Annotated in this window: 93 protein-coding genes, 2 tRNA genes and 1 pseudogene (1 of these 96 only partly in view); 40 read left to right on the top strand and 56 right to left on the bottom strand. The window is 69.2% G+C overall.

The features are described from left to right. Window positions 1-201: 201 nt before the first annotated feature. The 7 genes and pseudogenes from ACO057_RS21590 to ACO057_RS21560 all read right to left on the bottom strand — a co-directional run bounded on the left by ACO057_RS21590 (window position 202) and on the right by ACO057_RS21560 (window position 7195). Entirely contained in the window at window positions 202-468 is a 267-nt protein-coding gene (locus tag ACO057_RS21590) for a TolC family protein (RefSeq protein ID WP_421995572.1), read from the bottom strand. 308 nt (window positions 469-776) lie between these two features. Further along, window positions 777-1103, bottom strand: a complete 327-nt coding sequence (locus ACO057_RS21585) for a TolC family protein (RefSeq protein WP_421995353.1) — start codon at window positions 1101-1103, stop codon at window positions 777-779. 600 nt (window positions 1104-1703) lie between these two features. Continuing rightward, window positions 1704-1988, bottom strand: coding sequence for an efflux RND transporter permease subunit (locus ACO057_RS21580; protein WP_421995351.1), 285 nt, complete (start codon window positions 1986-1988; stop codon window positions 1704-1706). Then, complete coding sequence (locus ACO057_RS21575; protein ID WP_421995349.1) at window positions 1898-2446, bottom strand: efflux RND transporter permease subunit; 549 nt, start codon at window positions 2444-2446, stop codon at window positions 1898-1900. Before ACO057_RS21575 ends, ACO057_RS21580 begins: the two co-directional genes overlap by 91 nt. Window positions 2447-2465: 19 nt before the next feature. Next, window positions 2466-4764, bottom strand: a pseudogene (locus tag ACO057_RS21570) (efflux RND transporter permease subunit); the annotation flags it as partial. Window positions 4765-4830: 66 nt separating this feature from the next. After that, on the bottom strand, window positions 4831-6039 hold the full coding sequence (locus ACO057_RS21565; RefSeq protein WP_421995347.1) for an efflux RND transporter periplasmic adaptor subunit: 1209 nt from the start codon (window positions 6037-6039) through the stop codon (window positions 4831-4833). A gap of 154 nt (window positions 6040-6193) precedes the next feature. Then, complete coding sequence (locus ACO057_RS21560) at window positions 6194-7195, bottom strand: NAD(P)H-dependent flavin oxidoreductase (protein WP_421995345.1); 1002 nt, start codon at window positions 7193-7195, stop codon at window positions 6194-6196. A 200-nt stretch (window positions 7196-7395) separates the two neighbouring features. Here ACO057_RS21560 and ACO057_RS21555 point away from each other — a divergent pair, with 200 nt between their 5' ends. Both ACO057_RS21555 and ACO057_RS21550 read left to right on the top strand, forming a co-directional pair. Next, window positions 7396-8586: an FAD-dependent oxidoreductase gene (locus tag ACO057_RS21555; protein WP_421995343.1), complete on the top strand. Its 1191-nt coding sequence runs from the start codon at window positions 7396-7398 to the stop codon at window positions 8584-8586. 158 nt (window positions 8587-8744) lie between these two features. Further along, entirely contained in the window at window positions 8745-9710 is a 966-nt protein-coding gene (locus ACO057_RS21550) for a Bug family tripartite tricarboxylate transporter substrate binding protein (protein WP_421995341.1), read from the top strand. Here the strand turns inward: ACO057_RS21550 and ACO057_RS21545 are convergent, their stop codons facing one another. The 6 genes from ACO057_RS21545 to ACO057_RS21520 form a co-directional block, all read right to left on the bottom strand. Next, on the bottom strand, window positions 9711-10481 hold the full coding sequence (locus ACO057_RS21545) for a TerC family protein (protein WP_421995339.1): 771 nt from the start codon (window positions 10479-10481) through the stop codon (window positions 9711-9713). Between the two features lie 138 nt (window positions 10482-10619). Further along, a complete protein-coding gene (locus ACO057_RS21540) occupies window positions 10620-10919 on the bottom strand; it encodes a DUF2312 domain-containing protein (RefSeq protein WP_421995337.1) in 300 nt (99 codons plus the stop codon). 44 nt (window positions 10920-10963) lie between these two features. Then, a complete protein-coding gene (locus tag ACO057_RS21535) occupies window positions 10964-11314 on the bottom strand; it encodes a DUF1244 domain-containing protein (RefSeq protein ID WP_421995335.1) in 351 nt (116 codons plus the stop codon). 129 nt (window positions 11315-11443) lie between these two features. Further along, complete coding sequence (locus ACO057_RS21530) at window positions 11444-12526, bottom strand: branched-chain amino acid aminotransferase (RefSeq protein WP_421995333.1); 1083 nt, start codon at window positions 12524-12526, stop codon at window positions 11444-11446. 169 nt (window positions 12527-12695) lie between these two features. Beyond that, the gene (locus ACO057_RS21525) at window positions 12696-13673 is read right to left on the bottom strand and encodes a tripartite tricarboxylate transporter substrate-binding protein (RefSeq protein ID WP_421995331.1); all 978 of its coding nucleotides are present in this window, start codon (window positions 13671-13673) and stop codon (window positions 12696-12698) included. Window positions 13674-13730: 57 nt separating this feature from the next. Continuing rightward, window positions 13731-14804: a tartrate dehydrogenase gene (locus ACO057_RS21520; protein ID WP_421995329.1), complete on the bottom strand. Its 1074-nt coding sequence runs from the start codon at window positions 14802-14804 to the stop codon at window positions 13731-13733. A gap of 126 nt (window positions 14805-14930) precedes the next feature. Here ACO057_RS21520 and ACO057_RS21515 point away from each other — a divergent pair, with 126 nt between their 5' ends. The 3 genes from ACO057_RS21515 to ACO057_RS21505 all read left to right on the top strand — a co-directional run bounded on the left by ACO057_RS21515 (window position 14931) and on the right by ACO057_RS21505 (window position 18363). Then, window positions 14931-16232, top strand: a complete 1302-nt coding sequence (locus tag ACO057_RS21515) for a glycerate kinase type-2 family protein (RefSeq protein ID WP_421995327.1) — start codon at window positions 14931-14933, stop codon at window positions 16230-16232. A gap of 297 nt (window positions 16233-16529) precedes the next feature. Beyond that, window positions 16530-17948, top strand: coding sequence for a pyruvate kinase (pyk, locus tag ACO057_RS21510; protein ID WP_421995570.1), 1419 nt, complete (start codon window positions 16530-16532; stop codon window positions 17946-17948). 46 nt (window positions 17949-17994) lie between these two features. Continuing rightward, on the top strand, window positions 17995-18363 hold the full coding sequence (locus ACO057_RS21505; RefSeq protein WP_421995325.1) for a hypothetical protein: 369 nt from the start codon (window positions 17995-17997) through the stop codon (window positions 18361-18363). Between the two features lie 27 nt (window positions 18364-18390). Here ACO057_RS21505 and ACO057_RS21500 read toward each other — a convergent pair whose 3' ends face one another. Both ACO057_RS21500 and ACO057_RS21495 read right to left on the bottom strand, forming a co-directional pair. Next, the gene (locus ACO057_RS21500) at window positions 18391-19185 is read right to left on the bottom strand and encodes an enoyl-CoA hydratase/isomerase family protein (RefSeq protein WP_421995323.1); all 795 of its coding nucleotides are present in this window, start codon (window positions 19183-19185) and stop codon (window positions 18391-18393) included. Continuing rightward, the gene (locus ACO057_RS21495) at window positions 19182-21974 is read right to left on the bottom strand and encodes an Rne/Rng family ribonuclease (protein ID WP_421995321.1); all 2793 of its coding nucleotides are present in this window, start codon (window positions 21972-21974) and stop codon (window positions 19182-19184) included. Before ACO057_RS21495 ends, ACO057_RS21500 begins: the two co-directional genes overlap by 4 nt. Window positions 21975-22710: 736 nt before the next feature. Here ACO057_RS21495 and ACO057_RS21490 point away from each other — a divergent pair. Both ACO057_RS21490 and ACO057_RS21485 read left to right on the top strand, forming a co-directional pair. Beyond that, window positions 22711-23409: an N-acetylmuramoyl-L-alanine amidase family protein gene (locus ACO057_RS21490; protein ID WP_421995319.1), complete on the top strand. Its 699-nt coding sequence runs from the start codon at window positions 22711-22713 to the stop codon at window positions 23407-23409. 54 nt (window positions 23410-23463) lie between these two features. Continuing rightward, window positions 23464-25050 (top strand): ABC transporter substrate-binding protein, encoded by a 1587-nt coding sequence (locus tag ACO057_RS21485; protein WP_421995317.1) that lies wholly within the window; start codon window positions 23464-23466, stop codon window positions 25048-25050. 85 nt (window positions 25051-25135) lie between these two features. On the opposite strand, the gene ACO057_RS21480 is transcribed toward ACO057_RS21485, so the two are convergent. The 5 genes from ACO057_RS21480 to ACO057_RS21460 all read right to left on the bottom strand — a co-directional run bounded on the left by ACO057_RS21480 (window position 25136) and on the right by ACO057_RS21460 (window position 30845). Then, window positions 25136-27025, bottom strand: a complete 1890-nt coding sequence (locus tag ACO057_RS21480; RefSeq protein ID WP_421995315.1) for a hypothetical protein — start codon at window positions 27023-27025, stop codon at window positions 25136-25138. 65 nt (window positions 27026-27090) lie between these two features. Next, window positions 27091-28362 carry an aspartate aminotransferase family protein gene (locus ACO057_RS21475; protein WP_421995313.1) on the bottom strand — a complete coding sequence of 424 codons (1272 nt, stop codon included), beginning with the start codon at window positions 28360-28362 and terminating at the stop codon, window positions 27091-27093. After that, on the bottom strand, window positions 28359-28937 hold the full coding sequence (locus tag ACO057_RS21470; RefSeq protein ID WP_421995311.1) for a peroxidase-related enzyme: 579 nt from the start codon (window positions 28935-28937) through the stop codon (window positions 28359-28361). Before ACO057_RS21470 ends, ACO057_RS21475 begins: the two co-directional genes overlap by 4 nt. Next, window positions 28937-29362: a hypothetical protein gene (locus ACO057_RS21465; RefSeq protein ID WP_421995309.1), complete on the bottom strand. Its 426-nt coding sequence runs from the start codon at window positions 29360-29362 to the stop codon at window positions 28937-28939. The genes ACO057_RS21470 and ACO057_RS21465 overlap by 1 nt, the downstream gene beginning before the upstream one ends. Before the next feature lie 16 nt (window positions 29363-29378). Further along, entirely contained in the window at window positions 29379-30845 is a 1467-nt protein-coding gene (locus ACO057_RS21460) for an NAD(P)-binding domain-containing protein (RefSeq protein ID WP_421995307.1), read from the bottom strand. A gap of 92 nt (window positions 30846-30937) precedes the next feature. On the opposite strand from ACO057_RS21460, the gene ACO057_RS21455 reads away from it, so the two are divergent. Then, window positions 30938-31918, top strand: a complete 981-nt coding sequence (locus ACO057_RS21455) for a Bug family tripartite tricarboxylate transporter substrate binding protein (protein ID WP_421995305.1) — start codon at window positions 30938-30940, stop codon at window positions 31916-31918. 1 nt (window position 31919) lies between these two features. On the opposite strand, the gene ACO057_RS21450 is transcribed toward ACO057_RS21455, so the two are convergent. Then, window positions 31920-32612 (bottom strand): carbonic anhydrase, encoded by a 693-nt coding sequence (locus ACO057_RS21450; RefSeq protein WP_421995303.1) that lies wholly within the window; start codon window positions 32610-32612, stop codon window positions 31920-31922. 100 nt (window positions 32613-32712) lie between these two features. Next, window positions 32713-34017: a hypothetical protein gene (locus tag ACO057_RS21445; RefSeq protein ID WP_421995301.1), complete on the bottom strand. Its 1305-nt coding sequence runs from the start codon at window positions 34015-34017 to the stop codon at window positions 32713-32715. Between the two features lie 80 nt (window positions 34018-34097). Between ACO057_RS21445 and ACO057_RS21440 the strand changes: the two genes are divergently transcribed. Further along, the gene (locus tag ACO057_RS21440) at window positions 34098-34796 is read left to right on the top strand and encodes a VWA domain-containing protein (protein WP_421995299.1); all 699 of its coding nucleotides are present in this window, start codon (window positions 34098-34100) and stop codon (window positions 34794-34796) included. Between the two features lie 3 nt (window positions 34797-34799). Beyond that, window positions 34800-35468 carry a hypothetical protein gene (locus ACO057_RS21435; RefSeq protein WP_421995297.1) on the top strand — a complete coding sequence of 223 codons (669 nt, stop codon included), beginning with the start codon at window positions 34800-34802 and terminating at the stop codon, window positions 35466-35468. A gap of 45 nt (window positions 35469-35513) precedes the next feature. On the opposite strand, the gene ACO057_RS21430 is transcribed toward ACO057_RS21435, so the two are convergent. Further along, the gene (locus tag ACO057_RS21430; RefSeq protein ID WP_421995295.1) at window positions 35514-36623 is read right to left on the bottom strand and encodes a DSD1 family PLP-dependent enzyme; all 1110 of its coding nucleotides are present in this window, start codon (window positions 36621-36623) and stop codon (window positions 35514-35516) included. 47 nt (window positions 36624-36670) lie between these two features. On the opposite strand from ACO057_RS21430, the gene ACO057_RS21425 reads away from it, so the two are divergent. Further along, window positions 36671-37933, top strand: coding sequence for a flavin monoamine oxidase family protein (locus ACO057_RS21425; RefSeq protein WP_421995293.1), 1263 nt, complete (start codon window positions 36671-36673; stop codon window positions 37931-37933). Window positions 37934-37969: 36 nt separating this feature from the next. Then, entirely contained in the window at window positions 37970-39550 is a 1581-nt protein-coding gene (locus ACO057_RS21420; RefSeq protein WP_421995291.1) for an ABC transporter substrate-binding protein, read from the top strand. 57 nt (window positions 39551-39607) lie between these two features. Here ACO057_RS21420 and ACO057_RS21415 read toward each other — a convergent pair whose 3' ends face one another. The 7 genes from ACO057_RS21415 to ACO057_RS21385 all read right to left on the bottom strand — a co-directional run bounded on the left by ACO057_RS21415 (window position 39608) and on the right by ACO057_RS21385 (window position 47612). Continuing rightward, window positions 39608-40411: an alpha/beta hydrolase gene (locus tag ACO057_RS21415; protein ID WP_421995289.1), complete on the bottom strand. Its 804-nt coding sequence runs from the start codon at window positions 40409-40411 to the stop codon at window positions 39608-39610. A gap of 65 nt (window positions 40412-40476) precedes the next feature. Next, window positions 40477-41448 carry a Bug family tripartite tricarboxylate transporter substrate binding protein gene (locus ACO057_RS21410; RefSeq protein ID WP_421995287.1) on the bottom strand — a complete coding sequence of 324 codons (972 nt, stop codon included), beginning with the start codon at window positions 41446-41448 and terminating at the stop codon, window positions 40477-40479. Further along, entirely contained in the window at window positions 41448-42428 is a 981-nt protein-coding gene (locus tag ACO057_RS21405; protein WP_421995285.1) for a Bug family tripartite tricarboxylate transporter substrate binding protein, read from the bottom strand. Before ACO057_RS21405 ends, ACO057_RS21410 begins: the two co-directional genes overlap by 1 nt. 143 nt (window positions 42429-42571) lie before the next feature. Next, complete coding sequence (gene pgmG, locus ACO057_RS21400; protein ID WP_421995283.1) at window positions 42572-43984, bottom strand: phosphoglucomutase/phosphomannomutase PgmG; 1413 nt, start codon at window positions 43982-43984, stop codon at window positions 42572-42574. Beyond that, entirely contained in the window at window positions 43984-45303 is a 1320-nt protein-coding gene (locus tag ACO057_RS21395) for a UDP-glucose dehydrogenase family protein (protein WP_421995281.1), read from the bottom strand. Before ACO057_RS21395 ends, pgmG begins: the two co-directional genes overlap by 1 nt. 57 nt (window positions 45304-45360) lie before the next feature. Continuing rightward, a complete protein-coding gene (galU, locus tag ACO057_RS21390; RefSeq protein WP_421995279.1) occupies window positions 45361-46230 on the bottom strand; it encodes a UTP--glucose-1-phosphate uridylyltransferase GalU in 870 nt (289 codons plus the stop codon). A gap of 116 nt (window positions 46231-46346) precedes the next feature. Next, window positions 46347-47612: a serine hydrolase gene (locus tag ACO057_RS21385; protein WP_421995277.1), complete on the bottom strand. Its 1266-nt coding sequence runs from the start codon at window positions 47610-47612 to the stop codon at window positions 46347-46349. A 321-nt stretch (window positions 47613-47933) separates the two neighbouring features. Here ACO057_RS21385 and ACO057_RS21380 point away from each other — a divergent pair, with 321 nt between their 5' ends. The 4 genes from ACO057_RS21380 (at window position 47934) to ACO057_RS21365 (ending at window position 51929) form a co-directional block, all read left to right on the top strand. Continuing rightward, entirely contained in the window at window positions 47934-48440 is a 507-nt protein-coding gene (locus tag ACO057_RS21380) for a phasin family protein (protein WP_421995275.1), read from the top strand. A 222-nt stretch (window positions 48441-48662) separates the two neighbouring features. Next, entirely contained in the window at window positions 48663-48992 is a 330-nt protein-coding gene (gene clpS, locus ACO057_RS21375; protein WP_421995568.1) for an ATP-dependent Clp protease adapter ClpS, read from the top strand. Window positions 48993-49138: 146 nt separating this feature from the next. Next, the gene (gene clpA, locus ACO057_RS21370) at window positions 49139-51493 is read left to right on the top strand and encodes an ATP-dependent Clp protease ATP-binding subunit ClpA (RefSeq protein ID WP_421995273.1); all 2355 of its coding nucleotides are present in this window, start codon (window positions 49139-49141) and stop codon (window positions 51491-51493) included. A 97-nt stretch (window positions 51494-51590) separates the two neighbouring features. Continuing rightward, window positions 51591-51929 carry a carboxymuconolactone decarboxylase family protein gene (locus tag ACO057_RS21365; protein ID WP_421995566.1) on the top strand — a complete coding sequence of 113 codons (339 nt, stop codon included), beginning with the start codon at window positions 51591-51593 and terminating at the stop codon, window positions 51927-51929. Here the strand turns inward: ACO057_RS21365 and ACO057_RS21360 are convergent. Then, entirely contained in the window at window positions 51926-52771 is an 846-nt protein-coding gene (locus tag ACO057_RS21360) for an alpha/beta hydrolase (protein WP_421995271.1), read from the bottom strand. The genes ACO057_RS21365 and ACO057_RS21360 overlap by 4 nt on opposite strands. A gap of 81 nt (window positions 52772-52852) precedes the next feature. On the opposite strand from ACO057_RS21360, the gene ACO057_RS21355 reads away from it, so the two are divergent. From ACO057_RS21355 to ACO057_RS21340, 4 genes are all read left to right on the top strand, one after another. Then, window positions 52853-52928 (top strand) — tRNA-Glu (locus ACO057_RS21355). Between the two features lie 503 nt (window positions 52929-53431). Next, window positions 53432-53749 carry a PepSY domain-containing protein gene (locus ACO057_RS21350; RefSeq protein ID WP_421995269.1) on the top strand — a complete coding sequence of 106 codons (318 nt, stop codon included), beginning with the start codon at window positions 53432-53434 and terminating at the stop codon, window positions 53747-53749. A 424-nt stretch (window positions 53750-54173) separates the two neighbouring features. Beyond that, window positions 54174-54707, top strand: coding sequence for a hypothetical protein (locus ACO057_RS21345; RefSeq protein ID WP_421995267.1), 534 nt, complete (start codon window positions 54174-54176; stop codon window positions 54705-54707). A gap of 175 nt (window positions 54708-54882) precedes the next feature. Then, a complete protein-coding gene (locus ACO057_RS21340) occupies window positions 54883-55095 on the top strand; it encodes a hypothetical protein (protein WP_421995265.1) in 213 nt (70 codons plus the stop codon). Between the two features lie 141 nt (window positions 55096-55236). Here ACO057_RS21340 and ACO057_RS21335 read toward each other — a convergent pair whose 3' ends face one another. Then, window positions 55237-56373, bottom strand: a complete 1137-nt coding sequence (locus tag ACO057_RS21335; RefSeq protein ID WP_421995263.1) for a CaiB/BaiF CoA transferase family protein — start codon at window positions 56371-56373, stop codon at window positions 55237-55239. Window positions 56374-56625: 252 nt separating this feature from the next. Between ACO057_RS21335 and ACO057_RS21330 the strand changes: the two genes are divergently transcribed. The 3 genes from ACO057_RS21330 (at window position 56626) to ACO057_RS21320 (ending at window position 58513) form a co-directional block, all read left to right on the top strand. After that, a complete protein-coding gene (locus ACO057_RS21330) occupies window positions 56626-57435 on the top strand; it encodes a transglutaminase-like domain-containing protein (protein WP_421995261.1) in 810 nt (269 codons plus the stop codon). Next, the gene (locus tag ACO057_RS21325; RefSeq protein ID WP_421995564.1) at window positions 57387-58172 is read left to right on the top strand and encodes an N-formylglutamate amidohydrolase; all 786 of its coding nucleotides are present in this window, start codon (window positions 57387-57389) and stop codon (window positions 58170-58172) included. The genes ACO057_RS21330 and ACO057_RS21325 overlap by 49 nt, the downstream gene beginning before the upstream one ends. Window positions 58173-58312: 140 nt before the next feature. After that, a complete protein-coding gene (locus tag ACO057_RS21320; RefSeq protein WP_421995259.1) occupies window positions 58313-58513 on the top strand; it encodes a hypothetical protein in 201 nt (66 codons plus the stop codon). Window positions 58514-58537: 24 nt separating this feature from the next. Here ACO057_RS21320 and trhA read toward each other — a convergent pair whose 3' ends face one another. Next, entirely contained in the window at window positions 58538-59197 is a 660-nt protein-coding gene (gene trhA, locus ACO057_RS21315; protein ID WP_421995257.1) for a PAQR family membrane homeostasis protein TrhA, read from the bottom strand. A gap of 327 nt (window positions 59198-59524) precedes the next feature. Between trhA and ACO057_RS21310 the strand changes: the two genes are divergently transcribed. The 6 genes from ACO057_RS21310 to ACO057_RS21285 all read left to right on the top strand — a co-directional run bounded on the left by ACO057_RS21310 (window position 59525) and on the right by ACO057_RS21285 (window position 72034). Further along, window positions 59525-61252, top strand: coding sequence for a ShlB/FhaC/HecB family hemolysin secretion/activation protein (locus ACO057_RS21310; RefSeq protein ID WP_421995255.1), 1728 nt, complete (start codon window positions 59525-59527; stop codon window positions 61250-61252). 16 nt (window positions 61253-61268) lie between these two features. Further along, the gene (locus ACO057_RS21305) at window positions 61269-66095 is read left to right on the top strand and encodes a beta strand repeat-containing protein (protein WP_421995253.1); all 4827 of its coding nucleotides are present in this window, start codon (window positions 61269-61271) and stop codon (window positions 66093-66095) included. Window positions 66096-66097: 2 nt separating this feature from the next. After that, the gene (locus ACO057_RS21300; RefSeq protein ID WP_421995251.1) at window positions 66098-68986 is read left to right on the top strand and encodes a CHAT domain-containing protein; all 2889 of its coding nucleotides are present in this window, start codon (window positions 66098-66100) and stop codon (window positions 68984-68986) included. 25 nt (window positions 68987-69011) lie between these two features. Next, window positions 69012-69776 (top strand): hypothetical protein, encoded by a 765-nt coding sequence (locus tag ACO057_RS21295; RefSeq protein ID WP_421995249.1) that lies wholly within the window; start codon window positions 69012-69014, stop codon window positions 69774-69776. A 114-nt stretch (window positions 69777-69890) separates the two neighbouring features. Next, the gene (locus ACO057_RS21290) at window positions 69891-70946 is read left to right on the top strand and encodes an alpha/beta hydrolase family esterase (protein ID WP_421995247.1); all 1056 of its coding nucleotides are present in this window, start codon (window positions 69891-69893) and stop codon (window positions 70944-70946) included. 752 nt (window positions 70947-71698) lie between these two features. Beyond that, window positions 71699-72034, top strand: coding sequence for a hypothetical protein (locus tag ACO057_RS21285; RefSeq protein WP_421995245.1), 336 nt, complete (start codon window positions 71699-71701; stop codon window positions 72032-72034). 4 nt (window positions 72035-72038) lie between these two features. Here ACO057_RS21285 and ACO057_RS21280 read toward each other — a convergent pair whose 3' ends face one another. From ACO057_RS21280 to ACO057_RS21250, 7 genes are all read right to left on the bottom strand, one after another. After that, window positions 72039-74306, bottom strand: a complete 2268-nt coding sequence (locus tag ACO057_RS21280; RefSeq protein WP_421995243.1) for an NADP-dependent malic enzyme — start codon at window positions 74304-74306, stop codon at window positions 72039-72041. A 106-nt stretch (window positions 74307-74412) separates the two neighbouring features. After that, window positions 74413-76251: a serine/threonine-protein kinase gene (locus ACO057_RS21275; protein WP_421995241.1), complete on the bottom strand. Its 1839-nt coding sequence runs from the start codon at window positions 76249-76251 to the stop codon at window positions 74413-74415. A gap of 175 nt (window positions 76252-76426) precedes the next feature. Then, window positions 76427-76657 carry a type II toxin-antitoxin system HicB family antitoxin gene (locus tag ACO057_RS21270; RefSeq protein ID WP_421995239.1) on the bottom strand — a complete coding sequence of 77 codons (231 nt, stop codon included), beginning with the start codon at window positions 76655-76657 and terminating at the stop codon, window positions 76427-76429. A 13-nt stretch (window positions 76658-76670) separates the two neighbouring features. After that, a complete protein-coding gene (locus tag ACO057_RS21265; RefSeq protein ID WP_421995237.1) occupies window positions 76671-77999 on the bottom strand; it encodes an LLM class flavin-dependent oxidoreductase in 1329 nt (442 codons plus the stop codon). Window positions 78000-78124: 125 nt separating this feature from the next. Then, the gene (locus tag ACO057_RS21260; RefSeq protein ID WP_421995235.1) at window positions 78125-79048 is read right to left on the bottom strand and encodes a hypothetical protein; all 924 of its coding nucleotides are present in this window, start codon (window positions 79046-79048) and stop codon (window positions 78125-78127) included. 94 nt (window positions 79049-79142) lie between these two features. Then, the gene (locus tag ACO057_RS21255) at window positions 79143-80375 is read right to left on the bottom strand and encodes a class I SAM-dependent methyltransferase (RefSeq protein ID WP_421995233.1); all 1233 of its coding nucleotides are present in this window, start codon (window positions 80373-80375) and stop codon (window positions 79143-79145) included. Between the two features lie 251 nt (window positions 80376-80626). After that, window positions 80627-81469 carry a hypothetical protein gene (locus ACO057_RS21250; protein ID WP_421995231.1) on the bottom strand — a complete coding sequence of 281 codons (843 nt, stop codon included), beginning with the start codon at window positions 81467-81469 and terminating at the stop codon, window positions 80627-80629. Between the two features lie 216 nt (window positions 81470-81685). On the opposite strand from ACO057_RS21250, the gene ACO057_RS21245 reads away from it, so the two are divergent. Further along, on the top strand, window positions 81686-83185 hold the full coding sequence (locus ACO057_RS21245) for a hypothetical protein (protein ID WP_421995229.1): 1500 nt from the start codon (window positions 81686-81688) through the stop codon (window positions 83183-83185). Next, window positions 83185-84525, top strand: a complete 1341-nt coding sequence (locus tag ACO057_RS21240; protein ID WP_421995227.1) for a glycosyltransferase — start codon at window positions 83185-83187, stop codon at window positions 84523-84525. The genes ACO057_RS21245 and ACO057_RS21240 overlap by 1 nt, the downstream gene beginning before the upstream one ends. An 84-nt stretch (window positions 84526-84609) precedes the next feature. Here the strand turns inward: ACO057_RS21240 and ACO057_RS21235 are convergent, their stop codons facing one another. From ACO057_RS21235 to ACO057_RS21220, 4 genes are all read right to left on the bottom strand, one after another. After that, window positions 84610-85296 (bottom strand): cytidylyltransferase domain-containing protein, encoded by a 687-nt coding sequence (locus ACO057_RS21235; RefSeq protein WP_421995562.1) that lies wholly within the window; start codon window positions 85294-85296, stop codon window positions 84610-84612. A gap of 2 nt (window positions 85297-85298) precedes the next feature. Further along, window positions 85299-86024: an HAD family hydrolase gene (locus ACO057_RS21230; protein ID WP_421995225.1), complete on the bottom strand. Its 726-nt coding sequence runs from the start codon at window positions 86022-86024 to the stop codon at window positions 85299-85301. Window positions 86025-86036: 12 nt separating this feature from the next. Next, window positions 86037-87362, bottom strand: coding sequence for a hypothetical protein (locus ACO057_RS21225; protein WP_421995223.1), 1326 nt, complete (start codon window positions 87360-87362; stop codon window positions 86037-86039). A gap of 389 nt (window positions 87363-87751) precedes the next feature. Next, complete coding sequence (locus tag ACO057_RS21220; RefSeq protein WP_421995221.1) at window positions 87752-88858, bottom strand: hypothetical protein; 1107 nt, start codon at window positions 88856-88858, stop codon at window positions 87752-87754. 747 nt (window positions 88859-89605) lie between these two features. Here ACO057_RS21220 and ACO057_RS21215 point away from each other — a divergent pair. The 3 genes from ACO057_RS21215 to ACO057_RS21205 all read left to right on the top strand — a co-directional run bounded on the left by ACO057_RS21215 (window position 89606) and on the right by ACO057_RS21205 (window position 92986). Further along, window positions 89606-90304 (top strand): hypothetical protein, encoded by a 699-nt coding sequence (locus tag ACO057_RS21215; protein WP_421995219.1) that lies wholly within the window; start codon window positions 89606-89608, stop codon window positions 90302-90304. A gap of 127 nt (window positions 90305-90431) precedes the next feature. After that, complete coding sequence (locus ACO057_RS21210; protein ID WP_421995217.1) at window positions 90432-91793, top strand: DUF1800 domain-containing protein; 1362 nt, start codon at window positions 90432-90434, stop codon at window positions 91791-91793. Further along, a complete protein-coding gene (locus ACO057_RS21205; protein ID WP_421995215.1) occupies window positions 91790-92986 on the top strand; it encodes a DUF1501 domain-containing protein in 1197 nt (398 codons plus the stop codon). Before ACO057_RS21210 ends, ACO057_RS21205 begins: the two co-directional genes overlap by 4 nt. A gap of 32 nt (window positions 92987-93018) precedes the next feature. On the opposite strand, the gene ACO057_RS21200 is transcribed toward ACO057_RS21205, so the two are convergent. Further along, window positions 93019-93600 (bottom strand): DNA polymerase III subunit epsilon, encoded by a 582-nt coding sequence (locus ACO057_RS21200; RefSeq protein WP_421995213.1) that lies wholly within the window; start codon window positions 93598-93600, stop codon window positions 93019-93021. Window positions 93601-93697: 97 nt separating this feature from the next. Then, a complete protein-coding gene (locus ACO057_RS21195; protein ID WP_421995211.1) occupies window positions 93698-94204 on the bottom strand; it encodes a hypothetical protein in 507 nt (168 codons plus the stop codon). A gap of 459 nt (window positions 94205-94663) precedes the next feature. Here ACO057_RS21195 and ACO057_RS21190 point away from each other — a divergent pair, with 459 nt between their 5' ends. Both ACO057_RS21190 and ACO057_RS21185 read left to right on the top strand, forming a co-directional pair. Next, a complete protein-coding gene (locus ACO057_RS21190) occupies window positions 94664-95728 on the top strand; it encodes a hypothetical protein (protein ID WP_421995209.1) in 1065 nt (354 codons plus the stop codon). 176 nt (window positions 95729-95904) lie between these two features. Next, entirely contained in the window at window positions 95905-96300 is a 396-nt protein-coding gene (locus ACO057_RS21185; protein ID WP_421995207.1) for a DUF3597 domain-containing protein, read from the top strand. Window positions 96301-96406: 106 nt separating this feature from the next. Here the strand turns inward: ACO057_RS21185 and ACO057_RS21180 are convergent, their stop codons facing one another. Both ACO057_RS21180 and ACO057_RS21175 read right to left on the bottom strand, forming a co-directional pair. After that, entirely contained in the window at window positions 96407-99676 is a 3270-nt protein-coding gene (locus ACO057_RS21180; RefSeq protein WP_421995205.1) for a tetratricopeptide repeat protein, read from the bottom strand. Continuing rightward, complete coding sequence (locus ACO057_RS21175) at window positions 99676-101448, bottom strand: ATP-binding protein (RefSeq protein ID WP_421995203.1); 1773 nt, start codon at window positions 101446-101448, stop codon at window positions 99676-99678. Before ACO057_RS21175 ends, ACO057_RS21180 begins: the two co-directional genes overlap by 1 nt. Before the next feature lie 377 nt (window positions 101449-101825). Between ACO057_RS21175 and galE the strand changes: the two genes are divergently transcribed. Next, window positions 101826-102833 carry a UDP-glucose 4-epimerase GalE gene (galE, locus tag ACO057_RS21170; protein WP_421995201.1) on the top strand — a complete coding sequence of 336 codons (1008 nt, stop codon included), beginning with the start codon at window positions 101826-101828 and terminating at the stop codon, window positions 102831-102833. Between the two features lie 186 nt (window positions 102834-103019). On the opposite strand, the gene ACO057_RS21165 is transcribed toward galE, so the two are convergent. Beyond that, a tRNA-Leu gene (locus tag ACO057_RS21165) sits at window positions 103020-103105 on the bottom strand. Window positions 103106-103161: 56 nt separating this feature from the next. Between ACO057_RS21165 and lipB the strand changes: the two genes are divergently transcribed. Further along, complete coding sequence (gene lipB / locus ACO057_RS21160; protein WP_421995199.1) at window positions 103162-103854, top strand: lipoyl(octanoyl) transferase LipB; 693 nt, start codon at window positions 103162-103164, stop codon at window positions 103852-103854. Window positions 103855-103921: 67 nt separating this feature from the next. Then, the gene (locus ACO057_RS21155) at window positions 103922-104845 is read left to right on the top strand and encodes a cation diffusion facilitator family transporter (protein ID WP_421995197.1); all 924 of its coding nucleotides are present in this window, start codon (window positions 103922-103924) and stop codon (window positions 104843-104845) included. Window positions 104846-104904: 59 nt separating this feature from the next. On the opposite strand, the gene ACO057_RS21150 is transcribed toward ACO057_RS21155, so the two are convergent. Together ACO057_RS21150 and ACO057_RS21145 are read right to left on the bottom strand one after the other, a co-directional pair. After that, a complete protein-coding gene (locus tag ACO057_RS21150; protein ID WP_421995195.1) occupies window positions 104905-106299 on the bottom strand; it encodes a DEAD/DEAH box helicase in 1395 nt (464 codons plus the stop codon). Between the two features lie 257 nt (window positions 106300-106556). Further along, the gene (locus ACO057_RS21145; RefSeq protein ID WP_421995193.1) at window positions 106557-107150 is read right to left on the bottom strand and encodes a M35 family metallopeptidase; all 594 of its coding nucleotides are present in this window, start codon (window positions 107148-107150) and stop codon (window positions 106557-106559) included. Between the two features lie 174 nt (window positions 107151-107324). Here ACO057_RS21145 and ACO057_RS21140 point away from each other — a divergent pair, with 174 nt between their 5' ends. Beyond that, window positions 107325-109049, top strand: coding sequence for an ABC transporter ATP-binding protein (locus tag ACO057_RS21140; protein ID WP_421995191.1), 1725 nt, complete (start codon window positions 107325-107327; stop codon window positions 109047-109049). 11 nt (window positions 109050-109060) lie between these two features. On the opposite strand, the gene ACO057_RS21135 is transcribed toward ACO057_RS21140, so the two are convergent. The 5 genes in view from ACO057_RS21135 to ACO057_RS21115 are tightly spaced (at most 36 nt apart) and all read right to left on the bottom strand, a layout consistent with a single transcriptional unit that may run on beyond the window. Further along, window positions 109061-109336, bottom strand: a complete 276-nt coding sequence (locus ACO057_RS21135; RefSeq protein ID WP_421995189.1) for an acylphosphatase — start codon at window positions 109334-109336, stop codon at window positions 109061-109063. Continuing rightward, window positions 109333-110031: an ATP12 family chaperone protein gene (locus ACO057_RS21130; protein ID WP_421995187.1), complete on the bottom strand. Its 699-nt coding sequence runs from the start codon at window positions 110029-110031 to the stop codon at window positions 109333-109335. The genes ACO057_RS21135 and ACO057_RS21130 overlap by 4 nt, the downstream gene beginning before the upstream one ends. A 9-nt stretch (window positions 110032-110040) precedes the next feature. Further along, a complete protein-coding gene (locus tag ACO057_RS21125; RefSeq protein ID WP_421995185.1) occupies window positions 110041-112428 on the bottom strand; it encodes an AsmA family protein in 2388 nt (795 codons plus the stop codon). Further along, window positions 112425-113399, bottom strand: coding sequence for an RluA family pseudouridine synthase (locus tag ACO057_RS21120; protein ID WP_421995183.1), 975 nt, complete (start codon window positions 113397-113399; stop codon window positions 112425-112427). Before ACO057_RS21120 ends, ACO057_RS21125 begins: the two co-directional genes overlap by 4 nt. Window positions 113400-113435: 36 nt before the next feature. Continuing rightward, a protein-coding gene (locus ACO057_RS21115) for an MBL fold metallo-hydrolase (protein WP_421995181.1) crosses the window boundary here: on the bottom strand, window positions 113436-113669 show its 3' portion. It continues 648 nt past the right edge of the window; the window shows 234 of its 882 coding nt (coding positions 649-882); its start codon lies beyond the right edge, outside the window; it ends in the stop codon at window positions 113436-113438.

The following is a 113669-nucleotide window of genomic DNA, read 5'->3' as shown; positions in this document are numbered from 1 at the left end:
ACGGGCGACGTCATCCATGTTCGCCGCGGCATAGCCCTGTTCAGGAAGACGTTCTCCGCCGCGCGGATCAGCGCCTGGCGACGCTGCGGCTCGGGCAGGCGCGGGCGGCCGCCCACCGGCACCAGCTCTCTGCATGGCCCAATTCGCTCACTTTCCCGCCCCCGACGCCGCATCACTTTCCCCGTCGCGCAGGCTTTGCCATCAGGATTGGCCCCGCACGCGGGTCGTCTCCGACCAGCCGCCGCCCAGCGCCTTGTAGAGCGTGACCAGCGTCTGCAGCCGCTGCACCCGCAGCGAGATCAGCTCCTGCTGCGCGGTGAAGAGCTGCCGCTGCGAGTCCAGCGGCGCCTGATAGGTGTCGAGCCCGCTGCGGAAGCGCAGCAGCGACAGGCGGAAGGCGTCGGCATAGGCCGCGACAAGCGCGGTCTGCGCTGCGATCTGCTGGTCATAGGTGCCACGCGCCGCCAGACGTCCGCCACCTCGCGGAAGGCGGTCTGATGGTGCCGCTCATATTCCGCGACCTGGAGCTGCGTCTGCACCTTGGCAACATCGAGGCTGCCCTGCAGTACGCCGAAGGAGAAGATCGGCACGTTGATCTGCGGGGCGAAGCTCCAGCTCGCCGTCCCCCTCCGCGAAGAGCCGGCTGAAGCTCGTGCTCGCCGTGCCCCCATTGCCCGTCAGCGTGAGGGAGGGAAGAAGGCGGCCCGCGCCGCGCCGACATTGGCATTGGCCGGCGAGCAGGTTGTGCTCGGCCGCCAGCACGTCCGGACGCGCGATCAGCACGGCGAATCCATCCCCGCCGGAACCTCGGCCACGACATAGCCGTCGATGGGCGCGGAAGGCAGCAGGTTGGCGGAACCGTCGTTCCGGCCAGCAGGTTCAGCGCATTCGTATCCTGCGCCTGCTGGCGCGTGTATTGCGCGAGGCTCGCCCGCGCCGTCCTCCACCGCGGTCTGCGCCTGGCGCAGCGCCAGGGCCGTGGCGTTGCCGCCGTCGAAGCCGGCCTGGGTGAGCCGCAGCGCGTCCTGCTGGTTGGCCAGGGTCTGCTCGGTCAGGGCCAGAAGTTCACGGTCGCCGAGCAAGGCGAGCCAGGCATTGGCCACCTGCGCGATGAGGCTGATCTGCGAGGCGCCCGCGGTCTCGTCATAACCGAGATATTGCTGAAGGCCTGCTGGCTCAGGCTGCGCACCGGCCGAAGAGATCGACCTCTAGGAGGTGAAGCCGATGCCGCCGGACCAGACCGGCTGGTGATGCGCCGCCGCCGCCGAAGCTCGAGGGAATGCGCTGGGCGGTGAGCGAGCCGGACGCGCCGACCTGCGGGAAGAGCTCGCCGCGCTGGATACGGTACTCGGCCCTCGGCTTGGGCCACGTTGAGCGCCGCGGTCCGCAGGTCGCGGTTATTGGCGACGCCGCAGCTCCACGACGCGCTGGAGCTGCGGGTCGCGCAGCACCTCGCGCCAGCCGATCGCATCCGCCGCGACGGTGGGATCGGCATTGGCCGCCACCGCCACGGGCGGGCGGCGATAGGCCGGCCCCTCCGGCCAGGCGGTCGGGCACGGGAGGCGCCGGCCGCACGAAGTCGGGGATGAGGCTGCAGCCGGAGAGAAGCACCGCCGCGAGCGGCAGTGCGAGGAAGGAACGGCGCATGGTCACTCTCCCCGGAGCGGGCTGCGGTTGGGCGGCGGCGCTCGGCTTGGCCTCCGTCATGAAGCTTCGACTTCACGCGGAACAGGCGCAGCACCACCAGGAAGAAGACCGGCACGAAGAGCAGCACGAGGATCGTGCCGCTGACCACACCGCCCACCACGCCGATGCCGATGGCATTGCGTCCGCCCGCGCCCGGCGCCCGTGGACAGCGCCAGCGGCAGCACGCCGACGCCGAAGGCCAGCGAGGTCATCAGGATCGGTCGCAACCTCTGCCGGGCCGCGAAGAGCGCGGAATCCAGCAGGTTGCTGCCGCGCTCGAACTCCTCCTTCGCGAATTCCACGATGAGGATGGCGTTCTTCGCGGTGAGGCGACGGTGGTGAGCAGGCCCACCTGGAAATACAGCTCGTTCGCCATCCCGAAGCCCCAGGTGGCGGTGACCGCGCCGAGGACGCCGAGCGGCACGGCCATCATCACCGCCGCCGGAATGGCCCAGCTCTCATAGAGCGCGGCCAGGCAGAGGAAGACAACGAGCAGCGACAGCGCGTAGAGCGGCGCGGCCTGCGAACCCGAGGCGCGCTCCTCGTAGGAGAGACCGCTCCAGTCGACGCCGGTTCCCGGCGGCAATTGCGCCGCCAGACGCTCCATCTCGGCCATGGCCGCGCCGGTGCTGGAGCCCGGCGCCGCATTGCCCTGGATCTGGAAGGAGCCGACGCCGTTGAAGCGCTCCAGCTTCGGCGCGCCGAAGGCCCATTCCGCGCGTGGAGAAGGCGGAGAAGGGCACCATCTGCCCGGACGCATTGCGCACGAACCAGCTCTCGAGATCGTTGGGCAGCATGCGCGAGGAGGCCTCGCCCTGGATGAAGACGCGCTTCACCCGGCCGCGATCGATGAAGTCGCTGACATAGCTGGAGCCCCAGGCCGAGGCGACCGTCGTGTTGATGCTGGCGATCGACAGGCCGAGCGCGCTCGCGCGCTCCCAGTCGATGACGAGGCGGTATTGCGGCTCGTCGTCCAGCCCGTTTGGCCGCACCGCCGACCAGGACGGGGCTTTGCGCAGCGAGACCGAGCAGCTGGTTACGCCGCCGCGAGCAGCCGCGTGTGGCCGAGCCCGCCCGCGATCCAGCAGCTGGGAACTCGAAGCCCGTCGCATTGCCCGAGCTCGGAGATGGCCGGCGGGCGCGAAGGCGAAGATCATCGCATCCTGGTATCCGCCGAAGCGGCGCATCACGCGTCCCGCCAAAGCCTGCACGCTGCCCTGAGCCCCGGGACGATCGCCCCATGGCTTGAGGCTGACGAAGGCCATGCCGGAATTCTGGCCGCGGCCCGCCGAAGCTGAAGCCGGTGATGCCGAAGACCGAGGAGACGACGTCCTTCTCGTCCTCCAGGAGATAGCGCGTGACCTCGTCGACCGCGCGCTGCGTCCGCTCCACCGTGGCTCCCGGCGGGGCCGAAACCTGGATGAAGAGCGTGCCCTGATCCTCGTCGGGGACGAAGGAAGTGGGCAGGCGCAGGAAGATGACAGCCATCCCCGCGACGATCAGCGCATAGATCAGCAGGACGCGCTTGGGCCGCTTCAGCCCATAGCCCACGCCACGCTGATAGCCATGCGCGCCACGGTCGAAATTGCGGTTGAACCAGCCGAAGAAGCCGCGCTTCTCATGGCTCGCCTTGGTGGGCTTCTTGAGGATCGTGGCGCAGAGCGCGGGCGTGAAGATGACGGCCGTCAGCACCGACAGGCCCATGGCCGTGGCGATGGTGATGGAGAACTGCCGGTAGATCACGCCCGTCGAGCCGCCGAAGAAGGCCATCGGCAGGAACACCGCGGAGAGCACCAGCGCGATGCCCACCAGCGCGCCGGTGATCTGCTCCATCGACTTGCGCGTGGCTTCCAGCGGGGAGAGATCCTCCTCCTCCATCAGGCGCTCGACGTTCTCGACGACGACGATGGCGTCGTCCACCAGCAGGCCGATGGCGAGCACCATGCCGAAGAGCGTGAGCGTGTTGATGCTGTAGCCGAGCGCCAGCAGCACCGCGAAGGTGCCCAGCAGCACGACCGGCACGGCGATGGTCGGGATCAGCGTCGCGCGGAAGTTCTGCAGGAAGAGGAACATCACCAGGAAGACGAGGATGACGGCCTCGATCAGCGTCTTCACCACCTCCTCGATGGAGAGCCGCACGAAGGGCGTGGTGTCGTAGGGGAAGACCACGTCCACGCCGGCCGGGAAGGTCGGGCGCAGCCGCTCGATGGTGGCGCGCACGGCCTGCTCGGTGGCGAGCGCATTGGCGCCGCTGGCGAGCTTGATGGCGATGCCGGCCGCGGGATTGCCGTTGTAGAGCGAGCTGATGGCGTAGTTCTCGCCCCCCAGCTCGACGCGGGCGACGTCGCGCAGCAGCACGCGCGAGCCGTCCGGCTGCACCTTCAGCAGGATCGCGCCGAACTGCTCGGGCGTCTGCAGATAGGTGGGGCCGATGATGGTGGCGTTGAGCTGCTGCCCCTGCACCGAAGGCAGCGCGCCGAGCTCACCCGAGGCGACCTGCACGTTCTGCGCCTGGATGGCCGCCGAGACGTCGCCTGGCGTGAGGTTGAAGTTCATCAGCTTCACGGGATCGACCCAGACGCGCATCGCGTATTGCGCGCCGAAGAGCTGATAGTCGCCCACGCCCGGCGTGCGGCTCAGCGGATCCTGCACGGTGGAGGCGATGTAGTCGCCGATGTCGATGTTGCTCAGGCGCCCGTCGGTGGAGACGAAGCCGGCCACCAGCAGGAAGTTGCGCGTCGCCTTGGCGATGCGCAGGCCCTGCTGCTGCACCGCCTGCGGCAGGCGCGGCGTGGCGAGCGCGACCTTGTTCTGCACCTGCACCTGCGCGACGTCGGGATCGGTGCCCTGGGCGAAGCTCAGCGTGATGGAGGCGCTGCCGTCCTTGCCGGTCTCGGAGGTGAAGTAGAGCAGGTTGTCGATGCCGCTGAGCTGCTGCTCGATGATCTGCACGACGGTGCTCTGCACCGTCTCGGCCGAGGCGCCGGGATAGACGACGGAGATGGAGATGGAAGGAGGCGCGATGGAGGGATATTGCGCGACGGGCAGCGAGCGGATCGCCAGCACGCCCATGAGCATCGTCGCGATGGCGAGAACCCAGGCGAAGATCGGGCGATCGATGAAGAAACGGGCCATGATGCGCGCCTAGTTTCCGGCAGCCGGGGCGGCGCCTGACGGGGCCGCGCCGCGTTCGTTCAGCGCCTGCTGCGTCGTCTCGGTGGCGTTCACCTTGCCGCCCGGCCGCGCGCGCTGGAGGCCTTCCACGATCACGCGGTCACCCTCGGCCAGCCCCTCGGTGACGAGCCAGGCCGTGCCGATGGCGCGCTCGGCGTTGATGATGCGCGCGGCGACGGTGCCCTCGGCGTCCACGACCATGGCCGTCGCCTCGCCGCGCGGCGTGCGCGTCACCGCCTGCTGCGGCACCAGCAGCGCACGGTCGGTCACGCCTTCCTCGATGCGGGCGCGCACGAAGAGGCCGGGCATCAGCTGGCCGTTGGGATTGGGGAAGACCGCGCGGATGGTGATGGAGCCGGTGCCCTGATCGACGATGACCTCGGAGAATTGCAGCCGGCCGGCCTGGGGGTATTCGGTGCCGTCCTCCAGCGTCAGATGGACCACCGCCTGGCCATCGGCATCGCGCCGCAGCGTGCCGTTGGCCAGTTCGCGCCGCAGCCGCATCACGCGCGCGGCCGGCTGGGTCACGTCCACATAGATCGGATCGAGCTGGGTGATGGTGACGAGCGCGGCGGCCTGCTGCGCCGTGACGAGGGCGCCCACGGTGACGCTGGAGCGTCCGGTGCGCCCCGCGATCGGCGAGGTGACCTTGGTGTAGTCGAGGTTGATGCGGGCCGTGTCGACGGCGGCGCGGCCTGACGCGACATCCGCCTGGGCCTGGCGCAGCGCGGCCTCCGCGAGGTCGAGATCCTGCTGGCTGACGGCGCGGGCGCGGACCAGCGGGCGGTAACGGTTCACCGTCACCCCGGCCGAGGCCGCGGCGGCCTGGTTGCGCTGCAGGGTCGCCTGGGCGCTGTCCAGCTGAGCCTGATAGGGGGCCGGGTCGATCTGATAGAGCGGCTGGCCGGCCTCGACCTCGGCGCCCTCGGTGAAGAGCCGCTCGCGGATCACGCCGGCGACCTGCGGGCGAACCTCGGCGGTCCGGAAGGCGGCGGTTCGGCCAGGCAGCTCGGTGGTGATGGCGACGGCCTGCTGGCGAAGGGCCACGACCGTGACATTGGGCGGCGGAGGCGCCGCAGCCGGCGTGGCCACCTGGTTCTCGTCGCAGGCCGTCAGCAGCAGCGCACCCAGCGCGAGGGGAAGCAGGCCGGAAGAGCGGCGGACCGAAGAGACGGGCATTGCGGCATTCCAATCGGAAACTTATGAGTTTCGCCGATGGATACCGGCAAGTTTCCATGCCGTCAAGAAGTTTGCCGCACCGCACAAAAAGTCGCGGGGTCAACCACGAAGGCAGTGCGTGGTTGACCCCGTCGGCCGCGCGGAAAGGTCTGGGCTAGGCGGTCTCGGGCACCCGCGCCCAATTCGGGTTGAGCAGCGGCGAGGGCGCGCCGATCTTCCGCCGCGCCTCCAGATATTCGCCATGCAGCCGCGCGATCAGATCGGCGGCCGGCACCACCGCCTCGATGCCGGAGACGCTCTGCCCCGCCCCCCAGATGTCCTTCCACTTCTTCTTGCGGTCGGAGGAGAAGTTCATCTGCGACTTGTCGCCCGTCTCCAGATTGTCGGGGTCCATTCCGGCATTGCGGATCGAGGGCTTGAGGTAGTTGCCGTGCACGCCGGTGATGAGGTTCGTGTAGACGATGTCCGACGCGCCGGATTCCGTGATCATCCGCTTGTAGTCCTCCGTCGCGCGGGCCTCCTCGGTCGCGATGAAGGCGGTGCCCATATAGGCGAAGTCCGCGCCCATGGCCTCGGCGGCCAGGATGCTGCGCCCGTGGGCGATGGAGCCCGAGAGCGCGATCGGCCCGTCGAACCAGGCGCGCGTCTCCTGCAGAATTGCGAAGGGGCTCTGGTTGCCGGCATGGCCGCCGGCGCCGGACGCGACCAGGACCAGGCCGTCCGCCCCCTTCTCGATCGCCTTATGGGCGAAGACCTGGTTGATCACGTCGTGCATCACATGGCCGCCATAGCTGTGCACGGCCTGGTTCACCTCCTCGCGCGCGCCGAGCGAGCTGATGATCATCGGTACCTTGTGCTTCACGCAAAGGGCCAGATCCTGCTCCAGCCGGTCGTTCGACCGATGGACGATGAGGTTCATCGCGAAGGGGGCGGCGGGCCGGTCCGGATGGGCGGCGTCGTGCGCGGCCAGGGTCTCGGTGATCTCGGCCAGCCAGTCGTCAAGCTGCTCGACGGGGCGCGCGTTCAGCGTGGGCATGGCGCCGATCACGCCCGCCTTGCACTGCGCGATGACCAGCGCGGGCACCGAAATAATGAAGAGCGGGGAGCCGATGAGCGGCAGGCGCAGCCGTCCCCTGATCTTGTCGCGCAAATCCATGCCGGAACCCTCCAATTGTTCCGGGGAGGTTAATCCTGGCGGCCATCGGACGTACAGGCCGGGTCAATCGGTGGTAAGGTATTGCCAACCGGACATGACTGCGGAACCTTGAACCGGCGCGGCCTTCGGCCGTGGACATCTTCATTTGCCCACTCATGAAATGCGAACGACTTTCGCCCTATCCACGGATGATCTTGCCGATGCCTGGAAACAAGCCCGTTCTCATCATCGGCGCCGGCCCCGTGGGGCTCGTGGCCGCGGCCGCGCTGGTCCGCGAGGGCATTCCCGTCCTGGTGCTGGAGGCAGGGCCGACCATCTCGACCGAGATGCGCGCCTCCACCTTCCATGCGCCCACCCTCGACATGCTGGACGACCTCGGCGCCGCGCCGGAGATGATCCGCCAGGGCCTCAAGGGTCCGATCCTGCAATACCGCCAGCGCGACCATAGCCTCATCGCGGAATTCGACTTCGGCATCCTGGCCGACGTCACGCGCCATCCCTTCCGGCTGCAATGCGAGCAGTTCAAGCTCACGCGCATCCTGCACGACCTGCTGCAGACCAGGCCCGGCTACGCCATCCGCTTCAACGCCCAGGTCACCGACGCGATCGACCACGGCGACCATGTGGAGGCGGTGCTGGAGGACGGCACGCGCATCCAGGGCAGCTACATCATCGGCGCCGATGGCGCGCGCAGCGCCGTGCGCAAATCCGCCGGCATCGAGTTCGAGGGCTTCACCTGGCCTGAGCGCTTCCTGGTGCTCTCCACCGAGTTCGACTTCGCCTCGATCATCCCCGGCCTCGCCGACGTGTCCTATTACGCCGATCCCGAGGAGTGGTTCTTCCTGCTCCGCGTCCCCGGCGTGTGGCGCGCCATGTTCCCCGTGGCGGCCGAGGTGCCCGACGAGGAGACGGAGACGGACGAATTCGCCCGCGCCCGCTTCGCCCGCATCCTGGCCGGCCGCGACGATTATCCGCTCAAGCACCGCACCCTCTACCGCGTGCATCAGCGCGTGGCCTCCACCTTCCGCAAGGGCCGGCTGCTCCTGGCCGGCGACGCCGCGCATATCAACAACCCGCTGGGCGGCATGGGCCTCAATGGCGGCGTGCATGACGCGGTGAACCTGGTCGAGAAACTGGCCCGGGTGATCCGCGGCGAGGCCGACGAGGCGGTGCTGGACCGTTACGACCGCCAGCGCCGCGGCGTCACGGTCGAGCATGTCCAGCGCCAGACCATCCAGAACAAGAAGAACCTCGAGGCCAAGACCCCCGAGGAACAGGCCGATTTCCGCAACCGCATGGCCGAGGCGGCCTCCGATCCGGCCAAGGCCCATGCCTATCTGATGGGCATGTCGATGATGAACAGCCTGAAGCGCGCGGCCGAAATCGAGTAGGCGAGGCGAACCGGCGGCGCCATCGATGCGGAAGCCTCTGAATCCGACAAATACCCACGGATTTCATGTACATCGTTGGTGACATGTAACTTCCCGCTTCGGGGCTTCTTCGCTCGCGGTTAAGCGGCCTAGGCTGTCTCGACCCAGAAAGGACTCCCATGTTCCTCCGTCGATTACTCCCTCTCGCCTGCGCCGCCGCGCTCGCCACGAGCCCCGCTTTGGCCCAGACCTTCCCCGATCGTCCGCTGCGCGTGGTGGTGCCCTTCGCACCCGGGGGCGTCACCGACGCGATCGGCCGTCTCGCCTCCGAATGGCTCTCGGCCCGGCTCGGCCAGCCCGTGGTGGTCGAGAACCGCACCGGCGCCAATGGCATGATCGCGGTGGAATACGTGGTCCGCAGCCGGCCCGACGGCTACACGCTGCTGACGGCCAGCGCCTCGCAGATGGTGATGCTGCCCGCTCTGGCGCAGCTCAGCGTCGACCCCGCGCGCGACATCGCACCCGTTTCCATCGTGGGCTCGAACCCGCAGGTCCTGGCCGTGTCCGCGCGGCTGGGCATCAACAACCTGGAGGAGTTCATCGCCTATGTCCGGGCCAATCCCGGCGCGCTGAATTTCTCGAGCGGCGGCAACGGCTCCTCCAATCACCTGGCGATGGAGCTGCTGCTGAACCGCGTCGGGCTGCGGGCCACGCATGTGCCCTATCGCGGCGGCGCGCCGGCCATGCAGGCGGTGCTCGCCGGCGATGTCGGGGCCTATTTCGGCAATCCCTCGGACATCATCCCGCATCTGGGCGGGCCGGCGATCAAGGTGATCGGGATCGCCGGGCCCGAGCGCATGGCGCAGCTGCCGGGCGTGCCCACCATCGCCGAGCAGGGCCTGCCGGGCTTCCAGGCGCAGACCTGGAACGGCATCGCCGCCCCGGCCGGCACGCCGCCCGAGGTGGTGGAACGCATGGGCGCGGTCCTCGTCAGCGCCTGCCAGGACGCGGCCTTCAAGGCGGCGGTGGAGCGGCTGGGCGCGATCCCGGTCTGCTCCTCGCCGGCGCAGATGCGCGCGGCGATGGAGGCCGACGGCCCGCAGTGGCGCGAGCTGGTCCGCGCGGCGGGGCTCAAGCTGGAATGATCAGCGCCTGACCGGCATTCTCGCGGCGGCTTTGCGCGCATTGGCCCGCCGCGAGATCATGTTCAGCCCCTCGACCACCGCCGAGAAGGCCATGGCCGCATAGACATAGCCCTTGGGCACCTTCACCCCGAAGCCCTCGGCGATGAGCGTCATGCCGATCATCAGCAGGAAGGACAGCGCCAGCATCACCACCGAGGGATTCTTGGCGATGAAGTTGCCGAGCGGATTGGCGGCGAAGAGCATGACGCCGACCGTGACGACGACGGCGATCACCATGATCTCGATATGGTCCGTCATCCCGACGGCGGTGATGATGCTGTCGAGCGAGAAGACCAGGTCCAGCAGCAGGATCTGCCCGATGATCGCGGCATAGGCCGCCCCCGCCACGGCGACGCCGGCACCGCTGCCCCCGCCGTCGAAGACATCCGGCGCATGCGCCGGATCGACATTGTGGTGGATCTCCTTCGTGGCCTTCCAGACCAGGAAGAGCCCGCCGCCGATGAGGATCAGGTCGCGCCAGGAGAAGGACTGGCCGAAGAGCGTCAGCACCGGCTCGACGAGTTGGACGATCACGAAGACCAGGCTCAGCAGCGCGAGGCGCAGGACGAGGGCGGCGCCGATGCCGATGAACCGCGCGCGGGCGCGCTGATGCTCGGGCAGCTTGTTGGTCAGGATGGAGATGAAGAGCAGGTTGTCGATGCCGAGCACGACTTCCATGACGATGAGGGTGCCGAGTGCGACCCAGGCCGCCGGATCCCCGGCGAGCGTCATCAATCCGTCCATGCTTCGTCATTCTCCCTTGCGTCGGCGCTTCGGATGCAATGCTAGCATGGGGGGTCGGTTGCCTCGGATGCAAAAGCAACCGCGGCGGATCGTCCGGGCCCGCGAGGGCGGGCCCGGACGGGAGCCTTACATGCCGAGCGCGCGGCGGTAGAGGTCGAGCAGCGTCTCCTGCTCCTCGACGTCGGCGGGCTCCAGCTTCCGGATACGGATGATCTGGCGGACCACCTTCACGTCGAAGCCGGCGGACTTCGCCTCGGAATAGATATCCTTGATGTCGTCGGCGAGCGCCTTGCGCTCCTCTTCCAGTCGCTCGATGCGCTCGATGATAGAGCGCAGCCGGTCGGCGGCGATGCCGCCCACATCGGATTCGGGATCCGCGGCCTGCCGGGCGCGGCTGGCCGCGGCATCGTCATTGGTGTCGGACATGGGAACTTTCTCGAAAGACTGATCGGCGGAGGGAGGTAGCCCCTCTACCCGTGCTTGGCCATGGTCTCGCCGAAAGCGGCCTTCTGCTCAGGCGAGGCCTCCTTCTGGTGGGCGGCCTGCCAGGCCTTGTAGTCCATCCCGTAGACGATCTCGCGCGCGGCGGGCGTCTCCAAAGCGAGGCCGGATTCGGCGGCGGCCTCCTGATACCAGCGGCTCATGCAGTTCCGGCAGAAGCCGGCGAGGTTCATCAGGTCGATGTTCTGGACGTCGTCGCGCTCGCGCAGATGGGCGACGAGCTTGCGGAAGGCGGCCGCCTCGATGCGGTCGCGGGCGACGGCGTCGAGCGTGGCGGCGGCGCCGAGGGCGAGATCGGCTTCAGGCTGCGGTGCGGGCATGGGACGAACTCCTTGTCCCGTAGAGATACGCGAAAGGGCGGCGCATTCAACCGTGAAGCGCGCCCCTGACGGATCCGGCCGCGAAGCGGCCGGCGGCGGATGCCGCCGGCCGACGTCCGAGGACGGGAATCAAGCCTCGACGGGCAGCTTCACCACGCTCGTCCAGCCATGCGGGTCGGCCTGGGTGCCGTATTGGATGCCCACGATCGAGTCGTAGAGCTTCTGCGTCAGCATGCCGGTATGGCCATTGCCGATGCTCAGCTTCTCGCCCTTGTAGCCGAGCTCGCCCACCGGCGAGACCACCGCCGCCGTGCCCGTGCCCCACATCTCGCGCAGGGTGCCGGCGCGGCCCGCGGCCATCACCTCGTCGATGGAGATCTTGCGCTCGGAGACCTTCAGCCCCCAGTCGCGCATTAGCTGCAGGCAGGAATTGCGCGTGACGCCGTCGAGGATGGTGCCGGCCAGCGGCGGGGTGATCACCTCATCGCCGATCTGCATCATGATGTTCATGGTGCCGACCTCGTCGATGTACTTGCGCTCCACGCCGTCCAGCCAGAGCACCTGGGTGTAGCCGGCCTCCTCGGCTTCCATCTGCGCCGAGAGCGAGGCGGCGTAGTTGGCCGCCGTCTTGGCCTCGCCGAGGCCGCCCTGCACCGCGCGCACGTGGTTGTCGCTCACCAGGATGCGGACCGGCTTCACGCCCTCCTTGTAATAGGCGCCCACGGGCGAGCAGATCACGAAGTAGGTGTAGGTGCTGGAGGGATGCACGCCGAGCATCACGTCCGTCGCGATCACGGTCGGGCGGATGTAGAGCGAGGTGCCCAGGGCGTGCGGCACCCATTCATTGTCCACCGCCACGATCGCCTCGAAGGAGCGGCGCACGAGATCGGCGTCCATCTCGGGGATGCAGAGCGCGCGGGCCGACTTGTTCAGCCGCTCGGCGTGCCGCTGGGCGCGGAAGAGGCGGATCTGGCCGTCGGGGCCGCGGAAGGCCTTCAGCCCGTCGAAGATCGCCTGGCCGTAATGCAGCACCTGCGTCGCGGGATCGAGCGAGATCGGCCCGTAGGGGACGACGCGCGCGTCATGCCAGCCCTTACCGGCCGTGTAGTTCATCATGAACATGTGGTCCGTCAGGACCTTGCCGAAGGACAGGGAGGCATCGGCAGGCTTGGCGGCCGGGCTGCGGGTCCGCGTGATGGTGATCTCGGTCATGACACTCGCTTTTCGTTTCTTCGGTTCGTTGATCCGCCGCGCAATGATCTTGCGTGTGATCAGAGGTTAGAGCAACAACACGCCGCGCATATCGGGAAACTCGGCAATCCTCCCATGCGCTGCGCGCGGGATAGGTCAATGTTGCTGCCCTTGTTGCGGTGCGAAAAACTCAGTCCGCGAACTGCCCGGCGGCCAGGATCAGCGGGCGCAGCCGCTCGATCTCGCTGGTCAGGAAATTCGCGTGATAGGCGGGATCCGCCTCACGATCGGCCGCGACCGTGGTGAAGGTCTCGGCGAAGCGCGTCTTCAGCCGGTCCTCGTGCAGGGCCGCGCGGATGGCCTGGGCGAGGCGCTGCTGCACCTCCGGCGGCGTGCCGCCCGTGGCATAGAGCCCGTGCCAGGCCGACATGGTGAGCGGGATGCCCAGCTCCGTCGTGGTCGGCAATTCGAGGCCGGGGACGCGCTGCGGCGTGGTCACCGCATAACCGCGGATGCGGTTGTCACGCAGGAAGGGCGCGGTCACCGTCGCCTGGTCGCAGGTGATGTCGAGACGGCCGGCCATGAGCTCGGTGATCGCCGGCGCGCTGCCGCGGAAGACCACATTGGTCACGCTCTTGCCCGCCGCATGCTGCAGCAGCAAAGCGCAAAGCTGGTTGGACCCGCCGAGCCCGCTATGGCCGAGATTCAGCTCGTCGCCGCGCCGGCGGATCGTCTCGATATAGGCGGCGAGGTCGGCCGCCGGGAAATCCGGCCGGGCGACCAGCGTCATCCCCGTCTGCGAGACCACGCCGAGCGGCGCCAGCCCGCGCTGGATGTCGAAGGGCAGCCGGCGGTAGAGCGTCGCCGCGCTGGCCAGGCCGATGTGGTGGAGGAGGATGTTATAGCCGTCCGGCCGCGCCTGGGCGACGCGGGCCGCCGCGATGGTCCCGCCCGCGCCCGTCACATTCTCCGCCGCGACGGGCTGGCCGAGCTCCTTGGACATGCCCTCCGCCAGGAGCCGGCCGATCATGTCGGTCGGCCCGCCGGCCGCGAAGGGGATCAGCAGGCTGATCGGCCGCTGGGGAAAGGCCCCTGAACTCCCCACCTGGGCCAAAGCCGGGGTGGCGAGCAGCAGGGGGAGTCCGAGCGCGGCGCGGCGAGCGATCATGGAGGTTTCCTTCGACCTATCAGGTCCGGCCTCCAGGATGAGCCCCGGGCGCCGGCCTCAGTCGTTGGCGCTACGGATAGCTTCCACGACGGCATCCGTCACGTCCTGCGTCCTGGCCTTGCCGCCGAGATCGGGCGTGACCACGCCATTGGCCGTGGCGACCTCGATGGCGCGCATCAGCCGGTCCGCCGCGGGCCTCTCGCCCAGGTGCTCCAGCATCATGCAGGCGGTCCAGAAGGTGGCGACCGGATTGGCGATGCCCATGCCCGTGATGTCGAAGGCCGAGCCGTGGATGGGCTCGAACATCGAGGGCGCGCGCCGCTCGGGATCGAGATTCGCCGTCGGCGCCACGCCCAGCGAGCCGGCCAGGGCGCCCGCGAGGTCGCTCAGGATATCGGCATGCAGGTTGGTGGCGACCACGGTGTCGATGCTGGCCGGCTTGCGCACCATGCGCGCGGCCATGGCGTCCACCAGTTCCTTGTCCCAGGTCACCTCGGGGAAGTCCTTCGCGACCCTGGCCGCGACCTCGTCCCAGAAGACCATGCCGTGGCGCTGGGCGTTGGACTTGGTGACGACCGTCAGGAACTTGCGCGGCCGGCTGGCGGCGATGCGGAAGGCGGTGCGCATGATCCGCTCGACGCCGACGCGGGTGAAGATGGAGGTCTCAGTCGCGACCTCGATGTCATGGCCCTGATGGGCGCGGCCGCCATGGCCGGCATATTCGCCCTCGCTGTTCTCGCGGACGATCACCCAGTCGATCGAGCCGGGCACGGCACCGCGCAGCGGGCTCAGCAGGCCGGCCAGCACACGGGTCGGGCGGATATTGGCATATTGGTCGAAGCCCTGGCAGATCGCGAGGCGCAGGCCCCAGAGCGTCAGGGAGTCCGGCAGATGCGGGTCGCCCACGGCGCCGAAATAGATGGCGTCGAAGCCGCGCAGCTGGTGCAGCCCGTCTTCCGGCATCATGCGGCCAGTCTCGCGGTAGAAGTCGCTGCCCCAGGGGAAGTCCACCACCTCCAGCTCGAAGTCGCCGGCGCGGGCCTGGAGCGCGCGCAGCACCTCGAGGCCGGCCGGGATGACTTCCTTGCCGATCCCGTCTCCGGCAATGGCGGCGATGCGATATTTGCGCATGAGGGCTCCTCGGACGATTGGTTCCGGGTTTCTTGGCATGATTGCGCCGCGGCAAGAAGATGGGGCGCCGGAATTGCGCGCCCCCTCCCCCCAGGGCCATGATGCGGAAGGGAAATCGAGGGTCGGATGACGTCAAACTGGACCGAGGCGCGGGCGGTATCGGCCCTGCGGACCTTGTTCGAGGCGGGGGTGAGCGCGGCGGATCCGCTCGCCGTCCTGGCCGCGCATCTGCCCGAGCCGCCGAGACAAGGCCGCGTCGTCGTGGTCGGCGCCGGCAAGGCCGCGGCCAAGATGGCCCTGGCGGTGGAGCGTGCCTGGCCCGAGGTGGCGCTGAGCGGCCTCGTCATCGCCCCCCATGGCGCGGACCTGCCCGACCCGCCGTCTCATCGCCGCATCGCGCTGCGCTTCGGCGCCCATCCCCGCCCCGACGCCGCAGGCGCGGCGGCGGCGGCCGAGATCCTGGGGGCCGTGCGCGGCCTGACGGCGGACGATCTCGTGCTGGCGCTGATCTCGGGCGGCGGCTCCTCGCTCTCCACCTTTCCGGCCGAGGGGCTGACGCTGGAGGAGCTCATCGCCGTGAACCAGGCCCTGCTGGATTCCGGCGCACCCATCCATGAGATGAACTGCATCCGCAAGCATCTCTCCGCCTTCTCGGGCGGGCGGCTGGCCCTGGCGGCCGGACCCGCGCGGGTGCTGACCCTGGCCATCTCCGACGTGCCGGGCGACGACCCCGAGGTCATCGCCTCCGGCCCCACCGTGGCCGATCCCTCGACCTTCGCCGAGGCACGCGCCCTCGTCGCCCACTACAGGATGCCCCTGCCCGAGGCCGCGATGCGCCACCTCGCCGAGGGCCGCGACGAGACGCCCAAGCCCGGCGACCCGCGCCTCGCCCATCACGAATTGCGCATGATCGCGACCCCGCTGATGGCCCTGCAGGCCATGTCCGAGACGGCGCGCGGCCTGGGCCTCACCCCCCTCATCCTCGGCGATGCGCTGGAGGGCGAGGCCCGCACCGTCGGCCAGGCGCTGGCCGGCATCGCCCGGAGCGTGGCGGCCCATGCCTTGCCCCTCGGCGCGCCCTGCGTGCTGCTCTCCGGCGGCGAGACCACCGTCACCATGGCGCCCGGCACCCAGGGCGCTGGCGGGCGCGGGACCGAATGCCTGCTCGGCATGGCGCTGGCGCTGAACGGCGCGGTGGGGACCTGGGCGCTCTGCGCCGATACGGATGGGATCGATGGCAAGTCCGACGCGGCGGGGGCCATTGCCGGGCCCGGCACATTGGAGGCGGCGCGCCAGGCCGGGCTGGATCCGCGCACGGCCCTGGCCGCGCATCGCAGCTACGATGTCTTCGAGGCCGCGGGCAGCCTGATCCGCACCGGCCCCACCCTTACCAACGTCAATGACGTGCGCATTCTGCTGGTTACTTAACTTAGCAACCGGAAGTCATCTCAGGTTTAGCTTGCGGTCTGGCTTATGAATGATAACGTAAGCCGCATGCGCGATCCCGTCCTTGAAGATATCCTCGCCCGTCGCGGAGCGGTCACCCGCATCGCCACCGCCCTCAACATCTCCACGGCGGCCGTCAGCCAGTGGAAGCGCGTCCCCACCGACCGGGTGGACGACGTGGCCGAACTTTTCGGCATCGAGGCCGAATCGCTCCGCTCCCCCGGCGCGCCGCCACCGGCCCCGCGCGCTTCGGAGAACTCCGTGCGCCCGCGCATCCCCATGCGCCGCCACCGCCGCACCAAGATCATCGCCACCCTCGGCCCGGCCAGCTCCTCGCTGGAGATGATCGAGAAGCTCTTCCGCCAGGGCGCCGACGTCTTCCGCCTCAATTTCAGCCATGGCAGCCATGAGGACCACGCCGCCCGCATCGCCATCATCCGCGAGGTGGAGCGCAAGACCGGCCGGCCCATCGGCATCCTCGCCGACGTCCAGGGCCCGAAGCTGCGCGTCGGGAAGTTCGGCGCGGGCCGGATCCAGCTCGCCACCGGCAGCCGCTTCCGCCTCGACCTCAACCCCACCCCCGGCGACGTGAAGCGCGTCCAGCTGCCGCATCCCGAGATCATCAACGCCGCGCGCATCGGCACGACCCTGCTGCTGGACGACGGCAAGCTGCGGCTGCGCGTGGTCCGCCAGGTGGAGAACGACCACCTGGAGACGGAGGTCGTGGTCGGCGGCGCGCTGTCGGACCGCAAGGGCGTGAACGTGCCGGATGTGGCCCTGCCCATCCCGGCGCTGACCGCCAAGGACCGCGCGGATCTCGACTTCGTGCTGCCGCTCGGCGTCGAATATATCGGGCTGTCCTTCGTGCAGCGCCCCGAGGACGTGGCGGAGGCCAAGGCCATCTGCGCCGGCCGCGCCTGGGTCATGGTGAAGATGGAGAAGCCCCAGGCGGTCGAGAACCTCGACGCCATCCTGGAGCTGACCGACTGCGTCATGGTCGCCCGCGGCGATCTCGGCGTGGAGATGCCGCCCGAGGAGGTGCCGCTCGTCCAGAAGCGCATCGTCCGCGCGGCCCGCAAGCTTGGCAAGCCGGTCGTGGTCGCGACCCAGATGCTGGAGAGCATGATCACCTCGCCCTCGCCCACCCGCGCCGAGGCCTCGGACGTCGCGACCGCCGTCTTCGACGGGGCCGATGCGGTGATGCTCTCGGCCGAGACGGCCGCCGGACAATTCCCGCTGGAAGCCGTGAACATCATGGACCGTATCGTGGCCCGGGTGGAGCAGGACCCCGACTGGCGCGCCCAGACCGACGCGAATCGCCCCGCGCCGGAGAGCACCAGCTCCGGCGCCATCGCCGCCGCCGCACGCCAGGTGGCCCAGACCATCGACGCCGAGGTCATCGCCACCTTCACCAGCACTGGCTCCACCACGCTGCGCGCCGCGCGGGAGCGGCCGCATTGCCCGATCCTGGGCCTGACACCGCTCGTGCAGTCCTCGCGCCGGCTCGCCGTCGTCTGGGGGGTGCATCCGCTGGTGGTTCAGGATATCCACTCCATGACGGAAATGGTGGCGCGAGCCTGCCGGGCGGCACAGCAGGAAGGCTTCGTGCAGCCCGGCGACGAGGTGGTGGTGACGGCAGGCGTGCCCTTCGGGACGCCGGGATCCACCAACTCGTTGCGGGTCGCCATCGTGAAATAGCCGCAAGCGGTCCCGTCGGCCGCTCGCCTGAGGGACTGGTGTGTCGATGAAGCGACTGATCTTGGCCGCGATCCTGGCTCTCGGACTGGGCCTGGGGGCAGCGCATCCGGCCGCGGCGCAGCGCGCCGGGACCTATGACGTCACGGGCGCCAATCCCGATGGCGCGCAATACACCGGCACCCTGCTGCTCGAGCAGATCGGCCTGCTCAGCTTCCGCCTGACCTGGACGATCGGCACCGAGACGATCGAGGGCGTGGGCATGGTCAGCGGCCTGACCTTCGCCACGGCGTTCAGCCTGGGCAACCAGCCGAGCATGGGCATCTATGAGATCAAGCCCGATGGCGAGATGGTCGGCCAATGGACGATCATGGGTGCCTTCGGTGGCGGCACGGAGACGCTTCGCTTCCGGCCCTAGCGTTCTTCGCCCTCAGACGCTGGGCGGCTATGCTGCCCAGTTCGGCTTCCGCTTTTCCTTGAAGGCCGCGATGCCCTCCACCGCCTCCGGGCCGGAGCCCGTGCGCGCGAAGGCCTTGGCCCCCATCTCCGCATAGCTTTCCGGCGCCAGCGGGCCGAGCGCGGCCAGCAGGCCCTTGGTCTCGGCGAGCGCGCCCGGCGCGCCCTCCAGGATCAGCGCCACGCTCCGCTCCACCAGCGCGTCGAGCGCGGCGCGATCCGCGCCGACCTCATGTACCAACCCCCAGCGCAGCGCCGTGGCCGAGTCGATGACATTGGCCTCCAGCACCATGCGCGTGGCGTTCGAACGGCCGATGCGCCGCGCGACCCAGGGCAAGATCTGCGCCGCCACCAGCCCGCGCCGCGTCTCGGGCGCCGAGAACTTCGCCTCGGCGCTCGCGAAGGCGATGTCCGAGCAGCAGACGAAGCCTAGGCCACCGGCATGCGCCGCGCCCTCGATCGCCGAGATCACCACCTGCGGCAGCTCCGACAGCTCCTGGAAGCGCGCGCCGATGCGGCGGTTGCGCGTGAGCTGCGCCGCCAGCCGCTCCTCGGGGGTGCCCTGCGCCATCTCGGTGAGATCGAGACCGGCGCAGAAATGCCCGCCGGCCCCTCGCAGCACCACGATGCGCGCCTCGGACGAGCCGCGCAGTTCGGCGATGAGCTCGTCGAGCGCCTCGCCCATCCCGCCGCCGATCGCATTGCGGCGGGCGGGACGGTTGAGCGTCACATGAACCACCGGCCCCTCGCGACGAACGAGGACCGGCGGCTCCGTGCCGCTCAACGCTTCCACCAGCCACCACGGCGGGGCGCGGCGCCGGCCGCCGCTTCCTCAACCGTCTTGGGCTGGATGGCCGGACCGATGACGGTCTCCGCCACCGGCTCGGGCTTCGCCGCGGCGACGACCGGCTCGGGGGCAGGCTCGGGCTTCGGAACCTCGATGGCGGCGGCTTCGGCAACCGCCGGCCCGGCAGCGACGGGTTCCGCAGCGACTGGCTCGGCCACCGGCTCGGGAGCCGCGACCACGACCTCGGCGACCGGCGCTTCCACCGCGACGGACACCGCTTCGATCGGCTCGATCTCCGGCACGGCAACCGCCTCGACAGCAGGGCGCGGGGCTAGGGCCGCTTCGGCGGCGGCTTCGGCCGCATCCATCGCCGCCATCAGGCTGTCCGAGGTATTGGCGAAGGGATCGGCGGGCGTCGGGCCGGCATAGCCCACGGGAGCCTCCGGCGCCTCGGCCTCAGCCTCGGCCACGGGGCCTTCGCCCTCACGCCGGCGACGACCGCCGCGACGGCCACGGCGGCGGCGCGCCGACTCGTCGCTCTCGGAGGGTTCGGCTTCCGCATCGGCCTCGGCCGGCGGGGCGTCCTCGGCGTCGACTTCCGTCTCGGACGCGCCTTCGGCCGACGCTTCCGCGCCCTCCTCGGCACCATCCGCACGCTCCGGTCCACCCTCGCGGCGGCCACGGCCACGACGGCGGCGGCGCGGACGGCGGGCCCGCTCCTCCTCTGTCATCCCGGCTTCGGCGGCATCCGTGGTCTCGGTGGCCTCGGTCTCCTCGGCCTCCTCCACGACGGCGGCGGCCTCTTCCTCGGCGGCATAGTCCATGCGCAGCGCGGCGGGACGCCCCTCCTCGATCGGCGCGGGCGGCACCTTGCTGCGCTCGATGCGCGTCTCCGCGCCGTGCAGCGTGTCGTCCGGGTCGAACAGGACGGAGACGCCCCAGCGGCCTTCGATATCGGCCAGGCGATCGCGCTTCTTGTTCAGCAGATAGAGCGCGGCGGCCGAGGTCACGCGCACGGTGATCTCGGCGGCGCGGCGCTTGGCGCACTCCTCCTCGACCGCGCGGAGCACGGCGAGCGCGCTGCTCTCCAGGCCGCGGACGGTGCCGCGACCCAGGCAATGCGGGCAGGTGACGAAGGTCGTCTCGGCCAGCGACGGGCGCAGGCGCTGGCGCGACAGCTCCAGCAGGCCGAAATGGCTGATGCGGCCGACCTGGATGCGCGCGCGGTCGGTCCGCAACGCGTCCTTCATCCGCTTCTCCACCATCGCGTTGTGACGGTTGGAGTCCATGTCGATGAAGTCGATGACGATCAGGCCCGCGAGATCGCGCAGGCGCAGCTGCCGGGCGACCTCGTCGGCGGCCTCGAGGTTCGTCCGCAGAGCGGTGTCCTCGATGCTCCGCTCACGCGTCGAGCGGCCGGAGTTCACGTCGATGGCGACCAGCGCCTCGGTCTGGTTGATGACCAGGTAGCCGCCCGAGCGGAGCTGCACGTTCGGCTCGTGCATCGCATCGAGCTGCGCCTCGGCCTGGAAGCGCGAGAAGAGCGGCACGGTGCCGTCGCGATAGGCCTGAATCTTGCGGGCGTGCTCGGGCATCAGCATGCGCATGAACTCGCGCGCCTGGCTGTAGGCCGCATCGCCCTCGACGATGATCTCGTCCATGTCGCGGGCATAGCCGTCGCGGATGGACCGCTTGATGAGGTCGGCCTCTTCGTAGATCAGCGCCGGCGCCGTGCTGGTCAGCGTCCGCTCGCGGATGTCGTCCCACAGGCGCAGCAGGTATTCGCAGTCGCGCCGGATCTCGGGCTTGGGCCGCTGGGCGCCCGCGGTGCGGACGATGAGCGACATGCCATGCGGCATCTCCAGCTCCTCAATCACCTCGCGCAGGCGGCGGCGGTCGGAACTGGAGGTGATCTTGCGGGAGACGCCGCCGCCGCGCGGGCTGTTGGGCATCAGCACCGAGAAGCGGCCGGCGAGAGAGATATAGGTGGTGAGCGCCGCGCCCTTGGTGCCGCGCTCTTCCTTCACGACCTGGATGAGGAGGACCTGCCGGCGGCGGATGACCTCCTGGATCTTGTAGTTGCGCAGGAAGCGCGGGGTGGAGCGGCGCTCGCGGCGCTCCTCCTCCTGCTCGGCCTCGGCTTCGCCCTCGGCATCGCCGGCCGATTCGCCGATGGTCTCGGGCGGCGGCGCGTCGGAGGGGGGCAGGATCTCGACGCGGCTGCCGTTCTCGTCATCCGATTCGGCCGCATCCGGCTGACCCTGGGATTCGAGCTGGGCGACGATGTCGGCTTCCATCTCCTCGGCGGTGGGCTGTTCGGAGGTCAGCTCTTCCGGAAGGGCTTCGGGGAGCTCCTCGACGGGATTCTCCTCCGCCGGTGCTTCCTCGCCGGCGGCCTCGGCCTTGGCGACGCGCGAGGCCTGGGCGGCCGCGCGGGCGGCCTGGGCCTGGGCCCGGCGCTCATCGTCGCGGGCCTCGGCCTCGGCATCCTCGCGGGCCTCGGCCTCCTGCGCCTCGATCAGCCGCTGACGGTCGGCGACGGGGATCTGGTAATAATCGGGGTGGATTTCGCCGAAGGCCAGGAAGCCATGGCGATTGCCGCCGTATTCGACGAAGGCGGCCTGAAGACTCGGCTCCACGCGAACGACGCGGGCGAGGTAGATATTGCCCTTGAGAGGCAGCCGGTTGGCGGCCTCCAGGTCGAATTCATCGACCCGATGGCCATCCATCACGACGACCCGGGTTTCTTCCGGATGGGCCGCGTCGATCAACATGCGCTTGGTCATGTGAGAAAAACTCCGCACCGCGGCGGGGCATGCGAGCACCCGGCCGGCGGCGGAAAAGGTGTGTGGATTCCGCGTGCGGGCCGACCGGCGGCGATGTCCTAGACATGCGCTTGCGTCCTCACTCGGGGGAGCGGCCCTTGTCCTGCGCCGCGGAGGCGGCCGGCAGGCAACGGGGCGTCGCGCCCAATGACTCGCCCCCACGGATGTGCGCCCTTCACGGGCGGGCGATATTGCGGCAGGCGGGACAAGCGCGTCACTGCGAGGCCAGCCTGCACCGCGGGCACGCCGGCGGAACGGGTGGGGCCCTTTCTTCGGAGCGTCTCCCCTGGAAGGTCCATGGGGGCGTCCATCCGGCGGACCGCGACCGGGGCTCGGCGCGCAAACCGCGCCAACTGCCCCTGTTCCGCCCGCAGCACCTATCGCTGGGGCAAGTCAGCATAGGCGGACGGGACAGGCCTCACAAGGCGGCCTGTGGACAAGTCCGGTCCTTATGATCCGCTTGCGTCATATTTCCCTGCCCAAAGGCAATGCGTCCTGCCCGTCCAGGAAGCAGTTCCTCTGGATTTACACGCCTTTTCTCGGTAAACATGCCTCACCGCGATGGGGGTTGCGGCCTATGGGGGTTTTGGATCGCAGAGCTTGGCTCGCGGCGCTGATGGGTCTGGCCCTGACGCCCGGAGCAGACGCACAGACGCGTGCCGCGCCGCGCCGGCGTGCACCGCCTTCCCGTGACCTGTTGCGCCTGCCGCTGGTCCTGCTCGACCCCGGCCATGGCGGGGCCGATCCGGGAGCCATCGGCCCCAACGGCACCCAGGAAAAGCGCATTACCTTGCCCATCGCGCTCGAGCTCAAGCGCATGCTGGAGGTGGGCGGCCGCTGTCGCGTCGCGCTAACCCGCACCTCCGACGTCTTCGTGCCCCTGGCCCGGCGCGTCGAGATCGCCCGCAGCCGCGAGGCGGCCCTCCTGCTCTCCATCCATGCCGACGCCATGCCGGCCGGCCAGTCGCGGACCCTGCGCGGCGCCTCCGTCTACACGGTGTCCGAAACGGCCACCGATTCCCTGGCCGCCGCCCTCGCCCGGCGCGAGAACCTGGCCGACCGCGCCGGCGGTCTCCGCCTGCCCTCCGTCTCGCCGGAGGTGCAGCGCATCCTGCTCAGCCTCATGCGTCGCGAGACGCGGGCGGGCTCCGAACGGCTGGCGCGCCTGGCGGTGAACGCGCTGGACGGTGAGGTCGCGCTGCTCAACCAACCCCTGCGCCGGGCGCAGTTCGTCGTACTGAAGGCGCCCGACGTGCCGGCGGCCCTGGTGGAATGCGGCTTCCTCTCCAATCCGCAGGACGAGGCGCTGCTGCGCCGGGCCAATCACCGCTCCAAGCTGGCGGCGGCTTTGACCGAGGCGGTGCACGGCTTCATCGGGCATCGCAGCTTGGCCTGACCCTGGCTATGGGGCTAACAAGTCCTCCACCTTTCCCCGACTGGAGGAGCCTCCATGACCATGTTCAGCCGCCGCGCCCTTGGCGCCGCCGCCCTTGCCGGCGCGGCCGCCCCGACGCTCGCCTCCGCCCAGGCCGACCGCACCCTGACCATCGCCACGGGTGGCTCCATCACCTCGATCGACCCGCATTTCTTCAATGCCGCGCCCAATTCCTCCCTCGCGCTGCACATCTTCCAGGCGCTGGTGGACCGCACGCCGGACGCGAAGTTCGTCCCGGGCCTCGCCACCTCCTGGCGCGTGATCGAGCCGACGCTTTGGGAGTTCAAGCTGCGCGAGGGCGTGAAGTGGCATGACGGCCGCCCCTTCACCGCCGAGGACGTCGCCTTCACCTATGGCCGCGCGCCCAACGTGCCCAACAGCCCGGGCGGCTTCGGCGGCTTCCTGCGCAGCCTCAAGCGGATCGAGATCGTCGATCCGCTGACCATGCGCTTCCACACGCACGCCCCCAACCCGATCCTGCCGACGGATCTCGCCGCCATCTTCGTCATCTCCAAGCATGTGGGCGAAGGCGCCTCGACCGAGGACTACAACAGCGGCAAGGCCGCCATCGGCACCGGCCCCTACAAGTTCGTCAGCTACGAGCCCAACAACCGCACCGAGCTCGCCCGCAACGACGACTATTGGGGCGCCCGCGAGCCCTGGGCCCGCGTTTCCTACCGCTTCATCGCCAATGACGCCGCGCGTTCGGCCGCGCTGCTCTCCGGCGATCTCGACATGATCGACCAGGTGGCAAGCAGCGATCTGGCACGGCTGAAGCGCGATCCCAAGAGCTCCATCGCGGAGACGGTCGGCCTGCGCTGCGCCTATCTGATGCCGGACTTCTCGCGCGACGGGAACCTGCCCTTCGTCACCGACAACAACGGCCAGCCCCTGCCGGTCAATCCCTTCAAGGACGTGCGCGTCCGCCAGGCGCTGACCAGCAGCATCAACCGCCAGAACATCGCCGAGCGCGTGATGGAGGGCCAGGCCACGGCCACCAACCAGTGGCTGCCGCCGGGCACCTTCGGCTATGCGCCCGACGTGGCGGTACCGACGCCCAATATCGAGCATTCGCGCCGGCTGCTGGCCGAAGCGGGCTATCCCAACGGCTTCAAGCTGACGCTTCACACGCCCAACGACCGCTTCCCCAACGACAGCCGCATCGCGCAGGCCGTGGCGCAGTTCTGGACGCGCATCGGCGTGCAGACGCAGGTGGAGGCGGTTCCCTGGGCCAGCTTCTCGTCGCGCAGCAACCGCCAGGACTTCGCCATCCGCCTGACGAGCTGGGGCAGCACGACGGCCGAGGCCGGCTACATGCTCACCAACATCATGATGACCTACAGCCGCGAGAATCGCACCGGCGCCAGCAATTCCGGTCGCTTCTCCTCGGCCGATTTGGACCGCATGACCAATGCCGCGGTCGCCATCATCGACAATGCGGAGCGCGAGAAGGCGCTGCAGGACATGGTCCGCTGGGTGTCGCGCGAGGTGCCGATCATGCCGCTGGTCCAGCTCAACCACACCTGGGCGACCAAGCGCGGCCTGACCTATGCCGCGCGGATGGACGAGCGCACGATCGCGATGGGCGTGCGCCCCGCGTAACGGACAACCGCAGGGGCTTTGCCCCTGCGCCCCGACGGGAAGACGGGTGTCCCGCCCCTGCCTGTAGCATGGCGGCGCCGCGGGCTCAGGGATCGAAGGCCAGCGCCAGGGCCCCTGGCAGGCTGCAGTTTCGAATGGCCGGACACACCTCCAGGAGGCGTCCCACCTTCAGCCCTTCCGCGACGGCATAGGGGAAGGATTGATTGCCCACGAAAATCGACGCGCCGGCAATCACTCGCCCCATCGCCAGGGCGTCCTCGGCATAGAAATGTTCGCCATGGCCGAACTCGTCGAATTCCGAGCGGGTTCCCACGAAAATGGCGTCCGGGGCCGAGGCCTTCAATTCGGTCCAGAACGGGTCCCAGGCCGGATTGCGATAGCGGCCTGAGCGGGAAAACACGGGGCGGCCATGCGGCAACAGGCCGGGAATGCTGAGCCAGGCACGCCTTGGCTCCGGCGCCGAGGGAAGCACGGCACGCCAGTGGTCGTCGAAAAGACTGGAATCCGGCCGCCAGCCTTGCCGGATCAGAAGAAAATCGCGCGTCACGGCCTGTCCGCGCCAGGGTTCGGCGGCGGCTATATAGCTTTGCGCCAGCAACATCGGACGCAGGAACTCGATCTTCCTTTCGTCCATGGCGTCTCGTGTTTCCGGATAGGGCGTCAGATAGAGCGCCCCGCCGCCGCCCGATTGCATGGCGGCGAGAGCGTAGATCAGATCGCCATGATCTCCGCCGTGGAGCCAGGTTTCGGGGCCAGGGGGGGCGACCGCCGGCGTTGCGACCGGCGGCGGAACGTCGCCGAGTTCCTTCGCCATCTTCTCCACGGCGTAGACCCCGGAATGGGTGCCTTGAAGTCTCTGGACAAGGCCCAGGGCCTCCTCGCGTTGCCCCTGGCGCAATCTCGCCTGGGCCAGCCGGACGAGGTGATAGGCGCCTCCGCCATCGGCCGCTTCGGCCAGCAGAAACAGGCCTTCTTCAGGCTCGCCGGTCGCAAGCTTGCAGCGCGCGAGCGCCGAAAGAAACCAGGAATGGCGGCCGAGAGTCCGGATCGCCAGCTCCGCGACTTCGCGGGCCTCGCCGTAACGACGCAGCGCCAGACCGGCGCAGAGCCGGAGGTTCAACGCCTCGAAGCTCAACTCCGGCCGTGACGGCGCGATGTGCCTGACCCAACCTTCCGCGGCGTCGATACGGCATGCCAGACCCTCGAGGCGATCTTCCGGCATGGCGGCTGAAGGCGCCTGCCGGGCCGCGGCGAGCGCTGCCTTCGCCTCGTCGAAGCGACTCAGGGAGATCAGGGCATCGAGCTCATGAAACGCCGCCTGCGGATCCTGCGGCTCGTCGGCCCTCAGTTGCCGCGCATAATCGAGCTTGCGCGGCCAATCCGAGAAAAAATCAGCGCCTTTGATGCCCGCCTTGAGCCAAGCGTTGCGATCGGTGCCGATCCGCGATCCGCCGTCGACGATGGCGAAATAGGGAGCGGCTCCGCCCCTGGCGGCGCTGGCCGCCAGCAGACGGCTGAGCGCGCTATCGTGCTTGGCCATGTCGGAGCCCGCCATCTCGACGAGCTGTTCCAGATGGCCAAGAGCGGTGGCGACATCCCCGAGCCCGAACGACGCCAGGACCAGAAGCAGGTGCGACTGGGCATCCGGAACGGCGCCTCCCGGACTGGGCAGGAACATCGTCCGGATTTCCGCCGCCTGGCCCAGATGCCAGCGGCATCGCGCAAGCCGGTTCAGGCGCGACAAGGGAGCTCCGTGCCGCGCGATCGCGAGGACGGTGGCCTCCTCCGCCTCGGGCCAGCGGCGCAGCGCGATGTAGAGTTGGAGAAGGTGATCGGCATAGGCGGCATGGTCGGGCCAGGCCTCGCGAAGCTGGAGCAAAGGCTGCACCGCCTCGGCGTCGCGGCCCGCCTCGCGGAGGGCCACGACCTGGTCTTCAAGGATCTTTCGGTCGACCGATGACGGAAGGAGCGACATGGAATTTCCTGCCCAGCAGACGGGCCCGGTCCGGACCTTCCGAAGTCAAGGCGCCGATACGACGTTTACAACGTGCGCAGCGCGCCGGCGAAGACCTCCAGCGTCTTGCGCACATCCTCATCCGTATGCGCGGTCGAGATGTAGAACTTCGTGTCGCCCTTCAGGATTCCGTTGGCGCGGAAGTGCTTGTTGACGTGGTTCTGCAGCTTCAGATCGACGCGCAGCATGTCGCGATAGTTGCGAACCTCGCCCTCGGCGAAGACTATGTCGAAGAGCGGCGGCTCGCCGACGATCTGGCCGGGGATGCCCTTCTCGCCCATCAGCTTCGTCAGCCCGTCCATCAGCGCGCGGCCGCGGGCGAAGACCTTCTCATACGTCCCCGGACGGCTCAGCACGTCGAGCGTGACGAGGCCCGCGATCGAGGCGACCGGATTGCCCGAGAGCGTGCCGAGCTGCATCAGGAAGCCTTCGTCGCCGACCTTGGCCTTGTCGAAATGCGCCATGATGTCGGCACGCCCGGCCAGAGCGGAAAGCGGGAAGCCGCCACCCACGATCTTGCCCAGGGTGCAGAGATCCGGCGTCACGCCGTAATAGCTCTGCGCCCCCTCATAGGCGAAGCGGAAGCCGGTCACGACCTCGTCGAAGATCAGCGGGATGCCGAAGCGGGCCGTGACCTCGCGCAGCGCCTGGAGAAAGCCGGGAACCGGCGGGATGAGCCGCTGGAAGGGCTCGACGATGACGCCGCCGATCTCGTCGTGATGCGCCTCGATCAACGCGACGACATGCGCGGCATCATTATAAGGAGCGACCAGCACGTCGTCGCGCACCTTGGCGGGAATGCCCGGGCTGTCGGGGATGGCGAGGGGGAAGTTTCCGGGGCGCTTGGGCGCGAGGCTCATGAGCCCGTGGTCGCTCATGCCGTGATAGCCGCCCTCGAACTTCACGATCTTGTCGCGGCCGCGGAAGGCGCGGGCGACGCGCATCGCATACATGTCCGCCTCGGTGCCCGAGGCGAGGAAGCGCACCTGATCCGCGCAGGGCAGCGCGGCCACGATCTTCTCGGCGAGACGGATGCCGGCGGGGTTGTTGGTGAAGAAGGTGGTGCCGAGCGGAATCTGCTCCAGCACCGCCGCCGTCACCTCGGGATGGGCGTGGCCGATGAACATCGGGCCCGAGCCGAGCAGGTAGTCGATATACTCATTGCCCTCGGCATCCCAGACATGGCCGCCCGCGCCTTTGACGAGGGCGATGTCGCTCGCGAAATTGCCGAAGTTGCCGGCGGGCAGGACGCGGTGCGCGATCTCGACCAGCGTTTCCTGCGTGGACATATCGTTCATGGCCGGACGGCCTCCCCAAGGGTTTGCATCAGTCGGTTGGCATTGGCGAACATCGCGACCGAGAGCGTGATGTCCAGGATCTCCGCATCGTCCAGCCCCTCGGCCCGCAGCTTTGCGAGGTCCTCGGCGTTGGCGGCGGAAGGTGTCGCGCCGAGCTTCACGGCGTAGTCGACGATGGCGCGCTGCTTCGAGGGCATCGGCGTCCGGACACCCTCGTCCAGCAGGCGGAGCATGAGCTCCCGGTCGCCCTTCATCTGCACGAAGCGCTGCGCATGGACGCTGGCGCAATAGGGGCAGCCGTTCACGCGGGATTCCGCGGTGGCGGCCAGTTCACGATCGGCGCGCGAGGCGCCGCGCGGGCCGTACATGATGGTGTTGAACAGCTTCGAGCGCTGCCGCAGCACCTCGGCCTCCTGCACGAGGAGCAGGTAGTAGGGCGAGACCTTCGCTTTCGGATGGCTCTCCTCCAGCACCTTGATCTCGTCCGGCGTGGCCCGCGCGAGATCGAGCACGGGGGCCCAGGCCTTCCAGTCCAGCGTGTCGATGGTGAAGCCGAAATCGTGGGTGCTGGGCATCACACGCCCTCCAGCAGACGCAGGCCGGCCAGCAGCCGCGCCTCGTAATTCACATGCGCGATGAGCTGCGAGAGCATCACCACGTCACGCGGCGCGAGGCCGGCGGCGAGGAGGGTCTGGATGTCTTCGGGCGTCGCCTGGTCGGGCGTCAAAGTGAGCATCGTCGCATGCGCGATCAGCAGCGGCAGGCGCGGAGATTCGCCTGCCTTGCCGCGATGATGCGCGGCCAGCGCCGCGTCCTTGTTCAGCTCGGCGACGTGCAGCGCCACGGCATGGCGCTCGCGCGTCGTGAGGCCGCTCTCGCTCTCGAAGATCGCCAATTCGCCCGCCTGGGTGGCGAGGCGCACATCCGGCCGCAGCGCGCGCAGCACATCCAGTTTCGAGCCGGGCTGGATGCCCATCAGCTCGTCGATCACGTCACGCATCAGGCCGGTCTCCGGTTCATCGGGGCACATAGAAGGGCGTGCCCAGCAATTCAGGCTCGTCGAAGGCCTCCAGGTCCCGCATGAGCACGGGGAAGGTCGCCTGGAAGAGATGGCGCAGGATCGCCACCGACACCTTCTCGCCCGCGGTGACGATGGCCGGAATGTCGCTCGCGACATTCCCATGCGTCGCGTTGGATCCGTAGTTCATCAGGTGGATCAGGCCGAGCTCGGGCGGCGCGGAGGCATCGCGCGGCAGCAGCTCGAAGCCCGCGCCGACGAAGGGGCAGGCCGCGATATCCGGGCGCCGCAATTCCTCCGGCGGCGTGTAGACATCCTGCCAGCGGGCGGCATGCGGCGCGAAATCCGCGAGCTCCGCCACGCGGTCCAGATTCACGCTGAAGCCGGTGCCGACGATGAGGAAATCATGCCGCTCCTCGCGCGCGCCATCCGCGCCGAGACGCAACACCACCTGATCCCCCTCGCGACGCGCCGATTGCGTCGGCGTGCCGAGATGGATGTGGAATTCCGGCTGACGCAGGGCGCGATGCACGGTCTCGTGCGGCACCGGCGCCTGGCTGTCATACATATAGGCGGCGAGCTTCCAGCGCTCCTCGACGGAGAGGCTGTCCCAGCCCATCGCGAAGCCCGCACCCGCGCTGCCGCGCCCCTTGTTGATCTGCGGCAGGACGGCGCGGCGGACATACATGTCGACGCGCGCGGCCCCGCGTTCCAGCGCCACGGCCGCGTTGTCCCAGGCCGAGGCGCCGCCGCCGACGATGCCGATGCTGCGCCCCTGCAGCGGCTCGAAATCGATGGGCCCCAGCGCCATCCCCGCGAGGTCGGGGAAGAGCGCGGGATCCACGAAGCGCGGCAGGTCCAGCCCGCCCGCGCCGCCGCGCCCGGTCGCCATCACGACGCGCCGCGCGAGGATCTCCCGCGAGCCGCCGGCCTGCTCCACGGTCAAGCGCAGCAGGCCCTCCGCGGGAGCGACGCGCGTCACCCGCGCGCCATGCGTGACGGGCAGCGCGAGGACGCGCTGCAGCCAGCTCAGATAGTCCTGCCAGGTACGGTTGAAGATCTTATAAAGACTCTCCCACGCCTCGTTGCCGAAGCTCGCCTCGTACCAGGCGCGAAAGGTGAGCGAGGGGATGCCCAGGCAAGGCCCCGGTAGCGTCTTGGGCGAGCGCAGCGTGTCCATGCGCGCGATGGTGCACCAGGGGCCTTCCTGGCCGGGCGCATTCGCGTCCAGCACGGCGATATTGCCGATGCCCTTCATGATGAGCGAACCCGCCGCCGCGATGCCGGCCATGCCCGCGCCGACGACCACCACGTCCCGCACCGCGACGCCATCGCGCTGGAGCGGCGGGACCCAGTTCGACGCCGGCAGCGTCAGCAGCTCCAGATCGCGCCGGATCCGCGTTTCCAGCGCGGCGAGGCCGGCCTCGTCGGGGAGGGGCATCGCGATCCGCGCGGTCTGGTTCATGCGAAGGGGATCATCCGGTGAGGACTTTGCTGCGTCGCCGAAATCATGGTGGCATCATGCCAGCCTGTCCATGCGCCGACGGAGCCAATTCCATGACCCTGCCACGCCGGATGCTGATCGGCGGCCTCGCCGCGATGCCGGTTGCCGCGCAAGCGGTCACCTTGCCGCCCGGCTGGCCGGACCGGCCTCTGCGCATCATCCTGCCCGCGGCCGGCGGCGCCGGCACGGCCGATACCCTGGCGCGCATCCTCGCCCAGGAGATGGACAAGCGCCTGCCCCAGCGCACGCTGGTCGACAACCGGCCCGGCGCCAACGGCAATGTCGGCGCGACGGCGGGTGCGCGCGCCGCCCCGGACGGGCACACCATCCTCTTCACCTGGGCCGGGACCATGGCGACCAATCCCGCCCTCCATCGGAACCTTCCCTACGACCCGCAGCGCGACTTCGAGCCGGTGATGCTGCTGGGCAATGTCCCCAACGTGCTGGTCGTGAACAACGCCCTGCCCGTCCACAGCCTCGCCGAGCTGACGGCGTATCTGAAGGCGCATCCGGGGCAGGTGTCCTTCGGCTCGTCGGGCAATGGCAGTTCCATGCATCTGGCCGGCGAGCTCTACCGGCAGGCGACGGGCACCGAGATGGTCCATGTGCCCTATAACGGCATCGGCCAGGGCTTCACCGACCTCTATGCCGGCCGCATCCAGGTGATGTTCAACCTCGTGACCGGCGCGCAGCCGCAGATCCGCGCGGGCCAGGTGCGGGCCATCGCCGTGCTGAGCGACCGCCGCTCGGTCGTGCTGCCCGACGTCCCCACGACGGCCGAGCTCGGCATGCCCGGCCTGGAATTCGGCAGCTGGTTCTGCCTCATGCTGCCCAAGGGCACGCCCGCGCCGATCGTGCAGGCGCTGAACGCGCTGGTGAACGAGATCCTCCTCGATCCCGAGGGCCGCCAGCGGCTGGAGGCGCAGGGCCTCGACATCATCGGCGGAGGGCCGGAGCGGCTGACTGCGCTGCTGGCCAGCGAGATCCAGCGCCACGCCGCACTGGTGCGCTTCGCGGGGCTGAGCCTGCAATAGCCTACCCGTCGAGCAGGGCGACCTTCCCGTCGTCGAGATCGTAGCGCGCCGCCACGACGCGCAAGGCGCCCGTCGCGAGGCGCGCGCTCAGCACCGAGGGCACCTCCCGCAGCTGCCGCGCCGTGCGGAGCGCATGGACGCGGACGGTCGCCTCCACGAGATCGCCGGGGTTGGATTGCCGGGCCTCCAGCGCCGCCGGCAGGATGGGTTCGACCATGGCCATCAGCGCGCCGGGCAGCAGGGCCTGGCGCTCGACGACCTCGACCGCGGCCGCGACGGCGCCGCAGCGCTCGTGGCCGAGCACCATGACGATCGGCACCCCCAGCGCCATGCTGGAATATTCGATGCTGCCGAGGATGGCGGGCGAGAGCGTGTTGCCGGCCACGCGCATGACGAAGATCTCGCCGAGCCCCTCGTCGAACAGCGTGTTGGGCGGGGTGCGGCTGTCGGCGCAGGTCAGCACCGTGGCGAAGGGGGCCTGTCCCTCCCCCAGCAGGATCCGCTTCTCGGTCTGGGAGGGCGCGGCATGGGGGCTGTCGGCGGTGAAGCGGCGGTTGCCCTCCATGAGGCGGGCCAAAGCCTGGTCCGGCGCCAGGGTGGTCGGCGGCACGGCGGAGGAGGCGCGCGCGCCGATCGGCGAGCCGGCGACGGACGCGCAGGCGCATCCCAGGAACAGGCGGCGTGACAACGACACGGGGGCAAACCTTCCAAACCAGGGAGCGATCGGTATGACCAAACCGGAAGGGTTTGCACATCAAAAGCTTACATGCCTGGGAAGGTGCTCCCCGCGCGCCTCACCGCGCAGTAAGGGTGAGCCCGAACATGTCCTGCCAGCCGGCGAGGTTGCGCTGCGGCTTGCGCTGGGCGAGCCCCAGGCTCAGCGGCACGCGCGGATTGGCGGCCAGCTCCAGCACCGTCGCATCGCCGCGCAGGAAACGCTGCGCGGCATCGCGCGCCGCCGCCAGGGTCGGCCCCGCTAGAGCCGCCGAGGCCTGCTGGGCGAGGCGGTCGCGGAAGGTGTTCTCCGGCGTGCCCTCGCGCTGGGCGGCGGTGCGCACCCAGCGGCGGAACAGCGACAGATCGGCATAGCGCAGCCGCGCCGAAATCAGGCGCATATCCCCTGGCGAGCGCAGCATCAGATCCTGGCGCACGTTGTCGGCGCGCAAGGCGAGGTTCAGCTCACCGGCATCGCGCAGTTCGATGCTGAACACCGGAATGTCCAGCACGTTGGTCGCCGGGTCGTGCGTCACCTCCATCCGGACCTCGGCGCGCAGGCTGCTGTAGTCGAGGCGCTGCATCCACTCGGCATGCGGCGGCGCGGGATTCACCTCCAGGCCGCGGATGGCCAGGGAGCTCGTGCTCGGGCGACCGGTCGCCACATCGCCGCGCGCGGCCAGGGCGCCGAGACGCGCGAAGGTCGTGCCGCCCTGGCTGAGGGTCACGCTCTCGATGTCGAGGCTGGAGCGGCCGGGCAGCGTCGCGGGCGGCCGCCGGTCGATGAGCGCGCTCATTATCTCGGCGGCGTCCAGCCCGGCCACGGCGATGCGCGCGACGGCGACGCGATCCACCGGCCCCGCACCGCTGACGCCGACCTCCAGCGCCGTGACATTGATCGAGCCCGGACGCCCGCCGCCGAAATTCTCGACGTTGACGGCGCCGATATTCACGGGCGTCTCGCCCAGGCTCCGCCAGTTCTCCATCCGCAGCAGATCGGCCGAAACGTCGGTCGGCTTGGGCGGTCCGCCGCCGGTCCGACGTCGGACCGCCAGCCCCTCCAGGTCCAGCCGCTCCAGCGTCGCGGAGAGCTGGCCGCCCCCGATCTCGATGCCGCGCAGCGAGAGGCGGCCGATCCCGTCCTCGCGCAGGCCGTCCAGCCGGGCCTCGGCGACGCGGATCGTCTCCGCGCCGCGCGTCAGCACCAGGGCGGTCAGTGCCGCGCCGCCCTGCACATCCGTGGCGGTCGCCGAGCCATAGGCCAGGGTCACGCCCGCGCCGAGCAGGCGGCGCAGCTGGGCGACGGCGGCGGGTTCAGGCGGCTGTTGGGCAAAGGCCGGCAGGGCCAGGAGGGTGAGGAGGGCGGCGAGAACAATCTTGCGCATGCATGCGAGCCTAGCAACGCGGCGAGCCTTTGCGCCACCCTCTGGTGCGATGGGTCCTTATGAACCATCTGTAAGGGCAGATGACCCAGCTCCCGGCCAAACCCGGCAATGCCGCCGTCGAAGCCTTCCTGAGGAAGGTCTCCTCCATGCCCGCCGTGCGGACGGGGCGGGGCGGCGGACGGCTGATCTTCGCGGTGGATGCCACCGCCTCGCGCCAGCACGCCTGGGACCGCGCCTGCCACCTGCAGTCCGAGATGTTCTCAGCCACGCGCGACCTCGGCGGCCTCGCGGTGCAGCTCGCCTATTGGCGCGGCTATATGGAATTCGCGGCCACGCCCTTCCTGACCGACACGGCCGAGCTCGCGCGACGGATGTCGGGCGTCACCGTGCTCGGTGGGCAGACGCAGATCCTCCGCGTGCTGGAGCACGCCCTGGCCGAAACGAAGCGCGAGCGCGTGAACGCCGTGGTGCTGGTGGGCGACGCCTTCGAGGAGGCGGCCGATCCGATCTGCCACCTGGCGGGCCAGCTCGGCCTGCACGGCGCCCCGGTCTTCTGCTTCCAGGAGGGAGGCGATCGCGTGGCCGAGGCGAATTTCCGGCAGGTCGCGAAACTGTCCGGCGGCGCCTGGGCGCCCTTCGATGCCAGTAGCGCGGACGCGCTGCGCGACCTGCTGCGGGCCGTCGCGGTCTTCGCTGCCGGCGGGCGGGCGGCACTGGCGCGGCTGCCGGGCGGCGTGGCCTCGCGCATCGCGGGTCAGCTCGCCGCGCCGAAGGGCTGACGGATGCTCATGATCGCCATCGGCGGGTTGGTGATGCTGGGGGCGCTCGCGCTGCTCCACGCCTTCGCGAATGCGCGGCCGGCGGTGGTGAAGGCCTCGCTGGTCTGGGGCCTGGGAACGCTGGGGGCGGCAGGCTTCGCGCTGATGCTCTTCACCGGCCGCGGCGCGAGCGCGATCTGGGCGCTGATCATGTTCGGCCCGGCGCTGCGCCAGGCCTGGAAGAGCTGGCGCACGCGGCGGACCTTCAGCCGGCCGGGCGATGCGAGCGGCGTCGAGACCGCCACGCTGGAGATGCGGCTCGACCTCGCGACGGGGATCATGTCGGGGCAGGTGCGGCGGGGGAGTTTTTCCGGGCGCAGCCTGGACTCGATGGACCGGGCGGATCTGCTGGCGCTGCTCGCGGATTGTCAGGCGAACGACGCGGACAGCGTGCCCTTGCTGGAGGCCTGGCTGGACCGGGTGCATCCGGACTGGCGCGATGCGGCCCCGGCCTCGGACGGCCCCATGACGCGCGCCGAGGCGCTGGCCGTGCTCGGACTGCGCGACGGTGCGAGCGAGGAGGAAATCCGCGCGGCGCATCGCAAGCTGATGCAGTCCGCGCATCCCGATCGTGGCGGCAGCGACTGGCTCGCGAGCCGGATCAACGAGGCGCGGGATCTGCTGCTGGGATAGGCCCCGATCCTGGCGGGCGGAACCCGCCAGGATCGATGCGTTCGGTCAGGCCATCGCGCCGCGCGCGGCCACCGGCCAGAGGCTTTCCACCCGCCCCTTCCGCACGCCGACATACCAGTCATAGCGGTCGACCGTCGGGTCGCAATGACCCGGGATCAGCCGCAGCTTCTCGCCGAGGCGCGGGCGCAAGGCGGGGTCTTCCACCGTCAGCTTTCCGTGCTCGTCCGAGGCGCCGACATAGCTCACGCCCGGACGGCCCGAGACCACCGGGAAGCCGCTGTCGGTCGGCATCGCCTTGTGGCCCGCATCCACGACGGAGACATGCGGCGAGGCCGCGCTCATCACCGTCGCCAACACGAAGAGCGCGTGCTGGAAGGGCGGGGCATCGACGTTGCGCGCATAGTCGGCATCCATGAAGGCGTAGGAGCCGGCCTGGAGCTCGGTGTAGATGCCGCTCGCCAGCTCGGTGCGGAAGCTGCCGGAGCCCGCGCCGCCGACCACGGGGCAGTCGAGCCCGCGCTGGCGCAGCTGCTCCACCGTGCGGCGCGAGGCATCGATGGCATTGCCGATCGCGGCGATGCGCGCCTCGGGATCGCGGATGTGCTGGGCGCTGCCGTGATAGGCCTGGATGCCGAGGAAGCTGAGATGCTTCGAGGCCGCGATCCTCTCGGCCAGGGCCACGGCCGGCGGGCCGGCCTCCACGCCGCAGCGCTTGCCGCCCACGTCGATCTCGACCAGCACGGGAATGCGCACGCCACCGGCCTCGGCGGCCGCCTCGATGGCGGAGATCTGCGCGGGATCGTCCACGCAGATGGAGACCCGGCTGATCTTCGCGAGCGCCGCGAGCCGCGCCAGCTTGCGCGCGCCGACGACCTGGTTGGTCACCATCACGTCGGGAATGCCGCCCCAGGCGAGGATCTCGGCCTCGCCCACCTTCTGGCAGCACTGGCCGATGGCGCCGCGGTCCATCTGCAGCCGGGCGATGACCGGCGACTTGTGCGTCTTGGCATGGGCCCGCAGCTTCACGCCGGTGCCGGCGAGGAAGCCGGCCATGGTGTCGAGATTGTGCTCGAAGGCGTCGAGGTCGAGGATCAAGGCGGGGGTATCGACCTCGTCTTCGCGCATGCCGGGTTCGGCGGGAGGGGATTGGAGCATGGGCGGTCCTTGCGAAAGCGCTCGAATTTGAAGGACATGATGCGTTGATGCGGCCGAATGATCCAGATGTGGTGGTAATCGGCGCGGGCTGCGCGGGAATCGCCGCCGCGCGGGCGCTGATCGCCGCGGGGAAGAGCTGCGTCGTGCTGGAGGCCGACAGCCGCATCGGCGGCCGGGCCCAGACCTCGGACGTGCTGGGCGCGCCCTTCGATCATGGGGCGACCTGGCTGCATCAGGCCGATGAAAATCCGCTGACGCGCTTCCTCGGCGCGCATATCGACCACGACACGGTGCGCGGGCGCCATCTGCATCTCGGCGACCGTTTCGCCACGCGGGCCGAGATGGCGGAATACGACCGCGCCTGCGACGCCTTCGAGACGGCGATCGCACAAGCGCCCAGCGATCCCGATCGCGCCGTGTCGGAGGTCGCCCCGCAGGGCGGGCGCTGGAACGAGACCATCGCGCATTGGCTCGGCGCGCAGATCAATGCGGCGGAGCTCTCGCGGATCTCGCTGCGCGACTATGTGGCGGTCGATCTGGAAGGGCCGAACCTGTTGCCGCGCGAGGGCGTCGGCGCCCTGGTCGCACGGCTCGCGGAAGGGCTGCCCATCCGGCTCGACCACGCGGTGACGCGCGTGAACTGGGATTGTCCCCGCGTCACCGTCGAGGGCGATTGGGGCAGCCTGCGCGCGGGCGCCGTCGTCGTCACCGTCTCGACCGGCGTGCTGGCGGCCGGCGGCATCCGCTTCAAGCCCGCGCTGCCCACCGGGACGATGGAGGCGATCCACGGCCTGCCGCTCGGACTGCTGACCAAATACGGTTTCCGGACGCTCGGCGCGGATCAGCTTGGCATGCAGCCCTTCCATTCGGCGCGCCGGCTGATCGGGCCGGACACGACCACCTCCATGAGCTGGATCTTCCGGCCCTTCGAACGGGACCAGATCTTCGGCTTCGTCGGCGGATCGCGCGCCTGGGAGCTCGCGAAGGAAGGCGCGGCGGCGACGGAAGCCGCCGCGCGCGCGGATTTCGCGGCGATGTTCGGCGCGCGCGGCGCGAAGCTTCTGGGCCAGGCCGTCATCACCGATTGGGGCACGAACCCGCTGTTCCGCGGCAGCTACAGCCATGCGCGGCCGGGCCATCACGAATCCCGCGCGCGGCTTTCCCTACCGCTCGGCGGTGGCCGTCTGCGCTTCGCGGGAGAAGCCTGCCATTCGCGCTTCGCCGGCACCGTCGCCGGGGCCTGGCTCTCCGGCGAGGCCGCCGTGCGTGGCCTCCTGGACAAGCGGCGCGCGGTGACGGACGCTCCCTGAAACGGCGCCACGACGCCGGTTCTGGGAGAGGTTCAAATGTCCATCAGCCGCCGCGGTCTCGCCGGTCTTGCCGCCACGCTTCCGCTCGCCGCGCCCGCTTTCGCGCAGAACCGCGGCGACCCGCGCGTGTTGCGCATCAAGCTCTTCGGCGATCTTCGCAGCATCGACCCCTTCATCAGCCCGGAGTACATGGCGCGCAACCATGGCTACATGGTCTACGACACGCTCTTCGCGCTGGATTCCAAGATGCGCCCGCAGCCCCAGATGGTCGCGAGCCACAGCACCAGCGCCGACGGCCTGACCTGGGATTTCACCCTCCGCGACCATCTGCGCTTCCATGACGGCGCGCCCGTCACCAGCGCGGATGTCGTCGCCTCGCTGCGCCGCTGGGCCATCCGCGACGGGCATGGCGCGCAGATGCTGGCCGAGGGCAACCGCCTCGAAGCCGTGGACGCAACCCGCTTCCGCCTCACCTTGCAGCGCCCCTGGGGCCTCGTGCTCGATGCGCTCGCCAAGCCCTCAGGCCTGCCCGCCTTCATCATGCCGGCGCGCGTGGCGGCCACGCCGATCGCCACCCCCCTCACCGACCCGACCGGCTCCGGCCCCTACACCCTGAAGCGCGAGGACTGGCGCCTCGGCGACCGCGTGACCTATCGCCGCAATGCCGATTACGTGCCGCGCTCCGAGCCGCCGGACGGCCTGGCGGGGGCCAAGATCGCGCGCGTCGAGACCATCGAATGGCTCTCCCTGCCCGATGCCGCGACGGCGCTGAACGCCTTGCAGACCGGCGAGATCGACATCTTCGAGGAACTGCCGCCCGATCTCTTTCCCGTGGTCCAGCGCAACCGCAATCTCCGCCTCGCCGCGCAGGACAGCGCGGGCGTGCAGCCGATCTTCCGGATGAACCACGCCGTCGCGCCCTTCGACAATGTGAAGCTGCGCCAGGCCATGCGCCTGCTCGTTGATCCGGCGGAGATGATGCCCGCCTACATGCCCGACCCGGCGCGCTGGCAGGATTGCAAGAGCTTCTTCCCCTGCGCCTCGCCCTTCCACACCAATGAGGGCTGGATCGCGCCCAATATGGACCTGGCGCGCACCGCGCTTCAGCAGTCGGGCTATGACGGCTCGCCGGTGGTGGTGCTGGACGCGCAGGACAGCACGATCAGCAGCACCTTCGGCCGCGTCGCCGCCGACCGCATGCGGCGGCTCGGCATGAACGTCGATCTCCAGGCGATGGATTGGGCGACGCTGGTGACGCGCCGGCTGTCGAAGAATCCGGCGAGCCAGGGCGGCTGGAGCCTCTTCGTCTCGGCCCCCGCCGCGGTGGATCTGATGGACCCGGTGAGCCACATCGCGCTACGCTCGGCGGGCGCGCGGACCGCCCTTCCCGGCTGGCCCGAGGATGCGGAAATGGAGCGCCTGCGCGACGCCTTCGCGGTGGCGGGTTCGCTGGAGGAGCGTCGCCGCATCGCGACGGCGACGCAGGCCCGCGCACTGGAGGTGGTGCCCTATCTGCCCATCGGCATGATGAGCCTGGTGCGCGGGCACACGGCGCGGATCTCGGGCATCCTGGACGCCGCGATCCCGGTCTACTGGAACATCAGCAAGGCGGCGTGAAGGACCGAGGGGTTCTGCCCCTCGATCTCTCCAACGCGAGGGGCCGCGCCCCTCGCGTCAGTGCTTCGCGAGGAAGTCCAGCACCGCCGCGTTGAAGAACTCCGGGTTGTCGTAGTTCAGCCCATGCGTCGCCTTGGGCACGGTGACGCGCCGCGTGTCCGGCATGAACCGGATCAGCGCGTCGATGATCTTCGCGAAATTCGGCTGGCTGTCGGCGCCGCCGAGCAGCAGGGTCGGTATACGGACCGCCTTGGCCGCCTCGGCGGAATAGGGCTTCCGTTGCTCGTTCATCTGGCCGAGCAGGGTGCGCGCATTGTCGCGCCCGATCACCTTCTTCTCCTCGGGCCGGGTCTCCCAGGCGCCGGGGCCGCCGGTCTGCTCGGCAACCATCGTCAGCCCGCCGTCGATATCGCCGGCCGCGATCTTCTGGGCCGCGCCCGTGAATCCCGCCGCCTGCTTGCCGCTGGCCGGCGCACCGCCGAGGCTCTCATCCAGCTCGCCACCCGGCTCGGCCAGGACCAGCGCCTTGACCAGTTCCGGATAACGCTCGGCGACGCGGAAGGAGATGTGCCCGCCGCGCGAATGGCCGAGCAGATAGACCGGCCCCGCGCCCAGCGCCTTGATGAAGCCGGCGACGTCCTCGACGTGGCGGTCGATGGTGAAGTTGCCGCCCTCCTCCCAGCTGCCGGGCCAGGCATGCCGCATGCTGAGCGACATCACATGGTACTTCGCGCCGAAGGCCGCCATCTGGGGGCCGAAGCTGCGCTGGTCGCCCAGCGTGCCGTGGATCATCAGCAGCGGCGCGCCGCTCCCCGCCTCGGCATAGGATACGGGGTAGCCATCGACTTCGAGGCTCGGCATGACGTCTCTCTCCGCAATTGTTGCGGGGAGCCTAGGACGGAGATAAGGCGCGGCCAATCCGGCGCCTACTCCATCCGCAATCCGAGCGAGGCCACGACCGGCCGCAGCGCCGCCACCTGGCCATGCACCATCGTGGTGAACTCCGCGCTGGAATTGCCGCCGGGATCGGCGCCCAGCTCATCGATCCGCGCCGCCACCTGCGGATGCCGCGCCGCCGCCGCGATCTCGGCCTGCAGGCGGATCAGGATGGCTTCCGGCGTGCGGCCCGGGGCGAAGAAGCCGTTCCAGCCCAGGATCTCCGCATTCGGAAAGCCCTGCTCGCGCACCGTCGGGATGTCCGGCAGCAGGCGATTGCGCGCGGTCGAGCGGATGGCGATGGGCCGCACCGAGCCCGCGCGGATATGCGGCATTCCCGAGGACAGCTGGTCGCCGCCGAAGGGGATGCGCCCGCTCAGCATCTCCTGCACCAGCAGCGAGGCGCCACGGAAGGGCACGTGTTCCATCTCGAACTGGCCGTCGCGCTTCAGCACCTCGCCCGTCAGATGCCCAGCGCTGCCCGGCCCGGTCGAACCATAGAAGGGCGGCTTGGGCTGCGCGCGCGCCCAGGCGATGAACTCGGCGAGGTTGGTCGCCGGCACCGAGGGGTGAACCAGGATCACCGTCGGCACCAGCGCGCCGAGGCTGATGGCCGCGAAGTCGCGCTCGAGGGAATGCGGCGCGCGATTCTGGAACTCCATCACCGCCGTCGTCGCCGAGAAGGTGGAGTTGTGGAACAGCAGCACCTGCCCGTCCGGCGGGGCCTTCGCCACGAGATCCGCGCCGATGGAACCGCCGCCCCCGCCGCGATTCTCCACGAGGAAGGCCACGCCCATATTCTCCGACAGGCGCTGCGCGTAGAGCCGCGCGAGAATGTCCGTCGTGCCACCCGCGGCGAAGGGAACGATGAGCCGGATCGGGCCTGTCGGCGTCCAGGACTGGGCGCGCGCGAGGGAAGGCGCGGCGAGCAGCCCGCCCGTCAGAAGCCGGCGAGAGAGCATCACTCGACCCTCAGATTCAGCGTCTGCACCAGCGGGCGCACGGCCGCGACCTGGCTGTGCACCTGCTGGGTGAACTCGGCGCTGCTATTGCCGCCGGGCTCGGCGCCCAGCTCCGCGATCCGCGCGGCGAGCGGGGGATGGCGCGAGGCCGCGGCGATCTCCGCCTGCAGGCGGGCGAGGATCGGCTCGGGCGTGCGGGCGGGCGCGAAATAGCCGTTCCAGCCCAGCAGCTCCGCATTGGGGAAGCCCTGCTCGCGCACCGTGGGCACATTGGGCATCGCCGTCGCGCGCGTGGCGGCCAGCGTCGCGATGGGCTTGAGCGCGCCGCTGCGCATGTTCTGCAGCGAGGAGGAAAGCTGGTCGCCGCCGAACTGGATGCGGCCGGCCAGCATGTCCTGCACCAGCGGCGCCGCGCCGCGGAAGGGCACGTGCTCCATGTTGAAGCCGCCGTCGCGCTTCAGCACCTCGGCCACGAGGTTCATCGTGCTGCCGGGCCCCGTGGAGCCGTAGAAGGGCGGCGTGGGCTGCGTCTTCGCCCAGGCCGCGAACTCGGCGATGTTGTTCGCGGGCACGTCGCGCGCCACCAGCAGCATCATCGGCACATTCGCGCCGAGGCTGATGGGCGCGAAGTCGCGCTCGATGGAATGCGGCGCGCGATTGGCGAATTCCATCGCCGCCGTCGTCGTGCTGAAGGTGAGGTTGTGGAAGAGCAGCGTCTGCCCGTCGGGCGCGGCCTTCGCCACCACATCCGCGCCGATGGAACCGCCCGCGCCGCCTCGATTCTCGACCACGACGGAGACGCCCATCGTCTCGGTCAGGCGCTGCGCGAAAAGGCGCGCCAGCACGTCCGTCGTGCCGCCCGCCGGGAAGGGCACGACCACGCGGATCGGGCCGTTCGGCGTCCACGCCTGGGCGCGGAGGATGGCGGGGGCGAGGCCAAGGCCGAAACCGGCCACGGCAAGGGAACGGCGGGCAATCATATCGGACACCTCCTGTCGGAGCCGCCTTCTGGCGGCCCTCGTTCAGGAGAGTTGGCCGCGCGGATTACCGCGCGTCAATGCGGAGTTTGACGCCGATCCGCGCCGGCGCGATCGCCCGCGCGGTGAAGCGGCCGCCCGTACCTTCAGTGCCCCGCATTCTCGCCGGAGAAATCCGGCGCGGCGAGGCCGGAGGCCTCCAGCTGGTGCACGAGCTGGGCCTTCAGCCGCTCCAGCCCTTCCTGCGTCTTCGCCTCGGCGCGCGCGACCAGAACGGCCTGGGTGTTGGAGGCGCGCAGCAGCCACCAGCCGTCCTCGGTCAGGACGCGCACGCCGTCCACCGCCTGGACCTTGGCCCCGGCCGAGGCGAGGCGGGCCTTCACCTCCTCGATGACCTCGAACTTGCGCTCTTCCTCGCAGTTGAAGCGCAGCTCCGGCGTGTTGATCACCTGCGGCAGGGCCTTGCGCATATCGGCCAGGCTCTCGTCGCTGCGCGCCAGGATGTCGAGCAGGCGGACGGCGGAATAGAGCGCGTCGTCGAAGCCGTACCACTTGTCGGCGAAGAAGGTGTGGCCCGACATCTCGCCGGCCAGCGGGCTGCCCGTCTCGGCCATCTTCTGCTTGATGAGGCTGTGGCCCGTCTTCCACATCATCGGCACACCGCCGGCCTTGGCCACCTCGTCGAACAGCACCTGCGAGGCCTTCACGTCGGCGATGATGGTCGCGCCCGGATGGCTCTTCAGCACGTCGCGCGCCAGCACGACCAGCAGCTGGTCGCCGAAGAGCATGTGCCCCTCGCCGTCCACCACGCCGATGCGGTCCGCGTCGCCGTCGAAGGCGATGCCGAGATCGGCCTTCGTCTCCTTCACCTTGGCGATGATCTGCTCGAGGTTCTTCAGCACCGTCGGGTCGGGGTGGTGGTTCGGGAAGGTGCCGTCGATCTCGGCATTGATGAGGTGATGCGTGCCGGGCAGGCGCTTCACCAGCCGCTCCGTCACCGCGCCGCCCGAGCCATTGCCCGGATCCCAGACGACGTTCAGCTTCTTCGCGCCGCCGGCATAGTCCTTCACCATGCGCTCGATATAGGTCTCGCTGACATCGACCTCGCGCGAGGAGCCCTTGGTCTCGGGGACGACATCGCCGCTCGCCGCCATGGCGCCGAGGGTCTGGATGTCCTTGCCGAAGAACGGCTTCTTGCCGATCATCATCTTGAAGCCGTTGTAGTCGGGCGGATTGTGGCTGCCGGTCAGCATCACGGCGCCGTCGGCCTTCTGGTCGTAGCTCGCGAAATAGAGCATCGGCGTCGGCCCGACGCCCACGCAGACGACCTCCATGCCCGAGGCGACGAGACCGCCCACCAGGCTCTTCTCCAGCTCCGGCGAGGAGAGGCGCCCGTCGCGTCCGACGGCGACGCGGCTCCCGCCGGCGCGCGCGACGATGGTTCCGAAGACGCGGCCGATCGCGAAGGCATCCGCCGGATGCAGGGTCTTCCCCACGATTCCGCGAATGTCGTATTCGCGCAGCGAGGTCTTGTCGAAGGTATGGGAGAAGGCGGCCATCAGGGTCGTCCGATCGAGTGATAGGTGAATCCAGCCTCGCGCATCGCGGGCGGATCGTAAACGTTTCGCAGGTCCAGCAGGATGCGACCCGCCATGGCGGTTGCGAGCTTTTGCGGCGCGATGTTGCGGAACTCGTTCCACTCCGTCAGCAGCACCAGCGCCTCGGCCCCCGTCGCGGCCTCGATGGCATTGCGCACATATTGCACCGACGCCGGCAGCAGCGGCCTGGCGACCTCCATCCCCTCGGGATCATAGGCGCGCAAGATGGCCCCGGCCGCCACAAGCCGCGGCACGATCTCCAGCGAGGGCGCGTCGCGCATGTCGTCGGTCTCGGGCTTGAAGGTCAGGCCCAGAATGCCGATCGTCTTGCCCGCCACGTCGCCGCCGCAGGCCGCGATCACGCGGTCGGCCATGGCGATCTTGCGGTCGTCATTCACTGCGATGGTGGTCTCCACCAGGCGCAGCGGCGCGCCCAGGGCCTGGCCGGTGCGCGCGAAGGCCAGCGTGTCCTTGGGGAAGCACGAGCCGCCATAGCCCGCCCCCGCATGCAGGAATTTCCGCCCGATCCGCCCGTCCAGCCCGATCCCGCGCGAGACCTGCTGCACGTCCGCGCCCGCCTTCTCGCAGAGGTCGGCCACCTCGTTGATGAAGCTGATCTTGAGCGCGAGGAAGGCATTGGCGGCGTATTTGATGATCTCGGCCGTCTCGAGGCCGGTGGCCACGATGGGCGTCTCGATCAGATAGAGCGGGCGGTAGAGGCGCTTGAGGACGGCGAGCGCGCGCTCGCCCGCCGCGCCCTCCTCGACGCCGAGGACGATGCGGTCGGGCCGCATGAAATCGGCGATGGCCGCGCCCTCGCGCAGGAATTCGGGGTTCGAGGCGACGGTGATGTCGAGGTCCGGGCGCACGGCCTGGACGCGCTTCTTGACCTCGCGGCCCGTGCCGACGGGGACGGTGGACTTGGTGACGAGCACGAGCGGGCCGCGGGCCGCGCGGGCCACCTGCTCGGCGGCGGCGAAGACATAGGAGAGGTCGGCATGGCCGTCGCCGCGCCGGGTGGGCGTGCCGACGGCGAGGAAGACGACCTCCGCGCCGGCGACCGCCTCGTCGAGGCGGGTGGTGAAGGTGAGGCGTCCCTCGCGGGCGTTGTCGGCCACGAGGTTTTCGAGGCCGGGCTCGTAGATCGGGATCCGCCCGGCCTTGAGCGCGGCGACCTTGGTCTCATCGGTGTCCACCAGGGCCACGTCGACGCCGAATTCGGCGAAACAGGCGCCAGAGACCAGGCCGACATAGCCGGCCCCGATCATCGCGATTCTCATGCCGAACCCTCTGCAACCCCGAACATTCAAGATCCCGCGAGGATCGCAGGTCCCCGTTCAGCGATACTTCGTCAGGAACTCGCGCACTTGTGGGGCAAGATCAGGGCGCTTCAGGGCGAAGGCGATCTGCGCCTCCAGATAGCCGATCTTGTCGCCGCAATCGAAGCGCTTGCCCTCGTAGCGCAGGCCGTGGAAGGGCTGGTGGCCGAGGAGCTTGGCCATGCCGTCCGTCAGCTGCACTTCGCCGCCCGCGCCCAGCTCCATCTTTGCGAGATGGGCGATGACCTCGGGCATCAGCACGTAGCGGCCGATGATCGTGAGGTTCGACGGCGCCTGGTCGATCGGGGGCTTCTCCACGAGGCCCTTCACCGAGACGAGACGGCCCATGTCCTTCTCGATGTCGATCACGCCATACTTGTTGACGCGCTCCATCGGAACTTCCTCGATGGCCACGACGTTGCCGCCGGTCTCGCGATAGGCGTCGGCGAGCTGCTTGGTGCAGGAGACGTCGCACATCATCAGGTCGTCGGGCAGCAAGATGGCGAAGGGGTCGTCGCCGATGAAGCTGCGCGCGGCCCAGATGGCATGGCCGAGGCCCATCGGCACCTGCTGGCGCGTGGTGGTGATGCTGCCGGGCGGCAGCGACTGGGCGCGAAGCTCGGCGAGCTCCTTGGCCTTGCCGCGCTCCTCGAGCATGCGCTCCAGTTCGAAATGGACGTCGAAATGCTCGACGATGGCCATCTTGCCGCGCCCGGTGACGAAGCAGAACTGCTCGATGCCGGCGGCGCGCGCCTCGTCCACCGCATATTGGATCAGCGGACGGTCGACGACCGGCAGCATCTCCTTCGCGATGGCCTTGGTGGCGGGGAGGAATCGGGTGCCCATGCCGGCAACGGGCATGACGGCCTTCTTGAGCGGCTTCAGCACAGTGAGTCCCCTTTGTTCAGTCGGTCCAAGCTGTTGCCATGCCCAAGCCGGTCGCGGCAAGTCATGGCTTCGCGGGTTTCATCGAGATTTCGCACAGCCCGCCGCCCGAGCGGAGATCAGCCCGGATCCTGGCCGGAGCGTCCGGCCGAGGCGGCGCGGGTGCGCGCAGGCGGCGTCGCCTGGACTTCCCGCGCGGGGGTGGCACGCTGGGCCGTGCGGACGGCGGGCGTCGGCATCGCGCGGGCCTGCGCCGCGCGGGTCGGAGGGGACTGCTGCGCCGAGCGGGAGCGCGTGGCGCGGGCCGGCGCCGGACGGGTCGCGGCCGTGGCGCGGACGGCCCGCTGCGGGGCCGACGCCGCCTGGACGGTCCGCACGCGAGCGCCGGAGCGGGTAGCCGTCGCCTGACGCGCGGCGGCGCCACGGCGGACGGGAACCGGCTCGCGGAGCGCGGCCTGGCGGAAGGTGCCGGCGCGGCGCGGGCCGGGGCCGACAGTGGCGTCATGCCGGGCCAGGCGCGCGGGCGGCAGGGCGGCCATCACGGTGGGCGCCGGCACGTCGCGCACGCCCAGGCGGGAGAAGCCGGCATCCAGCAGCTCGGCCATGCGGCCGTTGCGCTGGGCCCAGGAATTGCCGCCGAAGACGGCGCCCACCAGCCGGACGCCCTCGCGCTGGGCCGAGGTCACGATGTTGAAGCCGGAGGCGGTGATGTAGCCGGTCTTGATACCGTCGGCGCCCGGATAGTCGCGCAGCATGCCGTTGTGGTTGCGGATCAGCCGGCTGCCATGGGCGAAGTGGGTCATGGAGAAGTAGTGGTAGTGCTCCGGAAAATCCTGGATCAGGCGCCGGCCGAGCAGCGTCATGTCGCGCGCCGTGGTCACCTGGTCGGGGTCGGGCAGGCCGGAGGCGTTGCGGAAGGTGGTGCGCGACATGCCGAGCGAGCGGGCGCGCTGCGTCATCATCCGCGCGAAGCTCTGCTCGTCGCCGCCCAGCGCCTCGCCGACGGCCACCGCGATATCGTTGGCCGAGCGGGTGATCAGGGCCAGGATGGCGCTCTCGGTGGAAATGCTGCCGCCGGCCGGCACGCCGAGCTTGGTCGGCGGCTGCGAGGCGGCCTCGGCGCTCACGACGATCGGCGTGCTGAGGCGGAAGCGGCCAGCCTGCATCGCCTCGAAGAGCATATAGAGGGTCATCATCTTGGTGAGCGAGGCCGGGTGGCGAGTCTCGTCCGCGGCCTCGGCGATCAGCACATTGCCGGTCCTCGCATCCACCACCATGCCCGAATAGCGCGGACTCGCGGTGATCTGGGCGCTCGCCGGCGCCGCGAGAAGGCCCACGGCGAAGAGAGCGCCGGCCACGGCGCGCAGGATGGTGGATGTGGTCATGCGGCTTTCCCCAAAGCGAACACGGACGTCGCCTCCCCCAAGGTTCGGCCCGCGCTGAAATGCAAAGAAACAGTCGAGGGCCGGTTTGTCCATCCGTTTCGAACGAAAGCCCGCCGGAAAGGACCAGGGCCCGGCCGGGATCGCGGGTGGAGAAATTTTTGTGCACCGCACAAAAAGTCCTTGCATTGGACCGGACGACCCCATAAATCGGCCTCGTCATGTTGCGCTGCAGCAAACGGCCAACGGATGACTGGAACGCACGACCAGACCGAGATCACAGGCCTCCCTGCATCAGGGCGGCGATGCAAAGGGATTAAGACCATGGCCAATGTTGCCGACATGAAGAAGACGATGGCCGACGCCGCCCAGACCGGCGCCGCCCAGGCGAAGCAGATCGCGACCGATGGCGTGGCCCAGGCCCGCGTCGCCGTCGAGAAGACGATGGAGACGGCCAACAAGACCGCCGGCGACCTGATGAAGGCCTCCGAAGAGGCGGTCGAGTTCGGCCGTGGCAACTTCGAGGCGGTCAGCAAGGCGACGCAGGCCTATATGGCCGGCATGCAGGACCTGTCCCGCCAGACGGTGACCATGTTCCAGTCCTTCTCCGAGCAGGCGATCGAGGCGACCAAGACCCTCTCCGCCCTGAAGAGCCTCAAGGAAGCCGCCGATTTCCAGGCCTCCTTCGCCAAGACGGCCTTCGAGCGCGCCGTGGCCGACGCCACCAAGCTGCAGGAGGCCTCGCTGAAGCTGGCCGAGACCGCGATGGAGCCGATCTCGGCCCGCGTGACGCTCGCCATGGAGAAGATGACCAAGCCGCTCGCGGCCTGATCGTCCGGACAACCCCGCCGTGGACGTCTCGTCCGCGGCGGGAAAAGCTCATGCCTGATGGAGGGCCCGCACGCCATATGGATGGCGCGCGGGCCTTTTCCTTTTATTCATTCCGCCATGTGACGCTTTCAACCCCTTCCCGTGGGCTCCCGGCTCCCGATATCCTTCCTCACAGATGAGCCAGCTATGCACGACCGGAAGCGAGAGATGACCAGGATCACGATGTCCGATCCGGACAAGCGGGACGGCGACGGGGGCCCGTCCACCGGCGTGGTCGTGAAGCCGCGGCCGAAGACCAAGAAGCCCGCGATGTACAAGGTGCTGATGCTGAACGACGACTACACGCCGATGGAATTCGTCGTCCATGTGCTCGAGCGCTTTTTCCAGAAGAACCGCGACGAGGCGACGCGCATCATGATGCACGTCCATCGCCGTGGAGTCGGGGTCTGCGGCGTCTACACTTACGAGGTCGCCGAGACGAAGGTGACGCAGGTGATGGATCTGGCTCGCCAGAACCAGCACCCGCTCCAGTGCACCATCGAGAAAGAATGATACAAAAAAAGACGTGCGGAACCGCCCCGCGCAACTGTCTTATGCGTTGACGTCGGATGTGTCGGCAGGGGGAGAGCCACCACATCATTGTAAACCCGCCGCGATGCCATTCCGGTATCCGGCACCCGCTAGGGGAGCGTTGAACCATGCTATCCCGCAATCTCGAGCAGACGCTCCATCGTGCGCTTGGTCTGGCCAATGACCGCCGCCACGAATACGCCACTCTCGAACATCTCCTCCTCGCCCTCTGTGACGATGCGGATGCGACCACCGTGCTGCGCGCCTGCGGCGTCGATGGGGACAAGCTCAAGCGCGAGCTGACCGAGTTCCTCGACAAGGATCTCGCCGGCCTCGTCAGCGACCGCACGGGCGATCCGAAGCCGACCGCCGGCTTCCAGCGCGTCGTGCAGCGCGCGGCGATCCATGTGCAGAGCAGCGGCCGCGACGAGGTCACGGGCGCGAACGTGCTTGTGGCGCTCTTCTCGGAGCGCGAGTCGCACGCCGTCTATTTCCTGCAGCTGCAGGACATGACGCGGCTGGACGCGGTGAACTTCATCAGCCACGGCATCGCCAAGGCCCCCGGCCGCTCGCAGCCCCGCCCCGTCCAGGGCCAGGCGCCGACGCCCGAGGACAATGCCGGCAAGGAGGACCGCGAGGAGAAGCCGCGCGGCGGCAACCGCAACCAGGATGCGCTCAGCACCTATTGCGTGAACCTCAACAAGCGCGCGCTGGCCGGCAAGATCGATCCGCTGATCGGCCGCGACATCGAGATCGAGCGCACGATCCAGATCCTGTGCCGGCGCACGAAGAACAACCCGCTCTATGTGGGCGATCCGGGCGTGGGCAAGACGGCCATCGCCGAGGGCCTGGCCAAGCGCATCGTCGAGGGCGACGTGCCGGAGGTGCTCGCCAAGAGCACCATCTTCTCGCTCGACATGGGCAGCCTGCTGGCGGGCACACGCTATCGCGGCGACTTCGAGGAGCGGCTGAAGGCCGTCGTGAACGAGCTGGAGGCCCAGCCGGCCTCCATCCTCTTCATCGACGAGATCCACACCGTGATCGGCGCGGGCGCGACGTCCGGCGGCGCGATGGATGCGTCCAACCTGCTCAAGCCGGCCTTGGCCCAGGGCACGCTGCGCTGCATCGGCTCCACGACCTACAAGGAATACCGCAACCACTTCGAGAAGGACCGCGCGCTCGTGCGGCGCTTCCAGAAGATCGACGTGAACGAGCCCACGATCGAGGACACCGTGAAGATCCTCACGGGCCTCAAGACCAATTACGAGAAGCACCACAAGGTCCGTTACACGCCCGAGGCGATCCGCGCCGCGGTGGAGCTTTCCGCGAAGTACATTCACGACCGCAAGCTGCCGGACAAGGCGATCGACGTGATCGACGAGGTCGGCGCCTCGCGGATGCTGCTGCCCGAGGGCAAGCGTCGCAAGACCGTGACCCTGAAGGACGTGGAGGAGACCGTCGCGAAGATCGCGCGCATCCCACCCAAATCCGTCTCGGCCGACGACAAGGAGACGCTCCGCACCCTGGAGCGCGACCTCAAGGCGATGGTCTTCGGGCAGGACAAGGCGATCGAGGCGCTGTCCTCCGCGATCAAGCTGTCCCGCGCGGGGCTGCGCGATCCCGAGAAGCCGATCGGCAACTACCTGTTCAGCGGCCCGACCGGCGTCGGCAAGACGGAGGTGGCCAAGCAGCTCAGCAAGACGCTCGGCATCGAGCTGATCCGCTTCGACATGTCCGAATACATGGAGCGGCACAGCGTGAGCCGGCTGATCGGCGCGCCGCCGGGCTATGTGGGCTTCGACCAGGGTGGCCTGCTGACCGACGGCATCGACCAGCATCCGCATTGCGTGCTGCTGCTGGACGAGATCGAGAAGGCCCATCCGGACCTGTTCAACATCCTGCTGCAGGTGATGGACCACGGGAAGCTGACCGACCACAACGGCAAGACGGTCGATTTCCGCAACGTCGTCCTCATCATGACGACCAATGCGGGCGCGGCGGACATGCAGAAGTCGACCATCGGCTTCGGCAGCCCGGTGCGCCAGGGCGAGGACGAGGAGGCGGTGAAGCGGATGTTCACCCCCGAATTCCGCAACCGCCTCGACGCCGTGATCCCCTTCGCGGGTCTCTCGGCCGAGATCGTCGCCCAGGTGGTCGAGAAGTTCGTGATGCAGCTCGAGGCCCAGCTGGCCGACCGCAACGTCACGATCGAGCTCTCGAGCGCGGCCAAGGAGTGGCTGGCCGAGCGTGGCTACGACCCGCTCTATGGCGCGCGGCCGCTGGCCCGCGTGATCCAGGAGTTCATCAAGAAGCCGCTGGCCGAGGAACTGCTCTTCGGGCGGCTGGTGAAGGGTGGCTCGGTGAAGGTGAACCTGTCCGAAGGCGGGCTGACCTTCGACATCGCCGAGGCGCCGGTCGCCGCTTTGCCCAAGCCGGAAGGCGATGGCGAGGCGGAGAAGGAGCCGGAAGCGACGGCGGAGTGATCGCGAACACCGCTCAGTAAAATCAGGCCCTCGTCGGATCTCCGGCGGGGGCCTTTTTCATTTTGAAGGGAGCTGCGGAATGACCACCGATACCCGGATCGAGGATTGGGACGGCTACCACGCCGCCCTGGGCGCAAGGGGCAAGGAATTCACCGCCCTGCATCCCGAGGCCGTGAAGGGTTTTTCCGCCCTCAGCCGAGGCGCCGCGACGACGAAGCATCTCGACGCCAAGACGCGCGAGCTGATCGCCATCGCGGTGGCCGTCACAACGCGTTGCGGGGGCTGCATCGACGCCCATGCGCGCAAGGCCAAGGCCGCGGGCGCGACAAAGGAGGAGGTCGCCGAGGCGCTGGGTGTGGCCATCGCGCTGAACGCCGGCGCGGCGATGACCTATTCGCTGCACGTGCTGGACGCCATGGACGGGACGAGCGGTTAGACCACGCCGCCGGCCTGAGCCAGGAAGGCCCGCACCTCGCCGAGCACGTCCCCGCCCTCGAGACCCAGGGCGCGGACGGGCGCGGCCAGGGCGGCCAGGACGCCGATATGGCCCATGCCGGGATAGGTGACGTGGCGCACCGGCCGCCCGGCGGCTCGGGCCCGGGCGGCGAGATCGCTGGAGTGCCCTGGACGGACGATGGTGTCCGCCTCGCCATGCAGGAGCAGCATCGGCGGCGTTGCGGGCCCCAGCGCGCCTGGAGCGGCCTGCACATGCGGCGCGTCGGCGAAGATGCCAGGCGGGTCGACCTCGTCCGCGGTAAAATCATAGGGGCCGGCCAGGCCGATGAAGCCCCCCACCCGGTCCTGTGCACCCCAGCGTGGGTCAAGCGCCACGCAGCCCGCGTTGAAGGCGCCCGCGGAGTGCCCCATCAGGATCAGGCGCCGCCGAGGCTCTCGCCGGGCGAGAAAGCGGGTCGCGAGGGCGGTATCCTCCACAAAGCCGGGGAAGCGGGTTTCCGGCCAGAGGCGGTAGTCGACCACCGCCACGCGGCAGTCCAGCCCGGCCAGGGGATAGGCGACGAAGCGGTAATCCTCGCGCTCCTCCGCACGCCAGCCGCCGCCGGGAATGAAGACCAGCAGCGGCGCGGTCTCGGGCAGGCCGGGTGGGGCATAGAGATCCAAATGATGGCGGGGCAGCGGACCGTAGGCGATGCCCTGCTCGCGCGTCGTGCCTCCTTTCGGAGTCAAGGCGCCGGCGATTCGGGTGGGCGCGCAGGCGCCGAGCGGAAACAGCGCCGCGGTGGACAGCACGGCGCGGCGCAAAGGGGCGGAAAACGTCATCCTACGAGAATCACTTGGCGCGAGGATGGTTGCCAGGATTGACCGCGCGCAACATCGCCTCTAAGCCGCGCGGCACGGTATGTCCCCATCGTCTAGAGGCCTAGGACACCAGCCTTTCACGTTGGCAGCACGGGTTCGAATCCCGTTGGGGACACCACCTAACTCTTTCCTTGGCTTCCGCCCGATTCCCTCATCGGCCGAGTTGCGAGTTTCCGGTTGGTTTTCCGGACGGGTCGTTCGGTTCTCGCGGTCGCCCTGCGATGCCTGAAACGTCGTGACGTCGCCCCTGCGGAATGGGGCGGTGCGCCCACCCTGACTCATCCGGTCATTCCGGCGATCTGAAAGCTCGGCCGGGAGGGCCGGCACCGGGGTTTTTTCGCGTTTCTGCGGTATCGATCCCAGTCCAACTTCTGTCATCGATAATGAAATGAGTGACGCCTATCGCTACCCTAAATATCGCAAATTAATGTATTCATAAATTCTCAATCATATTTCGTTTATATTAAGTTTTACTATATTAATTATATTGATATATTTCATTAACCGGGATATTCGGCAATAATACTGAACGTATTATGAACTTTCTGTTTATCATAGGTTCAGTTTCGATCTCGCATTAATGGGAAACGGAAATTTCCGCCCCATCTGACAGGAGACGAAATGCTTCTTCGAGCTGTTCCTTTGCTGATGTTGTTCGGTCTCGCCACTGTCCCCTTGCAACCTGCCGCGGCTGGCGAGCGCGAGCGTGAGATTGTGCGCGTGGCGGTGGAGCGAGGGCAGGTGCGTTCCATCTCGGATCTGCTGCCCGAGCTGGAGCGCCGCCATCGCGGGCGAATGATCGCAGCCGAGCTGGAAACTCATCGCGGCCAGGTCGTCTGGGAGGTCAAAATCCTCCCCGTCCAGGGCCAGAGTTTCAAGGTGCGGCTAGATGCCGCGACCGGGGAGGAATTATCCCCGTCAGTAAACATGTTCAGATAAATCGGCGATCGAAGAAAGGCGCCCGTCCCCCTCGTGAGGGCGGGCGCTTTTCGTTGTGAGGCGCACGGGGCGCAGGAATATCGAGCGGTTGGCTCCGGCAGGAATAACGAGCTTTTGCGTTCCCTCGACGGATTCTGCATCCCGTCAGCGGCCACCGATACCGACTTCTGGCTTCGGCTTGCTGGTGATGCGGAAATGCTCGGGCAAGTCGCGCCCGCTTTGCCTGGCCCGATGAAGAATGGCATCGGCTCGTGCGGCAATCTCCCAAAGCCCTTCTCCCCTCGCCGCGCTCACCACGCCGAAGGCTCGGCGAGTCCCTAGGCGTGGTGCAAGGGAGCCTCCCTAGCCGGCTTTCGCCCCTCGATTCCGGACTCGACTCACCCGCTATGTTCCACTTATGTTCTCAACATCAAGCAGGCAGGAGGTGCACATGGGCAAGCGGGCAGTGAGAGACGACATCCAGATTCCTCCTTGCCCCGACGCGGAGGGCAGGTTCGACGTGGCCGATCTCCGCGCCTGGCTATTCGGCTCCGGCGGCGCGGGCGCCTACATGATCGGCGAGGGTCTGAGCCATCTGGGGATCAAATCCGGCGATCTCCTGATCCCGGGCTCACGGCATGAATATCACGTGGGCGGCGTGGCCATGTTCATCTGGGAAAGCGGCGTTCCAGACGATGACATGGAGCTGATCGCCGCCGGCGTCGTCACAACCAATGCGCAGGGCGATCCGCGGGTGTTGGTGGCCGGGGAGGAATGGGAGATCGGCAGCGATCGCTGCTCCTATACGAGCCCGGTGGCCGGCTGGATCCCGGTCCGTAGAGGGATGCTCCACATCGAGGCCGCGCGGGCTCTACCGATCGAGGGTGAGGTGGTGGGGGTGGCCCCCAAGCGAAAGGAGCCTGCCCTCATGCGCCAGGCCGCACTGCGCAACATCCTGCAAGACGAGATCCCCTTCTAGGCCTCGCCTTCCAGACACCGAAAAGTTGAAGAATTGCGATGGATGGCGAGGCATCAGGTCCGCCGGCCGGGGCTGGCCGTAGGCCAAGCCCGGATGATGGACGATGTTTAGCGAAACTGCGCCAGACGCGGCCGCGTTAACTCCTCGGTACCACAACAAAATCGAGGAGTGAGCCATGTCCACCAACAAGGCGAAGCATCCCGCCGCCGCCCACCACCACGAAGCGGCCGCCCACCATCAGGTCGCCGCACATCACGCGATGCAGGCGGCGCATCACCATGAGACCGGCAATCACGACGAGGCCAAGAAGCACGCTACGACGGCACACGAGCATAGCGGGCATGCCGCGACCAGCTCCAAGACGGCGCATGGTCATTCGCATAAGTGACCTGAGGCTCCAGCACGCCTCGCCATGCGTTGGATCGCAGAAGCCCGGCCGGGGAGACCCGAGCCGGGCTTTCGCGTTTTCCGGGCCTGACGGCGACAGAGTCGCGGCGCATTCGATCGCGCCGCCAGGTTAGCGCCGCCCTCAGTCCCGCCCGAGGATCTCACGATTGTGCTGCCCCAGCCGGGGTGCCGCACGGCGCGGGAAAGGCCGGCGCCGGTTGAAGGACAGCGGCAGGCTGACGACCTTCGGCCCGCCCTCCGGCAGGTCGCGCAGTAGGCCCACCGCCGCCATCTGCGCGCTCTCCGTCACCTCGGCGATGTCGTTCACCGGCCCGCTTGGCACGCCGACCGCATCGAGCGCCTCCAGCCAGTGATCGCGCGGCTTGGTCACGAAGGCGGCGGCGATGAGCGGGATGAGCGCGGCCTTGTTGCGCACCCGGTCTCCCCCTTTGGCGAAGCGCGGATCCTCGGCCCATTCGGGATGTCCCAGCACCTTCGCCGCCCGCGCGAAGAAGCGGTCATTGCCGGCGGCGAGGCAGAGCGGGCGGTCGGCCGTCTCGAAGGTCTGGTAGGGGACGATGACGGCCGCGCCGGTGCCGTGGCGCTTGGGGATGTCGCCGGTCGAGAGATAGGTGTTGATCTGCCCCTCCACCCAGAAGGCCGCCGTCTCAAAGAGCGACGAATCCACCAGGCAGCCCTTCCCCGTCTGGTCGCGCCAGCGCAGCGCCGCCAGCGCGCCGATGGTGATGAACAGGCCGGTGGCCTTATCGTTGATCGAGGCGCCGCAGAAGGTCGGCGGGCCGTCGGGCTGGCCGGTCACGCTCAGCATGCCGCCATAGGCCTGGAGCAGCGGATCGAAGCCCGGCTTCATCTTCATCGGTCCCTCGAAGCCGAAGGCCCAGATCGAGCAGTAGATGAGGCGCGGGTGGCGGGCGAGCATGGCCTCGGGCCCGATGCCGATCTCGTCCACCACGCCCGGGCGCAGGTTCTGGATGAGGATATCGGCCGTCGCGCAGATCCGGTGCAGCGCCTCGATGTCCTCGGGATTCTTCAGGTCCAGGGTGATGGACCGCTTGCTGCGGTTCTGCCCGTGGAAATAGAGCGAGGTCACGCCGTCCGGTCCGTAGGGAGGTCCCCAGAGGCGGGCATCGTCGCCGCCATCGGGTTTCTCGACCTTGATGACGTCGGCGCCCATATCGGCCAGCACCGCGCCGGCCAGCGGCCCCGCGAGCGCCTGGCCCACTTCGATGACGGTAATGCCTTCCAGCGGCAGATCCATGGACTTCCCTCGAGACGATTCTGATTCGGACACGTGCCGCCATTCCGGCCGCATTCCGGCGCATCGCGCAACCTCCGCCGGGATCGGGGGGCACTTTCCGGGTGCATCTGCCGCTTGTCCGGGCAGGTTCCGCCCTGCCCGGGCCGCGCGCCGAAACGATCGCAGACTTCCGACAACCTTGGCGGGGGCTCCGAGGTTAAGCTGCCGGCCGCCGACCCTCCGCGCTGCCCGATTCATTCCTCAGGAGCTTCCATGCGGATCGCCGCCGGCTGCCAGATCGCCTATGACTGCCCCCAGGCCACGCCCATGCTGCTGATGATCAGCCCCCATCCTTCGCGCGAGCCCGATCTGATCGGCCCGGCCGAGATCTCCTTCGACCCGCCCGTGCCCTGGCGCGCCTATGTGGACGGCTTCGGCAACCGCTGCACGCGCATCGTCGCGCCGCCCGGACGGATCACCATCTCGTCACGCCTCACCGTGAAGGATCCCGGCGCCTGGGATGCCCTCGCCCCCCATGCCGCGCATCGCCCGGTGCAGGAGGTGCCGGACGAATTCCTCGTCTATCTGCTCGGCAGCCGCTACTGCGATACGGACCGGCTCTCCAACACCGCCTGGTCGCTCTTCGGCGCGAGCCCGGGCGGCTGGGCGACGGTGCAGGCGATCTGCGACTTCGTGCACAACCACATCCAGTTCGGCTACCACCATGCGCGCGCCACCCGCACCGCCTCCGAGGCCTATGAGGAGCGGATCGGCGTCTGCCGCGACTACGCGCATCTCGCCGTCGCCTTCTGCCGCTGCATGAACATCCCCGCGCGCTACTGCACGGGCTATCTGGGCGATATCGGCGTCCCGCCCGTCGCCGACCCGATGGATTTCGCCGCCTGGTTCGAGGTCTATCTCGACGATCACTGGCACACCTTCGATCCGCGCAACAACCGGCCGCGCATCGGGCGCATCCTGGTGGCGCGCGGCCGCGACGCGACCGATGTCGCCATCGCCACGACCTTCGGCCCCTGCACCCTCACGAACTTCCAGGTCTTCACCGACGAGGTCGTGAGCTGACCCAGCCGGATCCCGAAGCCGTCACGGTTCTGAACGAGGGTGGAAGCTCGCCGATCGTCCTGATCTGCGAGCACGCCTCGAACCACATCCCGGCCCGCTACAACGGGCTGGGCCTGCCGCCCGCCGAGCTCCAGCGCCACATCGCCTGGGACATCGGCGCGGCCGATCTCGCGCGGCGGCTTTCCGCAAGACTGGATGCGCCGCTGTTCCTCGCCGGCTATTCGCGCCTGCTCATCGACTGCAACCGCCCGCCCGGCGCGCCCAGCAGCATCCCCCCGGTCAGCGAGGCCACGCTCATTCCGGGCAACCAGGATCTGACGCCCCAGGAGGTCGCGGAGCGCCAGGCGGCCTATTTCACGCCTTTCGCGGCGCGCATCGCGCGGTTCCTCGACCGGCGCGATGCGGCCGGGCGCGCCAGCACCGTGCTCGGCATCCACAGCTTCACCCCGGTCTTCCTCGGCGCGCGGCGGATCTGGCAGGCCGGCGTGCTCTATCGCGAGGCCACGACGCTGGGTGCCGGGCTTCTCGCCGGGCTGCGCGCCGACGCCGCTTTGACCGTCGGCGACAACGAGCCCTATCGCATCGACCTCAACGAGGACTATACGGTGCCCGTGCATGGCGATGCGCGCGGCCTCCCAGCCGCCCTGATTGAGATCCGCCAGGATCTTCTCGGCACCGCCCCAGACATCGAGGAATGGGCGCGGCGCCTCGCCGCCATCCTGTCCCGCCTGCCCTAGGCCATTGCTGGCCCAGGCTTTGCCGAGACGGCGCCCGCCGCCTCGGCGCATTGCGTTCGTGCCGTGACGTCCCGCGGCGAAGCCGGGACAGCTCGCCTCAACCCCCTCGCTCCGGACGAGGCACAGGAACTGGACAGATCATGGTCGTGAAGAATCAGGCAAAGCCCGCGGCCGCGCCGAAGGCTCCCGAGCCCGTGGTGCTCCCCGAGGCGGAAGTGGCGGACATCGCCAAGCGGCACCGGCTTTCCGTCGCGATCGTGAAGGAGATCGTCCGTCGCGTGGGCACCGGCGAGCGCGCGGCGATCGAGCGCGAGATCAAGAAGGGCATGGCCCGCCGCTGAGCCGGCCCTGAAGGGGCCCAGGCCTCAGCCCAGCCCCGCCGCCAGCCGCAGCACCACGATGAAGTGGCAGGAGGCCGCGGCCAGCACGAAGCCGTGCCAGATCGCGTTCTGGTACGGCATCCGCTTCGAGACATGGGCGATGACGCCCAGGCTGTAGAGCAGCCCGCCCGCGCCCACCAAGGCGAGGTCCAGGCCCTGCATCGCCGCCAGCATCGGCCCGATGGCCACGATCCCCGCCCAGCCCAGCAGCAGATAGGCCGCGATCGCCGCGCGCTCGTAGCTCCCCGGCTCGAAGAAGAGCTTGAGCGAGGCCCCGACCAGCGCCCCCGCCCAGACGAAGCCGGCCACGCTCCATCCCCAGCCGCCGCCGATGCCCAGCAGCGAGACGGGCGAATAGGTGCCCGCGATCATCAGGAAGATCGCCGCATGGTCGAAGCGGCGCAGCAGCTGCTTGCGCGGCCCCTCCGCGGCGAGGTTATAGGCGGCGGAGCAGCCCAGCATCGCGACCAGCCCGGCGGCGTAGAGGCCGATGGCCGCCAGGGCGATCCCGTTCGCGGTCCTCGGCGTCACGGCCACCAGCGCGACGCAGGCGATCACGGAAGCGGTGACGCCCAGGACGTGGATGCAGGCATCGGCGAGGAGCTCGCCTGGCGGGACGGACGGCCGGGCGATGGAATTCGTCATGGCACAACATGTCGATATCGATCCGTGATGGACAAGGGTGCACGCTTGCCCTGCCCCATCCGCCGAATTCCACGACCCTCGCTTGGGCCGGCGCGCGAGGCGCTCCGTCATTTGTATGATTTTCGCCTATTCTTCGTTCTACTGAATTCGAGCGATCATGTTCTCAGGCCCAGATCGACCACTGATGCTCTCTCGACACAGGCCTGCGCCAAAGACCCAAGCTGGATCAACTGCGGCTTGCATTGCCGTCGAATCGGCTATCATCATAAAGAATATAATTTACAGTAATTATCAGGCCTTAAAGAGTTGAGCCGGGGGACGGACTTGATGCGGAAGTCTAGGACGGTCTCGGCACGCCAAGGCACGGTAATCGCGGCAATCCTGGCGCTCTCCGCGACGGCTGGTCTGGCGCAGGTCCCGCCGCCCGGCATCATCCCGCCCGGCGGCACGCCCATCCCGCAGCTCGCCCCGCTCAACCTGCCCCGCGTCGGCCCCGGCCTGGACGCGCCCGCCGCCGCCCGCCCCGCCGAGGGCGTGACCGGGCAGGCGGCGGTCGGACGCGTCACCTTTCTCGGCGCCACCGCCTTCACCCCGGCCGAGCTCGAGGCTGCCGTCGGCGACGTCACCGGCCCGGCCGTGCCCATCGCCAATATCGAAAATGCCCGCGCCGCCATCGTCACGCTCTATCGCGAGCGCGGCTTCGCCTTCGTCACCGCCGACGCCAATCTGGGCCCCGATGGCACGCTGCGCTTCCAGGTCGCGGAGGGCTTCATCAGCGAGGTCCAGCTCGACGGCGATGTGGGCCCCGCCGGCACTCAGGTGCTGCGCTTCCTGAACCGGCTGGTGAACGTCCAGCCGCTCGACGTCGCGACGCTGGAGCGGCAGCTGCTGCTGGCGCAGGACATCCCCGGCCTGACCGTCCGCACCGTGCTGCGCCCGTCCGGGACCGCGCCGGGCGCGCTCTCGCTGGTGGCGCAGCTCTCGCGCCGGGCGGTGACGGGCTATGTCACGGCCGATAATCGCGGCCCGCGCTTCTCGGGCCCCGAGCAGGGCCTGGCCGCGGTGCAGTTCAACTCCTTCACCTCGCTCGGCGAGCAGACGGAGCTGGCGCTGTTCTACGCGCGCGCCACGACGCAGATCTTCGGCCAGGCGAGCTGGCGCGGCTATATCGGCGGGTCCGGCCTGCAGGTGCGGCTCTACGCCGGACATGGCACCTCCAACCCCTCCGGCGTGCTGCGCAGCCTGGGCTATGAGGGCGATTCCACCGTGGCTGGCGCCTCGCTCTCCTATCCGATCATCCGCCGCCGCTCGCAGACGCTCAATCTCGTCGGCGCCTTCGATACGATCGACAGCCAGATCTGGGTGGACGGAACAGGCGGACAGCGCGCGCGCCTTTCGCAGGACAGCCTGCGCATGCTGCGCGCCGGCGCCGACTGGACCACCTTCGATCTCTTCGCGGGCGAGAGCCGGCCGGCCACGAATTTCATCAGCCTGCGGCTAAGCCAGGGCGTCGGCGGTTCGGTCGGACGCAACCCCTCGCGCCTCGGCGCCAATGGCGACTTCACCAAGCTGAACGGCGAGGCCACGCGCACCCAGGCGCTCTTCTCGCCCTGGGCGGGCGCGCTGATCTCGCTGCAGGGTTCGGTCGCGGGGCAATGGTCCAACGACATCCTGCCGCTGGCCGAGAAATTCTACATGGGCGGCAATCGGCTGGGCCGGGGCTTCTATGCCGGCGAGGTGACGGGCGACAGCGCCATCGCCGTCTCCGGCGAGGTGCAGCTTTCCACCACGCATGAGCTCAGCGCCTTCGGCGTCGGGCTCAGGCTGGCGCCGACCTACTACCTCTTCACCGATGCCGGCTGGACCTTCGAGAACCAGCCCGCCGACCCCGACCGCCGCATCCACTCCTTCGGGCTCGGCCTGCGCATGCAGGTGAACGAGCGCTTCGAGGCGCAGTTCGAGGGCGTGCGGCGCGCCACCCGCCAACCCCAGGGCCCGGCCGTCCCGGCGCTGCACGAGGATGCGTTCTTCTGGCGCGTCCTCGCGCGTTTCTGACGGAGGATCGCATCCCATGATGGCCACCTCCCCGAAGACCCTCCGCGCCGCCCTGCTGGCCGGTACGGCGCTCATCTTCCCGGCGCTCGCCCAGGCTCAGCCCGCCGCCAACGCGCGTCCGCAGGGCGGCGCGGTCGTCGCCGGCTCGGCCACGATCGGCGGCGATGCCGGGCGCACCGTCATCAACCAGACCACCGACCGCGCGGCGATCAACTGGCAGAGCTTCGATGTCGGGCGGAACCAGGCCGTCCAGTTCCAGCAGCCATCCAGCAGCTCGATCACGCTGAACCGCGTGATCTCGCCCAACCCCTCGCAGATCGCCGGGCAGATCACGGCCAATGGCCAGATCGCCATCGTCAACCAGTCGGGCGTGGTCTTCCACCAGGGCTCGACGGTGAATGCCGCGGGCCTCGTGGTCTCGACGGCCAATATCTCCAACGAGGCCTTCATGCGCGGCGGGCGCATGAACTTCGACCAGCCCGGCCGCCCCGATGCGCGCATCGAGAACAACGGCACCATCACGGTGCGCGAGGCCGGCCTCGCCGCGCTCGTCGCGCCGCAGGTGGCCAATCGCGGCGTCATCCGCGCGCGCATGGGCCGCGTGGTTCTGGCGGGCGCCGAGACCTCGGTGGTCGATCTGCATGGCGACGGACTGCTCTCGCTCGAGGTCACCTCGCCCGTGCGGCAGGCGCCCACGAATGGCGAGGCGCTGGTCACCAATACCGGCACCGTGACGGCGACCGGCGGCACGGTGGTGCTGACCGCCTCGGCGGTGGACGGCATCGTGCAGGACCTGGTGCGCGCCGGCGGCCGCATCGCCGCCAATACCGACGCCGCCACGCGCCGCACCGGCCGCGTGGTGGTGACGGGCAATGGCGGCGCCGTGCGCATCGAGGGTCAGGTCAGCGCGGAGGGTCTCGCGGCCGGCACGCGGGGCGGCGACATCCAGATTCTCGGCGAACGGACGCTGGTGGATTCGACCGCGCGCGTGAATGCCTCGGGCCGCACGGGCGGCGGCACGATCGCCGTCGGCGGAATTGCCCCGCGCAACACCACGCGCCTCGCGCGCCGCACCGGCGTGGCTCAGGGCGCCGAGATCCGGGCCGATGCCACCGAGCGCGGGAACGGCGGAACCGTCGTCGTCAATTCGTCGGAGTACACCGTCCACGCCGGCACGATCTCCGCGCGCGGCGGCCCGCAGGGCGGCAATGGCGGCTTCATCGAGATCTCGGGCCAGCAGGGCCTGGCGATCATGGGCCGGGTCGACGTCAGCGCGGGGCCGAACGGAAGGGGAGGAACCTTCCTGATCGACCCGACCACGATCACCATCGTCGCCGATGGCGATCCTACCGTGAACACGTCCACCACGGACTTCACCGGCGCGATCCTGGGTTCCGCCAGCCCGCCGACGACCTCCGTCATCGCGGCCGGCATCGTCAACGACCCCATCTTCAACGGCTCCACCATCGAGCTTCAGGCGACGCAGACGATCACCGTCAACTCGGCGATCAACCGGACGAGCATCGGCGGCCTCACTTTCACGGCGGGGACGGACATCTTCGTCAACGCGCCGATCACCCTCGCCAGCGGCAACCTGACGATGACGGGCGCCAACATCACCATCTCCGGCGCGCTGCTCACCCTGAATGGCGGCATCTCGCTCACGGCCTCGGGCAACTTCCTGACCATCAACTCCCCGATGACGGCGGTCGGGGGCGACATCACCGTCACCGGCCAGGCCTCGGGGGGTAGCCTCGTCACCATTGCCGGCGCGGTGCAGACCCAGAATGGCAACATCTCGCTCTCAGCCGAGGGCGAGGGCGGCACGCTGTTCATCAACGCCCCCGTGACGGCGGGGGGGGGCAACATCACCCTCACCGGGCGGTCCTTCACGACCGGCATCCAGCTCGGCGCGTTGGTCCAGGTCGACAGCACGCACCTCATCACCACTCAGGGCAGCATCGCCACCTCCAACACCGAGGGGCGGTTCGTGGGTGGCGCGCTCAATGTGACGCAAACCGGGACCGATACCGAGCTGCTCAACGACAACAATGTCCTGGAACTGCGGGGCATGGACTCCACCGGCGCGAACCGGTTCCGCAACGTCGGATCGCTGCGCGTCACGGGCAATGTCGGCAACGGCTCCAACGCCTATGCCAGCATCGATGTCGTCGGCGGCGACCTCACCATCGCGAGTGCCGTCGGCGGGGGGGGTGGCTTCGGCAACGTGGACGGCGCGGTCGCGCTCCTGCGCGCGTCGGGAAACATCATCCTCGGGAGCGGAGGCAGTGTCAGCGCGCCGAGCATCCGCATGCAGGCCGGCTACGACTTCACGGCCGGCGCGCCCAACCCGGCCGCTGCTGGCGGCATCCAGCTCGCGGGTTTCATCTCCGACTTTTCCGGAAGTTCCGGCGCCGCTGTGGAACTGGCCGCGGGAACAAGCGGCATCATCCAGACCAGCGGCGAACTGGCCGCCGGGCAGCTCAACATCGTCTCCGGCGGCAACGTGGTCCTGGCCTCTGGCGAGGGCGGAAACCCGGTGGACGTCCTCGGCACCTCCACCATCGCCGGCGACCTGACCTTCTATGGGCGCGGCAACTACGCGAACGACATGACGTTGCAGGGCACGATCCGTGTTGGCGGGACGACCACCATCGATATCGCCAACGGCTCCCTGCTCCAGACGACCGGGTCGAGCCTGATCACGCCCACCCTCGCTGCCCGCAGCTATTTCAACAGCATCACGCTGATGGGCGACAACCAGATCGGCACCATCACGCAAATGATCGGCGAGGGCAGCGCTTCCGTTCGGAACACGCAGTCCCTTCGCATTACCGGGGCCTTCGAATCGCGCAGCGCCGCCGCCGTCATCGATGTGGTGGGCGGCGACCTCGACATCACCTCGACGGGCCATGTCATCGGCGATGGCGGCGTGCAGATCCGCGCCTCGGGCTCCATCCGCACGGAAGCCGGCAGCTATGTCGAGCTGGAGCCGAGCTTCAATCCGCAAATCTCCCTGCTCGCGGGCTTCGACTTCACGAACGGCTTTCCCAATTCCAGCGCCAACGCGGGCATGACCCTCGGCGGACGCATCGGCTCGTTGAGCGGGGGCGATTTCATCACCCTCGCCGCGGGGCTGGGCGGCATCCGGCAGACCGGCGGGCAGATCCTGGGCAGCACGCTCTCTGTCCAATCCGGCGGCGACGCGCTGCTGAACGGCGCCTCGGCGAGCCTGCCGAACCGCATTTCATCGCTGACGAACATCTTCGTGCCCGGCGACTTCGCCTTCGACAACGGGGTGAGCAATTTGGCGGTCGGCACCTTCGGCAGCCCCTTCACCGGACAGAGCTTCGCGATCCGCACCGCCGGCAACGTCGTGCTCAACATGCCGATCAATGCGACGCAGCGTGCCACCTTCCGCGTGGGCTCGCTGACCATATCCCCGCCTTCCTCCGGCCCGGCTCCCGGTATCACTGCCCCCCTGGTGGAGATCGCGCCCGACGCCTCCGTGGGCATGGCGGTGTTCCCCGGGCCATCCTCGCCCCAGCCCTTCCAGGTGACGGCGGGCATGCTGGGCAGGATCACGGCGGGCACGCTTCGCCTCGGCGCGACCACCTTCGGCGGCGTGACGACCACGACGGCGAGCGAGATCAGCTTCGCCAGTTCCTACAGCTTCCCCGGCACGCTGGACGTCCGGGCCACGGGCAACATCTTCCAGGCCCCGGGGACGGTCCTGACCCTCGGCACGCTGGCCGGCGCGGCGGGTGGTTCCCTCCAGCTCACCGAGGCCGCCAACGTCCTGCCGGTCATCGGCGATCTCTCGGCCGGAACCACGCTCGCCTTGGTCACGACGGGCAGCCAGTCGCTGACCGGGACGCTGGCCGCGCCCAGCGTCTCGCTCAAGACGGGCGGCACGCTGACGGAAAGCGGCGCGGGGCGGATCAGCGCCGGCACGCTGGCACTGCAGACGGCCGGCGCCGCCACGCTGGCCGGCGCGAACGCCATCGACCGCCTGGCCGCCTCCACCATCGGCGGCGACTTCCGGCTCACCAACACCTCGAACCAGCTGAACATCCCGGGCGGCAATCTCGTCAACGCCGCGGGCTTCCTGAGCATCGGCCAGACGGGCGACCTGGTGGTGGACGGCACGGTGAGCGGCACGGCCACCTCCCTGCTCGCCAGCGGGCGCCTGCAGGTGAACGGCAATTCCGCCATCGCCCGCACCGGCAACCTAAATATCCAGTCGAGCGTCTTCGGACTGAACGGGCTGCTGCAGGCCCAGGGCGAGATCCGCATCAACGCGACCAGTTCGGCGAACCTGGCCGGGACCGCCAACGGATCGCTGCTGACCGTCAACTCGCCCAGCGTCACCTTCAACGGGCTGAATGCGGCGAACACGCCGGTCCAGCTCTTCCTCGGAACGGGCGGCACCACCACAGGCACGCTGAGCGCCAGCGCCCTCAGCGTCTTCGGCGGGGCGAGCGCCAACCTCTTCGGCAGCATCGGGGGCATCGCCGACGGGTCGGCCGCGGCCAAGGGACAGCGCGGCACCGCGGGCGGCACGCTGCTGGCCGAGCCGCTGCCGCGCCCGACCTCCTACCTCTTCAACAACTGCGCGATCGGCGCGGCGGTCTGCACGCCGGTCGTGCCCGCTGCCTTCCAGTTCACCCCGTTCTTCGCGACGGCGGTGAATCCGGGCAGCCAGCTCGCCGCGCTCGAAATGGCCGCCACGATGGCGCAGCAGCTCCGCCCGCCCGTCCCGGCCTTCTCCTTCCGCCTCTACCGCGACCGCTCGGAAGAGGGTGAGCTCGCGCCCCCCAACGTCCGCGGCGAGGATTTCTGAGCATGATGCGCGCCAGCTTCCTCGCTTTGCTTGCCCTCGCCGGGTGCAACGCGCCGCCGCCCTCGGCCTATGTGTCCGAGCCCTCGGGCGGCGGGGCCGGCATGCTCGCCCTCGGCGCCACGGCGAGCGGCGAGGAATGCCGGATGTCGCGCTCCGGCCAGGGCGGCGACGTCTGGTGCGGCGAATGGTCCTCGCCCAGCGCGCGCGTGCGCCCGGCGGTGGGAACGACGCCGATGCAGGCCGCCGAGGAGGCCCGCGCAGGCCTCGCCAGCCGGCTCGACTGCGCCGCGCCACGTGCCAGCACCGCCCTCGGCGGACTGCCTGCCGCGCTGATGGATTGCCGGCGCCGCGCCGGCGGCTGGCCCGCCTTCGCCATGACGGTGCAATCCGGCAGCCAGATCTGGCTGGCCGAGGGGGTCCTGCCGGCCCAGGCGGCCGCCGAACGCGCCATCGGCGTGGCCTCGGGCCGGATCGCGGCCGAGGCCGCCCCCCTGCCCTCGGCCGCCATCGACCAGATGGCCGCGCGCCTCGCCCGCGAGGCCTTCTCCACCGGCGATATCGGCCGCTACGAAAGCCTGATGGCCATCGGCCGCGACGCCAACCAGGCCGAGCGCTTCGTCGCCGCGGAGACCGCCTATCGCGCCGCGCTGTCCCTGCAGGAGCGCGCGCTGGGCGCCCAGGCGCCGGACCGCTTCCTGCCCATGCTCTATCTCGCGCTGCAGCTCTCCAACCAGGGCCGCTATCCCGAGGCGGAGGCCTTCTTCAACCGCGCCGCCCTCCTGGTGCCGCGTGCGTCCGAGCCCCTGGCCAGTGCCCATCTCGCCCATTATCGCGGCCTGCACGAGGCCAATCGCGGCCATCACGACCGGGCGCTGGCGCTGCTCGCCCAGGGCGGCGTGGGCTATGCCCGCTGGGTGCCGCCCGAGCTGCGGGCCGGGATGGGCGGCGCCCAGCCCTCCGTCGACCCATTGGTGACGCGGGCGCTGATCGGCCTCATCGAGACCCGCCGCAACACCGCGGCCGTGCTGCGCGCCGCCGGCCGCTACGCCGAGGCCGAGACGACCGCGGCCGACGCCGCGCGGCTCTCGCTCGCCGCCAACGGCACCTCCAGCGGCAATGACGTGATCGCCGCGCGCATCGCCCGCACCGAGGGGGCCGTCGCGGCGGGGACCGGACGCAGCAGCGCCGCCGCCAGCGATTTCGGCCGCTCCGCGACGCGCTTCGCCCGCGGCATTCCCCGTTCGCGCCCGCTCGCCGAGACGCTGCTGCTGCGCGCGGCGAACCTGTCGCCCTCCTCGGCCGTGGGGCCCTGCCGCGAGGCGGCGGCCGTGCTGCGCAATCTGCGCGAGGGCACCTCGCCGCTGCGCATCGCGCCCTGCGTGGACGCCTTCATCGCGCTGGGCACGCCGGAAGGTCTGGCCGAGGCCTTCGAGGCCGCGCAGCTCGGCCAGGGCGGCGTGACCACCACGCAGATCGCCACCGCCGCCGCGCGCCTCGCCGCCGGCGCGCGCAACCCCGCCGTGGCCGAGGCCCTGCGCCGCCGCGACGAGGCGGACCGCCTGCTCGCCACCAGCTATCGCGAGCGCGACGCGGCCGCCGCCGAGGGCCGCGACGTCGCCGCGCTCACCGCCCGCATCAACGAGGCCGAGGCCGCCGCTGCCGAGGCCGATGCCGCCGCGCAATCCGCCGCGCCTGGCTATGGCCAGCTGGTGCAGTCCGTCGCCTCGGCGGCCGAGGTGCTGTCGGCCCTGGCGCCGGGCGAGGCGCTGGTCGCGACCACCCAGCCGCCCGACCGGCGCGGCTGGACCTTCGTGCTGCTCGACGGAAATCTGAGCGTCGGGCGCGTGGGCGCCGATACGGCCGAGATCACGGCGCTCGTCGCGCGGATCCGGGCCAGCACGGAATCCGGCACCTCGCGCCGGCCCTTCGAGGCGGGCGCGGCCTATGCGCTGCACCAGGCGCTGTTCGGCGCCGTCGCCGAGCCGATGGGCCGGGCGAGATCGATGGTCGCGCTGGCCGAGGGGGCGATGCTCTCGCTGCCCTACGGCCTGCTCGTGACCGCAGCGCCTCCGGCGCCGCTGGGCCACGAGCGCGTCGCCTTCCTCGTCCAGAAGATGCCCGTGACGCATGTGCCCGCCGCCGCGAGCCTCGTGACGCTGCGCCGGGCGGGCAATTCCGTCGCCACGCGGCCCTGGTTCGGCTTCGGCGATCCGCGCCCGGTGCCGGCCGCCTTCGCCGCGCGCTCCTTCCCCGCCGAGCCGAGCTGCGGGCAGGGCCTCTCCAGCCTCGCCCGGTTGCCGGCGGCGGAGATCGAGCTCCAGGCGGCGCAGCAGGCCATGGGCGCGACGGCCGCCGAGCGCCGGACGGGCGATGCCTTCACCCTCTCCTCGGTGCGGGCGGCCAACCTGCGCAACTACCGCATCCTGCATTTCGCGACCCACGGCGTCCTGCCCGCCGAGCTGACCTGCCTGACCGAGCCCGCCATCATCGCCTCGGCCGGCAACGGCCCCACGGCGACGCAGGCGCTGCTGACGGCGGGGACCATCCTCGACCTCAACCTCGATGCCGATCTGGTGGTGCTCTCGGCCTGCAATTCGGGCGGCGGCGCGGCGGCGGGCGAGAGCCTCTCCACCCTCGCGCGCGCCTTCTTCTTCAGTGGGGCGCGCGGGCTGCTGGTGACGCATTGGTATGTGAACGACGTGGCGGCGGCGCGCATCGCCTTCTTCACGCTGGAGAATATCAAGAAGGGCGATGCCCCGGCCGAGGCGCTGCGCAAGGCGCAGATCGGCCTGATGGGCACCGCGGGCCAGGGCCATCCCGCCCTCTGGGCGCCCTTCGCGATGATCGGCCCGGGCCCGGCGGCCCCGGTGCGGACGGCGCGCGCGGGATGAGCGGACCGGGGCGCTTCGCCTGAGCATGCCGCTGGAGCTCGAACACGGTCCCGCGCCGCCCTGGATCGTCCAGACCGCGCCCACCTTCCGCTCCTCCATCGCGAGCAGCGGGCTCATGATCGCCATGCCCTGCTATGGGGGCATGGTCACGGCCGCGGCGATGCGCGGCGTGCTGGACACCCAGCGCGTCTGCCTGGGCCTCGGCCTGCCCTTGCTGGTGGCGACGCTGACCAATGAGAGCCTCGTCACGCGCGGGCGGAACGCCCTGGCCGCGACCTTCCTGCGGTCGGGGGCCTCGCACCTGCTGTTCCTGGACAGCGATATCGGCTTCAGCGCGGCCGGCGTGCTGCGCCTGCTGGGGCATGGGCGGCCGCTGATCGGCGGGCTCTATCGCAGCAAGCGCCTCGATGGCGCGAATTGGGTGGCGACCTTCCCCGAAGCCGAGGGCGCGACCACTCGCCGCGACCCCGCGACCGGGGCCGTCGAGGCCGAGGCCATCGGCACCGGCTTCCTGCTAATGGAACGCCAGGTGCTGAACGCCCTGGCCAAAGCGCATCCCGAGACCCTGCATCGCACCGAGGACGGGCCGGCCCATGCCTTCTTCGAGGCGGGGATCGACCCCCGGGCCCCGCCGGGCCAGGGCCGCTACCTGAGCGAGGACTATCTGTTCTGCGCCCGCTGGCGGGCGCTGGGCGGCGAAGTCTGGTGCGACCCGGCGATTCGGCTGGAGCATCACGGCCAGGTCGCGCTGACTGGCGACCCCTTGGCGATGTTCTCCCCCCAGGGTTGAGAAATTCACCTGGAAATCATGCGACAAGATGATTATGTTGCGGTGCACAACGATCTCGCTTCTGGATCGTTATGAATGCCGGCAGCCTATCGAGCCGGCAGTTAAGGAATTCCCATGCGGACCCTGTCCGATACCATCGCCCGCCTGGCGGCTTTCCGTCAGGCACGGGTGAATGCGACGGCCCCCTCGGGGCATCTCACCGAATTGGCGGATTTCGGCTCGAACCCCGGCGCGCTGCGCGGCTGGACCCATATCCCCGCCGACCTGCGGGAAGGCGCGCCCCTCGTGGTCGTGCTGCATGGCTGCACGCAGAACGCCGCCGCCTACGACAACCACGCCGGCTGGTCCTATCTGGCCGAGAGCGGGGGCTTCGCGCTGCTCTTCCCGGAGCAGCAGCGGTCCAACAACCCCAACCTCTGCTTCAACTGGTTCCAGCCCGAGGACACGCGGCGCGGCCAGGGCGAGGCCCTCTCCATCCGCCAGATGATCGAGCGGATGGTGGTGGAGCACGGGCTGGATCGCCGCCGGATCTTCGTCACGGGGCTCTCGGCGGGCGGCGCCATGGCCTCGACGATGCTGGCCGCCTATCCGGAGGTCTTTGCGGGCGGGGCCATCATCGCGGGCCTGCCCCATGGCGTGGCGAACACGGTGCCGGCGGCCTTCGACCGCATGCGCGGCCACGGCCTGCCCGATGCGGCGCAGCTGGAGGCGCTGGTGCGCGACGCCTCCGACCATGCCGGCCCCTGGCCCACCATCTCGATCTGGCAGGGCGATGCGGACCGGACGGTGAGCGCGTCCAATGCGGATGCGATCCTGGAGCAGTGGCGCGGCCTGCACGGCGTCGGCGCGAAGCCGACCCATGCGGAAAGGGTGGACGGCTTCCCCCATGAGGTCTGGTGCAATCGCGCGGGCCGGAGCGTGATCGAGCGCTACGACATCCCCGGCATGGGGCACGGCACGCCGCTCGACAGCGCCGAGCCCGACGAGACGGCCGGCGCCTATATGCTGGATGTGGGGATTTCCTCCACGCGGCATATCGCGCGCTTCTGGGGGCTGGCGCCGGCTGCGTCCCGCGCGCCGCGTGAGGCGGTGGCCCCGGCGGCTGAGCCGGTGGGCCTCATCCAGCAGACGATCGAGAATGCACTGCGGCAGGTCGGGCTGATGCGGTAGGCGCCTCCGCCCTCAAACGGATCGAAGGCCCCGAAGCGGGTTGCTTTGGCTTTTGTTCTTTATTTCGAGCCACAGTCGCGATCGGAATAATCTCCGCTTGAGGAGATCACCCTTGGCCGCCCTGTCCCCCTCCATCAGACCCGACAGGCCCGCCATCCGGGCGATTTCCCGGTGCGCGCCTATCAACGCGTGCGCAACGGCAAGACCGAGACGGTCGGCGCGCATCAGCGATCCGATCCGCCGGGAGGCGGGCAAGGCGCCGTCCTTCAGGCCATGGCGCGGCGCCCTGGTCCTCCGGATGATGCTCGCGGAAGGCCTATTCCCCTTGAAGGGGGGCCGGGCATGGTCAATCGCGGCGGAGGTCCGTCCTCGCGATCGCCGCTGCGGCAGAATGATCCGGCATCCACCGCACCGAATGCCGGTTCTGTTTCGTCCCCCCAGCCGCTTTCCGAGATTCTTGCTCCTGGCGGGAAACCCATTGGGACTGTTTTTCCAGGCGCTCGTCCCTTTGTTCGCACTCTTCCCGGAGGTGATCCAGCAGCACGACGGTTTTTCCGCAGTTTGATGGAAGGAAGGGGTGGGCTCGATATCACCCCCCCCTGGCCATGGCGGGCAGATCCTTCGCTTGCCCGACGGCAGCGTCATCGCCTATCGGCCTACCTCCACGAGTGGGCCATCTGCCATCGATATAAAAATACCCAATCTCCGCCAGTCAATACGGAAAATTCACTTTGATTAATGGAGAAGTTATCATGACGAATTTAGACGAAGAGATTAATGGAATCATCCAAGACGCAAAATTAGACTACACGGATTTATGGAGTATTATAGTCAGCGCTAACGACGCAAGTGATGCCGATCCACGACTCAGCCGGATGGAACGAACATTCGCTCTCCTCCGTCAACTGCTTGCGCGTGGCTTCCGGGCCGTCGATCTCGCCGAAGGTGGAAAGTGCGTTCCCTGGCCCGATCAGAGCCCGAACGCCATCATCCGCCGTATCGAGGCGGAGTGGCGCCGCATCGGCCTCGACGAAGAGCCCTGGGTCGGTGCCATCTTCTGGTTCGACCTCCCCAAATCCCGCCGCTGACGCCCTACCCCCGCCGCACCTGGCTCCCCGCCACCGCCGCCAGGTTCGCGATGCCGCGCGCCGTCACGCTCGGCACCAGGACGTGGATCGGTTTGTTCATGCCCAGCAGCATGGGTCCCACCTGCAGGCCGTCGGACACGGCCTTCACCAGGTTGAAGGCGATGTTCGCCGCGTCGAGATTGGGGAAGATTAGCAGGTTCGCCATGCCTTCCAGCTTGGGGTCCGGCACGGCCTTGGCGCGAATGGCCTCGACGATCGCCGCGTCCCCATGCATCTCGCCATCCACCTCGAGCTCGGGGGCGGCCGCATGGATGAGCCGCAGCGCCTCGCGCATCTTCCGCGCGCTCGGCGCGCCGGAGGAGCCGAAGGAGGAGTGGCTCAGCAGCGCCACCTTGGGCGTGAGGCCGAAGCGGCGCACCTCCTCGGCGGCCAGCATCGTCATCTCGGCGAGCTGCGCGGCCGTCGGGTCCAGCAGCAGATGCGTATCGGCGAAGAACAGCGTCCCGCCCTGGGTGATGACGGCCGAGAGCGCATAGGCGCGGCTGACATCCGGCCGCTTGCCGATGCAGTCGAGCGCGTGGTCCCACTCGCGCATCCAGTCGCCCAGCCCGCCGATCATGGCGGCGTCCGCATGGCCGGATTCGAGCAGCATGCCGGCGGCGATGGCCGGGCGGCTGCTCGCGCGGCGCTCGGCACCCGTCGGCGGCACGCCGCGGCGGCCCACCTTGCGCAGATAGCTCTCGATCAATGGCGCGAAGAGCTCCGGCTGCTCCTCGGGATGCAGCACGGTGACCGAGCTGCCCAAGGCCATGCGCAGGCCGAGCGCGCGCACCTTCGCCGCCACGACCTCGGTTCGGCCAATGAGGATGGGCTGCGCCGTGCCCTCGTCCAGCACGGTCTGCACCGCGCGCAGCGTGCGCTCGTCCTCGCCCTCGGCGAAGACCACGCGGGCCTGGACCTTCTTCGCCAGCTCCTGGATCGGGCGCATCAGATTGCCCGAGCGGAAGACGAAGCGGGAGAGCTCGTTGCGATAGGCGTCGAAATCCATGATCGGCCGGCGCGCCACGCCGCTGTCCATCGCGGCCCTGGCCACGGCGGGCGCGATCTCCAGGATCAGGCGCGGGTCGAAGGGCTTGGGGATGATGTATTCCGGCCCGAAGACCGGCGCCACGCCGCCATAGGCCGCGGCCACGACCTCGCTCGCCTCCACGCGCGCCAGGGCGGCGATGGCCTCGACGGCGGCGACCTTCATCGCCTCGTTGATCGTGGTGGCCCCGGAATCCAGCGCGCCCCGGAAGATGAAGGGGAAGCACAGGACGTTATTCACCTGGTTCGGATAGTCCGTCCTTCCCGTGGCCACGATCGCGTCGGGCCGCGCGGCGCGCACCGCCTCGGGCAGGATCTCGGGTTCGGGATTGGCGAGGGCGAGCACCAGCGGCTTGGGCGCCAGCTTGGACAGCCACTCGCCCTTCAGCACGCGCGGGGCGGAGAGACCGAGGAAGATGTCGGCGCCGTCCAGCACCTCCGGCAGGGTCCGGGCATTGGTCTCCTGGGCGTAGCGCGCCTTGGTCTCGTCGAGGCCGGGCCGGCCCTTGTAGACCACGCCCTCCACGTCGCAGACCGTCACGTTCTCGCGCTTGAGGCCCATCTCCAGCAGCAGGTCGAGGCAGGCGAGCGCCGCCGCGCCGCCGCCCGTATTCACCAGCTTCACATCCTCCAGCCGCTTGCCCTGGACGAGCAGGCCGTTGCGGATGGCGGCGGCGACGATGATGGCGGTGCCGTGCTGGTCGTCGTGGAAGACCGGGATCTTCATGCGCTCGCGCAGGCGGCGCTCGATCTCGAAGCACTCGGGGGCCTTAATGTCCTCGAGGTTGATCGCACCGAAGCTGGGCTCCAGCGCGGCCACGACGTCCACGAAGCGGTCGGGGTCCACCGCATCGACCTCGATGTCGATGGAATCGATGCCCGCGAAGCGCTTGAAGAGGACCGCCTTGCCCTCCATCACCGGCTTGGAGGCGAGCGGGCCGATATTGCCGAGACCCAGCACCGCCGTGCCGTTGGTGATGACGGCGACCATGTTGCCGCGGGTCGTGTAGTCCCAGGCCTTGTCGGGATCGGCCGCGATCTCCTCGCAGGCGGCGGCGACGCCGGGCGAATAGGCCAGCGCCAGGTCACGCTGCGAGGCCATGCGCTTGGTGGGCTCGATGGTGAGCTTTCCCGGCCGCGGAAAGCGGTGATAGTCGAGTGCGGCGCGGCGGAAATCTTCATCCATGTCGGAACCCCTTTACCTCGCGAAAATGCGCGCTGGGCGGCGGGGAAGCAACCTGGGTTGAGCGGCGCAGGGGCTCCGCCTCAGCGCATGGCGCGGGGTGGGACCGCTACGGCTCGGCGTCGAACACGTCGATCAGGACGCGGTTGCGGTCCAGGCGCGAAAGGCGGAGCCGCGCGCCGGGCGCCGTGACGATCCGCAGCCCCTCCTCCTCCCCCCGGATGGCGCGAAGGTTGCGCGGCATGGCGATCGCTTCGACCGAGGGCAGGCAGCCCGCCCCGGGGAAGCGAAGTACCGCGCCCTCGGACGTGCGGGCGAGGACCGGGCGGGTGGGCGTCGACCACTGGAAGACGACGCGGCCAAAATCGGGATGCGTGCCGGACCGCACGGCCACGCGATCGGCCTCGCAGCGTGCCAGCACGCCATCGCCCGGCGCCGCGGCGGCGGGCAGCGGCGCCTGCTCCGGAGGGGGCGGGGCGACCAGGATCGGCTCGGGCGGGGCCGCGACCTCCGGGGCGGGCGGCGGAGCTTCCGGAACGACCACGGGGCCGAGGTCCAGCGGCGGATCGGGCTGCGCCGGGACGGCTTCGGCCACGGGCAAGACCGGGGGCACGGGATCGGGCCGCGGCGGCTCGGACAGCGCCTCGGCGGGCGGCAGGGCCTCGGGGCGCGTTGCCCGGTCGAACGGCGCAGGGACGGGATCCGGCACCTCTGGCGCCGCGGCGATCATCGGCAGGACGAGGGGTTGCTCCGGCGCGGGCTCCTCCTCCGGGGCCGCGGGGATCACCGAGGCGGCGATCGGCGGCTCGGCAGGGGGCGGCTGCAGGCTGACAATGGGTGCGGAGGGAGCCCCTTCGCCGACCTCGCGCGTCAGCAGCAGATAGGTGACGACGGCGCCGCAGAGCGCGCCCACGGCGAAGGCCATGGCCACGGCCCAGCTCCCCGCGCGACGGGGCGGCGCGGCGGGCGGTTGCTCGGCGTGTGGCGCGGGCACCATCCGGATGGTCGCTTCATCCTCCCCCTCGGCCTCGCTCGCGAAGGGCAGCACCACGGGGCTCAGGACCGGCGGGGCGGCCGCCGCTGCGCGCAGGGCGGCCGCCATGGCGGGGGCGTCGGGGTAGCGGTCGTTCCGGTTCTTCGCCAGCGCCTTCGCGACGACGGCATCCAGGGCGGGCGGAAGATCCGCCATGATGCTGGAGGGCGCCGGCGGATGCGCCGTGAGGATGCTGTTGAAGATGCCCGGCATGCCGCCGGCGAAGGGCCGCTTGCCGGTCAGCAGCTGGTAGAGGATGACGCCGACCGACCACAGGTCCGCGCGCAGGTCCACATCCTCGCCGCGCACCTGCTCGGGGGCCATGGCGGTCGGCGTGCCGACGACCTGGCCCACCACGGTCTGCTGCGTCTCGCCGAGGCGGGCGATCCCGAAATCGGCCAAGCGCACCTCGCCCAGGCCGTCCTCCGCACCCAGGGCCAGCAGGATATTCGCGGGCTTCACGTCGCGATGCACGATGCCGCGCCCATGGGCGTAGTGCAGCGCGTCGAGCAAGGCGCAGGTGACGCGCACGGTCTCGCCGAGGCTGGGGCGCTCGTTCCGGTCGAGCACCGCCTTCAGCGTTTCGCCGATCACCAGCTCCATCGCGATCCAGGCGAAGTCCTTCGTCTCGCCGAAATCATGGACGGTGACGATGCCGGGATGCGACAGCCGCGCCACCGCGCGCGCCTCCATGTGGAAGCGGCGCAGATCCTCGGCGGATTCCTCGCTGGCCAGGGCCTGGATGGGCAGGGTCTTCAGGGCGACGAGGCGGCCGAGGCGGTGGTCATAGACCTCGAAGACCTCGCCAAAGGCGCCGCGACCGATCCGGTCGCGGATCTCGTAGCGATCGGCGATGCGGGCCTCGGAGGGCTTGGCGCCATCGACGGCCTCGATCAGGTCATTGGACAACCCCATTGCGGCCTATCTCTCAACACGAAAATCTCGCCGGACCTGCTTAGACCGGCGTCGTTAAGGAATCCTGAAATCTGCGGCGCGTGCCGGCTCGGCCTGACGGCCGACCCGAAGGGTGTCATGGGAGCCGGCGATCCCAAGCCCCCAGAATGGTCGAATTTTGTCGTGCGGGCGCCGGTCAGATCATGACCGAGATCATCGGGCGCTCATGGGCCTCGCTCGGCTCCGGCGGGATCATGCCGTCATTGATCGCATGCCACAGCGCGGTCTGCAGGGCTTCCGCGCCGTTGCGCAGCGCCTCCGCCTCATCCGCGCCCCAGGCTTGGACGCCCGGAAAATCCGGAAATGAGATGGTGACGCCATCGACGGTATCGACCAGTTCGGCGGGGTAGCTCAGGGTCTCGGTCATCTCGTCCCAACGCTCAATCGGTGTGGCGGTTCCTGGGCATCGCCAGGCCGAGATTCTCGCGCAGCGTCGGGCCGGCATATTCCGTGCGGAACATCCCTCGCGCGCGCAGCTCGGGCAACACCAGCTCCACGAACTGGTCGAGCCCCAGCGGCAACACGGGCGGGCAGAGGTTGAAGCCGTCGGCCGCGCCCGCCTCCACCCATTCCTGCATGTCGTCCACGATGTCCTTGGCCGTGCCCACCAGGCAGCGCACGCCGAAGCCCGGCGTGATCGTGGCATAGAGCTGGCGGATCGTGAGGTTGTCGCGCCGGGCGAGAGCCAGCAGCTTGTTCGCCGCGCTCTTCATGCGCGGATCCGGCGGCTCGGGCACCGGCCCGTCGATGTCGTGGCCGCTGAGATCGCCGAACTGCTGATAGAGGTAGGAGAGGCCGAGCTCGGGCGCCACCAGCTCGTTGAGCTGATCGAACTGCGCCTGCGCCTCCGCGCGCGTGCGCCCGATGAAAAGCGTCAGGCCGGGCATGATCTTCAGGCTGTCCGGCGCGCGACCGTATTTGGCCATGCGGCCCTTCAGGTCCTCATAATAAGCCTTGGAGCTCGCGACATCGAAATGCGAGGAATAGACCACGTCGGCGCTCTGCGCGGCGATCTCCATGCCCTGCTGCGCGGCCCCGGCCTGCACCAGCACGGGACGGCCCTGCGGAGTGCGCTTGATGGTCAGCGGCCCCTCGACCTGGAAGTGCTTCCCCTTGTGGAAGAGCGTGTGCATCTTCGACGGGTCGAGCATCATGCCGCTGGCCTTGTCGAAGACCGCGGCCTCGTCCTCCCAGCTGTCCCAGAGCCCCTTCACGACCTCGACGAACTCCGCCGCGCGCTCATAGCGCGTGTCGTAGTCCATGTGCTTTTCGCGGTTGAAGTTGCGGGCCTCGATCTCGGACCAGGAGGTCACGATATTCCAACCCGCGCGCCCGCCACTGAGATGGTCCAGCGAGGCGAATTTGCGCGCGATGTGGAAGGGCTCGTTATAGGTGGTCGAGGCCGTCGAGACGAGGCCGATATGCGAGGTCACCGAGGAGAGCGCGGAGAGCAGCGTGATCGGCTCCAGCTCGAAGGTCTGGTGCGAGCGCTGGAGCGCGCCGGGCGGCGTGTCGCGCGTGCGCAGGCCGATGCCGTCCGCGAGGAAGACCATGTCCAGCTTCGCCTTCTCGGCGGTCTGGGCGATGTAGGCGTAGTGGCTGAGCTTGGACGCCGCGTCGGGATCGGCCGAGGGGTGCCGCCAGGCCGCGGCGTGATAGCCGAGATAGCGCATGGAAAGGCCGAGGCCGATCTGCTTCGGGCTGCTCATCGTTCAGGTCTCGTCACGGGGCTGTTGGCGGAGTGCACGGGCATCGCCTTCAGTCGTAGCCGGCACGCCGCGCCTCCGATAGGCGGGCGCAGCCCGATACCGGAACCGATGCGTCGCGCGCCCGCTCAGCCCGTCAGCTGCGGCGCCGCGAGCGCGCCCCGCAGCAGGACGACCTCGTCGATCAGATCGCCATAGCCGATGCCCTGCGGCTCGGAGAGGGTGTGGCATCGCAGGAAGCGATGCTGGCCGCGCGCGCGGCTCAGCTCCATCTCCGGGAAGGGGCCGCTGGGCGAGCCCGGCACCACCGCGATCGTCACCAGGATCGCGCCTCGCGCCGAGCGGTCCAGCATGTCGCAGGTGTCCTCGAAGGCGGCGAGGCTGGCCCCCGTCTCGTCCGTCACCTGCAGCAGCAGCTTGCCGTGCAGCCCGCGCAGCGCGTCGCGAAGGCGCAGCGCCGCGCGCTCCAGCGCCGCATAGCCCTGCGGCGTCGAGGGGTCGTAGTGGTGGAAGATCGTGGCTCCGTAGAGCTCGCTGTAGCGGCGGTGGCGGCAGAGGTGCCCCTGGCTGCCGGGCGGGCGGTCCGCCTCGTCGATCGGCTCGTATTCGGCGGCCATGAGCAGGCCGGCGCAATCGTCGATGATGCTGTCGCGCACCGCCTCGGCGGGGATGGTCATCCAGTCGAAGGGACCGGCCCAGCGGCGCAGTCCCGCGCGGCGGAGCATGCCCGCCGTCTGCGGCGCGCAGCCCAGCGCGATGCAGGCGAGCGGCGAGGGCCGCGCGGCCAGGCCCGGGGCGACGACGTCCTCGATCAGGCCGCCGGACTTGGCGGCGGTGACAAGGTGCTTCTGGCCCTCGGGGCTGCCCAGGATGAGCTGGATGAAGTCGGCCATCACGTTGGTGAGGGACTTGGTCCTGAGCTGACGGACGAGCTCGTCGGTGAAATTGGCCAGCCAGGTGGCGTCCACCCTACGGCCGAGCAGGGCCTCGTGAGAGGCGCGCACCACCGATTCCAGTGTTTCGCGCAGAGAGACCGGATCAGGTGCGGGCATGGGCTGTGTGTGCAGGGCGAAGGCGCGATCCGTCAACCGCGGCGCGATGACGCCGGCATTAACCAGGCGGCACGATCAGGCGAAGCGGGCCGGATCACCGCACGAAGCGAAGGATTTCGACCCGGTTGTAGGCGACCCCAGTCGCCTGGGTTTCGATGGCTTCCGCCAGATGGAAGCCCGAGGATTCACACCACCCCATAAAGGACGACCGGCGTTGGGCGGCATAGTTCATGTTCCCGCGCTGAACGTCCTGCGCCTGATCCAGCGCCTGCAGCACCTGGGCCCTCTGCTCCGGCGGGATGGCCGCCTCGTCGATGGTTCCGATGTGAAGGATGAGCTGCCGGCGGGCCGCGCGCGCCAGGTTCCGCACGACGCGCTCGGCCGCCTCGGGAGGGACCAGGTTCAGGAAACGGATGCAAACCGCAGCATCGACCTCCGGGAGATCGCAAAGCTCGATATTGCCCTCGATCACCTGCATATCCGTCATCTTGAGGCGATCGGCCTTGAGCTGCGCCTGGGCCAGCATATCGGGCGAGATATCGGCGCCGAAGACCTCGCAGTCCATCCGCTGATAGATCGGAATGAACCGGCCGGTCCCGAAGGGCGCGTCCAGGATGCGGGCTCCCCGCAGCGAGGAGAGCATTTGCGCCACCGCGTCGTATTCGGTGTGCCAATGCGGCTGGTTTTCCCGGGCCGCATCATACTTCTCAGCATGCCCACGCCTGTAATGGGAATGCAGCTTGGGGGGGCCTTTGGAGATCGCGGGGGAATTCAACGGCGCGGCGACTTCAACTTCCAACGCTCGGTAGTTATGATTGTAGAATCCCTTGTTGTACTCGCAAATAAAATCACTTTTTGATTCAAAGTCGCTGAAAAACACAAAAATCCACGCTGTCTTGTGACCTTTGCGACGGATTGCCTCCAATCGATGTGCGCCATCGACAAGTTTCAACGTATGGGAACGCTCCTCGCGCCCTTCCATGTCGTCCTTAACGCCCGCGATCAGGGGAGGCAGAAGCTCAAGGTCATCGAATCTACCCAATATCCGACCGACCCGGCTTTCCCATTTATCTTCCGGCTCGTGATATTGCTTTCCGGGACCCGCGATTGTTTCGATATTTTCGATATCGATCTCCACGGGTCCGACCCAGGTCTGGGCGTTTCGTGCGAGATACTCCCCGAGCTTCGGGTTGGAGCCCTTCGGGCCCGTCAGGAATCGAAGGGTCAATTCATGGATCGAGGCTCCACCTTCATCGACGTCCCGCCGGACTCTGCGCAGGCTGAACTCGCTCTCAACAGGCGGCTTCGCGACCGGGGGTGGCTTCATCGAGCGGGCGCTCCATCCAGAAGAGGGCAACGGCTCACGGCGTCCGAACCCTGGATGCTCGAGGAGAGAATGGGGGCAGCCCCTGGCCGTTGCGTCATGAGGCCTTCGAATATCACGGCCGCCGGACTCGCGCACAGTCGAGGGGAGCCGTGGCTGGATCCGCCGAGAAGATCCTCAAGGTATTAATTTTTAACCAAACCGTAAACGGACCGGCGGATAATTCCCGCCGGTCCTTGGCCGGAAGGCGCCCCTTACGCCCCGCCGACCAGGAAGACGTCGATGCCCGAAGCCGGCGCCCCGCTTCCGGTGCCGAAGGTGCAGCGCGTGTCCAGGAACAACAGCCGGTCCGGACCCAGCGAGTATTCGACCGCCGCCCTGGCCGGCGCGGCATCCTGACCCGCCGCGTCGGCAAGGTGCGAGCCCTCGATCACATCGAGGCGCGCCCGCTCCCGCGCCCAAAGGGCCACGATCGGCGGCGTCCCCGGGCCGTTATTCGCCGCGGCGAGATCCGCGATATCGCTGGCGGTTTCCACCGTCATCCGGATCAGCTGCGGATCACGCATGCAAACCAGACCCAGAATATCGGCGGCCGCCTCGGCCGGGTCCTTCAATTCCACGTCGATCCGGTCAGGGCGCTCGACCGACATCGTCAGGGTACGGTCATAGATGCCGAGCTGCGAGAAGTAGCGCAGGAAATCGTAATCCGACTGGCCGAGCCAGGCGCGATTGCGCATCCAGTGAAGCACGGGCGCCGGCAGGGCGAGGGTGCCAACGGGCGCCGCCGGAGCCGCAAGCAAAGCGCTCTGCACCCGGCTGGAACCCTGCTTGAGCAGGGCGTCACTGCCTTCGAGCTTCACCACAAGTCTGCCACTATCCGCAGCATCATTGAGGCTTACCGCAAAAGAGTAACCGAAACGACCATCACCCAGGCCGGCATCAGCCAAATCCTGACGGAAAACATCTATTTGGCCTGCCCCCACGCAGACATCATCCACAAAAGCAAGCAGGGTTGATCCTTTCAGGTCCGCAATGGGCGAGTAAACCCATCCACTCACCCGGTTGCTCACAACCTGCTCGACGGCGCCTCGAATCATAAGCCAATCTCCATATCGCCACTAGGAGATCGACGTCGCCCGACATTGTCAATTCTGCGCTGCAACGCAGCATATAATTTAATTGACATTACCATATCGACGCATGCGTTCAACTTCACAGAACTGCCATGATGCCCCGCAGGACGAACAGCTTCGGACGCGCCCTAGGCGACGCGTTTCCCCGCATGTTATCGTGCCTGAGCGGAAGGTTTAAGCATGTACATTTCGTTGGGCGAAAATTTTCAACTCGGCATCGACTGCGTGGCCGCGTTGAGCGACCGCCGCCATGTCGTATTCGGCTGGCACATGACGCCCCGCGGCACGCCCATCGAATTGAGCTTCGCTACTCCGGACGGACGATTCTGCCGGACCGAATACATCTCGCGCCACGCCAGGCCCGACGTCGTCCCGCCTGACCCCGGCGCCGCCATCGTGGGCGGCTTCTCCCTGGTGATCTCCGCCCCGCCTTTGGCCCGCGGCATCATCATGACGCTGACCTCCGGCAGCCAGTCCGGCCGCGCCAACCTGTCCGACGCCTCGATCAACACCGACCTGTTCCGCGGGACCGTCGAACGGGACTGGGGCACCACCTTCGGCCTGCTCGGGGAATGCCGGGACCGGCCGGACGTTCTGCCGCTGATGTCCTACCAGTACCGCCCCTTCGGCGCCTTCGCGAACTGGATCGCGCAGCTGCCCCTCATCCAGGGCACGGGCCAGGACATGGGCATCGTGTCGCGACTCGTCTGCTCCACCTCACCGGCCGGCGAGATCCTGATCGACCTGCGCTTCACCGGGCGCTCCCGCTCGACCGTCAGCCTGGAGGCCGTCGTGGTCGCGCGGCTGCGCAGCGACGATGGCGGCCCGGACGAAATCGTCCTGCTGCCCCTCGCCGACCCGGTTCTCCGCCATGCGCCCGGCTCGAGCGCCCTTTACGGGCAACTCGGCTGGGAACACGTCGGGCGACTGCGAAGCCTCGACGTGATCGTGCAGGTGCTCTTCGACGCCGAGCGCATCTGGCTCCGCTGCCAGCCGCGCGCCGAGACGGTTCCCGCCTTCCTCGACGGCATCGGCGCCTCTCCCGTCGGTCGGCCGGGCCAGACCCTGCTGCGCGGCGTCCTGACGCGCCGGGCCGCCGCATTCCGGACGCTGGTCGCGGCCGAGGCGGCCGGCGAGGCGGCGGCCCCCGCCCTCCCCGAACGAGCCCTGCCGGAGCTGGTCGTGATCGGAATCGACGATCCGGCCGCGATGCGCCTCCTCCACCTCCTCGCGCCGGAGCTGGAGGCCGAGGCCTCCTCCATCGTGCTGCTCGGCGCCGTGGCGGAGACGGCCAGCCAGATCTTCGAGCGGCGCGGCAAGATCCCCGTGGAGGTCGCCGAGGAGGCCGGCGACATCATGGAGCGGGCGGCCCTTGTCGGGGCCGACAACCTCGTGACGCTCGGCATGGCGCGCCTGGCCAGGGCCGCGATCGAGGGCGACCTGTCAGAGCTGATCCGGCGCTCGCGAATCGGTGGGCTGAGCCGGCTGTTGATGCTGCACGCCATGGCCGGCCCGACCTCCGAGCTGGACGAGAGCCTCGCCCGGCACGCGGCGCTCTCCGAGAACCCCCTGGGCCCCTGGGATCCGATCAGCCGCGCCTGGCAGACCGCCATCGGCGCGGAAATCGTGAACGAGCATCTCGAGACGATGTGGCGAACCTCCGCGGAGCCTGCTGAATAATGGATATCGCCGTGCCGCTGCCGGCCTCCCCTCCCCGCGTCTGCGTCCTGTCGCACGCCCATCCGGACTTCTCGAAGGGCGGCGGCGAGATCGCGGCCTACCGGCAGCATCAGGCGCAGCGCGCGGCCGGATGGCGGTCCATCTTCGTCTCCGCGGCGGATCTGAAGATCGGCGGCCAGGGGATGCCGAGCGCCACGCCCTATGCGCCGGACGAGTTCCTCTTCGCCTTCTCGCGGATGGCCGAGGATCGCCTCTCCTGGGAGGATGCCTATCAGCGGCGCGCGCTGGTCCGCTTCCTCGCCGGGCTCGAGGTCGACGTCTATCATTTCCATCACTACTGGCGGATCGGCCTCGACCTCATCGCCGATCTGATGGACGCCAGGCCGGACGCGACCTTCGTCATCACCCTGCACGAGATGCTGGCGATCTGCCTGCACCACGGCCAGATGATCAAGACGCGCGGGCGCGAGCTGTGCCGGACGGAATCGCCGGTGCGCTGCCTGTCCTGCTTCCCCGATCTGACGATCGACCGGATGCTCCTGCGCAAGGCCTATATGCTGAAGGGCCTGCAGCGCTTCGACCACGTCATCTACTGCTCGGAGTTCCTGCGGGATCGGTTCGAGGCCTGGGGCCTGGCCTCCTCCGCCGGCTCCGTCCTCGAGAACTATCTGGGCGACGAGATGCTCGCCATGCCGCGGCCGGCGCCCAGCGGGACGAACGCGCACCGCTTCGCCTTCTTCGGCCAGCCGACGGCCTTCAAGGGGCTGGATATCCTGCTCCGCGCCATGGCGCTGATTCCCAAGCCCAAGCGGGCCTCCGCGCCGGTCCCCTCTCTGACCATCTTCGGCGCCGAGCAGGCCGATGTGCTGCGCCTCTTCCCGGATCTCGCGCCGGTGATGGAGGAGCTCGGGACCGCCGTGACGATGGCCGGGCGCTACGATCCCGCCGACGTCGTGGAGCTGATGCAATCGGTCGGCTGGGTCATCGTGCCGTCGATCTGGTGGGAGAATTCCCCCGTCGTCATCCAGGAGGCGCGCCGCGCGGGCACGCCGCTGATCGTGTCCAATATCGGCGGCATGGCCGAGAAGGTCGTGGACGGGCGGGATGGGATGCATTTCCGGCGCAGCAGCACCACCGACCTGGCGCGCGTGCTCCAGCAGGCGGCGGAGCCGGCCTTCCGGGCCAAGATGGCGGCCAGTGTGCACGACGTGATCGAACGGGAGGAATTCCTCCAGGGCCTGAGCCTGGCCTATCAGCCGACCGCGCGCGTCCGCGCCGCCGTTGCGCAGGCGCGGCTCCGGGAGGACGGTCCGCAGAGCGTGTCTCTGGCCGCGATCTGAAGCCGGAGGCGGCAGCCCGTCGGGGAAGCCCGGCCTGGCTGCCCCGCCCCGGTCATCGGCCGGCGCGCTCGCGCCGGACCGGGTTCAGTGGTGGCCGAGGCCGCGCAGCTTCCACAGCTCCGCCGCGATCACGAAATCTTCTTCCCAATCGACATCGACGGTCTTCGACTTGGGGATCGCATGCAGCAGGGGCCGCGCGCCGATGCGGTCGGACCGCTCCCGGTAGATCTCCACCGGGGCGATGAAGATCGCGCTATTGATCTCGAACAGCGGCTGCAGCGTCTGGGTGCGCGGCCATTTCTCGACGGCGCGGTCGTAGTTGATCGCCCCGTCCTGCGACCAGATGAAGGTCCGCAGTTCGTTGACGCCCATGAGGCTGTCGTATTGCGACGCCCCGCGATAGGCGGCGATCGCCTCGCTATAGTCCCCCGCATCGTAGAAGGGGGAAGTCACATGCGTCCAAAGCACGTCGCCCTCGGGAACGATGCTGGGCACATAGGCGATCACCTCGTCGGTCGAGGTGCTGGAGCTGCAGAGGTGGTCGGGGCGGATGTCGATGCGCATCCGCCCGCCCGCCCGCGCCAGGAACCGCTCCCCCAGCTCGATCGCCTCGGGATCGTTGGTCGAGAGGATGATCTCATCGATCTCGGGGCAGGCGATGAGATGTTCGAGCTTGATGCCGATCAGCCCGTCCGCCCGGTCCGCGAAAGGGCGGACGTTCTTGCGCGGCACGCGCTGGCTTCCCGCGCGGCAGGGAAGGAAAGCAGTCATCTTCAAGGCGGTGCGGCTCCGTCGGACCGGGCCGCCGCGACCAAGGCGGGGAGCTCCGGAAGGGTGTCGATACGCGCGAAGCCGTGCTCCGACGCCAGGGCCCGCATCCGGGTCTGAACGGTGGAATAGCGGTCCATGTAGATAAAGCGCAGGCCGGCGCCATGGGCGGCGCGCCAGTCGGCCTCGGCATCGCCCACGAAGATGACCTCTTCGGGCCGGATGCCGTCCAACTTGCTGGCCAGATCGGCCATCACGGTGCGGAGGTTCTCGTCCTTGGTGGCCGGCGATCCGAAGACGATGCGGAAGGGCGCCGCCTGCTCCCGTGCGGCCAGCACGCGGCGCAGCTCGGCCTGATCCGAACCGGACACGATATAGAGCGGCAGGGTCTCGGCCAGGGCGGTCACCACCGGCCACATGCCCTCGGTCGTGTCGCAGAGCGCGTAGCGCCCGCTCACCGCCTCGGAATACAGGGCGAGCAGATCGGCCTGCGTGACGGGCGGCCGGACGGCCAGCGGCCATTCCAGCAGCCGCTCGAAGAGCCGGTAGCGGGAGAGGCCGAAATTCTCCCGCTGGAAGGTGAGGAACTTCGCGATATCCGCCGCGTCGAAGCCCGCGGCGGTCAGTACCTCACCGAAGCATTCCGTCTTCAACCGGTTCGAATCCAACAGGACACCGTCACAGTCGAAGACGATGGCGCGCGCCGGCGCGCCATCCGTTGAACCCATCATCACGGGAAACCCTCAGTCCACCGCGCTCACAAGGGCATAGATCGAGGTCTGCGCCACCCGGTAGCGGGTGGGCGTCAGGCTCTCGAGACGCGTCGCGGGGCACTCCCGGGCGAAGAGGTCGAGCGCGAGCTCCACCTCGCGCGACAGTTCCTGCTCGGCGATCGTGGCGTGCTCGTAGCCGTCGAAGCCGGCCAGGTAGCAGCGGGGCACACCCAGTCCCTGAGCCGCGCCCAAGGCGAGGCCCAGCGGCCCCGTGTCGGAGACCGGACCGATGTGATCCTCTCCGTTGATGCCGAGCGCCGTCGCCTGGACGACGGGAACGCTCACGCCGGACGGAAGGCAGTTGGGCACCCGGGGAGGCTCGGGAACGACCAGGGCGGAGACGGTCCCCAGATGATCGCCGACGCCGGGGCGGAAGGCATCATGCCCCGGCAGGCAGAGGAACTGCCGCCCACCGATCCGCGCGCCGAGATCGAGGTTGCGGCCGCTGGAGAAGATGACGATCGGGTTTTCCTGCCGGACGAATTCGGCGATAGCCTCGACATGGCGGCGAACCGAGGGACCGCCGCCGACCAGCACCGCCGAAGCCGCGGCGAAACCGCTCTCCTTGATGGAGGGGTGCACCGACTGGTCGCTCTCCGCGCCGCTCTGGCGCTGGAGGGCCTGGATGATGGAATGAACCGAATAGCGGTTCTTCCCGATCCAGTTCATCACGTCCTTCTGCGGCAGGTTGTTCGCGCCGGAGAGCATATAGGGCAGGTTCGTGCCCCAGTCGTATTCCTTGCGCATCGCGTCGAAGGGAGCGACGACGCTGCTCAGCGCGGAATAGTCGAGCGGCGCATTGGCCTGCCCGGCGAGATGGATGAGCATGGTCTCCGTGCGCAGATTGCCCGCGCCGCGGCCCATGCCGGTGAAGGTTCCGTCCACCACATCCGCCCCGCCCTCGACGGCGGCCAGGGTATTGGCGAAGGCCAGGCACATGTTGTCATGCCCATGGAAGCCGATCGGCTTGCCCGGAAGCGCCGCGCGCAGTTCCTGGAAGAGCTTGCGCACGCTCGCCGGATTGCAGCCGCCGTAGCTGTCCACCAGGGCAAAGCTGTCATAGCAGTCGGACGCTTCGATGGCGGGGCGGATCTTCGCGACGTCGTCCTGGAAGGTCGACATATACATGATGTTGTAGCCGACCTTCAGGCCGGCGGCCTTCAGCGCCTTGGCCAGGGCGATGCCGTGTCCCAGCGCATTCGGCGACACCGTGATGCGCACCATGTCGACGAGGGCGATCACGGGCGCGAAGAGCGTCGCCATGCGCTCGGGCACGCAGTTCTTGCCGTCGATCATCACCACGAGCTTCTGGTCGGGGCGAAGCGCGGCGCGGACGGCCTTCAGGCGCTGCGGTGTCAGAAAATAGTATTCGCCATAATAACCTGGGCTCGGATCATTAATATATCCGATTTCAACGTGGTCGATCGGCAGTCTAGCAACGGCTCCAAGATAGGTCCGGACCAAATCGTCATCGAAATCCCAGTCTGTGTAATAGCCGCCATCCCTCAGCGTACAGTCTAACATTTGGACCATCGGTCAACCTCCTGAGAATGAAAGCGGCCACAACTCACAGCCTCAGTTTGACTTTGCCACAACCCCAATGAAAAGGGCAAGCGGCCGCCATGGCATTAAATTCCTATGAATATGCTTATCCCGGCGCACAAAGCCTTTGTCGCGAAAGTTTCTTACGACGCGCCGTGCTGAACGAGATGCTGCCAGAGGCGCGGCGCCAGGCCGGACTGAAGAATGGCGCGCAACGGCCCCTTGATGAGGGCCACCCGGATCTGCGACCCCGCATCGATCATGGGGGGCGTCTGGGTCACCTTGATCAGGGACAGCCGCACCAGGGCGATAAAGCATTGATGGGCGATCGTTACCACACCGATCAGATCGCCGAGGACCCAGACGTTCTCCAGCATGTTCTGCGCCTGGACGCACTCCCGAACGCCCTCCGTTGCGCCGATGAGCGATTCGGACGCGGCGGCGCTGTCGCCCAGCATGTGGCTCAGGATGCCGTGCATGAAGCCGCCGCAGATGAAGTTCAGGGCGCTCACCTTCGAGAACTTCACGAAGCGAGTGTGCTGGCTGGCCACCCCGAAGCATGTGTTGCTGGCCTGATAATCGCCCACGTAAAGCGCCAGATAGCCGCAGACCGTCGCCAGGGAGACGGTCCAACGGACGTGGCGCCAATCGGGCGCCTCGCCGGCGGCGGCGATGAGCTGCCTGCCTTCCTCGACCAATGGAAGCGCATGGTCGAGCAACCAGCGGATTCGCATCGGCTCCTGCTCCGCGACCTCGCGCGGGTCGCGGCCGAGCATGCGGTGCGCGAACACCGTCAAGGCTGCGGCGCGGACCAGGAAATTGCTTTCGAAGCGGACATAGGAGGCGCGCGCGGCCAGCTCGAGCACGCGGGGCTCGTTGATGCGGGAATAATTGAGCTGAACCCGCTCGAAGAACTTTTCCTCGCCGGACAGCGTCAGAGCCTCGAGCACTTCGCCGGAGGTGGTGACCTTGGCGCCCTCGAGCAGGTCCACCCCCTCGGCGGTCTGCAGGACGATGGCGAAGGTCGGCAGATCCAACAGCAGGCCAATGGGGACGCTCTTCTCGGCGACGATCTCCGAATCACTGGAGATCGGGAAGCGAAGATTGAGAATCTGGAACGCGCCAATGCTGAGGAAGCACACATGGCCAGCCAGGTTTTGGGGCGCATGGTGAATGCGCAGGACAAAATGCACAGTCTCGTCGCCACCTGAGTACGTGGAGACGAGCGAAATCTGCTGGCCGCTACTCATGTCCCGCCCTGCCTTCAATCCGTTGTTCTAAAGCACAACATTCCCACGAACCCGTATCCCGAAATTTCGATCGTCCCTCGGACGGCCAGCGTTCCCTCGAAGACCGATGCGCATTCGCGCAAACGCCACCCAAGTTCAGTCTGACTATCAAAGCAAGATAATGGCCGCGCGCAAACATTCCGCTAATTAATGCATGCTATTTCAAGCATCTATTGGTGGCAAGCCCCCAGCAAAAACGTCCAACATCCAAATCGGGGCCTGATATCGGCCGAACCAGGGCGCCGGCATGCATTCCACCCAGGCCAAGGCATGAGTTCCCATAACCTCCGCCGGCACATCTCAATCCTGGTGCCGCCTGAGCTGCGTTAAAGTAAGCTCGCGACAGCCCTCACATCCCCATCGCGCCCGCCCTGGATCGAGCTTGGCGATGTCCCTCTCCGATGATACCTGCGAAACGCGATAAGCCTAATGAACCGCCTGCTCAGGGGCGCTCCGATCATTGCCGGCCATGCGGAGCCTTGGAAGCAGGCGGCCGACATTTGCCGTCTATGATCGTTGCGTGAGGTGCAGCTTGTTGATTTTCATCAGAATGTCACCACTCCGCGCCGTCTGTCGTGCAGAACCTGCCGACCTGGCCGTAACCGGGCTTGCCTCTCGCTCCCCCCTTCCGGAACTTCGGACAAAGATCGGATTCTGACTGGAATGTCCTATATATTCGTCTGCTCCCCGACCTCCGGTACTGCTTCGATGCTTCGCATCATGCAGATCATCGGCGGATCAGGGCTGCGGTTGCGCGCCGCCAATGCTCCGCCGTCTCTTGAAAAGAAGGAGGGTTCGACCTTCCTGGATGCGCGCGCCAATATTCTTTACTGGTTCCGTGGGCCACGTCATTGGGATCCCATGATCGACCTTTCGGCCTTCCGGACGATCGGTCATTTCCGCGACCCCCGCGATCTCGCCTGCAATCAGTATTGGTGGGCCCTGCAGCACCCCAATACCATCGACACGCCGGAGGTGGCGGAAGCCAAGCGGCAGAAGACCGAGGCGATGGGCATCGACAAATACGCCCTCGGCCGGAACAACCGGGACAGCTACGGGATGCTCATGGGCCTGTCGCACGGCGCCATGGGCGATGTTATGACCTGGACGTCCTATACGCAGCTTTGCTGCGCGTTCGACTACATGGTGGACAATCTGTGCCATGCCTTCAACCGCGCGCCGTCGCAGGTCGCCGAGGAGCTCAGGCTCGAACGTCCGGAGAATCTCGGCGGCAATGCCGATTGGGTGAAGGTCGGCGGGACCTGGAAGGGCTCGGACGTCACGCCCGGACGTTTCCGCAACGATCTCACGCCCGAAACCGTGGCCGAGATCACCGCGAAGCACGCGGAAGAACTCGCCTTCTGCAAGATGCGGGACGCCTCCTTCCTCCGCCACCACTATCTGTAGAAGGCAACGGGCCGTCCGCGACTTAGCTTTGCGGGCGGCATCACCGCATTGCAATTCGCAACACTTCGCAATGGGTTCCGTCGCGTAGGATACCCCTTGTCGATCCGCAGGATGAAAGAAGCCGCCCTTGGACCGCTCATCGCCGCTGACGGCCCTCCAGCGCTTCGGCTTCGGCGCCGCGCCCGGTGAATTGCCGGCGGTCGGGCGGGACCCGCGGGCCTATCTGGCGCAGCAGCTCGCAACCGCGCGGGCCAGCACCGGGCAAGTCCCCGCTCGCCCGCCTTTGCCCGACACCGCCCAGGGCGTGACGCTCCTCGTCGACCGGCGGACCGCCCTGGCCGAGCGCAACGCCGCCGTCACGCGGGGCGAAACCGTCCCCGAGCCCTCCTTCGTGCGGCCCGGCGCCATCATCCTCCGCGAACTGTCCGCCGCGGCGGGCGAGGCCTCAGGCACCACCCATCCCTTGCTGGAACGCCTGGCCCTTTACTGGTCCGACCATTTCACGACGGCCGGCGCCTTCATCGGCTTTCTCGGCGGAGGCATGGAGCGCGATGCGATCCGGCCCAACATGCTCCGCCCCTTCGGCGAATTGCTGACGGCGACGACCCTGCATCCGGCCATGCTCTTCTATCTCGACAACCAGACGTCGCGAGGCCCGGACTCGCCTTCCGCCCGCGGTTCGCGGGGCCGCCGCGGCCTCAACGAGAACCTCGCGCGCGAGGTTCTCGAGCTGCACACCCTCGGTGCCGACGGCGGCTACTCGCAGGATGACGTCATAGCCCTGGCGCGTGTCCTCACGGGCTGGTCCGTCGATCTGGGCCAGCCGCCCGGCCGCCCCGAACGCGTGGGGTTCATCCCCGAATTCCACGAGCCCGGCCCGAAGACCATCCTGGGCAAGACCTATTCCGAGGACGGAGCGGGGCAGGCCCCGGCCGTGCTCAGGGACCTCGCGCTCCATCCCGCCACGGCCCGCAACGTCACGCGCCGCCTGGTGCGCCATTTCGTCGGCCACGGCTTCCCCGGCCTGGAGGCCCGCATGGCCGCCGCCTTCCAGCGCAGCGGCGGAGATCTCGAGGCCGTCACCCGCGCCCTGATCGCGGATGACCAGGCCTGGGGGCCGCCGCTCAAGGTCAGGCCGCCCGTGGAATTCGTCTTCTCCGCCGCCCGGCTGCTCGGCGGGCTGCCGCCGCAACCCTCGCTCGTGAACGCGCTCCGCGCGATGGGCCAGCCCTTCTGGGCCGCGCCCTCCCCCAAGGGATGGCCCAGCGAGAACGACGCCTGGGCCGCCCCCGATGCGATCAAGACGCGGCTCGACTGGGCCGCCGAGGTCGCCACGCGGGTCGGCGCCGGCGTAGATGCGCGCGGCCTGCTCGACGCCGCCTTCGGGCCGGCAGCCAGCGCCGAGACCCGCCAGGCGGTGGCGCGCGCCTCCGACGGCCGCCAGGCGCTCATCCTCCTCCTCATGTCTCCGGAGTTCCAAAGGCGATGACCCATCCCGTCATGCGCCGCGCCCTCCTGGGCGGGCTCGGCACCCTCTTCGCCTGGGGCTACGCGCCCCGTCTCTCGGCCGCGCCGGCGCGCGATCCCCGGCTGCTCGTGGTGATCCTGCGCGGCGGGCTGGACGGCATCGCCATGCTCCAGCCCGTGGGCGATCCCGCCTTCGCCGCCCTGCGCGGCGCGGAATCCGGTGAGGCCGTCGCGCTGGACGGGATGTTCGCCCTGCATGCCGGGATGCCGAAGCTCCTGGGCATGTTCCGCGCCGGCGAGGCGCTGGCGCTGCATGCCGCGCATACCCCCTACCGCGCCCGATCGCATTTCGACGGGCAGGACGTGCTGGAATCCGGCCTCCCTCGGGTGACGACCGGCCAGCGCAGCGGCTGGCTCAACCGCGCGCTCGAGGTCCTGCCGCGGGGCGAGCGCCTGCCGGCCCCCAAGGGCCTGGCCATCGCTCCCGTCGTGCCGATGATCATGCAGGGCCGCGCCCCGGTGGAGACCTGGCAGCCCCAGGCCTTCCGCTACGCCGACGACGAGCTGGTGGCGCGGCTGCTCGACCTCTACGAGGCGCGCGACCCGCGCCTGGCGGAGGCCCTGCGCGCGGGCGCGGGGCTCGATCACCTGATGCAGGAAGTGGCTCCCGGCGCGCCGAATCCGCGCGTGGCGGGCCGTCCGGATTTCGTGACCGAAGCCGCCGCGGCCGCGCGGATCATGGCGCAGCCCAACGGCCCGCGCGTCGCCGCGCTGGGCCTGAACGGCTGGGACACGCACTCCCAGCAGGGAACCGCCCGTGGCGGACTCTTCCAGCGCCTCGGCGCCTTGGACGACGCCCTTGCCGCGCTGCGCGACGGCCTGGGCCCGATCTGGGCGGAAACGGTGGTCGTGGTCGTGACGGAGTTCGGCCGCACCGCGCGGCTCAACGGAACCGGCGGCACGGATCACGGCATGGCGACGGCCGCGCTGCTTCTCGGCGGGCGGGTCAGAGGCGGGCGCGTGCTGGCCGACTGGCCGGGCCTCGCGCCGCAGGAGCTTTTCGAGAATCGCGACCTGCGTCCCACCACGGATCTGCGGTCCGCGCTGGCGGGACTCATGATCGATCATCTCGACCTGCCCTCGCGCGCCCTGCCGGATATCTTCCCCGACCAGACCCCCGTGCGACCGGTCCGGGGGCTGATCAAGCCGGCCTGAGGCGCGGGGCCTGAGGCGCGGTCTGCGCAGCCTCACCTCGTCGCGAGCAGGCGGCCCAACAGATGCGCATAGCCCTCGGCATCGTCCAGCGCGACATGGCTGTGCGGATGGCCGCCGAACCAGTCCTCGGGGAAGCGCTTGTCGGTGCAGGCCGCGTAGCCGAGGCCGCTGCGGCCCATCGCGAAGGAGCCCAGATCGAGGCCGCCCCCCACGAAAAGCCGCGCCTCGCTGCGCGGCGCCTGCAGCATGCGCAGGTCCAGGTAACGGCGCAGATACCAATCCACCCAGGCGCCATCGAAGATCATGGGATAGCCGGCGAAGACCGGCTGGCCCGCGAAGCTCCGCACCCAATCGGCATAGCGCCGCATCGCCTCGGCCGGCGGCAGGCGCCCTTCCAGCGTCGCGCGCCAGGCCGCCGGCTCGCTGGCCCACCAGGCCATGGTCCCCGGGTCGGCGACATGGCCTTCCACGGGCTGGAGATTCAGGGCGAGATGTCCCAGCCGCGCGCCCTGGGCATCGCAAGCCACGGCGGCGAGACTGATCATCGAATGGATGCCGGGGTCGGGACCATCGGTCTCGATGTCGGTGACGAAGAAGACCGGCTGCTCGTTCATCGGGGCCTCTAATCTGCGGTTCACGTCAGGGCTCGTCGATGGAGCGCGCGGCCGTGGGACGGGTTGGCCTGCACTCCCGTCCCGCGATCGCTCCGCCTCAGTAGTAGTGCGGCCGAAGGAAGTCGGGCTCCTTCGAGCGGCAGAAGGCCAGTTCCTCGGCGAATCGGCGGCCGGCCGCCTTGATCGTTTCGGGCTGAAGTTCGCGGCGGAATCGCCCGGGGCCGATGTCCGCGCCCTGCCAGACCGCGCCGACCTTGCTCCAATTGGCATTGCCGCCGAGGTTTTCCGGCCGCTCGACGATCAGCTTCTTCACGAAGTCGCGCGGCTCGCGCTCCAGCAGTGTGGCGAGGGAGAAGACGAGGTAGTCGAAGGCGCTGCACAGTTGCGTGTAGGAGGTCCAGACCGTGTTGCCGGCCTCGCGCACGGCGATGTCGCGATAGACCGCATAGAGATCGGCATAATTGGCGGCGAGGACGAAGGCATCGATCCCCGCGGCCTCGACCTTGCGGCGCTTCTCCTCCGCCACCTCCGGGGGATCGCGGTCGTTGGGATGCTGCAGGGCCCACCAGTACTGGTTACAGGCCAGATCCCGCGGATCCCTCACATGCGCGATCACCTGGCACTTTTCGAGCGGGATCGCGGGGTTCCAGTAGCGGGGTCCCTGGAACCAGTAGATCTGGTCGGAATCGGGGTCGATCGGCGTACCTTCAGCGGAACCCTTGGGGGTCGCGGGGGAATTTACGCGAAGAAATGGTCTGCCTTTGCCCACAGCATGAACGATTCGATCCAGAGAAGCTGTCCCGCTGGTGGGAGAGGTGAATACAATAACCGCCACGGCGATAACTCCATCGGCACAGGGAATCGAACGGATTTCAGCGAATTCGACACGGCTCAGGCGGCGGCATGTGAGTGTCTCGCTTGCGCATCGTCAAGGCCGCGGGCCGGGCGGCTGGTTCAACAGCCCCGGCTGCTGGCCAATGGGCGCGTGGCCACTTAAGTTGGCCGCGAGATCAATGGACCGAATCCTGGCCCGGAATGCGACGGAGCACCCGCCTTGAGTGGAATGATGGTTGCCCTGACGCCCGCCGCCGTGCGCTGGTCCTATCGCTGGCTTCTCGGCCGCGATCCCGAAAGCGACGCGGTCATCCAGAACTGGTGCAACGCGGGGCGGCTGTCGGACCTGCGCGAGGGCATCCTCTCCAGCCCGGAAATGGCCGAGCTGGCCTTCGCCGGCTTTCCCGAGACCGGGGGCTGGATCGATGCCAATCCCACCGTCGAAGCCGTCGAGATCCTCCTCGCTTTGCGGGACGGCGAGCTCCCCGGCGCGCCGGAGATGGAAGATTTCCACACCCGCTTCACCAGCCTGCGCAGCATGCGCCGCGTCCTGCTGGCGAGCCCGGGTATCGAGAAATCGCTCCCCCGGCCGGAAGGCCCACGCAGCCGCAAGCTGCGCTTCGCCGGCGCGGAGGTGACCCTGCGCGGCGACAGCCGCGACCCCGATTTCATCGCCGCCCCCGGCCTCGCGCCGCGCTACGCCGCCCTGTTGCAGGCCGCCTGGCCGGATGGCGGCGAAGGGCGGGTCATGATCGAGAGCGGCGCCGGCATCGGGGTGGTCACTCTAGGCCTGGCCGTCGGCGCGCCGCGCCACGGGGCGCTGGTCGCCTATGAGCCCTCCATCCGCAAGGAGGAGTTCCTGGCGGAAAACATCGCGGCGAATTCGCTGACCCTCGCCAGCTCCTATGCCGCGGCCATGGGTGACACCCGGCAGATGATGGCGCGCGAGGGCCTCGGCCGCCTGGACCTGCTGCGCCTCAGCGAGCCCGGCGCCGCCAGGATCGCGACGGAGATGGCGCCCTGGCTGCTGGAGCGCGGCACCATCACCGCGATCGGCTTTGATCTCGCCGACCTGCTAACGCAGGACGGAGCCGGCCCGCGCGGCGTGCTGGCCGCCTGCCTGGCGGCCTTCCCGCATATCGTCGCCTTCGGAGATCGGCACGAGCCGCATCTGCTGCTGGATTCGGTCAGCATGGATGCTGCCCTGCATCGCGTGCTGATGCGGCCGGACCGGCGGGACGAGTTCGTCCTCTGCCCCGATCTCGACTGGCTCGACCGCTTCCAGATCACCTGAGCGCCGGAGGCGCCTGCCGACGCTGGGAGAAAATTCCAATCGTCGCAACCTGGCGGGAGTGGTGGCATTCTCCTTGTGCCACCAGAAGGCTCCCCAAAGGGCTCAAGGCCGAGGCTGGAAAGAACACCGGCATCAGCGCGCGGATGCTGCTGCCTCAGGACGCGAGAAGCCAATCCATGAGCATTTTCTCCTCTATCCTCCATAAGATCTTCCCCTCCGCGACGGCGGCCTCCGCCGCGCCCGGAACGGCGCCGGCAGCCGCTCCGGCAGGCTCGACCGCCGCGCCGGCCGCCTCAGGCAGCCCCGCCCTGGCGCAGGGCGATGTGGAGGCGATCCTGACGGAGCTCGCCGCCAAGAAGGGCGGTGGCGGCAACTGGAAGACCTCCATCGTCGATCTGCTGAAGATGCTGGACCTGGATTCCAGCCTCACCGCCCGCAAGGAGCTGGCGCAGGAACTGAATGTCCATGCCGGCGAGCATGGCTCCGCCGAGCAGAACATCGCGCTGTCCGAGGCGGTCTGGCAGCAGCTCGCCCAGAACGGCGGCAAGGTTCCCGACAGCCTCAAGTCCTGAGGCGCAACTGGGCCGGACGGGCGCTCCCCGGCCGGCCCGAAGCTCTGGCCTGTTGTTCCCGAGCATCTTCACCCGATCAGGCAAAGCAGCCTGATCGGGGCCTGGTCTAGCGACGCGCCGCCTCGCCGCGCTGGTCCTCCAGCAGTTTCGCCAGCCTGGCGAGGCGACGATCGCCCGGGCGCCCCGCCGAGGCCTTGCGGTAGTGGAACGCGGCCAGGGCGCTGCGCCCATCGGCGGCTTCCAGTTCGCACAGGAGAATGTGCGCCCCGGCGTCCTCGGCATCGGTCTGCATCGCCTCGAGTAGCGCCGCCCGCGCGCCCTCGCGGTCGCCCTGCTCGAAGGCATGCCGCGCCCAGGCCGTCAGGATGCGGACATGGCCCGGCAATGCCGCCCTGGCGGCATCGGCGATGCCACCCGCCTCACTCCGGTCGGCGACCTGCATCAGCCGCAGATGCGCCGCCGCATCCGTCGGGTCGGCGGCGACGGCCGCCCGGGCGAGGTGCAGGGCCCGCGCCGCATCGCCCGTCCGGCCGATGACGGCGGAGGCCCGGCGAAGAAGGCCGGCATTGGTCGGAGCGATCGCCAGGGCCGCGTCGATTTCCGCGCGCGCGCCCGAGTTGTCGCCGGCCCATTGCAGGATCCCCGCCGCCTCGACGCGCTTGAGCACGTCGTCGCCCGCGAGATCGACCACGCGCCGGGCGAAGAGGCAGCCCATGGTGTGCCGTCCCAGTTCGACCGCGAGCCACCCCAGCGCGACCGCAGCGAAGACGGACAGGTCCCGCCGTTCGAAAGCGGCCTCGATCAAGGCGGCCGCGCCGGATTTGTCCTGGATCGCCGCGCGGTGCGAGGCGAGGAGGATAAGGATCTTCTCGTTGCCGGCGTCCCGCGCATGCGCCCTTTCGAGAGCCCCGGCCGCCAGATCGGGCCGAGCGGCGAATCTGGCTTCGCGAACCAGCATGGAAATGGCCTGCGGCTGATCGCCCGCCAGCGCCGCGGCGCGCTCCAGGGTCGCAATGCCGCCCGCCGCGTCGCCCTGCATGCGCTGCAGCGCGGCCCATCGCACGAAGAGGACGGCATCCCCGCCGCCTTCCGCCGCGCGGCGCGCGAGCTCGACGGCGCGCTCCGAGAGGCCCAGGCGCGCCGCCAGCTGGGATGCGTCGCTCAGCACGCCGGCCGAGAGCGGATCCTGGCTGAGCGCCAGCTGCAGCGTGGCGACGGCCCTGGAGGCCTCGCCCTGGGCGGCTTCCAGCGTCGCCAGATCGAGATAGGCGCGTGCGGGGTCGGCGGCCCCGTCCACCGCCTGGCGAAGGACGGCGGCGGCCAGCTCCGGCGCGCCGCCATCCGTGGCGGCGGCGGCCAGCCGCCCGCTTTGCGAGGGCGAAAGGCCACCAGCCGCCAGGAAGTCTGCGGCGATCGCGCTCAGCGCGGGGATGTCCTTGGCCATGCCATGCAGCTCGGCCAGGAAGATCCGGTGCTCCGGCTCGCCAGGCTCGGCCGCCGCGGCGGCTTCTGCCCGCGACCGCGCCTGGCCGAAATCGCCCCGCCGCGCGAGCAGCAGGCACAGCCGGCGCGGGAAAACGTCGCTTTCGGGAATGTCGCGGCAGGCGGCTTCCAGCGCCGCCTCCACGGCGGCCATGTCGCCCCGGGCCTCCAGGTAGCGGAGCCGGCGAACATGGTTCGCGACGGCCCCCGGCTCCAGGGCCACGGCGCGCTCCATGTCCCGCAGGGCCAGGTCATACTCGCCCGCCACGAAGGCCAGCTCCGCGCGACAGCGCAGAAGCGTCGGGTGGTCGGGCGTCGCGGCGAGCGCGGCCTCGACCGCGGCCCGCGCCTGGACCCTGTCGCCCGCGCTCTGGTGCATGCGGATGATCCGCATATGCCCCGCCACGTCGCCGGGCGCGAGGACGACCAGCGCCTCAGCGATCTGCGTGGCCCGTGCAAGGTCGCCCTGCCGCAATGCCAGGTTCGACAGCATCCGGAGCAACTGAGGGTCGCGCGGGATTCGCGCGACCGCGGCTTCGAGCACGGCTCGCGCGCCGGCATCGTCCTCTCGCGCCAGAAGCAGCGCGGCGAGCTGGAGATGGTTGCTCCTTTCGCCCGGAGCCAGGCGGATCGCCCGCTCGACCAGTTCGAGGGCGAGCGGAAGCTCATCCAGGCCGACGGCGAGATCGCCCATCGAGCGGAGCAGCTTCGACCGGACCGGCCGCGTCCCCACGGCCCGTTCGAGCGCCGCCTTCGCGCCCGCCGGCTGTCCCGCCTCGCGCAGGATGCCGCAGGCGAGAAGCGGATTCAGCGTGTCCGCCGGATCCTGGGCTTCGGCGCGGCCGAGCAGCGACAGGGCGGCCGGACCGTCGCCCAGGCGATGGTACAGGACGGCGAAGCGGCGGAGGAGGCCGGGCTTCAGGGCCGGTGCGGCGCCCCCGCCATCGAGCCCCTGAGCGAGCGCGTGACGGGCGGCTGCGTGGTCGCCCGCTTCCAAGGCGAGGCCGGCCACGTGCAGATGCATCGCAGGCTGAGCGGGCGCGGCGGCGAGGGCCTCCCCGGCCCGTTCGCGCGCCTCGGCCAGGTCGCCTCGCGCGCGGGCGAGGTCTGACAGCCGAAGCAGGAAGCCGGGATGGCCGCCATGACGCTCGCGCACGGCCTCGATCTCGGCGAGGGCCTCGTCCATCTTGCCCTGCCGCTCCAGCAGGCGCGAGAAGCGAAGCACCGGCGCCAGCTCGGCCGGATCGATCCCGCAGGCGCGCTCGGCGAGACGGCGCGCGCCCTCAGGATCGCCGTGCCGGCCCGCCAGCTCGGCGAGCTCCTGCAGGAGGGGCACGCAATCCGGCTCCTCCTCCAGCCCGTCCTCCAGCATATCGGCCGCCGACTGCTGGTCGCCCTGGCGTTCGAGCAGCGAGGCCAGCAGGATTCGCGGGCCGCTGAGCCAGGGCTTCTGGCGAAGGGCATCCTCCGCCGCGGCCTGGGCGGCGGCGATATCGCCCTCGCTCAGCGCCAGTTCCACGAAGGCGCGGAGGATCTGGATCTCGCCGGGATTCTTTTCCATCGCGCGCACGGCCGCGGCACGCGCGCCGACCGTGTCGTCGGCCTGCTGCATCATCTCGATGATGCGGCGCCAGGCGCGGATATCGCCCGGATTGACCGCGACGGCCTCCTCGATCACGGAGCGGGCCGCGCTGCGATTGCTGCTGCGGAGCGCGACGTCGCTCAGCAGCCGCAGCAGCCGCGAATCCTTCGGCGCGAAATCGAGCGCGCGCAGGATCACGACCTCCGCCTCGGCGATCGCGCCCTCGGAGAGCAGCCGTGCGGCCAGCTTCGCCGAACCCGCCGCATTGTTGGGAGCGATCTCCGTCGCCGGCGGAACCTTCGATGTCGACATCACGCGGCCCGTCCGGTCAGAGCCGCCGGCGCCTCGGCGGCGATCAGCGCCTCGATGCGCAGGCGCATCTCCGGCAGCGAGTCCACGAGATCGTCGGCCAGCAGGGACAAGGCTTCGGGCGACATGGCGCGCTCGACCTCGGCCTCGCCCCAGCCTTGCGTCTTCTTGGTGAGGCCATGCACGACGCCACGCGCCACGCGCCGCACCATCGCCCATTCCGCCGCGCGCCGCGCCAGCCGCTCGACCGTCTTCGGCTCGGCCTTCTCGGCGAATTCACCGGCCAGGCGCTCGGCCCCGGACTGAAGGGCGCGGTACAGGCCGTTCACGTAGAGCTTGTTGTTCGACAGGTAGAAGCGGGCGGCGCGATCGCGCAGGGACCGCCCCTCGATCTCCGCTTCGTCGGTGACGATGATGATCTCGGGCGCATCCGCGAGACTGCGGCGCGGCGCCTCCGCGGGGTCGGCGGGACTGGCCTCCGGCTTGGGCGGCGACGGTGGCGGCCGGACGGCGGAGGGGTCGCGCTCGCGGCGCGGCCTCTCGCTCTCCCGCGTCAGGTTCACCACGCGATCGGGGCGCTCATGGCGAGGCAGGAGGTTCGGACGCGTGGTCCGCGGCACGCCCAGATCCGAGATGAGATCCATCAGCTCTTCCGCGAGGCCGCGCTGGTAGTCCACCTCCGGCGGGGCGAAGGTCTGGATCAGCCTGGCCAGCCAGACGGGCATGCGCGCCGACACGATGGCGCCGAAATCCTTGAGCGCGATCAGACGCTGCGATCCGCCGTGATAGCGCAGGACCTCCCGATAGCCGTCCGCGCGGACGGGATAGTCGGCGGGGATCTCGATCACGACGCTGCAATGCTGCGCGGCGAAGGAAATGCCGAGCTCGGGCGCGAGGAGAAGCCAGTCCGCATCGGTCACCGCGGCATAGATCTCGCCGCGATGGACCACCGCCCCTGCGCCGGGGCCGGGGAAGACCGAGGGGTCGGCCTGAAGGCTCGGCGGCAGGAAGCCGTAATGGATGACGATGCCGCTGCGGGTCTCCACCGCTTCCGTCCGGAAGCCGGGCATGCCCGCCCAGTCCGGCCGGAACAGGCTGGGGCGGCCCGATTCCGTGAGATCGCCGGCGATCGTGACCTGGACCTTGGGGTGCAGGGTGTGGAAGCGCTCGCGCAGCTTCTGCTCCAGCCATCCGGGGGACGAGGCCGGGCTGCCCTGATAGGGGTCGGAGACCGTGTCCTGCCCGGCCTCGTTTCCGAGCAGGACAACCTCCGTCCAATCCGCCTGGAGGAGGGCGCCCTCCGCGTATTCGGCGGTGACGTCGAAGAGATCCTGCGACTCGCCGTCGGCGCCGGCGCGCTGGAGACGGCCGTAGATGCCGTCGCGCTGGCAGAGAACGACCTCGGTCACGCGGCCCTCATGGCAGGAGCGGTACCGCATCCCGTGCCGGTTCGAAGGCAAAGCGGCGACCTTCGCGCCCATCCCGAAATTCTGGTCGAGGCCGTTCATCTTGCGGATGGAGGAGGCGATGTCGCACATCCGGTGCAGGTCACGGGGAGAAAGGCCGGGACCGGTGTTCCAGAATCGGAGCTTGCGGATGCCTTCCACCAGCACGCTGTCCAGCCGCACCTGACCGCCCGCGGCGGCGGCGGCCTCGCAGGCGTTCATGAAGAGCTCGCGGACCATCATGCTCTTGGGGCAGCGCTCTATGAGGCTGTTCACCAGGAAGCGTTCGTCGCCGATGCTGAGCGCCGTTACGGCTTCGATGGTGTCCATGCAGGCAATCCTTCTGTCCTGGCCGAGGCCAACATCCCGTTACGGGGGAAACAACGGTTCATCTCAGCATTCAAACGAATTAATTCGTCGATTTTTAAGATTTTGTTACAAATATAAATAATGATCTTTATTGGCGCCGACCACATATCGGCAGTCGGCAACAGAACGCTTCGGTTCCGCATTCCGTTCGTGGCTTCAATTTGTGTGGACGCCCCGGCATCTTATATCACACTCCACTGCGGCGAACAGAACCCGCTGATCCAGTCTCCAGGCACTCCCTCCGGGCAGCACCTGATCCCCCCATCTGCCGCGCGGCAGCGAAATCATGCCACATTCGCACTGCAGCATAATGGCGCACTTACTGGAGTTGTCGAACGATGTCGCGATACCTTGTCGCAGGAGGCGCCGGCTATGTCGGCAGCCATGTGGTCCTGGCCCTGCTCGATGCCGGTCATCAGCCCGTCGTCCTAGACAATCTCTCGACCGGCCACCGGGACGCGGTGCCCGCCGGCGTGACCTTCATCGAGGCCTGCCTCTCGGATCGCGAGCGTCTCGCCGAGGTCTTCCGCGCCTGGAAATTCGACGCGGTCTTCCATCTGGCGGCGCTCTCGCTGGTGGGCGAGAGCATGAAGGACCCGCTGCGCTATTGCCGCGACAACCTGTCCAACGGCGTGAACCTGGCCGAGGCCGCCGTGCGCGCGGGATGCCTGCGCTTCGTCTTCTCCTCGACGGCGGCGCTCTTCGGCGTGCCCAAGGTCACGCCCATCGCCGAGGATGCGCCGACCACGCCGGTGAATCCCTACGGCCAGTCGAAGCTGATGATGGAGCAGGCCCTGGGCTGGGCCGAGGCCGCCCATGGCCTGCACTCGGCCTCGCTGCGCTATTTCAACGCGGCCGGCGCCGATCCGCTCGGCCGCGCCGGCGAGGATCACGACCCGGAGACCCATCTCATCCCGCGCGCCATCCTCGCGACGCTGGGCCTCGCGCCGCCGCTGCATGTCTTCGGCACGGATTACGACACGCCCGACGGCACGGCGATTCGCGACTACGTCCATGTGGCCGATCTCGCGGCCGCGCATATCGCCGTGCTGCCGCGACTCGAGCATGGCTCGGTGCGCTACAACATCGGCAATGGCTCGGGCCATTCGGTGCTTGAGGTGATGGCGGCCATCGAGCGCGTCTCCGGCCGCAAGGTGCCCTACGAGAACGGCCCGCGCCGCGCGGGCGATCCGCCGTCGCTGGTGGCCTCCTCGGCCCTCCTGCGGGCCGAGACGGGCTGGACCTCGCGTCAGGCCAGGCTCGACGACATCGTGCGCACCGCCTGGAACTGGCATGTGGCCCACCCGCAGGGCTATGCGCAGCGCGAGGCGGCCCTCACCGCCTGAGCACAGTCGGGGGCCTCTGGAAGGCCCCTGACGCGGCCTCGGCGCGCCGGCGGTCCTTGGACCGCTCGCCGGGCTTACCATCTCTGGCCCGGCGCGATTAAAACGCGGGCGAGCGCCATGGCCGGTCGGGCCGTGGTGGGGGCATCGGATCGGCAAAGAAGTGCAGCGAGTTCAGAGAATTGGGAATGGTGCGGTCGAGAAGATTCGAACTTCCAAGGGGTTTCCCCCACCAGCACCTCAAGCTGGCGTGTCTACCATTCCACCACGACCGCAGACGGGGGCCATGTAGCGCATGATTTTCGACGGCACAACTCACCCCCCCGCAGAAATGATGGAAGCCCCGATTCAATGGGCGGCGTCGGACGGGCTGACCCCTTATCCCGATGCCCTGGCGGCCATGGAAGCGCGCGTGGCCGGCATTCGCGCCGGCACCGCGCAGGAGGCCGTCTGGCTCGTCGAGCACCCGCCCACCTACACCGCCGGCACCAGCGCCAAGCCGGAAGAGCTGATAGAGCAACGCTTTCCGCACTATGCCGCCGGGCGCGGCGGGCAATGGACCTATCATGGGCCCGGCCAGCGCACGGCCTATGTGATGCTCGATCTGCACAAGGCGCACGGTCCCGTCCCCGCGCGCGATGTCCGTGCCTATGTGCACGGCCTCGAGGAGTGGATGATCCGCGCGCTGGATCGCTTCAACGTTCGCGGCGAGCGGCGCGAGGGCCGAGTCGGCATCTGGGTGGTGAAGCCGGGCGGCGCCGAATTCAAGATCGGCGCCATCGGCGTGCGCGTGACGCGCTGGGTGAGCTGGCACGGGATCGCGCTCAACGTGGAGCCGGACCTGTCGCATTTCGGCGGCATCGTGCCCTGCGGCATCGCGGAGCATGGCGTCACCAGCCTGCACGACCTCGGCATCCTCGCCACGATGGACGAGGCCGATGCGGCGCTGATGTCGGCCTGGGGAGAGGTCTTCGGGGAGCCATCCCTGGCCGGAGATCGCGGCGGAGCCGACCATCCCATTTAGGCGATTGACCCGCTTCCCTGAATCCAGGCCGAATCACACTTCGGCCGTCATTCAGGAGCGACACCCCTTGCCTGACTCACACCGCCTGACGCGCGGCATCGTCTCCGAGGATGCGCTCCGGGGCGAGCGCGCGATCCTCACCGGCTGCCTCCTGGATGCCTTCATCTGGACGGTGACGCTGGTCACGGCGATCTGGGGCAACTCGCTGACCCTGCTCGGCGAATGCGTCCGCGGCGGGCTGCTCATCGTGCTGGAGACGGTGCTGCTGGTCCTGCTGCGGCGCATCAACCGCGGCACGATCGCGGATTACGACTACGGCACCCGCAAGCTGGAGCAGTTTGCGAATCTCGTCGTCGGCATCGCGATGCTTCTGGGCGCGCTCTGGCTGCTCTCGGGCGTCGCGCAGCGATTCGGAGTGGTGCAGGAGCAGTCCGCGACCGGCATGGCCTTCGGTGCCCTGGCCGGGCTGGCGAACCTGGCCATCAACGTCTGGGTCTTCTTCCTGCTCTGGCGATCGAGCCGGGGCGGGACCTCGATCATCGTGAACGGACAGCTGTTGTCGCGCATGTCCAAGGTGATCTCCTCCGCGCTGGTCGCGGTGGCGGTGCTGGTGAACGCCTTCCTGGGCCCCGTCGGGATCGGCGGCTGGGCGGATATCGTGGGCACGCTGGTCGTGGTCGCGGTCATGCTGACCTTCGGCGCCCGGATGATCCAGGCCTCCCTGCCCCACCTCATCGACCGCGCGCTGAACGACCGGCAGCAGGCCACGATCAACCGCGCGCTGGTCGAAAGCTTCGACGCCTATGACGAGCTGCTGGAGGTGCGGACGCGCACCCAGGGCAGCGACGCCTGGATCGAGATCGAGCTCGGCTTCGCGCCGGGCCGGTCCATGGGCGAGGTCCACGAGCGGGCCGAGGAAATGGCGGCGAAGATCCGCGACGTGATTCCCGGTGCGCGCATCCTCGTCATTCCCCGGGCCGTCGGGGCCTGAAACGCAAAGCGGCGGCCCCTCGCAGGGCCGCCGCTCATTGCCTCACCGAAAGGCGAGGATTACCGGCCGCGCGCCATGAAGCTGCGGCCCGAGGAATTGCCCGGCTGCGGCGCGCGCTTGCGCCCGGCATCGCCCGCGGGCTTCACGAAGGAGCGCTGCTCCTGCGCGGGCCGGCTCGGACGCTCCTGGCGGTCGCCATGGTCGGAGCGCGCGCCGGCGTGGCCGCCATGCTCGCGCTTCGGGCCACGGTGCTGCTGCTGGGGCGCGCCGCCCCGGCCGCGCTGCGGGCGCGTCGGCGTGGCGCGGTCGTTCAGCGGGACGGTCGGATTCGCGCGGCGGTCCTCGGTGTCGATCTTCTGGCGCGTGGTCCGCTCGATGGCGCGCAGCAGCCCCACCTCGTCCGGCGCGACGAGCGCGATGGCCTGGCCCGAGGCGCCCGCGCGGGCCGTGCGGCCGATGCGGTGCACATAGGTCTCGGGCACTTCCGGCAGCTCGTGCTGGATGACATGCGTCACCTCCGGCACGTCGATGCCGCGCGCGGCGATGTCGGTCGCCACCAGGATCGGCGCCTTGCCCGACTTGAACTCGGCCAAGGCGCGCTCGCGCTGGGACTGGCCCTTGTTGCCGTGGATGGCATTGGCGCGCAGGCCGTCCTCCTCCAGGCTCTTCACGATCTTGTCGGCGCCATGCTTGGTGCGCGCGAAGATCAGCGTGCGGCCCACGCCCTCGCCGCGCAGAATGCCGGCCAGGACGCCGCGCTTGGCGGCGCCGTCGAGGATGATCACCTTCTGGTTCACCCGCTCGGCCGTGGTGGCGACGGGCGTGACCTCGACGCGGACGGGATCGGTCAGCATCACCTCGGCGAGCTTGGCGATCGCCGGCGGCATGGTGGCGCTGAAGAACATCGTCCGGCGCACCTTCGGCACCTGGGCGACGATCTTGTTGATGACCGGGAAGAAGCCCTGGTCGAGCATCTGGTCGGCCTCGTCGAGGACGAGCACCTCGGTCATGTCGAGGCGCGCGTGGCGCGTCTGCATGTGGTCGACCAGGCGGCCCGGCGTGGCGACGAGCACGTCGACGCCGCGCGCCAGCGCCCGCTGCTGCGGCACATGGCCGACGCCGCCGAACACGGTGGCGACCGAGAAGCCCATGTGACGGCCGTAGCTCTTGAAGCTCTCGGCGATCTGCGAGGCGAGCTCGCGCGTGGGCGAAATCACCAGCACGCGGCAGCCGCCACGCGGCGGACGCCCGCCGCCCTCGGCGAGGAAGTGCAGGATCGGCAGGGCGAAGGCGGCGGTCTTGCCGGTGCCCGTCTGCGCGATGCCCAGAATGTCGCGGCCCAGCATGGCCGGGGGAATGGCCTGCGCCTGAATCGGCGTGGGCGTGGTGTGTCCAGCCTGCTCCAGCGCCGTGAGGAGGAGCGGGTTGAGGTTCAGTTCAGCAAAAGTGGTCATGACAAATCCAGCTGCACGGCGCGCGTCTTCGCGGCCGTGGAAGGTAGGGGTGGACACCCCGCGTGGCTGGGTTGTTCCGGGAGAGCGCATCGAAAGGTCCGGCAGTTCGGCTGCCTGAAGCGCCCCGGCCCGCATCTGCGAAGATGGGGTGGAGCTCGGCGCCGCTCACGCGGCCGGACCCTGGCGAGCATGCGTGCCCGCTTGGATGGCCCTCATATGCTGCATCGCAAAAGAAAATGCAAGGACGGAATGGACCGTCAGCGGTACAGCGTCTCCACCAGATACTCGTAGTTGTCCGCGTTCATGGCCGCCGCCGCCGGGTCGTCCTTGGCGAGCACGAGCACCTGGTGGGGCTGGTAGGTCGCGTCCCGCGTGCCGATGGCGAGGTGGCTCATCTCATGCACCATGATGCCGAAGCGGCTGTCCTGGCCACGCGGGCCGGCCCGGAAAAAGGCCGCGCAGACGCCGAGCGCGCCGGTCGCCGGGCGGGTAAAGGCGAAGGAGGTGGGCCGGCAGGAGGTCGGGTGGTTGCAGGTGGTATCGGCCGGCCGCCCCTCCACCACCCGCGCCTCGATGCGCTGGAGATTGACGCGGATGAGCTTGCCCGGCGTCGTGCCGAACCAGCGCCGGAGCTCGGGATGGCTGGCATCCTCGGCGAGACGCTCCAGGGTGAAGCGCAGCGCCGCGCGGGCCTCCATGAAGGCCGCGTCGATCTCGGCCAGCTGCTCGACGCTGCAGACGCCGGTGGCGACGGGCGGAAAGCCGCCCGGCTTGGCGGTCTTCACGGGCTGGGCGCAGGCGGGGCTGGCCATCAGCAGAAGCCCGGCGAGAACGGCGCGGAAAGGGATCATGGACGGGCTTTCCCTGAATGGGTCCCCTGCCAGCCTTGGCGGGGCGCATGGCTGAATTGCGGTCGGCTTCGCGCCATTCTGCCACGGTCCCTGCCCTGACATGCAACTCTGTCTGTAGGCGGGGCGGCGCGAATCCGGCATGACAAGGTGTCGTCGGATGGATGCCGTGTTCCCATGTTGAGGCAGTTCCTCGCCTTCTACCGGCCGCACAAGCGGCTACTCCTGCTCGATTTCGGCTGCGCGGCGCTCTCGGGCATGCTGGAGCTCGGCTTTCCCATGGCCGTGCGCGCCTTCATCGACGAATTGCTGCCGCGCCAGGACCTGCAGCTCATCGGCCTCGCCGTGCTGGGGTTGCTGGCGGTCTATCTCGCCAATGCCGCGCTGATGGCGATCGTGACCTATTGGGGCCATGTCCTGGGCATCGCCATCGAGACGGAGCTGCGCCGCAACGCCTTCGACCACCTGCTGAAGCTCTCCTTCCGCTTCTACGACAACCAGAAGACCGGCCATCTCGTGGGCCGCGTCACGAAGAATCTGGAGGACATCGGCGAGGTCGCGCATCACGGTCCGGAGGACCTGCTGATCGCGGTGCTGACCTTCCTCGGCGCCTTCACGCTGATGATGCTGGTGAGCCCGACGCTGGCGATGATGACGGCGCTGATCGTGCCCGTCATGGCCTGGATCGTGGGGCGCTACGGCGGGCGCATGACGCAGAACTGGCAGGCGCAGTTCGGCCGCGTCGGCGCCTTCAACGCGCGTATCGAGGAGGCCGTGGGCGGTATCCGCGTGGTGAAGGCCTTCGCGAACGAGGCCCATGAGCGCGCCCTCTTCGCCGCCGACAACGACCGCTACCAGACCACCAAGCTGGAGGCCTACCGCATCATGGCGGTGAGCCAGACGCTGAGCTATCTCGGCATGCGGCTGGTGCAGGTGGTGGTGATGCTGGCCGGCGCGCTGCTCATCGTCAGGGGCCAGCTCTCCATCGGCGATTTCGTGGCCTTCCTGCTGCTGGTGAACGTCTTCTACCGCCCGCTCGACAAGATCAGCTCGGTCATCGAGACCTATCCGCGCGGCGTCGCGGGCTTCCGCTCCTACCTGAACCTGATGGCGACCGAGCCCGACATCACCGACCGCCCGAAGGCCCGGGCTGTGACCTCCCTGCGCGGCGAGGTGCGCTTCGAGGGCGTGCGCTTCGGCTATACGCCCGACCGCCCGATCCTGCGCGCGCTCGACCTGCATGTACCGGCGGGGCGGACCGTCGCGCTCGTGGGCCCCTCCGGCGCGGGCAAGACGACCATCTGCTCGCTGCTGCCGCGCTTCTACGAGGTGGAGGCGGGGCGCATCACCATCGACGGCATCGACATCCGCGACATGACGCAGGCCTCGCTCCGCGCGCAGATCGGCATCGTGCAGCAGGATGTGTTCCTCTTCGCCGGCACCATCCGCGACAACATCGCCTATGGGCGCCTGGGCGCGAGCGAGGCGGATGTGCGCCAGGCGGCCCGCCGCGCGCGGCTGGACGAGCTGCTGGCCGAATTGCCCGAGGGCCTCGACACGCCGATCGGCGAGCGCGGGGTGAAGCTCTCCGGCGGGCAGAAGCAGCGCCTGGCCATCGCGCGCATCTTCCTCAAGAACCCGCCCATCCTGATCCTGGACGAGGCGACCTCCGCGCTCGACACCGTGACCGAGGGCATGATCCAGCAATCGCTGGCCGAGCTCGCCGAGGGGCGCACCACGCTGATCATCGCGCACCGCCTGGCGACGATCCGCAATGCGGACCGCATCCTGGTGGTGACGGAGAACGGCATCGCGCAGGAAGGCACGCATCGCGAGCTGATCGAGGCCGAGGGCCTCTATCGCGAGCTGCATGCGGCCCAGTTCGCCGACCTTCAGGCCTGAGGCGCGCCTGGTTAGAGGGTCGGCTTTCGCAGGAAGCCCGGCTCGTCCGGCGCCTCGGCGAAGCTCTCGTCGATATTCGTCACCTGCGCCCCGGACGGCCCGCCCCGGCAGGCATTGAGCACGGATTGCACGGCATCCTGCTCGCCGGCCAGCAGCGCCTCGACCGTGCCGTCGGCGCGGTTGCGGACCCAGCCGGAGAGGCCGTTGCGCCGTGCCTCGCGCACCAGCCAGTCGCGATAGCCCACGCCCTGCACGCGCCCCGCGATGCGGACGAGGCTGGCGGTCATGCCAGCGCCGCCAGCCGCGCGGCCAGGGCAAGATCGGCGGCGATCTTCTCGCGCTGATTCTCCGTCGCCCAGTCGAGGCCCCAGCGCTCCTCCTGGAAGAGCTCGTCGGTCAAGGCGATGCGATGCGCCTCCTGCGGGTCCAGCGCCCCGCGCACCACCGCCAGGCCCAACACCAGGCTGCCCAGCGCCGGCACCAGCACACCCAGCGCGGAGAGCCGCTCGGGCGAGAGCTGTGCGACCGCGCGATGCAGCGCGTCCCGCGCCTCGGCGTCCTGGGTGATGGGCATGATGCCGGTCGTGCTGCGGATCGGCGCGCCCAGCTCGCGCGCCGCCCATTCGACCCAGGGATCCCAGGCCGCGCGCTGCCGGATCGCGAGATCGGCATCCTCGGCGCGATAGGACAGCAGGTCCGTCTCGGCGTATTTGGCGATGGCCTCGATGGTGGCCTCGGGCGCGGGGGCGATGCGCTCGGCGGCGGTGCCGGCGAGGCGCGTGAGCGGCACGTCCTCCCAGGACATCTCGCCGTCTTTCGCACCGCCGGCGGCCTGCCATTCGGTGGCGATGGCCTCGCCCAGCTCGCGCGTTGCGACGCGGAGCACGGCGCCGCCCGGCAGCCGCATCGGCTTTCCGTCCAGATGGACGGCAAAACCCTTGTCGTCGGCCACGCAGGCCGCGTGATCCCAAAACCGCTTCATAAGCCTAGCCTAACGCCCCAGAATGCCGCGCAAAAGATTGTTGAGATTGGGCTGCTGCCCGCGCTGTTCCGCTGCCGGCGCGGAAGGCTGCGGGGCTGCCGTCGCCGGAACCGGTCCCGCCCGGCCGCCGCGCGCGATGCGCAGCGCACCGCCGCAATCGGGCAGCGACGGCGCGCCGCTCTGCTGCGGCAGGAAGCCGCCGATGCCTGGGATCGCGCGCTCCAGCCGGTCGCCGAGCTCGCCCGAGAGCGCGCCCTGCGCCACGCCCGCCATCTCCAGCCGCGGCGCGGCCAGCGTGCCGGTCAGCGGCACGGGCGCGCGCAGCCGCACGCCGCCGACGCGCAGATCGGTGTTGAAGCGCATGGACAGCGTCTCGTCGCGCAGGTTCACGCTGCCCTCCCCGCCGATCCGGCCGGGCGAGCCCTCCAGGTAAAGCGGGCGCATGGTGGCGATGCCGCGATCGGCCTCGGCCCGCAAAGCGAGGCAGGAGAGCGCGATGTCGCCGCCCACGCCGGGAATCTGCGCCAGGGTCTGCGCCGGGCGGCCGGTGAGCCGGCCCTCGGTGACGGCCAGGCCGAAATGGCCCGTCGCCGTCGCAGCCAGGGCGCGCGTGGTCGCCCCCTGCCCGCGCAGGTCCATCTCCAGGTCGGTGCGCCCGGCAAGCGGGCTCGCGGTCCCGAAGGCGGCCAGCAGGGCCACGGGATCGAGCCCCTGCCCGCCGCCCGCGATCTGCAGGCTGGGCGGATCGGCCGTCGCATCGGCCGCGATGCGCAGGTTCAGCGTGCCGCCGGGCAAGGTCATCACCAGGGGATCGGCACGCAGCACACCGGCCTGGTTGACCAGGTGCGCGCTGACCTGCCGCGCCACCAGCGGCCCGTCGCGCAGCTCGATCTGGTTGACATTGAGGTCGAGGTCGAAGAGCCGCAGCGCCGAGAGGTCGATCGCGATGTCGGGGATGAGCCGCCCGGAGGACGGCCGCGCCGGGGCGGGCGCCTGCGCGGCCGGCGGCGCAGCGGGAGAAGCCGGTGCGACCGGGGCGGCGGAGGCCGTGCGGAAGGCCGCGAGGTCGAGCGAGGCCGCGGTCAGCCCGCCCTTCAGCGAGAGGCGCGGCGCCCAGCCGAGTTGGAACGCCCCGGCCAGCGTCCCGGCCGAGGAGGAGAAGGTGAGCCCCCCGATCCGGACGCCATCGGCGAAGCTCTGGCCCACCGAGGCCAGCTGCGCGCGCAGCGCCACGTCGCGCAAGGCCGGCAGGGGCCGTTCGGCCAGGGGCGCGAGGGCCGCGAGGTCGGGCACGTGGGCTTCGGCCACCAGCTCGCCGGGCCAGGAACCGTAGATGGAGAGGGTGGCGCCGGCCGCGCCGAGGCGCAGCGTCACCGGGCCGGGCGTGCCGGCCTGCAGCGCCATCGGCAGGAATTCGGCATGCAGCGTGACGGGCTGGCCGCGATAGCTGCCATGGGCGTCGATCTGCGGCGCACCCTGCAGCGACGCCTGGGCGAAGGTCGCGCCCGTGAGGGTGATGCCGGCGAATTCGCCGCCGCCGATCCGCCCCTCGATACCCCCCACCTGCAGCGCGCCGCCGATCAGCGCCGCCCGGGTCTGAAGGTGGATGCCGGTCAGCACCGGCAAAGCGCGCCCGGCGAGGGCGCTGAGCGCATCCAGCCGCGGAATCTCGGCGGAGAGGGCCGCCTCCCAATCGCTGCTGGTCTTGCGCCCCTCGGCCGTGAGCCGCGCGCCCGGCATCACGGCCGAGAGCCGGAAGGGCCAGGGATTCGTGCCGCCGAACTGCATGGCCGGACCCACGCGGCCTTCCATCAGGGCCTCCGTCCCACGCGCGACGACCGTGGCGGTGAGGTCGAGCGGCCCATCCACGCCGGTGCCCACGAGGCGGGCCTGCGGGATGCGGATCTCCTCGCCCTCGTAGGTGACGATCCAGTCCTTCAGCGTGGCCGAGCGGATATCCAGCACCATCGGGCGCGAGGGTGCGGCGGCCGGCGCGGGGGTGGCGGGGGCCGGCGCGGGGCCGCGGTCCATCACCCAGTTCTGTTTCTCCAACAGCAGCCTTCCGCCCTCGAGCGTGAGGCTCGCGATCTCGACCCGCCCGCCGATCAGCGCGATCAGTCCGAGGCGCAGCTCGGCATGAGCCACGCGCAGCATCTCGGGCGCGCTGCCACCGGGGATATTGGCCAGCGACAGCCCGTCGACCGAGACGGTCGGCGTGAGGGCCGGCGAAAGGCGCAGCGGGCCTTCGATGCGGAATTCGCGGCCCGTGGCGCGCTGCACGGCCTCGGCCAGGCGCGGCCGGAAGCTGTCCGCGTCGAAGAACGCCAGGAACCCGCCGATCGCCAGGACGGGGATCGCGACGATCACGGCCGCAACAATCAGCAGGATCTTCTTCATTTCTGGCGCTTTGGCTTGAAGGGTTCGGGATTGTCGAAGCCGAAGAATTTCATCGTCGCCTCGAAATGCGGCGGCGGCGCGGCGCTGACTTCCAGCCAGCCGCCCTCCGGGTGCGGCAGGCGCAGCGTGCGCGCATGCAGGTGGAGGCTGCCGGAGAGGCCTTCCAGATGCGCGGCCTCGCCGCCATACTTCCCGTCACCGAGAATGGGCGTCTTCAGCCCATCGGCGCAGTGGACGCGCAGCTGATGGGTGCGGCCGGTCTGCGGCTTCATCTCCAGGAAGGCCGCGCGGCGCTTGGCGGCGTCGAGGGTCGTGTAGTCGGTGACCGAGCGCAGGCCCGTCTCGCCCGGCGCGGCCGGGACGGTGCGCTCGCCGCGCGGGCCGTTCTCGCGCGCCAGCGGCATGGAGATGCGGCCGGCGGCATGCTCGGGCTCGCCGACGACGATGGCCCAATAGGTCTTTTCCATGTCGCGGCCGCGGAAGGCCTTGGCGAGATGGGCGGCGGCGGAGCGGGTGCGGGCGACGACCAGCACGCCCGAGGTGTCGCGGTCCAGCCGGTGCACGAGGCGCGGCTTCTCGTCCTGGTAATCGGCGAGGCCCTCCAGCATGCCGTCGACATGCTTGGTGATGCCGGGGCCGCCCTGCACGGCGAGGCCGGGGGGCTTGTCGATCACGATGACGCTGTCGTCGCGATAGAGCACGGTGGCCTGGATCTCGGCCACGACGGCGTCGGGCAGCCAGCGCGGAACGGCCTTGGGCGCCTGTTCCGTGGGCATGGGCGGAAGGCGCAGCTGGACGCCGGCCGAAAGCCGCGTCTTGGCCTCGGCGCGCTTGCCGTCGACACGGATCTGGCCCGAGCGGAGCATCTTCTGAAGCGCGCCCTGGGTCAGGGCGGGGTAGCGGCGGCGGATAAAGCGGTCGAGACGGGTCTCGGCCTCGGCGGGTTCGACGGTGAGGAGAAGGACGGACATGGCCCGCCTTCTACCCCAACATCTCCCCGCGCGCGATCAGTCCCTCTTGAAGCTCCACTTATAGCCCTTCCCCGCCTTGGTCAGCCGGCCAGCGGTGGGGGTGGGGAAGTGGATCGGCAGCAGCAGGGTGTCGGTGCCCGCGACCTCTTCGAAGACCGTCTTGCGGCTCTCGCCGGCCTGCTGGGGGTCCCAGCAGAAGATCGTGGACAAGGTCGGATCGATGCACTGGAGCTGGTGGTGCATCATGTCGCCGGCCACGATCGCGCGCTT

The sequence above is a fragment of the Roseococcus sp. genome (genome assembly GCF_965227005.1).
In the GTDB taxonomy this organism is placed as follows: Bacteria; Pseudomonadota; Alphaproteobacteria; order Acetobacterales; family Acetobacteraceae; genus Roseococcus.
This window is presented reverse-complemented; position numbering and strand designations above follow the sequence as displayed.

What these genes read in the sequence shown, in the direction of transcription:
- ACO057_RS21295 (WP_421995249.1), top strand. Translation starts at nt 69,012, where the DNA reads ATGCCGCTGGAGCTCGAACACGGTCCCGCGCCGCCCTGGATCGTCCAG.
- ACO057_RS21145 (WP_421995193.1), bottom strand. Translation starts at nt 107,150, where the DNA reads ATGATCCCTTTCCGCGCCGTTCTCGCCGGGCTTCTGCTGATGGCCAGC.
- ACO057_RS21320 (WP_421995259.1), top strand. Translation starts at nt 58,313, where the DNA reads ATGGTCGTGAAGAATCAGGCAAAGCCCGCGGCCGCGCCGAAGGCTCCC.
- ACO057_RS21275 (WP_421995241.1), bottom strand. Translation starts at nt 76,251, where the DNA reads ATGGGGTTGTCCAATGACCTGATCGAGGCCGTCGATGGCGCCAAGCCC.
- ACO057_RS21245 (WP_421995229.1), top strand. Translation starts at nt 81,686, where the DNA reads ATGTACATTTCGTTGGGCGAAAATTTTCAACTCGGCATCGACTGCGTG.
- ACO057_RS21280 (WP_421995243.1), bottom strand. Translation starts at nt 74,306, where the DNA reads ATGGATGAAGATTTCCGCCGCGCCGCACTCGACTATCACCGCTTTCCG.
- ACO057_RS21350 (WP_421995269.1), top strand. Translation starts at nt 53,432, where the DNA reads ATGCTTCTTCGAGCTGTTCCTTTGCTGATGTTGTTCGGTCTCGCCACT.
- ACO057_RS21385 (WP_421995277.1), bottom strand. Translation starts at nt 47,612, where the DNA reads ATGACCACATCCACCATCCTGCGCGCCGTGGCCGGCGCTCTCTTCGCC.
- ACO057_RS21250 (WP_421995231.1), bottom strand. Translation starts at nt 81,469, where the DNA reads ATGATTCGAGGCGCCGTCGAGCAGGTTGTGAGCAACCGGGTGAGTGGA.
- galE (WP_421995201.1), top strand. Translation starts at nt 101,826, where the DNA reads ATGTCGCGATACCTTGTCGCAGGAGGCGCCGGCTATGTCGGCAGCCAT.
- ACO057_RS21480 (WP_421995315.1), bottom strand. Translation starts at nt 27,025, where the DNA reads ATGTCGCTCCTTCCGTCATCGGTCGACCGAAAGATCCTTGAAGACCAG.
- pgmG (WP_421995283.1), bottom strand. Translation starts at nt 43,984, where the DNA reads ATGGCCGCCTTCTCCCATACCTTCGACAAGACCTCGCTGCGCGAATAC.
- ACO057_RS21410 (WP_421995287.1), bottom strand. Translation starts at nt 41,448, where the DNA reads ATGCTCTCTCGCCGGCTTCTGACGGGCGGGCTGCTCGCCGCGCCTTCC.
- ACO057_RS21535 (WP_421995335.1), bottom strand. Translation starts at nt 11,314, where the DNA reads ATGCCCGCACCGCAGCCTGAAGCCGATCTCGCCCTCGGCGCCGCCGCC.
- ACO057_RS21260 (WP_421995235.1), bottom strand. Translation starts at nt 79,048, where the DNA reads ATGCCCGCACCTGATCCGGTCTCTCTGCGCGAAACACTGGAATCGGTG.
- ACO057_RS21460 (WP_421995307.1), bottom strand. Translation starts at nt 30,845, where the DNA reads ATGAACCAGACCGCGCGGATCGCGATGCCCCTCCCCGACGAGGCCGGC.
- ACO057_RS21200 (WP_421995213.1), bottom strand. Translation starts at nt 93,600, where the DNA reads ATGAACGAGCAGCCGGTCTTCTTCGTCACCGACATCGAGACCGATGGT.
- ACO057_RS21300 (WP_421995251.1), top strand. Translation starts at nt 66,098, where the DNA reads ATGATGCGCGCCAGCTTCCTCGCTTTGCTTGCCCTCGCCGGGTGCAAC.
- ACO057_RS21180 (WP_421995205.1), bottom strand. Translation starts at nt 99,676, where the DNA reads ATGTCGACATCGAAGGTTCCGCCGGCGACGGAGATCGCTCCCAACAAT.
- clpA (WP_421995273.1), top strand. Translation starts at nt 49,139, where the DNA reads ATGCTATCCCGCAATCTCGAGCAGACGCTCCATCGTGCGCTTGGTCTG.
- ACO057_RS21290 (WP_421995247.1), top strand. Translation starts at nt 69,891, where the DNA reads ATGCGGACCCTGTCCGATACCATCGCCCGCCTGGCGGCTTTCCGTCAG.
- ACO057_RS21120 (WP_421995183.1), bottom strand. Translation starts at nt 113,399, where the DNA reads ATGTCCGTCCTTCTCCTCACCGTCGAACCCGCCGAGGCCGAGACCCGT.
- ACO057_RS21485 (WP_421995317.1), top strand. Translation starts at nt 23,464, where the DNA reads ATGACCATGTTCAGCCGCCGCGCCCTTGGCGCCGCCGCCCTTGCCGGC.
- ACO057_RS21130 (WP_421995187.1), bottom strand. Translation starts at nt 110,031, where the DNA reads ATGAAGCGGTTTTGGGATCACGCGGCCTGCGTGGCCGACGACAAGGGT.
- ACO057_RS21465 (WP_421995309.1), bottom strand. Translation starts at nt 29,362, where the DNA reads ATGCGTGACGTGATCGACGAGCTGATGGGCATCCAGCCCGGCTCGAAA.
- ACO057_RS21550 (WP_421995341.1), top strand. Translation starts at nt 8,745, where the DNA reads ATGTTCCTCCGTCGATTACTCCCTCTCGCCTGCGCCGCCGCGCTCGCC.
- ACO057_RS21125 (WP_421995185.1), bottom strand. Translation starts at nt 112,428, where the DNA reads ATGAAGAAGATCCTGCTGATTGTTGCGGCCGTGATCGTCGCGATCCCC.
- ACO057_RS21430 (WP_421995295.1), bottom strand. Translation starts at nt 36,623, where the DNA reads ATGCTCCAATCCCCTCCCGCCGAACCCGGCATGCGCGAAGACGAGGTC.
- ACO057_RS21445 (WP_421995301.1), bottom strand. Translation starts at nt 34,017, where the DNA reads ATGCGCAAGATTGTTCTCGCCGCCCTCCTCACCCTCCTGGCCCTGCCG.
- ACO057_RS21505 (WP_421995325.1), top strand. Translation starts at nt 17,995, where the DNA reads ATGAAGCGACTGATCTTGGCCGCGATCCTGGCTCTCGGACTGGGCCTG.
- ACO057_RS21235 (WP_421995562.1), bottom strand. Translation starts at nt 85,296, where the DNA reads ATGACTGCTTTCCTTCCCTGCCGCGCGGGAAGCCAGCGCGTGCCGCGC.
- ACO057_RS21405 (WP_421995285.1), bottom strand. Translation starts at nt 42,428, where the DNA reads ATGATTGCCCGCCGTTCCCTTGCCGTGGCCGGTTTCGGCCTTGGCCTC.
- ACO057_RS21515 (WP_421995327.1), top strand. Translation starts at nt 14,931, where the DNA reads ATGACGTCAAACTGGACCGAGGCGCGGGCGGTATCGGCCCTGCGGACC.
- ACO057_RS21415 (WP_421995289.1), bottom strand. Translation starts at nt 40,411, where the DNA reads ATGCCGAGCCTCGAAGTCGATGGCTACCCCGTATCCTATGCCGAGGCG.
- ACO057_RS21285 (WP_421995245.1), top strand. Translation starts at nt 71,699, where the DNA reads ATGACGAATTTAGACGAAGAGATTAATGGAATCATCCAAGACGCAAAA.
- ACO057_RS21175 (WP_421995203.1), bottom strand. Translation starts at nt 101,448, where the DNA reads ATGGACACCATCGAAGCCGTAACGGCGCTCAGCATCGGCGACGAACGC.
- ACO057_RS21560 (WP_421995345.1), bottom strand. Translation starts at nt 7,195, where the DNA reads ATGGATTTGCGCGACAAGATCAGGGGACGGCTGCGCCTGCCGCTCATC.
- ACO057_RS21360 (WP_421995271.1), bottom strand. Translation starts at nt 52,771, where the DNA reads ATGACGTTTTCCGCCCCTTTGCGCCGCGCCGTGCTGTCCACCGCGGCG.
- pyk (WP_421995570.1), top strand. Translation starts at nt 16,530, where the DNA reads ATGCGCCGCCACCGCCGCACCAAGATCATCGCCACCCTCGGCCCGGCC.
- ACO057_RS21495 (WP_421995321.1), bottom strand. Translation starts at nt 21,974, where the DNA reads ATGACCAAGCGCATGTTGATCGACGCGGCCCATCCGGAAGAAACCCGG.
- ACO057_RS21440 (WP_421995299.1), top strand. Translation starts at nt 34,098, where the DNA reads ATGACCCAGCTCCCGGCCAAACCCGGCAATGCCGCCGTCGAAGCCTTC.
- ACO057_RS21240 (WP_421995227.1), top strand. Translation starts at nt 83,185, where the DNA reads ATGGATATCGCCGTGCCGCTGCCGGCCTCCCCTCCCCGCGTCTGCGTC.
- lipB (WP_421995199.1), top strand. Translation starts at nt 103,162, where the DNA reads ATGATGGAAGCCCCGATTCAATGGGCGGCGTCGGACGGGCTGACCCCT.
- ACO057_RS21220 (WP_421995221.1), bottom strand. Translation starts at nt 88,858, where the DNA reads ATGAGTAGCGGCCAGCAGATTTCGCTCGTCTCCACGTACTCAGGTGGC.
- ACO057_RS21425 (WP_421995293.1), top strand. Translation starts at nt 36,671, where the DNA reads ATGCGGCCGAATGATCCAGATGTGGTGGTAATCGGCGCGGGCTGCGCG.
- ACO057_RS21565 (WP_421995347.1), bottom strand. Translation starts at nt 6,039, where the DNA reads ATGCCCGTCTCTTCGGTCCGCCGCTCTTCCGGCCTGCTTCCCCTCGCG.
- ACO057_RS21435 (WP_421995297.1), top strand. Translation starts at nt 34,800, where the DNA reads ATGCTCATGATCGCCATCGGCGGGTTGGTGATGCTGGGGGCGCTCGCG.
- clpS (WP_421995568.1), top strand. Translation starts at nt 48,663, where the DNA reads ATGTCCGATCCGGACAAGCGGGACGGCGACGGGGGCCCGTCCACCGGC.
- ACO057_RS21205 (WP_421995215.1), top strand. Translation starts at nt 91,790, where the DNA reads ATGACCCATCCCGTCATGCGCCGCGCCCTCCTGGGCGGGCTCGGCACC.
- ACO057_RS21420 (WP_421995291.1), top strand. Translation starts at nt 37,970, where the DNA reads ATGTCCATCAGCCGCCGCGGTCTCGCCGGTCTTGCCGCCACGCTTCCG.
- ACO057_RS21575 (WP_421995349.1), bottom strand. Translation starts at nt 2,446, where the DNA reads ATGCGTCCGGGCAGATGGTGCCCTTCTCCGCCTTCTCCACGCGCGGAA.
- ACO057_RS21455 (WP_421995305.1), top strand. Translation starts at nt 30,938, where the DNA reads ATGACCCTGCCACGCCGGATGCTGATCGGCGGCCTCGCCGCGATGCCG.
- ACO057_RS21475 (WP_421995313.1), bottom strand. Translation starts at nt 28,362, where the DNA reads ATGAACGATATGTCCACGCAGGAAACGCTGGTCGAGATCGCGCACCGC.
- ACO057_RS21185 (WP_421995207.1), top strand. Translation starts at nt 95,905, where the DNA reads ATGAGCATTTTCTCCTCTATCCTCCATAAGATCTTCCCCTCCGCGACG.
- ACO057_RS21470 (WP_421995311.1), bottom strand. Translation starts at nt 28,937, where the DNA reads ATGCCCAGCACCCACGATTTCGGCTTCACCATCGACACGCTGGACTGG.
- ACO057_RS21395 (WP_421995281.1), bottom strand. Translation starts at nt 45,303, where the DNA reads ATGAGAATCGCGATGATCGGGGCCGGCTATGTCGGCCTGGTCTCTGGC.
- ACO057_RS21140 (WP_421995191.1), top strand. Translation starts at nt 107,325, where the DNA reads ATGTTGAGGCAGTTCCTCGCCTTCTACCGGCCGCACAAGCGGCTACTC.
- ACO057_RS21305 (WP_421995253.1), top strand. Translation starts at nt 61,269, where the DNA reads ATGATGGCCACCTCCCCGAAGACCCTCCGCGCCGCCCTGCTGGCCGGT.
- ACO057_RS21270 (WP_421995239.1), bottom strand. Translation starts at nt 76,657, where the DNA reads ATGACCGAGACCCTGAGCTACCCCGCCGAACTGGTCGATACCGTCGAT.
- ACO057_RS21540 (WP_421995337.1), bottom strand. Translation starts at nt 10,919, where the DNA reads ATGTCCGACACCAATGACGATGCCGCGGCCAGCCGCGCCCGGCAGGCC.
- ACO057_RS21555 (WP_421995343.1), top strand. Translation starts at nt 7,396, where the DNA reads ATGCCTGGAAACAAGCCCGTTCTCATCATCGGCGCCGGCCCCGTGGGG.
- ACO057_RS21255 (WP_421995233.1), bottom strand. Translation starts at nt 80,375, where the DNA reads ATGAAGCCACCCCCGGTCGCGAAGCCGCCTGTTGAGAGCGAGTTCAGC.
- ACO057_RS21340 (WP_421995265.1), top strand. Translation starts at nt 54,883, where the DNA reads ATGTCCACCAACAAGGCGAAGCATCCCGCCGCCGCCCACCACCACGAA.
- ACO057_RS21265 (WP_421995237.1), bottom strand. Translation starts at nt 77,999, where the DNA reads ATGAGCAGCCCGAAGCAGATCGGCCTCGGCCTTTCCATGCGCTATCTC.
- ACO057_RS21190 (WP_421995209.1), top strand. Translation starts at nt 94,664, where the DNA reads ATGATGGTTGCCCTGACGCCCGCCGCCGTGCGCTGGTCCTATCGCTGG.
- ACO057_RS21225 (WP_421995223.1), bottom strand. Translation starts at nt 87,362, where the DNA reads ATGATCGACGGCAAGAACTGCGTGCCCGAGCGCATGGCGACGCTCTTC.
- ACO057_RS21545 (WP_421995339.1), bottom strand. Translation starts at nt 10,481, where the DNA reads ATGACGCTCGCCGGGGATCCGGCGGCCTGGGTCGCACTCGGCACCCTC.
- ACO057_RS21530 (WP_421995333.1), bottom strand. Translation starts at nt 12,526, where the DNA reads ATGACCGAGATCACCATCACGCGGACCCGCAGCCCGGCCGCCAAGCCT.
- ACO057_RS21335 (WP_421995263.1), bottom strand. Translation starts at nt 56,373, where the DNA reads ATGGATCTGCCGCTGGAAGGCATTACCGTCATCGAAGTGGGCCAGGCG.
- ACO057_RS21525 (WP_421995331.1), bottom strand. Translation starts at nt 13,673, where the DNA reads ATGATCGCTCGCCGCGCCGCGCTCGGACTCCCCCTGCTGCTCGCCACC.
- ACO057_RS21380 (WP_421995275.1), top strand. Translation starts at nt 47,934, where the DNA reads ATGGCCAATGTTGCCGACATGAAGAAGACGATGGCCGACGCCGCCCAG.
- trhA (WP_421995257.1), bottom strand. Translation starts at nt 59,197, where the DNA reads ATGACGAATTCCATCGCCCGGCCGTCCGTCCCGCCAGGCGAGCTCCTC.
- ACO057_RS21330 (WP_421995261.1), top strand. Translation starts at nt 56,626, where the DNA reads ATGCGGATCGCCGCCGGCTGCCAGATCGCCTATGACTGCCCCCAGGCC.
- ACO057_RS21310 (WP_421995255.1), top strand. Translation starts at nt 59,525, where the DNA reads ATGCGGAAGTCTAGGACGGTCTCGGCACGCCAAGGCACGGTAATCGCG.
- ACO057_RS21135 (WP_421995189.1), bottom strand. Translation starts at nt 109,336, where the DNA reads ATGACCGCCAGCCTCGTCCGCATCGCGGGGCGCGTGCAGGGCGTGGGC.
- ACO057_RS21150 (WP_421995195.1), bottom strand. Translation starts at nt 106,299, where the DNA reads ATGACCACTTTTGCTGAACTGAACCTCAACCCGCTCCTCCTCACGGCG.
- ACO057_RS21215 (WP_421995219.1), top strand. Translation starts at nt 89,606, where the DNA reads ATGCTTCGCATCATGCAGATCATCGGCGGATCAGGGCTGCGGTTGCGC.
- ACO057_RS21230 (WP_421995225.1), bottom strand. Translation starts at nt 86,024, where the DNA reads ATGATGGGTTCAACGGATGGCGCGCCGGCGCGCGCCATCGTCTTCGAC.
- ACO057_RS21520 (WP_421995329.1), bottom strand. Translation starts at nt 14,804, where the DNA reads ATGCGCAAATATCGCATCGCCGCCATTGCCGGAGACGGGATCGGCAAG.